The sequence below is a fragment of the Mucilaginibacter sp. CAU 1740 genome (genome assembly GCF_039839285.1).
Classification (GTDB): domain Bacteria; phylum Bacteroidota; class Bacteroidia; order Sphingobacteriales; family Sphingobacteriaceae; genus Mucilaginibacter.
The window spans coordinates 1-99,313 of sequence record NZ_JBDOQS010000020.1; the positions used below are offsets into that span (position 1 = coordinate 1).

Annotated in this window: 105 protein-coding genes; 30 read left to right on the forward strand and 75 right to left on the reverse strand. The window is 42.9% G+C overall.

Translation table 11 applies throughout. The features are described 5' to 3' along the window. Positions 1-194 precede the first annotated feature (194 nt). The 4 genes from sucD to AAFN85_RS30170 form a co-directional block, all read right to left on the reverse strand. Positions 195-1,073 (reverse strand): succinate--CoA ligase subunit alpha, encoded by an 879-nt coding sequence (sucD, locus tag AAFN85_RS30155; RefSeq protein ID WP_347531691.1) that lies wholly within the window; start codon positions 1,071-1,073, stop codon positions 195-197. Between the two features lie 269 nt (positions 1,074-1,342). Next, positions 1,343-2,569: a C4-dicarboxylate transporter DctA gene (gene dctA / locus AAFN85_RS30160; RefSeq protein ID WP_347531692.1), complete on the reverse strand. Its 1,227-nt coding sequence runs from the start codon at positions 2,567-2,569 to the stop codon at positions 1,343-1,345. Between the two features lie 140 nt (positions 2,570-2,709). Then, entirely contained in the window at positions 2,710-3,492 is a 783-nt protein-coding gene (locus AAFN85_RS30165) for a hypothetical protein (RefSeq protein WP_347531693.1), read from the reverse strand. Between the two features lie 436 nt (positions 3,493-3,928). Next, on the reverse strand, positions 3,929-4,729 hold the full coding sequence (locus tag AAFN85_RS30170) for a hypothetical protein (protein WP_347531694.1): 801 nt from the start codon (positions 4,727-4,729) through the stop codon (positions 3,929-3,931). Between the two features lie 262 nt (positions 4,730-4,991). On the opposite strand from AAFN85_RS30170, the gene leuS reads away from it, so the two are divergent. Beyond that, complete coding sequence (leuS, locus tag AAFN85_RS30175; protein WP_347531695.1) at positions 4,992-7,796, forward strand: leucine--tRNA ligase; 2,805 nt, start codon at positions 4,992-4,994, stop codon at positions 7,794-7,796. A 243-nt stretch (positions 7,797-8,039) separates the two neighbouring features. On the opposite strand, the gene AAFN85_RS30180 is transcribed toward leuS, so the two are convergent. From AAFN85_RS30180 to AAFN85_RS30195, 4 genes are all read right to left on the reverse strand, one after another. Further along, positions 8,040-8,387: a VOC family protein gene (locus tag AAFN85_RS30180; protein WP_347531696.1), complete on the reverse strand. Its 348-nt coding sequence runs from the start codon at positions 8,385-8,387 to the stop codon at positions 8,040-8,042. A 14-nt stretch (positions 8,388-8,401) separates the two neighbouring features. Beyond that, complete coding sequence (locus tag AAFN85_RS30185) at positions 8,402-8,833, reverse strand: luciferase family protein (protein ID WP_347531697.1); 432 nt, start codon at positions 8,831-8,833, stop codon at positions 8,402-8,404. Position 8,834: 1 nt separating this feature from the next. Beyond that, a complete protein-coding gene (locus AAFN85_RS30190) occupies positions 8,835-9,743 on the reverse strand; it encodes a hypothetical protein (RefSeq protein ID WP_347531698.1) in 909 nt (302 codons plus the stop codon). 93 nt (positions 9,744-9,836) lie between these two features. Then, positions 9,837-10,217, reverse strand: coding sequence for a DUF1801 domain-containing protein (locus AAFN85_RS30195; protein ID WP_347531699.1), 381 nt, complete (start codon positions 10,215-10,217; stop codon positions 9,837-9,839). A 122-nt stretch (positions 10,218-10,339) separates the two neighbouring features. On the opposite strand from AAFN85_RS30195, the gene pruA reads away from it, so the two are divergent. The 3 genes from pruA to AAFN85_RS30210 all read left to right on the forward strand — a co-directional run bounded on the left by pruA (position 10,340) and on the right by AAFN85_RS30210 (position 13,077). After that, a complete protein-coding gene (pruA, locus tag AAFN85_RS30200) occupies positions 10,340-11,977 on the forward strand; it encodes an L-glutamate gamma-semialdehyde dehydrogenase (RefSeq protein WP_347531700.1) in 1,638 nt (545 codons plus the stop codon). A gap of 243 nt (positions 11,978-12,220) precedes the next feature. After that, the gene (locus tag AAFN85_RS30205) at positions 12,221-12,385 is read left to right on the forward strand and encodes a hypothetical protein (RefSeq protein WP_347531701.1); all 165 of its coding nucleotides are present in this window, start codon (positions 12,221-12,223) and stop codon (positions 12,383-12,385) included. A gap of 179 nt (positions 12,386-12,564) precedes the next feature. Continuing rightward, the gene (locus AAFN85_RS30210) at positions 12,565-13,077 is read left to right on the forward strand and encodes a hypothetical protein (RefSeq protein WP_347531702.1); all 513 of its coding nucleotides are present in this window, start codon (positions 12,565-12,567) and stop codon (positions 13,075-13,077) included. 149 nt (positions 13,078-13,226) lie between these two features. Here AAFN85_RS30210 and AAFN85_RS30215 read toward each other — a convergent pair whose 3' ends face one another. The 6 genes from AAFN85_RS30215 to AAFN85_RS30240 all read right to left on the reverse strand — a co-directional run bounded on the left by AAFN85_RS30215 (position 13,227) and on the right by AAFN85_RS30240 (position 18,078). Further along, a complete protein-coding gene (locus AAFN85_RS30215) occupies positions 13,227-13,883 on the reverse strand; it encodes a carbonic anhydrase (RefSeq protein WP_347531703.1) in 657 nt (218 codons plus the stop codon). Between the two features lie 18 nt (positions 13,884-13,901). Further along, positions 13,902-14,651: a YoaK family protein gene (locus AAFN85_RS30220; RefSeq protein WP_347531704.1), complete on the reverse strand. Its 750-nt coding sequence runs from the start codon at positions 14,649-14,651 to the stop codon at positions 13,902-13,904. Between the two features lie 108 nt (positions 14,652-14,759). Then, positions 14,760-15,179 carry an energy transducer TonB gene (locus AAFN85_RS30225; protein ID WP_347531705.1) on the reverse strand — a complete coding sequence of 140 codons (420 nt, stop codon included), beginning with the start codon at positions 15,177-15,179 and terminating at the stop codon, positions 14,760-14,762. A 151-nt stretch (positions 15,180-15,330) separates the two neighbouring features. Further along, on the reverse strand, positions 15,331-16,050 hold the full coding sequence (gene can, locus AAFN85_RS30230; RefSeq protein WP_347531706.1) for a carbonate dehydratase: 720 nt from the start codon (positions 16,048-16,050) through the stop codon (positions 15,331-15,333). 14 nt (positions 16,051-16,064) lie between these two features. Then, entirely contained in the window at positions 16,065-17,642 is a 1,578-nt protein-coding gene (locus AAFN85_RS30235) for a SulP family inorganic anion transporter (RefSeq protein WP_347531783.1), read from the reverse strand. Positions 17,643-17,745: 103 nt separating this feature from the next. After that, on the reverse strand, positions 17,746-18,078 hold the full coding sequence (locus tag AAFN85_RS30240) for a hypothetical protein (RefSeq protein WP_347531707.1): 333 nt from the start codon (positions 18,076-18,078) through the stop codon (positions 17,746-17,748). A 365-nt stretch (positions 18,079-18,443) separates the two neighbouring features. Between AAFN85_RS30240 and AAFN85_RS30245 the strand changes: the two genes are divergently transcribed. Together AAFN85_RS30245 and AAFN85_RS30250 are read left to right on the forward strand one after the other, a co-directional pair. Next, the gene (locus AAFN85_RS30245; RefSeq protein ID WP_347531784.1) at positions 18,444-19,940 is read left to right on the forward strand and encodes an acyl-CoA carboxylase subunit beta; all 1,497 of its coding nucleotides are present in this window, start codon (positions 18,444-18,446) and stop codon (positions 19,938-19,940) included. Positions 19,941-20,329: 389 nt separating this feature from the next. Beyond that, positions 20,330-20,758 carry a GNAT family N-acetyltransferase gene (locus AAFN85_RS30250; protein WP_347531708.1) on the forward strand — a complete coding sequence of 143 codons (429 nt, stop codon included), beginning with the start codon at positions 20,330-20,332 and terminating at the stop codon, positions 20,756-20,758. Here AAFN85_RS30250 and AAFN85_RS30255 read toward each other — a convergent pair. After that, positions 20,733-21,629, reverse strand: coding sequence for a DUF6340 family protein (locus AAFN85_RS30255; RefSeq protein ID WP_347531709.1), 897 nt, complete (start codon positions 21,627-21,629; stop codon positions 20,733-20,735). The two genes, AAFN85_RS30250 and AAFN85_RS30255, sit on opposite strands and share 26 nt — an antisense overlap. Positions 21,630-21,858: 229 nt before the next feature. On the opposite strand from AAFN85_RS30255, the gene AAFN85_RS30260 reads away from it, so the two are divergent. Together AAFN85_RS30260 and AAFN85_RS30265 are read left to right on the forward strand one after the other, a co-directional pair. Continuing rightward, positions 21,859-22,974 (forward strand): M42 family metallopeptidase, encoded by a 1,116-nt coding sequence (locus AAFN85_RS30260; RefSeq protein WP_347531710.1) that lies wholly within the window; start codon positions 21,859-21,861, stop codon positions 22,972-22,974. 98 nt (positions 22,975-23,072) lie between these two features. After that, positions 23,073-23,975: a sugar phosphate nucleotidyltransferase gene (locus AAFN85_RS30265; protein WP_347531711.1), complete on the forward strand. Its 903-nt coding sequence runs from the start codon at positions 23,073-23,075 to the stop codon at positions 23,973-23,975. A gap of 86 nt (positions 23,976-24,061) precedes the next feature. Here AAFN85_RS30265 and AAFN85_RS30270 read toward each other — a convergent pair whose 3' ends face one another. Further along, a complete protein-coding gene (locus AAFN85_RS30270) occupies positions 24,062-24,445 on the reverse strand; it encodes a hypothetical protein (protein WP_347531712.1) in 384 nt (127 codons plus the stop codon). Positions 24,446-24,769: 324 nt separating this feature from the next. Between AAFN85_RS30270 and AAFN85_RS30275 the strand changes: the two genes are divergently transcribed. Together AAFN85_RS30275 and tnpA are read left to right on the forward strand one after the other, a co-directional pair. Continuing rightward, complete coding sequence (locus AAFN85_RS30275; protein WP_347531713.1) at positions 24,770-27,034, forward strand: TIM-barrel domain-containing protein; 2,265 nt, start codon at positions 24,770-24,772, stop codon at positions 27,032-27,034. A gap of 44 nt (positions 27,035-27,078) precedes the next feature. Beyond that, positions 27,079-27,543: an IS200/IS605 family transposase gene (gene tnpA / locus AAFN85_RS30280; protein WP_347531714.1), complete on the forward strand. Its 465-nt coding sequence runs from the start codon at positions 27,079-27,081 to the stop codon at positions 27,541-27,543. Positions 27,544-27,843: 300 nt separating this feature from the next. On the opposite strand, the gene dnaK is transcribed toward tnpA, so the two are convergent. Then, on the reverse strand, positions 27,844-29,745 hold the full coding sequence (gene dnaK / locus AAFN85_RS30285; RefSeq protein ID WP_347531715.1) for a molecular chaperone DnaK: 1,902 nt from the start codon (positions 29,743-29,745) through the stop codon (positions 27,844-27,846). A gap of 697 nt (positions 29,746-30,442) precedes the next feature. Between dnaK and AAFN85_RS30290 the strand changes: the two genes are divergently transcribed. Beyond that, positions 30,443-30,958, forward strand: a complete 516-nt coding sequence (locus AAFN85_RS30290) for a GNAT family N-acetyltransferase (RefSeq protein WP_347531716.1) — start codon at positions 30,443-30,445, stop codon at positions 30,956-30,958. A 317-nt stretch (positions 30,959-31,275) separates the two neighbouring features. Here the strand turns inward: AAFN85_RS30290 and rplQ are convergent, their stop codons facing one another. The 29 genes from rplQ to rplC form a co-directional block, all read right to left on the reverse strand. Further along, entirely contained in the window at positions 31,276-31,827 is a 552-nt protein-coding gene (gene rplQ, locus AAFN85_RS30295; protein WP_347531717.1) for a 50S ribosomal protein L17, read from the reverse strand. Positions 31,828-31,968: 141 nt separating this feature from the next. Continuing rightward, positions 31,969-32,961 carry a DNA-directed RNA polymerase subunit alpha gene (locus AAFN85_RS30300; protein WP_022833265.1) on the reverse strand — a complete coding sequence of 331 codons (993 nt, stop codon included), beginning with the start codon at positions 32,959-32,961 and terminating at the stop codon, positions 31,969-31,971. Positions 32,962-33,138: 177 nt separating this feature from the next. Further along, positions 33,139-33,747, reverse strand: coding sequence for a 30S ribosomal protein S4 (gene rpsD, locus AAFN85_RS30305; protein ID WP_347531718.1), 609 nt, complete (start codon positions 33,745-33,747; stop codon positions 33,139-33,141). Positions 33,748-33,812: 65 nt separating this feature from the next. Continuing rightward, positions 33,813-34,202, reverse strand: coding sequence for a 30S ribosomal protein S11 (gene rpsK / locus AAFN85_RS30310; protein ID WP_112574505.1), 390 nt, complete (start codon positions 34,200-34,202; stop codon positions 33,813-33,815). Between the two features lie 137 nt (positions 34,203-34,339). Continuing rightward, on the reverse strand, positions 34,340-34,717 hold the full coding sequence (gene rpsM / locus AAFN85_RS30315) for a 30S ribosomal protein S13 (RefSeq protein WP_347531719.1): 378 nt from the start codon (positions 34,715-34,717) through the stop codon (positions 34,340-34,342). 86 nt (positions 34,718-34,803) lie between these two features. Continuing rightward, positions 34,804-34,920, reverse strand: coding sequence for a type B 50S ribosomal protein L36 (gene ykgO / locus AAFN85_RS30320; RefSeq protein WP_022833269.1), 117 nt, complete (start codon positions 34,918-34,920; stop codon positions 34,804-34,806). Positions 34,921-34,924: 4 nt separating this feature from the next. Next, positions 34,925-35,143, reverse strand: a complete 219-nt coding sequence (gene infA / locus AAFN85_RS30325) for a translation initiation factor IF-1 (protein ID WP_022833270.1) — start codon at positions 35,141-35,143, stop codon at positions 34,925-34,927. A gap of 64 nt (positions 35,144-35,207) precedes the next feature. Next, positions 35,208-35,999 carry a type I methionyl aminopeptidase gene (gene map, locus AAFN85_RS30330; RefSeq protein ID WP_347531720.1) on the reverse strand — a complete coding sequence of 264 codons (792 nt, stop codon included), beginning with the start codon at positions 35,997-35,999 and terminating at the stop codon, positions 35,208-35,210. Between the two features lie 4 nt (positions 36,000-36,003). Continuing rightward, positions 36,004-37,347 carry a preprotein translocase subunit SecY gene (gene secY / locus AAFN85_RS30335; protein ID WP_347531721.1) on the reverse strand — a complete coding sequence of 448 codons (1,344 nt, stop codon included), beginning with the start codon at positions 37,345-37,347 and terminating at the stop codon, positions 36,004-36,006. A 5-nt stretch (positions 37,348-37,352) separates the two neighbouring features. Further along, positions 37,353-37,799 carry a 50S ribosomal protein L15 gene (rplO, locus tag AAFN85_RS30340; RefSeq protein ID WP_347531722.1) on the reverse strand — a complete coding sequence of 149 codons (447 nt, stop codon included), beginning with the start codon at positions 37,797-37,799 and terminating at the stop codon, positions 37,353-37,355. A gap of 4 nt (positions 37,800-37,803) precedes the next feature. After that, positions 37,804-37,983 (reverse strand): 50S ribosomal protein L30, encoded by a 180-nt coding sequence (rpmD, locus tag AAFN85_RS30345; RefSeq protein WP_110585874.1) that lies wholly within the window; start codon positions 37,981-37,983, stop codon positions 37,804-37,806. Positions 37,984-37,989: 6 nt separating this feature from the next. After that, on the reverse strand, positions 37,990-38,508 hold the full coding sequence (gene rpsE, locus AAFN85_RS30350) for a 30S ribosomal protein S5 (RefSeq protein WP_347531723.1): 519 nt from the start codon (positions 38,506-38,508) through the stop codon (positions 37,990-37,992). A 12-nt stretch (positions 38,509-38,520) separates the two neighbouring features. Further along, a complete protein-coding gene (gene rplR / locus AAFN85_RS30355; protein ID WP_347531724.1) occupies positions 38,521-38,871 on the reverse strand; it encodes a 50S ribosomal protein L18 in 351 nt (116 codons plus the stop codon). A gap of 5 nt (positions 38,872-38,876) precedes the next feature. Beyond that, complete coding sequence (gene rplF / locus AAFN85_RS30360; RefSeq protein WP_347531725.1) at positions 38,877-39,434, reverse strand: 50S ribosomal protein L6; 558 nt, start codon at positions 39,432-39,434, stop codon at positions 38,877-38,879. A gap of 18 nt (positions 39,435-39,452) precedes the next feature. Continuing rightward, positions 39,453-39,851: a 30S ribosomal protein S8 gene (gene rpsH / locus AAFN85_RS30365; protein ID WP_347531726.1), complete on the reverse strand. Its 399-nt coding sequence runs from the start codon at positions 39,849-39,851 to the stop codon at positions 39,453-39,455. Positions 39,852-39,998: 147 nt separating this feature from the next. Continuing rightward, positions 39,999-40,268 (reverse strand): 30S ribosomal protein S14, encoded by a 270-nt coding sequence (gene rpsN / locus AAFN85_RS30370; protein ID WP_347531727.1) that lies wholly within the window; start codon positions 40,266-40,268, stop codon positions 39,999-40,001. Then, positions 40,261-40,824, reverse strand: a complete 564-nt coding sequence (gene rplE / locus AAFN85_RS30375; RefSeq protein WP_347531728.1) for a 50S ribosomal protein L5 — start codon at positions 40,822-40,824, stop codon at positions 40,261-40,263. The genes rpsN and rplE overlap by 8 nt, the downstream gene beginning before the upstream one ends. After that, positions 40,824-41,153 carry a 50S ribosomal protein L24 gene (rplX, locus tag AAFN85_RS30380; protein ID WP_347531729.1) on the reverse strand — a complete coding sequence of 110 codons (330 nt, stop codon included), beginning with the start codon at positions 41,151-41,153 and terminating at the stop codon, positions 40,824-40,826. The genes rplE and rplX overlap by 1 nt, the downstream gene beginning before the upstream one ends. 1 nt (position 41,154) lies before the next feature. Next, entirely contained in the window at positions 41,155-41,523 is a 369-nt protein-coding gene (gene rplN, locus AAFN85_RS30385; RefSeq protein WP_109609385.1) for a 50S ribosomal protein L14, read from the reverse strand. A gap of 1 nt (position 41,524) precedes the next feature. Then, positions 41,525-41,785 carry a 30S ribosomal protein S17 gene (rpsQ, locus tag AAFN85_RS30390; RefSeq protein WP_347531730.1) on the reverse strand — a complete coding sequence of 87 codons (261 nt, stop codon included), beginning with the start codon at positions 41,783-41,785 and terminating at the stop codon, positions 41,525-41,527. 19 nt (positions 41,786-41,804) lie between these two features. Further along, the gene (rpmC, locus tag AAFN85_RS30395) at positions 41,805-42,014 is read right to left on the reverse strand and encodes a 50S ribosomal protein L29 (RefSeq protein WP_090529266.1); all 210 of its coding nucleotides are present in this window, start codon (positions 42,012-42,014) and stop codon (positions 41,805-41,807) included. A gap of 124 nt (positions 42,015-42,138) precedes the next feature. Continuing rightward, positions 42,139-42,561 carry a 50S ribosomal protein L16 gene (gene rplP, locus AAFN85_RS30400; RefSeq protein WP_090529269.1) on the reverse strand — a complete coding sequence of 141 codons (423 nt, stop codon included), beginning with the start codon at positions 42,559-42,561 and terminating at the stop codon, positions 42,139-42,141. Positions 42,562-42,610: 49 nt separating this feature from the next. Beyond that, complete coding sequence (rpsC, locus tag AAFN85_RS30405; RefSeq protein ID WP_347531731.1) at positions 42,611-43,489, reverse strand: 30S ribosomal protein S3; 879 nt, start codon at positions 43,487-43,489, stop codon at positions 42,611-42,613. Positions 43,490-43,495: 6 nt separating this feature from the next. After that, positions 43,496-43,918 (reverse strand): 50S ribosomal protein L22, encoded by a 423-nt coding sequence (gene rplV / locus AAFN85_RS30410; protein ID WP_347531732.1) that lies wholly within the window; start codon positions 43,916-43,918, stop codon positions 43,496-43,498. A 6-nt stretch (positions 43,919-43,924) separates the two neighbouring features. Continuing rightward, positions 43,925-44,191, reverse strand: a complete 267-nt coding sequence (gene rpsS, locus AAFN85_RS30415) for a 30S ribosomal protein S19 (protein WP_347531733.1) — start codon at positions 44,189-44,191, stop codon at positions 43,925-43,927. Then, positions 44,191-45,018, reverse strand: coding sequence for a 50S ribosomal protein L2 (gene rplB / locus AAFN85_RS30420; RefSeq protein ID WP_347531734.1), 828 nt, complete (start codon positions 45,016-45,018; stop codon positions 44,191-44,193). The genes rpsS and rplB overlap by 1 nt, the downstream gene beginning before the upstream one ends. Positions 45,019-45,026: 8 nt before the next feature. Then, positions 45,027-45,317, reverse strand: a complete 291-nt coding sequence (gene rplW / locus AAFN85_RS30425; RefSeq protein ID WP_121233540.1) for a 50S ribosomal protein L23 — start codon at positions 45,315-45,317, stop codon at positions 45,027-45,029. A gap of 2 nt (positions 45,318-45,319) precedes the next feature. Continuing rightward, positions 45,320-45,952: a 50S ribosomal protein L4 gene (gene rplD / locus AAFN85_RS30430; protein WP_347531735.1), complete on the reverse strand. Its 633-nt coding sequence runs from the start codon at positions 45,950-45,952 to the stop codon at positions 45,320-45,322. Position 45,953: 1 nt separating this feature from the next. After that, entirely contained in the window at positions 45,954-46,571 is a 618-nt protein-coding gene (gene rplC, locus AAFN85_RS30435) for a 50S ribosomal protein L3 (RefSeq protein ID WP_330861693.1), read from the reverse strand. Between the two features lie 345 nt (positions 46,572-46,916). On the opposite strand from rplC, the gene AAFN85_RS30440 reads away from it, so the two are divergent. Then, positions 46,917-47,558, forward strand: coding sequence for an energy transducer TonB (locus tag AAFN85_RS30440; RefSeq protein ID WP_347531736.1), 642 nt, complete (start codon positions 46,917-46,919; stop codon positions 47,556-47,558). Positions 47,559-47,710: 152 nt separating this feature from the next. On the opposite strand, the gene AAFN85_RS30445 is transcribed toward AAFN85_RS30440, so the two are convergent. From AAFN85_RS30445 to AAFN85_RS30470, 6 genes are all read right to left on the reverse strand, one after another. Further along, a complete protein-coding gene (locus AAFN85_RS30445; RefSeq protein WP_347531737.1) occupies positions 47,711-49,162 on the reverse strand; it encodes a glycosyltransferase family 39 protein in 1,452 nt (483 codons plus the stop codon). 271 nt (positions 49,163-49,433) lie between these two features. Beyond that, positions 49,434-49,832: a hypothetical protein gene (locus AAFN85_RS30450; RefSeq protein ID WP_347531738.1), complete on the reverse strand. Its 399-nt coding sequence runs from the start codon at positions 49,830-49,832 to the stop codon at positions 49,434-49,436. A 148-nt stretch (positions 49,833-49,980) separates the two neighbouring features. Beyond that, a complete protein-coding gene (locus AAFN85_RS30455; protein WP_347531785.1) occupies positions 49,981-50,346 on the reverse strand; it encodes an SMI1/KNR4 family protein in 366 nt (121 codons plus the stop codon). Between the two features lie 103 nt (positions 50,347-50,449). Beyond that, on the reverse strand, positions 50,450-51,244 hold the full coding sequence (locus AAFN85_RS30460) for a hypothetical protein (protein ID WP_347531739.1): 795 nt from the start codon (positions 51,242-51,244) through the stop codon (positions 50,450-50,452). 72 nt (positions 51,245-51,316) lie between these two features. Next, the gene (locus AAFN85_RS30465) at positions 51,317-52,285 is read right to left on the reverse strand and encodes a hypothetical protein (RefSeq protein WP_347531740.1); all 969 of its coding nucleotides are present in this window, start codon (positions 52,283-52,285) and stop codon (positions 51,317-51,319) included. 728 nt (positions 52,286-53,013) lie between these two features. After that, on the reverse strand, positions 53,014-54,273 hold the full coding sequence (locus AAFN85_RS30470; protein WP_347531741.1) for a prephenate dehydrogenase: 1,260 nt from the start codon (positions 54,271-54,273) through the stop codon (positions 53,014-53,016). A 129-nt stretch (positions 54,274-54,402) separates the two neighbouring features. Here AAFN85_RS30470 and AAFN85_RS30475 point away from each other — a divergent pair, with 129 nt between their 5' ends. Further along, the gene (locus tag AAFN85_RS30475; RefSeq protein ID WP_347531742.1) at positions 54,403-55,146 is read left to right on the forward strand and encodes a hypothetical protein; all 744 of its coding nucleotides are present in this window, start codon (positions 54,403-54,405) and stop codon (positions 55,144-55,146) included. 182 nt (positions 55,147-55,328) lie between these two features. After that, positions 55,329-55,952, forward strand: a complete 624-nt coding sequence (locus AAFN85_RS30480; RefSeq protein WP_347531743.1) for an NUDIX hydrolase — start codon at positions 55,329-55,331, stop codon at positions 55,950-55,952. Positions 55,953-56,091: 139 nt separating this feature from the next. Here AAFN85_RS30480 and AAFN85_RS30485 read toward each other — a convergent pair whose 3' ends face one another. From AAFN85_RS30485 to AAFN85_RS30500, 4 genes are all read right to left on the reverse strand, one after another. Then, positions 56,092-56,775 carry a hypothetical protein gene (locus AAFN85_RS30485; protein ID WP_347531744.1) on the reverse strand — a complete coding sequence of 228 codons (684 nt, stop codon included), beginning with the start codon at positions 56,773-56,775 and terminating at the stop codon, positions 56,092-56,094. 216 nt (positions 56,776-56,991) lie between these two features. Then, positions 56,992-57,981 carry a DUF5668 domain-containing protein gene (locus AAFN85_RS30490; protein WP_347531745.1) on the reverse strand — a complete coding sequence of 330 codons (990 nt, stop codon included), beginning with the start codon at positions 57,979-57,981 and terminating at the stop codon, positions 56,992-56,994. A gap of 5 nt (positions 57,982-57,986) precedes the next feature. Then, a complete protein-coding gene (locus AAFN85_RS30495; protein ID WP_347531746.1) occupies positions 57,987-58,565 on the reverse strand; it encodes a PspC domain-containing protein in 579 nt (192 codons plus the stop codon). Between the two features lie 31 nt (positions 58,566-58,596). Next, complete coding sequence (locus AAFN85_RS30500) at positions 58,597-59,301, reverse strand: SDR family oxidoreductase (RefSeq protein WP_347531747.1); 705 nt, start codon at positions 59,299-59,301, stop codon at positions 58,597-58,599. Positions 59,302-59,471: 170 nt separating this feature from the next. Here AAFN85_RS30500 and AAFN85_RS30505 point away from each other — a divergent pair, with 170 nt between their 5' ends. From AAFN85_RS30505 to AAFN85_RS30525, 5 genes are all read left to right on the forward strand, one after another. Next, a complete protein-coding gene (locus AAFN85_RS30505) occupies positions 59,472-60,203 on the forward strand; it encodes an ABC transporter permease (protein ID WP_347531748.1) in 732 nt (243 codons plus the stop codon). Next, complete coding sequence (locus AAFN85_RS30510; RefSeq protein WP_347531749.1) at positions 60,200-60,952, forward strand: ATP-binding cassette domain-containing protein; 753 nt, start codon at positions 60,200-60,202, stop codon at positions 60,950-60,952. The genes AAFN85_RS30505 and AAFN85_RS30510 overlap by 4 nt, the downstream gene beginning before the upstream one ends. Positions 60,953-61,072: 120 nt before the next feature. After that, positions 61,073-61,963, forward strand: coding sequence for a class I SAM-dependent methyltransferase (locus AAFN85_RS30515; protein ID WP_347531750.1), 891 nt, complete (start codon positions 61,073-61,075; stop codon positions 61,961-61,963). A gap of 114 nt (positions 61,964-62,077) precedes the next feature. Continuing rightward, positions 62,078-63,151, forward strand: coding sequence for a hypothetical protein (locus AAFN85_RS30520; protein ID WP_347531751.1), 1,074 nt, complete (start codon positions 62,078-62,080; stop codon positions 63,149-63,151). Between the two features lie 207 nt (positions 63,152-63,358). After that, positions 63,359-64,327: a Gfo/Idh/MocA family oxidoreductase gene (locus tag AAFN85_RS30525; RefSeq protein WP_347531752.1), complete on the forward strand. Its 969-nt coding sequence runs from the start codon at positions 63,359-63,361 to the stop codon at positions 64,325-64,327. A gap of 124 nt (positions 64,328-64,451) precedes the next feature. On the opposite strand, the gene AAFN85_RS30530 is transcribed toward AAFN85_RS30525, so the two are convergent. The 5 genes from AAFN85_RS30530 to AAFN85_RS30550 all read right to left on the reverse strand — a co-directional run bounded on the left by AAFN85_RS30530 (position 64,452) and on the right by AAFN85_RS30550 (position 72,325). Further along, a complete protein-coding gene (locus AAFN85_RS30530) occupies positions 64,452-65,297 on the reverse strand; it encodes a metallophosphoesterase (RefSeq protein WP_347531753.1) in 846 nt (281 codons plus the stop codon). A 137-nt stretch (positions 65,298-65,434) separates the two neighbouring features. Further along, a complete protein-coding gene (locus AAFN85_RS30535) occupies positions 65,435-66,529 on the reverse strand; it encodes an alkaline phosphatase family protein (protein ID WP_347531754.1) in 1,095 nt (364 codons plus the stop codon). Positions 66,530-66,604: 75 nt separating this feature from the next. Next, complete coding sequence (locus tag AAFN85_RS30540; protein ID WP_347531755.1) at positions 66,605-68,182, reverse strand: SusD/RagB family nutrient-binding outer membrane lipoprotein; 1,578 nt, start codon at positions 68,180-68,182, stop codon at positions 66,605-66,607. Positions 68,183-68,219: 37 nt separating this feature from the next. After that, positions 68,220-71,561, reverse strand: coding sequence for a SusC/RagA family TonB-linked outer membrane protein (locus AAFN85_RS30545; protein WP_347531756.1), 3,342 nt, complete (start codon positions 71,559-71,561; stop codon positions 68,220-68,222). A gap of 179 nt (positions 71,562-71,740) precedes the next feature. Then, positions 71,741-72,325: a phosphonate degradation HD-domain oxygenase gene (locus AAFN85_RS30550; protein ID WP_347531757.1), complete on the reverse strand. Its 585-nt coding sequence runs from the start codon at positions 72,323-72,325 to the stop codon at positions 71,741-71,743. Between the two features lie 292 nt (positions 72,326-72,617). On the opposite strand from AAFN85_RS30550, the gene AAFN85_RS30555 reads away from it, so the two are divergent. The 5 genes from AAFN85_RS30555 to AAFN85_RS30575 all read left to right on the forward strand — a co-directional run bounded on the left by AAFN85_RS30555 (position 72,618) and on the right by AAFN85_RS30575 (position 79,341). Continuing rightward, a complete protein-coding gene (locus AAFN85_RS30555; RefSeq protein ID WP_347531758.1) occupies positions 72,618-73,196 on the forward strand; it encodes an XRE family transcriptional regulator in 579 nt (192 codons plus the stop codon). A 282-nt stretch (positions 73,197-73,478) separates the two neighbouring features. Continuing rightward, complete coding sequence (locus AAFN85_RS30560; RefSeq protein WP_347531759.1) at positions 73,479-74,165, forward strand: HAD-IA family hydrolase; 687 nt, start codon at positions 73,479-73,481, stop codon at positions 74,163-74,165. 5 nt (positions 74,166-74,170) lie between these two features. Then, positions 74,171-75,511 (forward strand): DUF5690 family protein, encoded by a 1,341-nt coding sequence (locus AAFN85_RS30565; protein WP_347531760.1) that lies wholly within the window; start codon positions 74,171-74,173, stop codon positions 75,509-75,511. Between the two features lie 53 nt (positions 75,512-75,564). After that, positions 75,565-76,701 (forward strand): TIGR03364 family FAD-dependent oxidoreductase, encoded by a 1,137-nt coding sequence (locus AAFN85_RS30570; RefSeq protein WP_347531761.1) that lies wholly within the window; start codon positions 75,565-75,567, stop codon positions 76,699-76,701. An 87-nt stretch (positions 76,702-76,788) separates the two neighbouring features. Beyond that, entirely contained in the window at positions 76,789-79,341 is a 2,553-nt protein-coding gene (locus AAFN85_RS30575) for a phospholipase C, phosphocholine-specific (protein ID WP_347531762.1), read from the forward strand. A gap of 367 nt (positions 79,342-79,708) precedes the next feature. Here the strand turns inward: AAFN85_RS30575 and AAFN85_RS30580 are convergent, their stop codons facing one another. Beyond that, positions 79,709-80,953 carry an alkaline phosphatase family protein gene (locus AAFN85_RS30580; RefSeq protein WP_347531763.1) on the reverse strand — a complete coding sequence of 415 codons (1,245 nt, stop codon included), beginning with the start codon at positions 80,951-80,953 and terminating at the stop codon, positions 79,709-79,711. Positions 80,954-81,110: 157 nt separating this feature from the next. On the opposite strand from AAFN85_RS30580, the gene AAFN85_RS30585 reads away from it, so the two are divergent. Then, on the forward strand, positions 81,111-82,352 hold the full coding sequence (locus AAFN85_RS30585) for a serpin family protein (protein ID WP_347531764.1): 1,242 nt from the start codon (positions 81,111-81,113) through the stop codon (positions 82,350-82,352). Between the two features lie 157 nt (positions 82,353-82,509). Here the strand turns inward: AAFN85_RS30585 and AAFN85_RS30590 are convergent, their stop codons facing one another. Next, positions 82,510-83,364 (reverse strand): LysR family transcriptional regulator, encoded by an 855-nt coding sequence (locus AAFN85_RS30590; RefSeq protein WP_347531765.1) that lies wholly within the window; start codon positions 83,362-83,364, stop codon positions 82,510-82,512. 88 nt (positions 83,365-83,452) lie between these two features. On the opposite strand from AAFN85_RS30590, the gene AAFN85_RS30595 reads away from it, so the two are divergent. Further along, positions 83,453-84,412: an alpha/beta hydrolase gene (locus AAFN85_RS30595; protein ID WP_347531766.1), complete on the forward strand. Its 960-nt coding sequence runs from the start codon at positions 83,453-83,455 to the stop codon at positions 84,410-84,412. Positions 84,413-84,688: 276 nt separating this feature from the next. On the opposite strand, the gene AAFN85_RS30600 is transcribed toward AAFN85_RS30595, so the two are convergent. From AAFN85_RS30600 to trxA, 8 genes are all read right to left on the reverse strand, one after another. Next, a complete protein-coding gene (locus tag AAFN85_RS30600; RefSeq protein WP_347531767.1) occupies positions 84,689-85,789 on the reverse strand; it encodes a LysE family transporter in 1,101 nt (366 codons plus the stop codon). Beyond that, positions 85,786-87,573 (reverse strand): NRDE family protein, encoded by a 1,788-nt coding sequence (locus AAFN85_RS30605; protein ID WP_347531768.1) that lies wholly within the window; start codon positions 87,571-87,573, stop codon positions 85,786-85,788. The genes AAFN85_RS30600 and AAFN85_RS30605 overlap by 4 nt, the downstream gene beginning before the upstream one ends. Then, a complete protein-coding gene (locus AAFN85_RS30610; protein WP_347531769.1) occupies positions 87,561-88,061 on the reverse strand; it encodes a hypothetical protein in 501 nt (166 codons plus the stop codon). Before AAFN85_RS30610 ends, AAFN85_RS30605 begins: the two co-directional genes overlap by 13 nt. A 24-nt stretch (positions 88,062-88,085) precedes the next feature. Further along, on the reverse strand, positions 88,086-88,493 hold the full coding sequence (locus AAFN85_RS30615) for a DoxX family protein (RefSeq protein ID WP_347531770.1): 408 nt from the start codon (positions 88,491-88,493) through the stop codon (positions 88,086-88,088). A 28-nt stretch (positions 88,494-88,521) separates the two neighbouring features. Further along, positions 88,522-89,202 (reverse strand): phosphopantothenoylcysteine decarboxylase, encoded by a 681-nt coding sequence (locus AAFN85_RS30620; protein ID WP_347531771.1) that lies wholly within the window; start codon positions 89,200-89,202, stop codon positions 88,522-88,524. Positions 89,203-89,368: 166 nt separating this feature from the next. After that, positions 89,369-89,812: a YHS domain-containing (seleno)protein gene (locus AAFN85_RS30625; RefSeq protein ID WP_347531772.1), complete on the reverse strand. Its 444-nt coding sequence runs from the start codon at positions 89,810-89,812 to the stop codon at positions 89,369-89,371. A 32-nt stretch (positions 89,813-89,844) separates the two neighbouring features. Then, on the reverse strand, positions 89,845-90,315 hold the full coding sequence (locus tag AAFN85_RS30630) for a YHS domain-containing (seleno)protein (protein WP_347531773.1): 471 nt from the start codon (positions 90,313-90,315) through the stop codon (positions 89,845-89,847). 343 nt (positions 90,316-90,658) lie between these two features. Beyond that, positions 90,659-90,955, reverse strand: coding sequence for a thioredoxin (gene trxA / locus AAFN85_RS30635; RefSeq protein ID WP_347531774.1), 297 nt, complete (start codon positions 90,953-90,955; stop codon positions 90,659-90,661). Positions 90,956-91,132: 177 nt separating this feature from the next. Between trxA and AAFN85_RS30640 the strand changes: the two genes are divergently transcribed. Then, a complete protein-coding gene (locus tag AAFN85_RS30640) occupies positions 91,133-92,017 on the forward strand; it encodes an alpha/beta hydrolase (RefSeq protein WP_347531775.1) in 885 nt (294 codons plus the stop codon). Positions 92,018-92,129: 112 nt separating this feature from the next. Here AAFN85_RS30640 and AAFN85_RS30645 read toward each other — a convergent pair whose 3' ends face one another. The 3 genes from AAFN85_RS30645 to AAFN85_RS30655 form a co-directional block, all read right to left on the reverse strand. Continuing rightward, the gene (locus AAFN85_RS30645) at positions 92,130-92,948 is read right to left on the reverse strand and encodes a hypothetical protein (protein WP_347531776.1); all 819 of its coding nucleotides are present in this window, start codon (positions 92,946-92,948) and stop codon (positions 92,130-92,132) included. Between the two features lie 35 nt (positions 92,949-92,983). Next, a complete protein-coding gene (locus tag AAFN85_RS30650) occupies positions 92,984-93,487 on the reverse strand; it encodes a hypothetical protein (protein ID WP_347531777.1) in 504 nt (167 codons plus the stop codon). Positions 93,488-93,958: 471 nt separating this feature from the next. Next, a complete protein-coding gene (locus AAFN85_RS30655; protein ID WP_347531778.1) occupies positions 93,959-94,825 on the reverse strand; it encodes a hypothetical protein in 867 nt (288 codons plus the stop codon). Positions 94,826-95,222: 397 nt separating this feature from the next. Between AAFN85_RS30655 and AAFN85_RS30660 the strand changes: the two genes are divergently transcribed. The 3 genes from AAFN85_RS30660 to AAFN85_RS30670 all read left to right on the forward strand — a co-directional run bounded on the left by AAFN85_RS30660 (position 95,223) and on the right by AAFN85_RS30670 (position 97,584). Then, on the forward strand, positions 95,223-96,176 hold the full coding sequence (locus tag AAFN85_RS30660) for a GNAT family N-acetyltransferase (protein ID WP_347531779.1): 954 nt from the start codon (positions 95,223-95,225) through the stop codon (positions 96,174-96,176). Positions 96,177-96,182: 6 nt separating this feature from the next. Beyond that, positions 96,183-96,593, forward strand: coding sequence for a DUF2000 domain-containing protein (locus tag AAFN85_RS30665; RefSeq protein WP_347531780.1), 411 nt, complete (start codon positions 96,183-96,185; stop codon positions 96,591-96,593). A 163-nt stretch (positions 96,594-96,756) separates the two neighbouring features. Beyond that, positions 96,757-97,584 carry a hypothetical protein gene (locus AAFN85_RS30670; protein ID WP_347531781.1) on the forward strand — a complete coding sequence of 276 codons (828 nt, stop codon included), beginning with the start codon at positions 96,757-96,759 and terminating at the stop codon, positions 97,582-97,584. 348 nt (positions 97,585-97,932) lie between these two features. Here AAFN85_RS30670 and AAFN85_RS30675 read toward each other — a convergent pair whose 3' ends face one another. After that, a complete protein-coding gene (locus tag AAFN85_RS30675) occupies positions 97,933-99,168 on the reverse strand; it encodes a sigma-70 family RNA polymerase sigma factor (protein ID WP_347531782.1) in 1,236 nt (411 codons plus the stop codon). Positions 99,169-99,313: the final 145 nt, after the last annotated feature.

Consider the following 99,313-nt stretch of genomic DNA (forward strand, 5'->3'; position numbering starts at 1 on the left):
TTTACTCAGATAATTCCGCTTTAAGGTTAGATCATTATTGATGTTCCGCATAATTGAATTAACGTTTTTTATTGCTTGTTAATTCTGTTACCGAATTATCTAACCTTTACAGCAATGACATGGGGTGACGACGCATAAAAAAATCCCGATCAGATAACCTGACCGGGATTTTCAATATTATAAAGCTTTCAGCCTTAAGATAACTTAGCCAATTCTTCAGCCATAGCAGCACCAATTTCAGCTGGTGATTCTACCACGCGGATACCGCACTCGGCCATAATTTTCATTTTAGCAGCAGCAGTATCATCAGCACCGCCAACAATAGCACCTGCGTGGCCCATACGGCGACCCGGAGGCGCTGTTTGACCTGCAATAAAGCCTACAACCGGTTTAGTACCGTTTTCTTTGATCCAACGGGCAGCATCAGCTTCCATGTTTCCACCAATTTCACCGATCATGATAATACCATGAGTTTCCGGATCGTTCATTAACAATTCAACGGCTTCCTTAGTTGGTGTACCAATGATTGGGTCGCCACCGATGCCGATAGCTGTAGTGATACCCAAACCGGCTTTAACCACCTGGTCAACCGCTTCGTAAGTTAACGTACCTGATTTTGAAACCACACCTACATTACCTTTTTTGAAGATAAAACCTGGCATGATACCAATTTTACTTTCATCGGCAGTAATAACACCCGGGCAGTTAGGACCGATCAGGCGTGCATCCTTATCCGATAAATATTCTTTAACCGCTATCATATCCTTTGTAGGGATACCTTCGGTAATACAAACAATAACCTTAATGCCGGCTTCGGCAGCTTCCATAATGGCATCAGCGCCAAAAGCAGGAGGTACAAATATGATAGATACATCGGCACCGGTTGCAACTACGGCATCTTTAACCGTGTTAAAAACCGGCCTGTCTAAATGGCTCTGACCACCTTTACCTGGTGTAACACCACCAACTAACAGGGTACCGTAAGCAATCATTTGCTCAGCATGGTATGAACCTTCTTTACCGGTGAAACCTTGTACAATAACTTTTGAATCTTTATTTACGAGTACACTCATTGGTTTTTTCGTTTTAGTACGGCAAAGCTAAAGTTTTTGCCCGAATGTCAAACCCTATTACAATCTAAATTTATATGTTAACACAAAAGTGACTTTTGGGGAAAAGGGGAATTGTCTGAACCATGATTTATAGGATTAAAAGATTACCGTGATTTTGTCTGAACTCGAATTTGGGGGAATTATTAGAATTTTTTGAATTTGCTTAGCATTCTGCCCATTCCTCAATTCCATAAATTCGAGTTCAGACAAAATCCCCCCAAAATCCCAGTTCAGACCTCACGCCTAAACTCCCCCTCACTTTTAGCAATTACAATAGTAGCTACGCCATTACCAATCACATTGGTAATAGCCCTTGCTTCCGACATAAACCTATCTACTCCAATCAATATCGCCAAACCTTCAACCGGGATAACCTTGATAGCTGTAAGCGTACTGGTAAGCACAATAAAACCGCTCCCGGTAACACCAGCCGCACCCTTGGAGGTTACCATTAAAATACCAATAATAGTCAGCTCCTGCCCCAACGAGAGTGGGATATTAAACACCTGCGCCAAAAATATCACACACATGGATAGGTAAATAGTAGTGCCATCTAAATTGAACGAATACCCTGTAGGGATCACTAAACCCACTACCGATTTAGAGCAGCCAAACTTTTCCAGCTTCTCCATCATAGCCGGCAGAGCCGATTCGGACGAGGATGTGCCCAGCACGATCAGGATCTCCTGGCGGATATATTTAAGGTATTCCCACAAACTGAATTTAAACAGCCTGCAAATAATATTAAGTACCACAAAAATAAAAAGCGCCATAGTGAGGTACACCGAACCCATCAGCAAGGCCAACGGTTTAAGCGTTTGGATACCATATTTACTTACGGTAAAAGCCATCCCAGCAAAAGCACCTATCGGCGCAACCTTCATTACTATCTTCATGATATTGAAAAATACCTTTGATAGCTTATCAAATAACTGGATCACCGATTGTCCGGTCTCGCCCATTTTACTCAGTCCGAAACCGAATAACACCGCGAAAAACAGGATTTGTAAAATATCCCCCTCGGCAAATGCTTTAAACATATTTGAGGGGACTATATGGGCCAAAAAATCGCCCCAATGCATTTCAGAAGCGGCCTTTTCGTAAACAGCCAGTTTGCCGGTATCCATTTTGGCAGCGTGGTTTTCAAAACCGGCACCGGGCTTAATAATATTGGCCACAGTAACACCAATAACAAGCGCGAAGGTGGTCACGATCTCGAAGTATAGCAAAGCTTTGCCGCCTACCCTGCCTACCTTTTTCATATCGCTCATGCCGGCAATGCCAAGCACAATGGTTAAAAATATAATAGGCGCTATCAGCATGGTGATCAGGCTGATGAATGTTTTGCTGATCAACTCGGCAGTGGGCGCGATATTTTTAATGTACAAACCGGCGATCACCCCGAGGGCAATGGCAATAAGTACCTGGATTGTTAAGTTGGATAATAGGCGTTTCATGATTCCCCCCAACCCCCTAAAGGAGGAGTTATTGGCTTTGGGTAGCAATATAGCAAGTTAATATTGATGCACAAAAAACCCCGTACCGGTTTTCCGATACAGGGCACATTGTGATGTATTTTGGTTGAAAGGTTGCGTGTTTATGCCGGTGTTGCTTCGCCGGTTAGCATGTTGATCAGGAACGTTTTGTTCAGGAAAAACAGCTTAGCTTTATGGTTACCCAAAAAGGTAATGGTACCGCTGTAATCCCAGCCACCACCATTGGTTTGGCCTTGCGAGCGGAAAGTTGCTGTACCGCTGGTGATATCAAAGTTATCATCGCCATGTACATAAAGGTTGCTGAATACGTAGGTATTGTGTACCCTGCTAAAGGTTTTGTATTTAGGGTATTCGTTATCGATATAAGCCTTCATCGGGCCATCTAACGAAAAGTTTGAGTTGTTAAGGTTCAGCCCTCTTACTTTATACTTCTGTACAATGTTATAGATGTATGAGTAACCCGGACCGCTACCGGTAGTGTTCAATGAATCTACCGAATCATAACCGATGGTTTTGTTATCGTTACATACAAAGTAGTATTTAACACCGCCTGTTTTGGTTGCTTTAAGGGTATCGCCCTGGTTAAAAACAAGGTTAAGGCTTGTATCTACATAAAAACCACAACGGTAATCACTGCTTTGTACTTTAATTTTTGATGAGGTAGCGTTTGTTGATGGGGTAACGCCATCTTTAATGCTGGCACCACCAAATGCACCCGCTAATGATTGTGCAAGGTTGTTGGCAATAGCCGAACTTGCTACGTTATCACTTGCTTTTTTATCGGTTGATGTAGGGTTTACTGAGCTTGATGTTTTGGTACAGGCTGAATACAAAACAGCCACACCCGCTAATAAGGGTAATACGCTGCGTAAGGTTAGTTTCATAATGGTATGTTAAAGTTTAGATAGTTTTCTGCCCGTATTAGGCAACAAGCATACCATAGCTAAAACGAATATTGCCCACATAGCTGAATATCATAGCAATGAGGGTAATATCATCCCTTTATTAAACCTTCAGTTTATTTTATTAATTCAATTTATACCATACTGGTATATTCATCAAGGTATCTTTTACCCGCATCGGGAAAAATAGTGTGGAAAATATTACCTGTTGAGTGTCGCCATTTTTCAAAATAAAATCATGCCATATTTAAACTACACTCATTTGAAACAACTTTATTACAATTACCACCACTAATACAAGGCGATAAAATTTCACGTTTGTGACATAAAATGCGGTTTGCTTCACAAATGAAACCCAATAAAAAAGCCCCGTGCATTTATTGGCACGGGGCTATAAAATATTTTTAAATGTTGATTATTAGTTTACCTCGCCGGTTAACAGATCGGCAGTATAAACGGTGCCATCAATGGTGATCTTGGCCTTATGTCCACCCAAAAACTGGATGGTACCTTTATAGTTCCACACGTTTTTGCCTATAGTACCTTTGGTGGCAAACGTTGCCGAGCCACTTACAATAAAATCGGGATCTTTTGTAGGATCAACAATGATCGATTTAAAGGTATAATTAAAGGTGCCCTCAATATTGGGATCAGCGATGGTTGGTTTGTTGTACTCAACTTTTGCATAATAGTTCACCGGCCCGTCAAACGAATATTGAGCATTTGCCACACCTGGGTTAAGACTTCTCAAAGTAAGGTTTTCCCCCACTTTAACCCAAGCCTTAGTGTCGCCGGTAACTATCGAAACCACGGCGCTGTCACGGGCGGTAAGGCCTGATGGCACACCGCCTGTACAAAGCAATTCGTAATTAACTTTTACCCAGATATCAAACTTCGAAGTATCACTTAAATCCATGTTAAGGGTAACAGTTGTATCCAGTTTAGCACCGCATTTAGGTGTTGAATTAACCGACTGTATTTTGATTTTACCTTTTTTGTTCATCACAAAATCGGTAGGGATACTCAGTCCGTTCTTAAAATCGAAGCCGCCGTTTTCCGGGTTAAAAATCCCCGCAAGGCTTTGCGCTATCTGGATGCTGGCGTCTTTTTTACTAACGGTGCTTTTGGTGCTGTTGGTCTGCTCAAGTTTGTGGCAGGAAGTGTAAATAGCTGCTATACCTGCAAGCAGCAGTACAATGATCTTGTAGTTGTGTTTCATGTTTAGGATTTTTATTCCGTACAAAGTTAACTTATTATCAGATAATTAAAAAAAGTTTCAAGTTTTTAAGGGTTGATGGGGAAGATAACCCTTGTTTTGAACTTGTACGGATTTGGGAGATGAAAGGTTAGCTTATCAGATCGAGATAGGCTCGGCTATAAAGACATCAAAAAACACGATCCATCCCATAACTAATCCACTAATAACTACTAAACTAATAGGGAAATGATTATTTTCGCAATTTCACAGTGTAAATTATACAATGGACTACCAATTTAAAGAGATAGAGCAAAAATGGCAGCAGTTTTGGGCCCAAAACCAAACCTTTAAAGCCGAAGATAAATCAGCTAAACCCAAGTATTATGTGCTGGATATGTTCCCTTACCCATCAGGAGCCGGTCTGCACGTAGGGCACCCGCTGGGCTATATCGCTTCTGATATTTTTTCACGTTATAAACGCCTAAAAGGTTTTAACGTATTGCACCCTATGGGCTACGATAGCTTCGGTTTACCGGCCGAGCAGTACGCTATACAAACCGGTCAGCACCCAGCTATCACTACCGAAGATAATATTGCCACCTATCGCCGCCAGTTGGATCAGATCGGTTTCTCGTTTGATTGGAACCGCGAGGTGCGCACCAGCTCGCCCGATTATTATAAATGGACGCAGTGGATCTTTATGCAGCTGTTTAACAGCTGGTATAATAAAGATGCCGATAAAGCCGAATCGATAGATAAACTGGTTGCTCACTTTGAGGCAAACGGATCGACAGGTATCAATGCTGTGAGCGACGAGGAAATTTTAAGTTTTACTGCCGATGAATGGAAAGCGTTCAGCAACCAGGAACAGCAAGCCGAACTATTAAAATACCGTATTACCTACCTGCGCGAAAGCACCGTGAACTGGTGCCCGGCCTTGGGTACGGTATTGGCTAACGATGAAGTAAAAGACGGCTTCAGCGAGCGCGGCGGCTTCCCGGTTGAGCAAAAGAAAATGACCCAATGGAGCATGCGCATCACCGCCTATGCCGAAAGGTTATTGCAAGGCCTTGATACGATTGACTGGCCCGAACCTTTGAAAGAAATGCAAAGGAACTGGATAGGTAAAAGTACCGGTGCAAGTGTCAAATTTCCGATAGATAAATCGGGCCATAACGCCGCTTTGGATACCAACTATATTGAGGTATTCACTACAAGGGTTGATACTATATTCGGTGTTACATTTTTAGTTATTGCTCCTGAGCACGAACTGGTAGCTTCATTAACTACTCCTGAACAAAAAGCAGAGATCGAAGCATACATCACCCAAACTAAAAAGAAATCGGAATTGGACAGGATGGCTGATGCCAAAACTGTTTCTGGCGCATTTACCGGTAGCTACGTATTAAACCCGCTGAACGGTCAGCAGATCCCGATCTGGATTGCTGATTATGTTTTAGCAGGATACGGAACAGGCGCGGTAATGGCTGTACCATCCGGCGATCAGCGCGATTACCTTTTCGCGAAACATTTTAATTTGCCAATAGTACCTATCATCGATATTCAAAACATCGAAACAGAGGCCGATCCAACCAAAGAAGGTAAATACATCAACTCCGATTTCATTAACGGATTAACTTATAAAGAAGCTACCGCTGCAGTGGTTGCTGAGTTAGAAAAAATTAACGCAGGTAAGGCTAAAGTTAACTTCAGGATGCGCGATGCCATTTTTGGCCGTCAACGTTATTGGGGCGAGCCGGTGCCGGTTTATTTTAAAGATGGTTTGCCATATTTAATTGACGAAAGCCACCTGCCATTGCTATTGCCTGAGATTGATAAATACCTCCCAACCGAAACCGGTGAACCACCACTTGGTCGTGCCGAAGATTGGAAATATGAAGGCAGTTTAGCTTACGAGCTAAGCACCATGCCGGGTTGGGCTGGTTCAAGCTGGTACTGGTATCGCTATATGGATGCGCAGAATGATAAAGAGTTTGCATCTCGCGAGGCTATTGAATATTGGAAAGATGTGGATTTGTATATCGGCGGCAGCGAACATGCTACCGGTCACCTGTTGTACAGCCGTTTCTGGAACAAATTTTTAAAAGATCTGGATTTGGTTGTTGAAGAAGAGCCTTTCAAAAAATTGATTAACCAGGGCATGATCCAGGGCCGCAGTAATTTTGTTTACAGGCTGATTGACGAAGAAGGCCGCGGAACAAATACACTAGTATCGCACGGTTTGATCAAGCAATACAAAACTTCGCCTTTGCATGTTGATGTGAACATTGTGGAGAACGAAGTATTGAACATCGAGAAATTTAAACAATGGCGTTCTGAATTTGCTGATGCTGAGTTTATCCTTGAAAACGGCAAATACATCTGTGGTGTTGAGGTTGAAAAAATGTCGAAATCGAAGTTCAACGTAGTGAACCCTGACGATATTATCAGCCGGTACGGTGCCGATACCCTGCGCATGTACGAGATGTTTTTAGGTCCGCTGGAACAGAGTAAGCCATGGAATACCAATGGTATTGAGGGTGTGTTCAAGTTCCTCCGCAAATTCTGGAGGTTGTTCCATAACGATGCCTGGGAATTTGGTGTAAGCGACGCAGCACCATCAAAAGCAGAATTGAAATCGTTACACAAGATCATCAAAAAAGTGGAAGAAGATGTGGAACGTTTCTCGTTCAATACTTCAGTTTCCAGCTTCATGATAGCGGTTAACGAATTAACAGACTTGAAATGCAATAATCGCGCGATATTGCAGGATCTGGTAATTCTCCTTTCATCATACGCTCCGCACATTTGCGAAGAGTTATGGTCGTTATTGGGTAATGCCGATGGCAGTTTATCATATGCTCCGTTCCCTAAATTTAACGGTGAATATCTGGTTGAGGATGAGTTTGCTTACCCGATCTCCATCAATGGTAAAATGAAAATGAACCTGAGCATTTCATTAAGTTTAGATGTAAAAGCTACAGAAGAATTTGTTTTGGCGAATGCCGATGTACAGAAATATTTGGATGGTAAAGCACCTAAAAAGATGATCGTGGTGAAAGGCAGGATTGTTAATATGGTGGTGTAGCCCCTCCGTCTCCGCCAACTGGCGGAGGTATCTGAATAGCATTTAAGCCCGGTGTTTTGCGTTGCAAAACACCGGGCTTTTTTATCTCTAAAACCCCAAAATGTCATTTCGAACGAGGAACGAGTGAGAAATCTTGTACGCCCTGCCAAGCCGCCATGCCTATCGGATTTGCAGGGCGTACAAGATTTCTCTTTCGCACCCCGCGCTCATCCCATCTCAGCTCAGTCGAAATGACAAAAGAATTTACTTCCTATATAACTCTAACTTCCTGCCATCCGGATCAACAACCACAGCCAAAAAACCAAAATCAGTTTGCACCGGCTCGGAAATAAATTGCGCTTCGGCCTCTTTCAGCAAGAGGATAGCCTTGTCAAAATCATCCAATTCAAAACCCAATCGTAAATCAATATCAGCTTCTACCTGGCTTTTAGCAAGCGGATAAACTTCAATCACAGTTCCATCAACAGTGGCAGAATAATGATAAGGCGAATTACCATGCTTATGATAATCGAAACTAAAACCTAAAAGCATGTAAAAATCGACCAGTCGTTGCATATCCGGGGTTCTTATTACCAATAGTTTAAGTTTCATTTACTGATACAAGTTTAATTATCAATATTCTTTCCATCCAACCGCTCATACCCCAGCCTCAACAAGTCAAGCGCATAAGTAACATCATCATAGTTGCGGATATAGAAACTTATCCAACCCGTATTTTTAAAAGTATGATGATCTTCTATCCGGCCATCGGCCATTAACTCCGCTTTTACTTTACGGCTTAGCGGCATATCTAACAAACCATTGCCATGAATGTGGCCTATTTCGGCATTAATATAATTAAATTGCAGGCCGCCGTATTTATGGGTGGTAGCTATGGCTTGGGGCCAGGTAATAACCGCCGCTTCTATCTTATCCATCCAATCGAGCAATACAGGTTTGGTTACAAACGAGCCTAATTTAAGCAGGCCATCAAATACAATAGCCAATCCCGGAATAAATTTCAGGAAGCCAAGGTATTTCCTCACAAACAGGAACATGCTATTTATTCTCGCTTAGTTCCTTGATATGCCCCATCACCCTTAAATGCACATTGCGGGTAATGCTTTTAGCCCAGATATCGTAATACCAGGTAGGGAACACGTAAAGCTTATACCAACTGTTACCGATCAGGGTGGTGGTATTATCGCCATTATCATGCAACAGGAACTGCCCGCGCAAGATATCGATATGCCCCATGATCTCTGGGTCGCGGGGTTGGTTGGTGATATCGAAGGTGAGGTTTTTGTTTTCATCGTAGGTTGTTATCTTTTCGTCAAACACATAACCGTTGCTGAAAATACATTTACGTTTAGCACCAAGATAATACCCTTCGGCGGTCGACTCAACAGGGCTTGGCATGCCTATCTGAAATAGCCAGTATTTATCCGGTGCAGTTATCCGTTTATAAGCTACCACATGTTTCCATACTTCGCTAACCGGGGCCTTGATCACCATTTTATCGGCCACCATATTGGTATAATCGTGTTTGGATACCGAATCGACAATAAATATAAGCATTAGCAAACCCACGATACTTATATTCAAGGTATCATTATCCCGATGGAACATTCCCCGTCCGCCAAGCATCCCCAGGAAAATAAAAACAATAAGCAGGGGCGATACAATGACCAGGCAAATTGCACCCTCATGTAAAAAAACAGCACTTAACGCTATAGCGATAAGCGTATTATAAACCGAATAGCTCACCAGCTTACGGGTGCTGATAGCGGGCACATTACGCAGAAAATAAGCTACAATAATACCGATGAATATCGGTACTATAATAAACTCCGAAAATACAAGCAAACCGCTGTAGGGCTTAAATAAAGAGGTTACCGCAACAAGCGCTACTGCGAAAATATTGGCAACGGCAAAACCTTTTATTTTTTGTTGTAAGGGATCGTTCATGATAAGCGTTTAGTTGTGGGCGGATTTCATATCCAACCGGGGCTAATTTAGCTATAAAACCAGTTATTGCAAATCCGAGCAACCAATGTTATTTTACTTCCGCTTGGGTACTTTGATTAAGCCCGAGCGGTACAAATCAAGCGCCTCATTCAAAATAAAACGGATGGTATCAACCGGCAAATCAGCTTCTGGATCAATGATCATGATCTTGATCCGGGAACGATCTTCATACGTCAATTCAGGATGGTGCAGGTGCTTGCCCTCAACCATGCCTAAAAACGGAAGCTGCGTTTTTTTATGGATCCACAGGTAGCAAAACATTTTGCCTTTATAGCAAAAGAAAGGCATATTATATTTCCATTCAGCGGTGATATCGGGATCCTGTGCCAGGATAATATCGCGCATGGCTAACAGGCAGCCGCGGTTGGGTTCATTTTTGGTGAGGTAGAATTGATCTATTGGGGTGAGGTGCATCGTTGGCTTAGTGTTTTAAAGATAGTGTTATTGGTTGTTAATCTTCGTCATTATTTTGACATTTAGCCGTTCCCCCATCACCCGCAAAATCCCTATCTTTGCGGCAACATAAATTACCCACTATGCTAAAAGGATTTTTTAATGTTCCGGCTCCGGTTAATGAGCCCGTATTGAATTACGGTCCGCGGAGTTTGGAGCGTGTTGCGTTGAAGGCAGCTTTGGAGGCCGGTCGCGCGCAACAGATTGATATACCTATGTACATTGGCGGCAAGGAAGTGCGCACCAACACTAAATTGGAGATCCGTCCGCCGCATGATCATAAACATTTGCTGGCCACCTTTAGCGAGGGCGACGCGAGCCATGTTACTGCCGCTATTGATGCTGCCCTTGCAGCTAAAGCCGACTGGGAAAACCTGGCCTGGGAACAACGTGCCGCCATTTTCCTGAAAGCTGCAGATTTAGTTGCCGGCCCATACCGCGCCGAAATTAACGCGGCAACCATGCTTGGTCAATCAAAAAATGCCTACCAGGCCGAGATTGATTCGGCTTGCGAGCTGATCGATTTTCTGCGTTTCAACGTAGAGTACATGACCGAGATCTACAAACAACAGCCGCCGGTATCTGGCAAAGGTGTTTGGAACCGTGTGGAGCAACGCCCGCTGGAAGGTTTCGTATTCGCTTTAACTCCGTTCAACTTTACGGCTATCGCAGGTAACCTGCCTGCATCAGCAGCTATGATGGGTAACGTTGTGGTTTGGAAACCTGCTTACCCGCAAATCTACGCCGCTAACGTGATCATGAAGATTTTTAAAGAAGCCGGTGTACCAGATGGTGTTATCAACCTTATTTATGTTGATGGCCCGGTTGCAGGCGAGGTGATCTTCAACCATCCCGATTTTGCAGGCATCCACTTTACAGGCTCAACCAAGGTATTCCAGAACATCTGGCAAACTATTGGTACCAATATCCATAAATACAAAACCTACCCACGCATTGTAGGCGAAACCGGCGGTAAAGACTTTGTGCTTGCCCACCCAAGCGCCAATGCCGATGTAGTGAGCACCGCCCTTGTTCGCGGCGCTTTTGAATACCAGGGACAAAAATGTTCGGCCGCTTCACGCGCTTACATCCCTGCTTCGTTATGGCCTGCGGTTAAGGAAAACATGCAGCGCGATATCACTTCGTTTAAAATTGGTCCGGTAGAGGATTTTGAAAATTTTGTGAACGCCGTAATCACCGAAGTATCATTTGATAAACTGGCCAAATACATTGACGCTGCCAAAGCCGATGAAGGTGTTGAAATTGTTGCCGGTGGTAATTACGATAAATCGCAAGGCTGGTTCATTGAGCCAACCGTATTAAAAGTTGAAGATCCGTATTACGTAACCATGTGCGAAGAGCTTTTCGGCCCGGTACTGACTATCTATGTGTACGAAGATGATAAATTTGATGAGATCCTTGACGTAGTAGATAAAACTTCGATCTACGCGCTTACAGGTTCAATTATCTCTCAGGATAGGTATGCTATTGAGAAAGCTACTACCCGGTTACGCAACGCGGCAGGTAACTTCTACATTAATGATAAACCTACAGGCGCGGTAGTTGGTCAGCAGCCATTTGGCGGCGCGAGGGGTTCGGGCACCAATGATAAAGCCGGATCGATGATCAACCTGTTGCGTTGGGTATCTCCACGCACCATTAAAGAAACTTTTGATCCGCCGAAGGATTACAGATATCCGTTTTTGGCGAAAGAGGTTTAAGCCCCCGGCCTCCTGAAGGGGGAGGAATGGTGGATAGATATTTAAGCGATGAGGATAACTCATCGCTTTTTTTATTTAATGAAGTTACAGGTCATGCCCAAATTATAAAAGATGATGGAGTTGGGTTAGCGGGTTTAAGATTAAGAAGATAGGTTGAGCTATTGAAGTTCCAAAACGAAAGTGGTATATTTGTGTTAGTAGTTAATATTATAACTACTAATATAATAACTTAGTTATTGAACCATGAGTGATAAAGATCTTGAATTACTTGTAGAATTAGCAAAGGAGAAGCTCAGGAAAGGGGTATCTAAAGAAGATGCTATAGAGTCTTTTGTTAAAGCAGGAATTATGGATACTCAAGGTGAATATACTGAGCCTTATCGCCAGTTAGAAGAACTTGCTTCTTAACTAAACCCGTTTATGTACGATTTCCGACCTAACCTTGTCCTTGGTTTTCATGGATGCGATATTTCTGTCTCCAATAAACTTTTAACCGATCCTTCTTTAGTTGCAAAGAGTGAAAAACCGTATGACTGGCTTGGACATGGCATGTACTTTTGGGAAAACAATCTTGAAAGAGCCTGGAAATGGCAGAAGACAAGCAGAAACGCGGTAAAATAGAACGAGCAGCGGTAATAGGTGCGGTATTACATTTAGGGAATTGCCTTGATTTTTTAGACAGCAAATACATTGAACTTGTTGCTATCTATTATGAATTGATGGAAGCTAATTATAAAGCGCTCGGCAAAGAGCTGCCTCAAAACAGAGACGTTTTAAAAGATCGACATAAAGATAGATTGTTACGTGAATTAGATTGCTCCACTATCGAGTTCATGCATGAGCAGGTTTTCTCTCAATTTCAGGAAGAAACGACAAATACTGGAGGCTTTACAAATATTAAGCTTTTCGATTCAACAAGAGGTGTTTTTATGGAAGGAGGGGAAGCATTTCCTGGTTCTGCTATCAGCAAGAAAAGTCATATCCAGATTTGCATCCGAAATTTGAATTGCATTAAAGGATTTTTCTTACCCCGCAATGAAAGAGACTTTGTTACTGATCTGCAACAAGAATATACAATAAAGCCTCCTATTGTTAAATAGCGTTACAAGCTAAATCAAAAATCTTTTTTCCTGCTTACGCCTTTTTGATTCTCCAATAATTAGAAAAAGGGGAAGTTCACTGATAATAATATCAATGGACTTCCCTTTTTTATTATACGCTTTCCCTCCCCCTTCAGGGGGCCAGGGGCTTATTTAAACTTAAACACAGCATCCATATTCTCATTGCTGGATGTGCTTACTTTCATATCATTAATAACACCGGTGCTGAGGCTGTAAACCCAGCCATGTACAGCAAGCGGCTGACCGTTTGCCCAGGCGTTTTGTACTATCGATGTTTTGCATAGGTTGTTAACGTTCTCGATCACGTTTAACTCAACCAGGCGGTTGCTCCGTTCGGTTTCGTTTTCGATGGCATCAAGCTCGTCGGCGTGTAAACGGTAAACGTCTTTAATGTGGCGCAGCCAGTTATCAATCAGGCCGAACTGGTTGTTACCCATAGCGGCATTTACACCACCGCAGCCGTAATGGCCGGTTACAATTACGTGTTTTACTTTCAATACGTTCACCGCGTAATCCAGTACAGATAACATGTTCATGTCCGAGTGGATCACCATATTGGCAATGTTACGGTGCACAAAGATCTCGCCCGGAGCGGTGTTGGTGATCTGGTTGGCAGGCACACGGCTATCGGCGCAACCTATCCACAATACGGGCGGTTTTTGGCCGTTGGCGAGTTTATCAAAGTATTCCGGATCTTCGGCTAAGGCACCGGCGATGAACTTTTTGTTTCCTTCCAGCAGGCCTTCGTAGGTGATGTGGCTGGTGTCGTGAATTTCAGAACTCATAGTTTAAAGATTGATGTTTTAAGATGCGGTTTGGCGTTTGCCCGATGCAAACATACGGCTTAGTTTATGCAAAGCAAGCGGCGAAACGTCATAATACATTATGGTAAGCAAAATTACGGGGATGAAGTAAAATACGGTAAACTCGTACAGGTCGAAAAAGTAACCGCCAACCAGTCCTCCAAATAAATAAAAGCCCAATACAGTACACCTGATCAGGATCTTATTCTCTACCGGTTTAACATCTTTGGTTGTGGGGTGAAAACGCTCGGCCACCTCGCTGCCCAAATCGGTAAACAAGCCGGTTAAATGGCTCGATTTGATCAGTCCGCCCGATATGTTTGATACCAAACTATTCTGCAATCCCATCGAAAATAAAACGGCGCAGATCACTATCTCGCGCTCGGTATCAGTTTCCTTATAAAAGTTATGACCGTAGATGGCAACGGCCAGCAATATAATAGCCTCGATCACCATAGGAGTTGAATTTGCCCTCCACCGACTCTTATCGCTGAACGACCGGATAATAAAGCTGGATACAAACGCTCCTGCAAAAAACATCAGCAGCCATACTACAAAAATGATCATCTGGTGGTAGTTCTGCTCAACAATATGCTTAGCAAGGTTGGCCACATGCCCGGTAACGTTGGATGTAAACACCAAAAAAGCCAGCATCCCGGCTACATTGGTAACACCGGCCACAAAGGCGGTAGATGAGGCCAGCATCAGGTTTTCTTTTAGGGTACGTTGATCTTTTATTGCTTTAAGCATAGCTGTTTACGGCACGTGGTGCTCTGTTAAAATTACAAAAATCTTAACCGAATCAGCGGGTGCTTGTTTGAGGCTACTGATAATATTTTAAACAGAAAGGGAGTAATACTATGGCTTCGGTAGTTTAAAGTAGATAGGTACTGCATATTGAAACCTCACAGCAGCGCCATTTTGCATTGCCGTTTGCCACTTAGGTGATAATTTCAATAAACGTAAAGCTTCCTTACCCATTTCAGGTGTCGGGCTTCTGATTATTTTAATATCGGTAAGGCTGCCATCACGCTCAACAACAAAAGTGGCAATGACCCTTCCTTCAATTTTGGCTATCTTATCTTTTTCAGGATATTTTACATTTTTATCAATGAACTTAGTAAACTCAGTTACACCACCCGTAAATTCCGGAACTTTCTCTGCTGAACTAAAAATGGCATTGGGATTTGTTTCCGGCACTTGTTTAACATCGCTGCTTTGAGCATCGCAAAATGAGACTGAGCCGATCAAGAAAAACAATATTGCAAATATTTTCATATCATAAATATACACCATTGGCTCAACCGGCAAATATTAAAAACAATAATGCACAAAAAAATCCCGGCAACTTCCTAAGTACCGGGATCAACTTAACAATCAAACCTCCCTCCGCCCCTTACAGCGTCGGAAGCACTGATCAAATTATATTTTAGTGCGCAGTGGTTGCTGCTTCCACATCAAACTCGTACATATAGCCAAGGTTATCCGAGCTGCTGCTGCTTACTTTTAGGTCTTTCACCAAACCGCTGGCCAGGTCAATAACCCAGCCGTGCACTTCCAGATCGTGGCGTATTTTCCAGGCATTTTGGATAATGGTGGTTTTGCACAGGTTATACACCTGCTCTGTAACGTTCAGCTCAACCAGGCGGTTAACTTTCGCGGTTTGGTCGGTAATGCGGTCAAGTTCGTGGGCGTGTAAACGGTAAACATCTTTAATGTGGCGCAACCAGTTATCTATCAAACCAAATTGTTTGTGGCTCATAGCGGCAGCAACGCCACCGCAGCCGTAATGGCCGGCTACAATAACGTGCTTTACCTTAAGTACGTTCACGGCGTAATCCAACACACTTAGCATGTTCATATCCGAGTGTACACATACGTTGGCAATGTTGCGGTGTACAAACACTTCGCCCGGTTTTGTGCCGGTTACCTCATTGGCCGGTACACGGCTGTCTGAACAACCTATCCACAGCACTTCGGGGCTTTGGCCCTTCGCCAGGTTTTTGAAAAACTCACTATCTTCAGATAGCTTACGCTCAACCCAGGCGGCGTTGTTTTTTATTAATTGATTATAGCTTTCTGATTGGGCCAGTTTCAAACTGCTGGTATCTATAGCGGCTTTGCCGTTTTTATTTTCTTGTGTTGACATTGTTTCTTCTGTTTTTAGTTAGGATTATAAATCAGTTCTTTTAAAGGAGGTACATCGTACTTTTCCTTTACATCTTGCAATTGCACTATAATGCCCTTGGTGTAGGCATTATGCTTATAGTTATGGATGATCTCCAATACATCAGGGTCGATGTAGCGAGAGTTCGATCCGTCAATCACCACTTCACTGCCTTCGGGTAAGCTGGTAAGCGTTACCTGTATGGCGGCTTTATTCAGGAAGGATACTTCTTCGGCCAGCTTTAGTTTGATAACTTCCTTGCTGCCATTTTTTTCAATTCGATAAAAATAAGGGTTGCGTAAATTGGTGCGCAGAATGTAAAAGACCCCTACCAGCATGCCTATACCTACGCCAATAAGCAGATCTGTCATTACTACTGCCACAATAGTTACCACAAATGGGATAAACTGGCTCAAGCCCTGGTGCCACATGTGCTTGAAAAGGCTTATACGAGCCAGTTTATACCCAGTCATCAGCAGGATCGCTGCCAGACACGACAGCGGGATATGGTTAATCAAGGCCGGAATTGCCAATAATGCAACCAATAATAACATACCATGAATAATAGCACTCATTTTTGTACGTGCTCCGGCATTTACGTTGGCCGATGAACGTACAATAACGGCAGTCATGGGTAAACCGCCAAGCATACCGCTAACTATATTACCCACACCCTGGGCAAGCAGTTCGCGGTTGGTTGGCGAAATTCTTTTAATAGGATCTATTTTATCTACAGCTTCAAGGCTCAGCAGGGTTTCCAAACTGGCCACAATGGCAATAGTGGCAGCAGTTATCCAAACTTGTTTATTACCTATCTGGCTAAAATCCGGCGATTTAAACAGGCCAAAAAACTCAGCACTGCTATTTACCAGCGGAATGCGTACAAACTGCTTATCAAGCAAGGCAAGACTGGTTCCGGAAAAAGCCAGACTCAAAACAATACCGGCCACTACCACCAATAAAGGGGCGGGTACCACAGCCAGCTTCTTAAACTTAGGCCAGTAGATCATAAATGCCAACGATACCAGGGCAATGACCACGGCGCCGTAGTTTATTCGGGCAAAGGCCCGCGTAATACCCGAAAATGTATTATGATCATCGGCCTGGCTAAAGCCTTCGTCGCCTTCAAAATCGGCATCGTAACCAACAGCATGAGGGAACTGTTTCATGATGAGGATAATGCCTATCGCCGCCAGCATCCCTTCAATAACCGATGAGGGGAAGTAATTGGCAATGGTACCGGCTTTGATCAACCCTAAGATGATCTGGATAACACCGGCTATAACAATGGCCAGTAAAAAGACATCATAAGCACCTAACGATTTGATTCCGTTCAAAACGATCACGGTTAAACCAGCCGCCGGTCCGGCAACACTCAGTTGCGAACCGCTTAGAGTACCTACTATAATACCACCTAAAATACCGGTTAAAATACCGGAAAAAAGCGGCGCGCCCGAGGCCAGCGCAATACCTAAACACAGCGGCAAAGCCACCAGGAATACTACGATACTTGAAGGAATGTCCCTTTTTAAATTTTTGGACAAAAAATATTTTTTCAGGTTGAGATTGCCCATAGCAGACTCACCTTGCTTGATTTGCATAAGAATGAAATTGTAAGATTGTAAAATGATTAAAAAGCGTTGCTATCCGGATAGGGAAGTATCCGGTTAAATCATTTTATACGTTGGGAGGGGGCGTGGGCACAACAGGGTGATACACCTGTTTATATAATGCGTTTTCCTGGTTATGGAGAACTTTAGATTCGGTTATGTAGGTGATGAAGCTAACGGTGTGGAAGTCATAATCATCGAAGGTTTTTTTCTCCTTCATCAAATCTTTTTCGGGGCTATCCTTTTCAGTTTTGCTTTCCTGCTCCAGCTGGAGGATCACCGCGCTCACCGTTTTATTATCCAGAAACAAAAATACCGGAGCAAGCGAAATGCCCATCTTCACCACGAAGACAGCCATAAAAAGCGCCACTACCCATATTTTATTATTCCGGATTTTCATCTCACACAAATATATAAAAAAATGGTTGGCAATAGTTGTGGCGTGAAGGAAAATCGCTTTTAAATTTAAAAGCTGTTAGGAGGCACCTACGGAGCCAAAAATCGTTCTTATAATTTGTCTATAAACATGGTACTCCTACGGAGTTATATGGCGAATATCCCAAACTCCGTAGGAGTACCGTGTTTATAGGATTTTATTTGTTTAATATTTTGGCTCCGTAGGTGCCTCCTTTTTAAAAGCTATTTTCTGCTATCCTGTATGATCAAAACTAATCTTACAATATAATTACTATTTTTAGCTAATTACTAATAACCTGAATTGTGGATAAAAAGCTTGAGTTACTACGCGCCAAACGTGAGGAGGCCATGCAGGGCGGCGGCGCACACCGTATTGAAAGTCAGCATAAAAAAGGAAAATTAACAGCACGCGAGCGGTTGCACTTTTTACTGGATGAAGGCTCGTTTCAGGAGATAGGGATGCTGGTTACCCACCGCTCTGTAGACTTCGGGATGGAGAAAGAAAAATATCCCGGCGATGGCGTTGTTACCGGTTATGGTACTATAAACGGCAGGTTGGTATATGTTTTCTCGCAGGATTTTACCGTATTCGGCGGCTCGCTGTCCGAAACCCATGCCGAAAAGATCTGCAAAGTAATGGATCTTGCCCTTAAAAACGGCGCGCCATTCGTCGGCCTGAATGATTCGGGCGGGGCACGCATCCAGGAGGGTGTGGTATCATTAGGTGGTTATGCCGATATCTTTTACCGCAATACCATGGCATCGGGCGTTATCCCGCAAATCTCGGCTATTATGGGGCCTTGCGCAGGCGGCGCTGTTTACTCGCCTGCCATTACCGATTTTATTTTGATGGTTGAGCATACGTCTTATATGTTTGTAACCGGGCCGAACGTTGTTAAAACGGTAACGCACGAGGTAGTAACTTCCGAAGAATTGGGTGGGGCTAATACCCACGCTACCAAATCGGGCGTTACCCATTTTGCCTGCGCTAATGAAATAGCCGCTATTCAACATATCAAACAGTTATTAAGCTATATGCCTCAGAATTGTGAGGATAGAGCGCCTGCCCTACCATACGAAACAGGTGACGAACTTCGCCCTAAGCTGAATACCCTCCTGCCCGCTGTAGCTTCAACTCCATATGATATCCGCGAGGTTATTGAACAGGTTATAGATCAAAATTCTTTTTTAGAAGTACATAAAGATTTTGCTGAGAATATTGTGGTAGGCTTTGCCCGGTTGGCAGGCCGCAGCATCGGTATTGTAGCCAATCAACCGGCGTTTTTAGCAGGGGTTCTTGATATCCATTCCTCAACCAAGGCAGCACGTTTTGTACGCTTTTGCGATTGCTTTAATATTCCCCTGCTGGTGTTTGAAGATGTACCCGGCTTTTTACCCGGTACCGACCAGGAATGGAATGCCATTATCACCAACGGTGCTAAACTATTATATGCTTTTTGCGAGGCTACGGTTCCACGCGTTACCGTAATTACCCGCAAAGCTTACGGTGGTGCTTACGACGTGATGAACTCCAAACACATCGGTGCCGATATGAATTTCGCCTGGCCATCGGCCGAGATAGCTGTAATGGGTGCCAAAGGTGCTGCCGAGATCATTTTTAAACGCGAGATCAGCAAGGCGGAAGACCATGAGGCTAAATGGCTGGAAATGGAACAACTATACTCCGATACGTTCGCCAACCCCTACCGTGCTGCCGAACGTGGCTTTATTGATGAAGTGATCGAGCCTGCCGAAACGAGGGTTAAACTGATCCAGGCCTTTAAAATGCTGGAGAATAAAGTGGTGAATAATCCGAGGAAAAAGCATGGGAATATTCCTCTTTAAAAAGAGGTGAAAGGCGAAAGGTTAAAGGCAAAAGATAGCCCTTGAGTATTAAGAAATGTCATTGCGAGGTACGAAGCAATCGCTCGGAGGCAAATCCGCCCTGTATAGTTCGCGATTGCTTCGTACCTACCCATGACAAGTTAAAAAGGGTTGTCATGCTGAGCTTGTCGAAGCATGGAGGGCAGGGCCTCTGCACGCGCCCCTTCGACGAGCTCAGGGTGACAGGCCGACCCGCCTAATGTCATATAATCCTTCGGAGGCGACCGCTTTTACTTACTTGCAAGGACGGCTTTTTTACCACTTCACCTTGTTCAACAATTTGGCACTTTCAAAAAAAACCTTTTACCTTTCGCTTTTATCTTTTTACCTCCAAAATCTACCTCAAGAAAATGGTTGTTATCGAACAGATCCGTCCCGAACTTACCTGGAAATTAAGGCAGCAAGTACTATACCCCGAAAGTAATTTATCTGAAATAGCAATGGAAGAAGATAATCACGGCTACCACTTCGCCGCGTTTAAGGATAATCATATCGTAGCCGTTGTATCACTGTTTAATAAAGATAACGACTGGCAGTTTCGCAAGTTCGCCGTCGATGCCAGCGTACAAAGTATCGGCATAGGCAAAACCATGCTGCAACATATTACCGATTTCGCCACTACCGGCGGTGGCACCCGGCTATGGTGCAACGCCCGGGATACAGCCATCGGTTTTTATTTAAAATACGGTTTTGCCCACACTGGTCAGCTATTTTCAAAAAACGGGTTCAATTACGAGATCCTCGAAAAGCAACTTACTCCTTCATCAAATCAGCAATAATGGCTTTAGCGTAATCATTGGGTTGTTTTTGGTTGGATACCTTTGCCACGTCAAGCGCGGCCTCAATATCGCCCTGGGCTTCGTAAACAACTGCCAAATTATAAGCCGCCCTACTGGCCAGTTTAGTATCTGCACCATCAATAAGCGGATTTAGGACCTGGAAGGCTTTATCAAATTTGCCTGTTTTGATTAAATCTACAGATGTTTGGAGCTGATCTCCATTGGTGTACAGGGGCCTGTCGTGGTAATCGGTATAGGGCAAATAATCCTTCAATGCATCCAGGGCTGAGTTTCTGATGGCATCATACAGCGGGCCGCCATGGGCAAGCAAGCTTGAGGCATTACCATAACCATTTTCGTCCTGTATAGGCGCTTTGCCCTGTAGCTTTCTAAAATAAAGTCCATTAGCTTCGGTCAATAAAAAAGTTGTATTAAGCATCATGGTACGGTAAACAATAGGCTGGCCATTATAGTATTCGCGTTCCCAAACGGTTTCAGTTTTAAAATCCTCAAACGAAAGCACGTAGCGTGCTTTATATTTTTGAGCTATGGCTTTTGCCGAATCGGTATTGGCTGCAAAATTTACTGAATCAACCAGTTGCACTACCCTTACTCCCGGAAGCGCATGTAATTGCAGCGCCACATCCCTTATAGCTGTATAAGCGCCCGCCTTTAATGAGGTCAGCACTCTCTTATTACGGGTGCGGGTTGAATCGGGCATGTAATGGTTAATGATCACAATGGTTGTGCGCCCGGTGTGGAACTGCATTTTAGGAGCATAATCAACCGGAACATTTACATATTGTGGCACGCTGCATGAGGCCAGGAAGCCGGCAGCAAATAGGATCAGAATAAACTTAAACAATTTCACTTTAATAGTTTTAATAGTGGGCGAAAGTTATGACATAAGCATGAATGCATCATGAATAGCACGTCATTTTTATATCAAAACACTTCGGTGGTATAATTGTGACTAATTTTTTTCAAAAACGTTTAATTAGCTGATCAAATATCGTAGAAGTTAATTAACCCGCAATTTTAGGGCAATATCATCCGCTTTGTTATATTTGCTTTATTACATAACTGTTTGAAATATAAACATGGCTAAAAAGAAAACTGACGCTCCACAGCATACTCCCATAGTAAACGAAACTTCGCTCTCTTTTTTCGAAAAATATATTAACAACGCCTCGCCTACCGGTTTTGAATGGAAAGGCCAGGAACTTTGGCTCGAATACTTAAAACCATATATCGATACACATTATGTTGACAACTACGGCACCGCAGTTGGTATCATCAACCCAAAAGCCGATTACAAAGTAGTTATCGAAGCACACGCTGATGAAATTTCATGGTTTGTAAATTATATCACCAGCGATGGTTTGATCTACGTGATCCGCAATGGCGGTTCTGACCACCAGATAGCACCGTCAAAACGTGTAAACATCCATACCGATAATGGCGTGGTCAAAGCCGTTTTTGGCTGGCCTGCTATCCACACCCGTTTAGGCGGCGAAAAGGAAGAAGCCCCTACCCTTAAAAACATCTTTTTAGATTGCGGTTGCACCTCAAAAGAAGAGGTTGAAAAACTGGGTATCCACGTAGGTTGCGTGATCACTTATGAGGATGAGTTCATGATCCTTAATGATCGTTACTATGTTGGTCGCGCGTTGGATAACCGTGCCGGTGGTTTTATGATTGCCGAGGTTGCCCGTTTATTGAAAGAGAACAACGTTAAATTGCCATTCGGTCTATACATCGTTAACGCGGTGCAGGAAGAGATAGGTTTGCGTGGTGCCGAGATGATAGCCCACAAAATAAAACCTAACGTAGCTATTGTTACCGATGTTACGCACGACACGCAAACGCCGATGATCAACAAAATTGTACAGGGCGATCTGGCCTGCGGTAAAGGTCCGGTAGTATCATACGCCCCGGCGGTACAAAACAACCTGAACAAATTACTGATAGATAGTGCTCAAAAAGCGGGGATCCCATTCCAGCGCCAGGCTTCGTCACGCTCAACCGGTACTGATACTGATGCATTCGCTTACTCAAACGATGGTGTTCCATCGGCATTGATCTCATTGCCGCTACGCTACATGCATACTACTGTGGAGATGATCCATAAAGAGGATGTTGACAATGTGATCAGGATGATTTATGAAACATTGCTGAATATCGAGGCTGGGCAAGATTTCAGGTATATTAAATAATTAATAAAAAAATCATCCGGTAAAACAATTGGGTGATTTTTTCATTACCACATAAAATTAAACGCAAACAAATTTACCCCAAAAAAACAAGTCTATTTATGAAGCCAACCTTATTGATACTCGCGGCAGGCATGGCAAGCCGCTACGGAAGCATGAAACAAGTTGACGGTTTTGGCCCCAACGGCGAAACCATTATTGACTATTCTATATACGACGCTATAAAAGCCGGTTTTGGTAAAGTAACATTTATCATCCGCGAAGAGTTTGTAGATAGCTTTAAAGCTATTTTTGAACCGAAACTTGCTGGCCGCGTTGAAACCGATTACGTATTTCAAAGTTTCGATCTTAAACAGTTTGGTATTGATAAAGAAATTGAACGCGCTAAACCATGGGGCACAGCCCACGCTGTATTAGCCGCCCGCAACCAGGTTAACGAACCTTTTTGTGTAATTAATGCCGATGACTACTACGGTTACGAAGCATTTGAAAAAATGGCGAAATTTTTAACTACCGAAGTTAAAGATGACCTATACTCATTAGTGGGCTACCAAATTGACCGTACTTTATCTGATTACGGCTCAGTATCACGCGGCGTATGTAAAGTAGGCGACGACGGCAACATGATCGAAATTAACGAACGTACCGAAGTTTACTTTAAAGAAGACGGCAGCGTAGCTTACAAAGATGCTACCGGCGAGCACGCACTTCCAAACGATACCCGTGTATCTATGAACTTCTGGGGCTTTACCCCGGCCATTTTTAAACAAAGCGAGCAAATGTTTGTGGACTTTGTGGCTGCTAATGAAAACAATCCTAAAGCAGAGTTCTTTATCCCGCTTGCTGCCGATAAATTGATTAAAGATGGCACAGCGGCATTTAAAGTGATCCCAACCGGTTCAAAATGGTTTGGTGTTACTTATAAAGAAGATAAACCTATCGTACAGAAAAGTATTTCTGACCTGGTAACTAACGGTGTTTATCCTGCAAAACTTTGGGACTAAATATTTAGTATCCGCATATAAAAAAAACTCCCGTAGGCTTACCTAACGGGAGTTTTCTTTTTTATATGGTTATCTGTGACTATTAATTACTGTACAATGAAGAATGATTGCTGATCGCCATCGTGATAAATGTGCAGGGTTTTAGTAACCACCTGGTTGTTTGAATTGATCTGGATCTTATAATCGCCATCGGCCAGTTCACTCAATACGTAACCTTTGGCCGCGTCTGTTTTGGTTGATACGTAATCTTTCAGCAAAAGCTCGTTCTCTTTGCTATAAACGCGTACAAATGATTTACCGCTCTCTGATTTGGCAAAATCCATTTTGATACCACGATCGTTGCCCAACACGCTGAAGCTTACAACTTCTTTAACTTTAGGGGTAACATCGGCAGCTTTAGCGGCTGTAGTAGCAAAAACACCTGCGCTTAATAATAAAAACAATGCTGATAATTTTATTGAGGTTTTCATGATCTTGAATATTTTAATGTTGTTGATTTTGTGTGTTTGTTATTTTCAATGATCAAATGAACAACATTAATTTCACCTGCTAAAAAGCGTTATACCAGCGCCTTAAACTTATAGACCAATAGCTAAAAGCATTCGGCGAACGCTAAAAACATACTAATTATCAATATTTTACGAGTTTATCGAAAGTTTCGGGGAGTTGATCGGTTGGATCGGGCGGTTGGTCGGATCAGGGTCATCCGAATGTATCAAATACACATTTTATAAAACCAATAAAAGTTAGTGGGGTTGCTTTATAAGCCTACAAATTAAACAGGCACTTAAAGCATGAAGGCAGAGATCATAGGCAACGTACAAGGCTTTAAACAACATGATGGTATTCTAACTATCAAAACCGCCGAAGCCGAAGCAAGGGTTTACATCTACAGCCCTACTATTATCCGGATCAACATCAGCAAACAACATAGGGAAACTGATGAATCGTTTGCGGTGATCCACCAGCCCCTGGCAGATTTTGATTTTGATGAATCGTCGGCTTATATTGATATCATTACCTCGGCCCTGAAACTACGCATCCATAAATCGCCCTTAAGGTTTAACTTTTTCACTAATACAGGTAAACCCTTAAGTGCCGATGATGAGCGTTATGGCACCATCTGGCAAGGTGAACGGGTTATTACCTACCGTAAAATTTATGAGGATGAAAAATTCATCGGTCTCGGCGAAAAAGCCGGTGATTTGAACCGACGCGGCAGCTCATACACCAACTGGAATACCGATGCGGTAGATTACACGCCCAAAACCGATCCGCTTTATAAAACCTTCCCATTCTTTATCGGCCTGCACAGCGGCCTTACCTACGGGTTATTTTTTGATAATACCCATAAAAGTTATTTCGATTTCGGTGCATCAACCGATGAGCAAATGAGCTGGTTTGGTGCCGATGGCGGTGATATGAACTATTACTTTTTTGGCGCGCAGGGCGTAGCACAAATTATTGAGGATTACACCTGGCTTACCGGCCGCATGGAAATGCCTCCGCTTTGGAGTTTAGGCTACCAGCAATGCCGCTGGAGTTACATGAGTGCCGATGAAGTGTTGAACATTGCCAAAACATTTCGCGTTAAGCAGATCCCTGCCGATGTGATCTACTGCGATATCGATTATATGGACGGGTTCAAGATCTTCACCTGGAATAAGAAAACATTCCCTAAGCCTAAAAAAATGATGGACGAGTTAAAGCAGATGGGCTTTAAACTGGCTACCATTGTTGATCCGGGTATTAAAATAGAAGAAGGCTATACGCAATACAATGAGGGCGTAGCGAAAGGCTACTTCGCCACCTATCCGGATGGAGAAAATTACACCGGCTACGTGTGGCCGGGCCGCTGCCACTTCCCCGATTTTTTCAGGGAAGATGTACGTGAGTGGTGGGGTGCGGCCTTCACTGCCCTTACCGATCCCGGCGTTGAAGGTTTTTGGAATGATATGAACGAGCCTGCCGTTTGGAACCAAAACATCCCCTGGATGGTAAAATTCGGCGATAAATACTTGCCCGAAGTGCGCAATGCTTACGGCATGGAAATGGCCCGCGCCACATATGATGGCACCAGGAAAATATTAGGTAATAAACGCCCATTTGTACTTACCCGTGCGGCTTATGCCGGCACACAACGCTATTCGGCCATTTGGACGGGCGATAATAACGGTACCGATGAGCATTTGTTATTCGGGCAGCGACTGGTGAATAGTTTAGGCATTACCGGGATGAGTTTTGTAGGCGTTGATATCGGCGGTTTCAGCGGCAACCCTACGCCCGAGCTAATGGTGCGCTGGAACTCGCTGGGTACTTATACCCCAATGTTCCGTAATCATGCCATACAGGGCAGTAAAATGCGTGAGCCTTGGGAATGGGGTGAAGCGTATGAGCAGATCATCAAAAAAGATATTGAGCAACGGTATAAGATGCTCCCCTATATCTATTCAGGCTTTTATCAATCCGCACAAACAGGAATGCCCCTAAGTCGTACGCTGGCCATTGATTATACTAATAATGAGCACATATTCGACACCCGTTTTCAAAATCAGTTTATGTTTGGTGATGCCCTTTTGGTAGTCCCGGTTATAAGCACCGAACTTACCGCGGATGTTTATCTGCCCGAAGGATCATGGTACCGTTTTGGCTCGGATCAGATTTATGAGGGTGGCCAGATAGTTAATGTACCCTCTCCCCTAACCGATTTACCTGTATTTGTAAAAGCAGGGGGAATAATTCCCATGCAAGGCATCGTACAAAATACAAACGAGGCGGGTGATGGTGTTTTATATATCCATGTTTGGAATGGAGGTGAACCTAATAGCTTTGTTTATTATGAAGATGACGGAACATCGTATGATTATGAGCAGGGTGGTTATTATAAGCGGGGGATTAGCTTCGATCCGGCCAGAAAGATGGTTAGCTTATCTGCAGTTGAAGGTGGATTTAAATCACGTTTTGCATCCATCAAATTTGTATTGCATGGATTTGAGAAAGTGCAATTAAAGGATGATGTGGTTGAGAATTTGACAGAAGAAATCGCAATTGAATTTTAGTGATTTTATAGAATGCTGATTATATTGGGCTAAATATTTTAACCATGGCCAATACCTTTTCACAGATCTATCTTCAGTTTGTTTTTGCTGTTAAAGGCAGGGAAAGCCTTATTTCAAAAAGTAATAAGGAGGAGTTGCATAAGTATATTACGTCATTGGTTCAGGCCCGCGGTGTAAAGTTAATCGCTATAAATTGTATGCCAGATCACATACACCTATTTGTAGGCTTTAAACCTACCATATTAATTTCTGATTTCGTAAAAGAAATTAAGGTGCAAAGCAATGAATTTATTAATAGCAAAGGTTGGATAAAAGGTAAATTTAGATGGCAGGAAGGATATGGTGTTTTCTCTTACTCACACTCACATATCAATATAGTTGTTAATTACATTCAAAACCAGGAAGCCCATCATCAGAAAAAAACATTCAAACAGGAATATATGGGATTGCTAAAGAAATTTGAAATTCCGTTTGAAGATGAATATTTATTTGATTTTATTGAGCAATAAATAAAACGTTTCCAATAAAATAGGATGGCGTAGAACGGGGCACCTACGGAGCCAAAAAACACTACTTTTTTGCTATAAACACGGTACCCCTACGGGGTTAAAGCACAATTTCGCCACAGGCATTTTAATCCGCTTGGCGACTCCGTTAGGAGTCACGTGTTTATAGCATGATCTGAGTTAAAATTTTCGGCTCCGTAGGTGCCTCGTAATATACTTCATGCCATTCCAAACTTCATCCCACAAAAAAGCCCGGTCTGGAACTAACCAAACCGGGCTTTTATATCATCGAAACGAAATTAATTATTTCACTTCTTCAAAATCAACATCGGTAACTGTATCCGAGTTATCCTGCGGACCTGCACCCGGCTGACCATCACCTGGCGCACCTTGTGCACCACCTTCAGCAGCTTTGTACATATCTTCAGATGCAGCAGTCCAGGCTGTGTTAAGCTCGGTTTGTGCAGCTTCAATAGCGTCAAAGTTTTTAGCTGAGTAAGCTTCTTTCAATTTAGCTAAGCCAGCTTCGATAGGAGCTTTTTTATCAGCAGGGATCTTATCACCGTACTCTTTCAATTGTTTTTCTGTAGAGAAGATCAGGGCATCGGCACCGTTCAGTTTTTCAACTTCTTCTTTTGCCTTTTTGTCAGCATCAGCATTTGCTTCAGCTTCGTCTTTCATCTTTTTGATCTCGGCATCAGTTAAGCCAGATGAAGCTTCGATACGGATTTTTTGCTCTTTACCGGTAGCTTTATCTTTAGCAGATACGTGCAGGATACCGTTGGCATCAATATCGAAAGTTACTTCAATTTGAGGCACACCACGAGGTGCTGGTGGAATACCATCCAGGTGGAAACGGCCGATAGTACGGTTACCCGCAGCCATTGGGCGCTCGCCTTGTAAAATGTGGATCTCAACAGATGGCTGGCTATCGCTGGCAGTTGAGAAAGTTTCAGATTTTTTAGTAGGGATAGTAGTGTTCGATTCGATCAATTTAGTCATTACACCACCCATAGTTTCAATACCTAATGAAAGCGGGGTAACGTCTAACAACAATACATCCTTAACCTCACCGGTTAATACACCACCTTGAATAGCAGCACCGATAGCAACAACCTCATCAGGGTTAACACCTTTTGAAGGAGCTTTGCCGAAGAATTTTTCAACAGCTTCCTGGATAGCAGGGATACGGGTTGAACCACCTACCAAAATTACTTCGTCGATATCAGAAGTGCTTAAACCAGCGTTTTTCAAAGCCGATTTACAAGGATCAATAGTACGTTTGATCAAGCTATCAGCCAGTTGCTCAAATTTAGCGCGACTTAAAGTTTTTACTAAGTGCTTAGGCATGCCATCAACAGCAGTGATGTATGGCAAGTTAATTTCAGTTTGTGCTGAGCTTGATAACTCAATTTTAGCTTTCTCGGCCGATTCTTTTAAGCGTTGTAAAGCCATTGGGTCTTTACGCAGGTCAATACCTTCGTCGCTTTTAAATTCTTCTGCCAACCAGTCGATGATAACCTGGTCAAAGTCGTCACCACCTAAGTGCGTATCACCATCGGTTGATTTTACTTCGAAAACGCCATCACCCAACTCCAGGATAGATACGTCATGCGTACCACCACCGCAGTCAAACACAGCAATTTTCATATCCTTGTGCGCTTTATCAAAACCGTAAGCCAAAGCAGCAGCAGTAGGCTCGTTAATGATACGACGAACTTTCAAACCAGCAATTTCACCGGCTTCCTTAGTAGCCTGGCGCTGAGCATCGTTAAAGTAAGCAGGAACGGTAATAACCGCTTCAGTTACTTCAGTACCTAAAAAGTCTTCAGCAGTTTTCTTCATTTTCTGAAGGATCATTGCCGAAATTTCTTGCGGGGTATATTTACGGTCGCCAATTTCAACACGTGGGGTGTTGTTGTCACCTTTAACTACGTTATAAGGTACACGGGCCGCTTCACTTGTAACTTCATTAAACTGGTTACCCATAAAGCGTTTAATTGACGAAATGGTTTTGGTAGGGTTTGTGATTGCCTGACGTTTTGCAGGATCACCAACTTTACGTTCGCCATTATCAATAAAAGCTACTACAGACGGCGTAGTACGTTTACCCTCGCTGTTAGCTATAACTACAGGCTCGTTGCCTTCCATTACAGCAACGCAGGAGTTGGTTGTTCCTAAGTCGATTCCAATTATTTTAGACATATATGATTGTTTTTTCTTTTTTGATTTATTGTTTACTAACCACCGCTATTTATCAATGCCTGTGCCAATGTGCCAATGGCAGTAAAAATTGGCTTACATTGTCAGTTCATGAACAAGGCGACAGATTGGCTTACATTGCAATGACAGGTTGGCAGAAAGTTTTGAGGCGAAAGGGAAAAGGTTAAAGGCGAAGGGCCGTCATTATGCTTGCATAATTGACAGTATATCGCAAAAGTATAAAACGTTTGTAACGTTGTCTGAACCGGAGTTTATAGAATTAAACAATTAACAAAATGCCGATCAAAATAAATAGATCCATTCATTTGTTTAACCCAGATTCACACAAAATCAACTGCAAACTGCCCTCTCAAAACTGCAAACTGATAATGGCGTTCCCGTTAGCCAACGGGCGGGCTATCCGCTGCAAGTCCTCGCTTTGCCAACGCTCATTCCCTCCCGCGCTGTGGCGCTCTGCTCCTATCCCTAACGCAAACTTCGTTCCTGCAACTTACTACAGGTTCTAACAAAATTCCCTACATTTATAATAACAAAACAACCGCCTCTGTTACTTAACAAACCAAACAGGCATATCTTATTGCCTGGAATTGCATAACAAACAGCCTCAACCCTACGGCTGTACATTCACTTTCAAAAAAGCGAACTGAATTTTTATTGTTATTTAATTCCAAATACTACCATGTTTTTTATCGAATCAGAACGGCTTAAAATGCTGCCGTTAACACATCATCAATTATTACTACTTAAACAAAACAGGGAAACCTTCGAACTATCTATCGGCTTAACCCCATCGGCCATGAATATTGATCCATTTTATATGAAAGAGATCGACGATGCTTTCGATAATTTCTGGCTCCCTAATACCCTCGCTTACCCTGATCAATACCTTTGGTACACCGATTGGGAGATCATCCTGAAAAGCACCAACACAGTAATAGGCGGCATGGGCTTCGCCGGGTATCCAAATGACCAAGGCAAAGCAGAGATCGGTTACATGATCGATGCTAATCAGCAAAATAAAGGTTTCGCTACCGAGGCCTTGCAACTACTCTCGCGATGGGCATTTACGCACGATTTTGTTAAGGCAATTATTGTGCATACTTATGCTGATAACTTGTCATCAAGAAGGATATTGGAAAAATGTGGGTTTGCGTTAGTGGAAGATATTGAGGGCTTACTAACCTATCGCATTTAATATCGACAATCTGCCGCGGGTTTAGCGCAGCGTAACCCGTGGTGTAAAACAGGTTAAGTCTCTGACTTAACCCCAATAAATCAACATATCACCTACAGCTGTTGTAGCACCGCGTAGCCGATGGCAAATAGTGGATCGTTTAGTTTGTGGCTATTTTCTGCTACTTAAGTCAGAGACTTAAGTGATTTTATACCACGGGTTACGCTGCGCTAAACCCGCGGCAGCTAAGTAACAGCAGATGGCAAATTAAGTCAAAACAAAAGCGGCCCGCTCAAATGAGCGGGCCGCTTTCAGTATCTGTTAAGATGAATAATTAATTATTCGCCTTTTTCAGCGTTCTCTTCGTTTTCAGAAGTTGCAGGTGCTTCAGCAGCTGGTTCTTCTTTAACGTCTTCAACTACTACAGCTTCCTCTGCAACCGGAGCAGCAGTTTTAGCTTTTGCAGCGCCAGAACCACCACGACGACGGGTTGATTTCTTAGCAGGAGCAGCAGCGTCATTACCGTAAACAGTGTTGTAATCAACAAGCTCGATGATTGCCATTTCAGCGTTATCGCCTAAACGGTTTTCTAACTTGATGATACGGGTGTAACCACCTGGGCGGTTAGCGATTTTCTCAGCAATCTCGCGGAACAAGATCGAAGTAGCATCTTTATCCTGCAGATAGCTAAATACTGTACGACGTGAGTGCGTAGTATCGTTTTTTGATTTTGTTAAAAGTGGCTCAACATAACCGCGTAAAACTTTTGCTTTTGCTAATGTTGTAGTGATACGCTTGTGTAAAATAAGCGAAGTTGCCATGTTAGCCAGCATCGCTTTGCGGTGGCTGGTAGTACGGCCTAAGTGATTGTTTTTGTTTCCGTGTCTCATTGTTTTATATATTTCACGTGCATACCGTTGGGCGATTATCTCAAGCCCTCGGAATTATGCTTTCGCTTAATTAATATTCATTCAAAAAAAGAGAGGTTTGAAACAAGAACTAATCTCTTATCTCAAACCTCTAATCTCTTATTATTCCTCGTCTAACTTAAATTTAGACAGGTTCATACCAAAAGATAAACCTTTTGATTTAACCAGGTCCTGAATCTCAGTTAACGATTTTTTACCGAAGTTCCTGAATTTCAACATATCAGCAACATCATACGATACTAAATCTGCAAGGCTGCGGATATCAGCAGCTTTCAAACAGTTAAGGGCACGTACAGATAGGTCAAGATCAACCAGTTCGGTTTTAAGGATCTTGCGCATGTGCAAGATCTCTTCGTCAACCTCTTTAGTTTCTTCTTTAGCCTGTGCTTCAAGCATCATGTTTTCATCGCTGAACAGCATGAAGTGTTGGATCAGAATTTTAGCTGCTTCTTTCAAAGCATCTTCAGGGTGGATCGAACCATCAGTAGCAATATCCAATACTAATTTTTCATAGTCGGTTTTTTGCTCAACACGATAGTTTTCGATAGTATATTTTACGTTTTTGATCGGTGTATAGATCGAATCGATAGCGATAACACCAACGTTAGCGTCAGGATTTTTGTTCTCCTCGCTTGGTACGTAACCACGGCCTTTACCCACAGTAAGCTCAACTTCAAGCGTTACCGAAGGATCCATGTTGCAAAGTACCAGATCAGGATTTAATACAGTAAAGTTGTTTGAGAATTTGGTGATATCTCCAGCTTTGAAAGCATCCTGGCCATTTACAATAACAAATATTTTCTCGCTGTCGCCAGATTCGCCTGTTTTCTTAAAACGAACTTGTTTAAGGTTAAGGATGATCTCGGTTACGTCTTCAACAACACCCTTGATGGTTGAAAATTCATGCGTAACTCCCGAAAAACGTACAGAAGTGATAGCAAAACCTTCAAGAGATGAAAGTAAGATACGACGCAGAGCATTACCAATGGTTACACCGAAACCTGGTTCTAACGGACGAAATTCAAACGTACCATCAAAATCATTTGCTTTCTGCATGATAACCTTGTCTGGTTTTTGAAATGCTAAAATTGCCATTTATATCCTTTATTTATTGTTTACTTGATAATTGATTTGCGATATGAGATTTGAGATGTGAGATTTCTCTGCTGTTCAAACGTTTATCCAAACCTTTTGTTTGTGATTTGCATATATACGAAAACCAGAAATGAGATTTGAAAAAACTTCCAAATCTCACATCTGATATCTCATATCTTATTTAGAGTACAACTCGACGATCAGGTTTTCCTTGATGTTTTCAGGGATCTCATCGCGGTTAGGGTAGTTAAGGAACTTACCTGTTAAGGCAGCTGCATCCCATTCTAACCAGCTGTATTTGTTGATTCTTCTGCCGGCTACCGAAGTAGTGATAGCTTCTAATGATTTAGATTTTTCACGTACAGCAACCACATCACCAGCTTTCAATGCGTATGAAGCGATGTTTACAACACTACCGTTAACGGTGATGTGTTTGTGGTTAACTAACTGACGAGCTGCAGAACGTGTAGGAGCAATACCTAAACGGAAAACAGCGTTATCTAAACGAGCTTCCAAAAATTTCAAAAGGTTTTCACCAGTGATACCTTCTTTAGCTGATGCACGGTGAAACAAGTTTTCGAACTGACGCTCTAATACACCGTAAGTGTATTTAACTTTTTGTTTCTCTTGCAACTGAGTTGAATACTCAGATTGTTTACCACGACGTTTTGAAGCACCATGTTGGCCCGGTGGGTAGTTTTTACGATCTAACGCTTTATCCGGACCGAAGATCGGCTCACGGAAACGACGGGCAATTTTGGATTTTGGTCCTGTATATCTGGCCATTTTGTGTTGTTCTTAAAGTATCATGCAGCCTGAAGCCACTGAATCTTAGCTTTAAAATCTGTTAATTAAACTCTTCTTCTTTTTGAAGGACGACAACCGTTGTGCGGAAGCGGTGTAATATCTTTAATCGTAGTTACTTCGATACCTGCAGTTTGCAAAGTACGGATAGCTGACTCACGACCGGCACCAGGGCCTTTTACAAATACTTCAACTTTACGTAAACCTAAGTCATATGCAACTTTACCGCAATCGGCAGCAGCCTGACCGGCAGCGTAAGGGGTATTCTTTTTTGAACCTTTGAAACCCATTTTACCTGCAGACGACCATGAAATAGCCTGGCCTGTTTTGTTGGTAAGGGTGATGATGATGTTGTTGAAAGTAGCATTGATGTGCGCTTCGCCAACCGGCTCAACAATCACAATGCGTTTCTTGGTTACTTTTTTAGCTTTAGCCATTTTTTTAATCTGTTACTTACGAATTACTGGATCAATTCTATGATCCGGACCCGTAAAAATTACTTAATGAGGTAATCCTGATGTTTTGAAGTTATCAAGCGGCTGTTAACCATTCGCTAACCTCTAAGCACCAATCACTATTTAGTAGCTTTCTTTTTGTTAGCAACTGTTTTACGTTTTCCTTTACGGGTACGTGAGTTGTTTTTAGTACGCTGACCACGTAATGGTAAACCTTTACGGTGACGTGTACCACGGTAGCAACCAATATCCATCAAACGTTTAATGTTAAGCTGTACTTCAGAACGTAAAGCACCTTCAACTTTAATTTGATCGTTGATGATACCACGTATTGCAGCTAACTGATCATCGGTCCAATCTTGTACTTTGATATTAACGTCAATACCTGCTTCAGCTAAAATTCTTTGAGCTGTTGAGCGGCCAATGCCGAAAATGTAAGTAAGTCCGATCTCTCCTCTTTTATTCTTTGGTAAATCAATACCTGAAATCCTTGCCATATTTCTTGTAATTTATTGAGTTATCGAATTATTGAATTATCGAATCGCTATCAGTAATTCAACATTCTCCAATTCAGTAATGGTTCTTAGCCCTGGCGTTGTTTAAACTTTGGGTTCTTTTTGTTAATAACGTAAAGTTTCCCGTTACGGCGGATGATTTTGCAATCAGCGCTGCGTTTTTTGATGGATGCTCTAACTTTCATCTTTTTATTTATATCTATAGGTTATTCTACCCTTTGTTAAATCATACGGACTCATCTCCAGTTTCACCCTGTCGCCAGGAAGAATTTTGATATAGTGCATACGCATTTTACCGGATATGTGCGCTATAATCTCATGACCATTTTCAAGTTCAACCCTGAACATTGCGTTTGACAATGCCTCTCTAATTGTACCGTCTTGCTCAATCGAAGATTGTTTAGCCATATTTTGTTGATTATTACTTAATTATCCGCCCTGAAACCGGGATGCAAAATTAATAAAAAATTATTTAATTATTATTTTTTTCTTTTAAAACATTTTCTACGTATTCAAACGTCGATAAAATGTCTGGTTTGCCTTTTCCTACCGCTACTGTATGCTCGTAATGGGCGCTTGGCTTCTTATCAACAGTTGATACTGTCCAGCCATCATCCCAAAACTTAACACCGGCACGGCCCGCGTTGATCATCGGCTCAATGGCTATTACCATACCTTCTTCAAGTTTGGTGCCCGAGCCGCGTTTTCCGTAGTTAGGTACTTCAGGCTTTTCGTGTAGCTGCCTGCCCACGCCATGTCCTACCAGTTCTTTTACCACGCCGAAACCATTTTTCTCTGCATGCTCCTGTACAGCGTAACCGATATCACCAATGCGCATACCTGCCACAGCTTTTTCAACACCCAGTTGCAAACACTCCTGCGTAACACGCATTAGTTTCTTAACCTGGTCGCTTACTTCGCCGATAGCAAAGGTATAAGCCGAATCGCCTACGTATTTGTTCAGTACAACACCACAATCAACCGATACAAGATCTCCTTCCTTCAAAATGTATTTTCCGGGGAAACCATGCACCACCTGGTCGTTAAGTGAAATGCAGAGAGAGTATGGAAATCCGTGATAATTTAAAAAGGCAGGTATGCCCCCATTATCACGGATAAAAGTTTCAGCAAGTCTGTCGAGTTCGATGGTCGCTACTCCGGGGCCAATAACCTTTGCTATTTCAGCATGGGTTTTGGATACCAGTAAGGCACTTTCCCTGATAAGCTCAATCTCCTCGGCAGACTTGTAAATAATCTTAGACATGTCCTTAGATCGCTGTCGGGGTTGTTCCGGCAGCTGCAGGCATAGCTGTACGTCCTTTAATACGTCCGGTTTTCATTAAACCATCGTAATGGCGCATCAACAGGTGGCTTTCAATTTGCTGTAATGTATCCAACACAACACCTACCAGGATGATCAGCGAAGTACCGCCGAAGAACCTTGCAAATATTGGAGATACACCAACCAAACTGGCCAACGCCGGGATAATGGCTATGATAGCCAAAAATACCGAACCTGGTAAAGTTATCCTTGAAATAACGGCGTCTATAAAATCGGCCGTGCTTTTACCTGGCTTAATGCCTGGGATAAAGCCACCGTTCTTCTTCATATCGTCAGCCATTTGGTTAGGGTTAACCGTAATAGCTGTATAGAAGTAAGTGAACAGGATGATCAGGATACCGAACAACAGGTTATGCTGCCAAGAGTTATAGTTTGATAAAGCGATCAGGATCCCGTTTGATGATACGTTAGGGAAAAACTGCGCTACGGTTTGAGGTATAAACATCAACGCCTGGGCAAAGATGATAGGCATTACACCTGCAGCATTTACCTTTAAAGGTATATACTGGCGTACGCCACCATATTGTTTGTTACCTACAATACGTTTTGCGTATTGAACCGAAATTTTGCGTGTTCCCTGTACTATAAGGATAGTAAACATTACTACACCAATAAGCGCAACGATCTCAACAATGAACGCGATCAAACCACCGGCACCACCGTTACGGGCGATAAACTCTGTACCGAAAGCACCTGGCAACTGGGCAATAATACCCACCATGATGATTAGCGAAATACCGTTACCGATACCTTTATCAGTGATCTTTTCACCTAACCACATTACAAATAATGTACCTGCAGTTAATACAAAAGTATTCAGGATAATAAATGTAAACGGATCAGCAATGGTCCTTGCATCGGCAGCAACCTGCGATTTAAGGTAACCGATTGCCTGTAAAAAGGTAATACCGATTGTTAGGTAACGAGTCCATTGGTTAAGCTTATTACGGCCGCTTTCACCTTCTTTTTGCATTTTGGTAAAATACGGCACGGCAATGCCAAGCAGTTGCACCACAATTGAAGCCGAAATGTAAGGCATTACACCTAAAGCGAAAATAGAAGAACGTGAAAACGAACCTCCCGCAAACATATTCAGCAATCCTACTAATCCTTCTGCCTTTTGGCCTGTTACCGATGAGTAATTAACTCCGGGCAAAACCACGAATGAGCCTACACGATATATAAGAAGAAATAAGAGCGTGTTAGTAATACGCACTCTTAAATCTTCGATTTTCCAGATATTGGATAATGTGGTGAAAAATTTCTTCATCGAAATTATAACTTAACTATGGTACCACCTGCTGCTTCAATAGCTTTTTGAGCTGTAGCAGTAAATGCATGTGCTTTAACCTCTACTTTGGCTGTCAATTCGCCACGGCCAAGGATCTTAACCTGGTCGTTACGTGAAGCCAAACCATGCTCTTTCAAAGTTTCAAGATCCACTACAGTAAGTGAATATTTTGAAACTAATTCCTGAAGTACGTCAAGGTTTACACCTGTGTACTCAACACGGTTAGGGTTTTTAAAGCCTACTTTAGGCACACGACGCTGTAAAGGCATCTGACCGCCTTCAAAGCCCACTTTAGTGCTGGTGCCTGAACGTGAACCCGCGCCTTTGTGACCACGGGTTGACGTACCGCCACGGCCCGAACCGGTACCACGGCCAATACGTTTTCTATTTTTGGTTGAACCTTCTGCAGGTTTTAAATTACTTAAATTCATGATATTAAATATTTTCAACCGCTACCAGGTGGTTCACTTTCCTAACCATCCCAACTATAGCAGGTGTAGCCTCAACTTCCACACTGTGGTTAATTTTACGCAAGCCTAAAGCTTGTATCGTTTTTTTCTGGCGCTCCGTTCTGTCGATCACGCTCTTAATCTGAGTTATTTTGATTTTGGCCATGACTGATTATCCGTTAAAAACTTTACCTAAACTAATACCGCGCTGTTGTGCTACTGTATTGGCATCACGTAACTGGGCTAATGCCGATACGGTTGCTTTTACCACGTTGTGCGGGTTTGATGAACCTTTTGATTTTGCTAATACGTTGTGTACACCTGCCGACTCTAATACGGCACGCATAGCACCACCTGCAATTACACCGGTACCGTTAGCTGCTGGTTTAATGAAAACAAAACCACCGCTAAATTTACCAATTTGCTCGTGAGGTACAGTTCCGTTAATGATCGGAACTTTTACCAGGTTCTTTTTAGCATCATCAATGCCTTTTGCAATAGCTTCAGTTACCTCTTTAGCTTTACCTAAGCCGTAACCTACTACACCGTTTTCATCACCTACTACCACAATGGCAGAGAAGCTGAAAGTACGGCCACCTTTGGTTACTTTGGCAACGCGCTGTATGCTTACCAAGCGGTCTTTCAATTCGATCTCGCTTGATTTTACTCTTTTTATGTTGATTGTTGACATTTCTCTGTTCGATTAAAAGTTTAAACCACCTTCACGTGCACCTTCTGCCAATGATTTAACACGGCCGTGGTACAAGTAACCGTTCCTGTCAAAAACAACATCTTTAATACCTGCAGCGATAGCTTTTGAAGCTACCAGTTTGCCTACAGCTACTGATTGATCTGATTTTGAACCATCAGCTGCAAATTCTTTTGACAAAGAAGATGCTGAAACCAATGTTTTACCGGCAACATCGTCAATGATCTGCGCATAAATTCCTTTATTGCTCCTAAATACTGACAGGCGAGGACGCTCTGCTGAACCCGAAAGGCGTTTTCTGATGCCTTTTTTAATCCTGTCTCTTCTTGATAATTTAGCTCCCATGACGATTATTTTTTAGATGCTGATTTACCTGCTTTTCTTCTCAATATCTCGCCCTGGAACTTGATACCTTTACCTTTGTAAGGCTCTGGAGCACGTAATGAACGGATTTTAGCTGCAACCTGACCGATCAATTGTTTGTCGATAGACTCCAAAATGATGGTTGGGTTTTTACCTTTATCAGCAGTGGTTGTAACTTTAATTTCTTGTGGTAATTCAAATACGTAGTGGTGAGAGAAACCCAACACTAAATCTAAAGTATTACCTGTATTAGTGGCACGGTAACCCACACCTACTAATTCCTGAGTAACTTTGTAACCTTCAGTTACACCAATTACCATGTTATTTAAAAGCGCGCGGTATAAACCGTGTAACGCTTTGTGACGTTTTTGCTCAGACGGGCGTTGAACCAGTAACTGGCCGTCTTCCTGTGCAATGGTGATATCGCTATCAACCGCTTGCTGCAACTCACCTTTAGGACCTTTTACTGTAACAACATTCTCTGCTGATACCGTAACGGTTACTCCTTGTGGCAGTGCTATCGGTGCTTTTCCTACTCTTGACATTGCTTTAAATTTCTTCGATTAATAAACGTAGCATAAAACCTCACCACCAACATTTTGCTGACGTGCTTCTTTATCAGACATAACGCCTTTAGAAGTTGACAGGATGGCGATACCTAAACCATTTAATACACGTGGCATGTTTTCCATACCTGCGTATTTCCTCAAACCTGGTTTGCTGATGCGCGAAATGCTGCGGATAGCAGAAATTTTAGTTATCGGGTGGTATTTCAAAGCAACTTTGATGATGCCTTGAGGACCATTAGCCTCAAACTTGTAATTTGCAATGTAACCTTTGTCGAAAAGCACCTTAGTGATTTCCTTCTTCAGATTTGATGCAGGAATTTCAACAACCCGGTGGTTGGCTTTAATAGCATTCCTTACTCTTGTAAGATAATCTGCGATTGGATCTGTATTCATTTTATTGTGTTGTGACGGTGGTTTCACTCCCAGTAACATCCCGGGCGACCTTCCATCGGTTAAATTCATGAGATTAGAGATTAGAGATGAGAGGTTAGCGAACCTAATCACTAACCTCAAATCTCTAATCTCTAAATATTTAGCTGCTTACCAGCTTGCTTTTTTCACTCCCGGGATCTTGCCTTCAAGAGCCATTTCACGGAATGTAACACGTGAGATGCCAAATTGACGCATATAACCACGAGGGCGGCCGGTTAATTTGCAACGGTTGTGCAATTTTACCGGTGATGATGCTTTTGGTAATTTATCTAAAGCAGCGTAATCGCCAGCTTCTTTTAAAGCAGCTCTTTTCTCAGCGTATTGAGCTACTAATTTAGCGCGCTTTACTTCACGTGCTTTTACACCTTCTTTAGCCATTGCTATTTTGATTTTTAAATGGTAAACCAAATTGTTTCAACAACTCCAATGCTTCAACATCGTTTGTTGCGGAGGTTACAAAGGTAATATCCATACCTTGAATTTTATTGATTTTATCAATGTTTATTTCAGGGAAGATAATTTGCTCTGTAATACCTAAAGTATAGTTGCCGCGGCCATCAAAACCTTTGTCGTTGATGCCTTTAAAGTCACGGATACGTGGCAAAGCAACAGCGATCAAACGATCCAAAAACTCGTACATTGTGTTGTCACGTAAAGTAACACGTACGCCAACCGGCATATTTTTACGCAATTTAAAGTTTGAGATATCTTTTTTAGATTTTGAAGATACTGCTTGCTGACCAGTGATGGTTGTTAACTCGGTGATGGTGTTCTCGATCAATTTCTTGTCGGTAGTAGCACCGCCTACACCCTGGTTAATAGCAATTTTCTCTAACTTAGGAACCTGCATTACGCTTTTGTACTGAAATTTATCTTTCAGTGCGGTGCGGATCTCCTCTTTGTATTTCGATTTTAATCTTGGTACGTAAGCCATTACTTAATTTCCTCCCCTGATTTTTTTGCTACCCTTACTAATTTGCCGGCATCGTTTAATTTACGGCCAACACGGGTTGTTTCACCTGTTTTAGGATCAACCAACGCCAGGTTCGAAATATGTATAGCAGCTTCTTGTTTAACAATTCCGCCGTTAGGGTTGGCAGCATTAGGCTTAGTATGTTTAGATACCAGGTTGGCACCTTCAACAATAGCCCTGTTTTTGTCAACCAAAACTTCAACTATTTTACCTTGTGATCCTTTTGAATCGCCGGCAATAACTTTAACCAGGTCGCCTTTACGGATCTTTAATTTTACTTTCTTTTCCATGTTACAATACCTCCGGTGCTAATGATACAATTTTCATAAATTGTTTCTCGCGCAGTTCCCTTGCAACAGGGCCAAAGATACGTGTACCTCTTGGCTCGTCCTGGTTGTTTAACAACACAGCTGCGTTATCGTCGAAACGGATATATGAACCGTCTTTTCTACGGATCTCTTTTTTAGTGCGTACAACTACGGCTTTTGATACGCTACCTTTTTTCACGTTACCTGATGGTAAAGCGCTTTTTACGGTAACTACAATTTTATCGCCGATTGATGCATACCTTTTACCGGTACCACCTAATACACGGATCACTAAAACTTCTTTAGCGCCGCTATTATCGGCTACTGTTAATCTTGATTCCTGTTGTACCATCTTATTTAGCCCTTTCTAAAATTTCAACTAATCGCCAGTTTTTGGTTTTGCTCAGGGGGCGGGTTTCCATGATCAATACTGTATCGCCAATGCCACAAGTATTAGTTTCATCATGCGCCATGAATTTGGTAGTCTTTTTTACGAACTTACCATAGATAGGGTGTTTCACCTTACGCTCAACGGCCACAACTATAGATTTCTCCATTTTGTTGCTTACTACAAGGCCGGTACGTGTTTTTCTTAAATTTCTTTCCAATTCCATTTTGTGAATGTTTAAAAAATTAATTCTTTTCAGAAGCGGCCGCCGCTTTACGTTTTGTTAATTCAGTATTTAACTGAGCAATTCCTTTGCGTACTTTGGTTATACGGGAAGGGTTTTCAATAGCTGAAACTGCGTGAGCGAATTTCAATTTGGTAAGGGTAGCCCTTTCCTCGCTGATCTTAGCAACAATTTCTTCAGTTGATAGACCCAAAATTTCTGAGTTCTTCATTTTTCTTTGTTATTTGTTGTCTGTTGGTAAGTTTAAACGTTGTATCGTTTTATTAATGATGGGTGAAATTCGGCATCAACTTCACAACATTAAAACTTTACAACTCTTCAACTAACTCCTCAATTTATGCTTCTACGTAATCCCTACGTACAATAAATTTAGTTTGCACTGGTAATTTCTGTGCTGCAAGGCGTAAAGCCTCTTTAGCAACTTCCAAAGGCACACCTTCGGCTTCGAAGATGATCCTTCCGGGGCGTACTACCGCAACCCAGTATTCAGGAGCACCTTTACCTTTACCCATACGTACCTCTGCAGGTTTTTTGGTTACAGGTTTGTCAGGAAATATCCTGATCCAAACCTGTCCTTCACGTTTCATAAAACGTGTTACAGCGATACGTGCAGCCTCGATCTGACGGCTGGTGATCCATGCCGCTTCGAGTGATTTAACACCAAAAGATCCGAATGAAAGTTCAGCACCACGAGTGGCTAAACCTTTCATCCTGCCTTTTTGCATCTTTCTGAACTTCGTTCTTTTTGGCTGTAGCATTTTTTTAAGCTTTTATATCGTATTCGATATCTGTCTTCTACTCTAATAATTATCTCTTACCTGGGCCACCTGGACGGTTTCCACCTTGTCCACCCGGACGGTTTCCACCTTGACCACCTGGGCGATTTCCGCCTTGGCCACCGCCACGACGATCACCACCTGGTTTCCTGTCGCCACGACGCTCACCACCGCGCTCGCCGCCTCTTTCGTTACGGTTACCAAAACCTGGTGCGCCGCCTTCTGGCCTGCCACCTTTGCCGCTTGCGCTGCTGGTGCTGCCAATGTTAGGAGAAAGATCGCGTTTGCCATAAACCTCGCCTTTGCAGATCCATACTTTAACACCTATTTTACCATAGGTAGTTAATGCTTCTGCTAATGCGTAGTCGATGTCAGCACGGAAAGTGTGCAAAGGAATCCTGCCTTCTTTATATTGCTCGCTACGTGCCATCTCAGCGCCACCTAAACGGCCTGATGTCATTACCTTGATACCTTCGGCACCCATACGCATGGTTGCAGCGATTGTGGTTTTCATGGCACGACGGAAAGAGATACGTGCTTCTAATTGTTTAGCAATGCCTTCAGCTACTAATTGCGCGTCAAGCTCAGGACGTTTGATCTCGAAAATGTTGATCTGAACTTCTTTTTTAGTAAGTTTTTTCAACTCTTCTTTGATCTTGTCAACTTCCTGACCGCCTTTACCGATCACAATACCCGGACGGGCAGTGTGGATAGTTACGGTAATACGTTTTAAAGTACGCTCAATAACTACTTTTGATACACCACCTTTAGCGATACGAGCTGAAAGGTATTTGCGGATCTTTTCGTCTTCAACTAATTTATCGGAGTAGTTGTTGCCACCGAACCAGTTAGAATCCCAGCCTCTGATGATGCCTAACCTGTTACCTATTGGATGTGCTTTCTGTCCCATGTTAAATTAATTGTTTTCGTTTTTAGTATCCACAACAAGTGTTACGTGGTTTGAGCGTTTGCGGATACGGTATCCCCTACCTTGCGGTGCAGGACGTAACCTTTTTAACTGACGGCCACCACCTACAGAGATCTCTTTTACAAAAAGATCATCGGCGTTTTTGCCTTCGTTTTTAGCTTGCCAGTTGTTAATTGCCGATAAAAGCAATTTTTCAACACGGATAGCCGCTTCTTTATTAGTGAACTTTAAGATGCTTAAAGCCTTAAATACGTTTTCACCGCGGATCAAATCAACCACCAAACGCATTTTGCGTGGTGAAGTTGGACAGTCCTGTAACTTAGCAACAGAAGCGCCGCCTACAAGAGCTTTCGCAGCTTCTTTTTGTTGCCTGATCAGTACAGACTTTTTAATTTTTGTTGTTGCTTCCATTACCTGTTATTTTTTCTTTTCTGCGTGACCGCGGAATGTACGGGTTGGGGCAAACTCTCCAAGCTTGTGTCCAACCATATTTTCTGTTACATACACAGGGATAAACTTGTTACCGTTGTGTACAGCGAATGTATGACCAACGAAATCAGGAGAGATCATGGAACGACGTGACCATGTTTTTACAACTGATTTTTTATTCGCATCATTCAAAACCGTAACTTTTTTATCTAAGTTATGATCGATGTAAGGTCCTTTTTTTATTGAACGAGCCATTATTTCTTCCTTCTTTCAATGATGTAACGATCCGATGATTTCTTCTTGTCACGAGTTTTGTAGCCTTTAGCTAACAAACCTTTACGTGAACGTGGGTGACCACCCGAAGCACGGCCTTCACCACCACCCATAGGGTGATCTACCGGGTTCATGGCTACACCACGTACCCTTGGCCTACGACCCAACCAACGGTTACGGCCTGCTTTACCTAACACAGAGTTAGCCCTTTCGCCATTTGAAACTGTACCGATAGTTGCCAAGCAAGTTGACAAGATCATACGTGTTTCGCCTGAAGGCAACTTGATGATAGCGTATTTGCCATCACGTGCTGATAATTGAGCATAAGTACCGGCACTACGGGCAATTACACCGCCCTGGCCTGGGTTTAACTCAATGTTGTGGATGATCGAACCAAGAGGAATGTTCTTTAATGGTAAAGTGTTACCAACCTCTGGAGCTGCTTTTTCGCCAGCTGTTACAATTGTACCAACTGTTAAGCCTTCCGGAGCGATCATGTATCGTTTTTCACCATCTGCAAAGTGTAGCAGGGCTATACGGGCCGAACGGTTAGGATCGTACTCGATAGTTGCAACTTTTGCAGGGATGTCAAATTTGTTACGTTTAAAATCAACTAACCTGTATGCTTGTTTATGACCACCACCTAAGTAGCGCATAGTCATTTTACCACTGTGGTTACGACCGCCAGATTTTTTGTTGGCTGCAACAACTAATGATTTTTCAGGAACATTAGTAGTAATATCTGAGTTAGATACGTCAACTCTGAAGCGGGTACCGGGGGTAACCGGTTTAAATCTCTTTACTGCCATGTCTATAATTATATATTGCTGTAAAAATCAATTACTTCTCCGTCCTTCAACGTAACAATCGCTTTTTTATAAGTAGCTGAGCGGCCTTGAACGGCACCAGCCTTAGTATTGCGGGTTTTTAGTTTACCGACGTATTTCATGGTGTTCACCGCAGTGATATTTACACCATACATTGCCTCAATGGCACTTTTGATCTGAATTTTGTTAGCCCTGTGATCAACTTTGAAAGCATAACGGTTAAGCTTTTCAGTTAACTGAGTAACTTTTTCAGTAAGTAGGGGTTGTTTTAAAATTTCCATAATTACTTAGCTAATGCTTCCTCCAAAGTTTTAACAGCACCTGTAGTAAGCAATAATTTGCCGGCGTTTAACACATCATAAGTGTTTAATTGCTCAACAGAGATTACTTTGCTTCTTTTCAGGTTTCTGCTTGATAAATAAACGTTGTTATTTTCAGCGCCTGCTACTACCAATAATGTTTTATCGTTAGTAACATTCAAATCGGCCTCCAACTTAATGTAGTTTTTAGTTTTGATGCTATCAAAATTAAAGTCTTCTAACACTAAAATGTTGTTATCCTGTGCTTTGTATGATAAAGCAGAGTTACGGGCCAATGATTTAAGCTTTTTGTTTAATTTAAAGCTGTAATCACGTGGTTGCGGACCGAATACACGGCCACCACCGTTAAACAAAGGTGATTTAATACCACCGGCACGGGCACCGCCTGTACCTTTTTGTTTGTATAATTTGCGGGTTGAACCTGCAATTTCATTACGCTGTTTTGATTTGTGTGTACCCTGACGTTGGTTAGCAAGATATTGCTTAACGTCAAGATAAATAGCGTGATCATTTGGCTCAATACCGAAGATCGACTCAGGAAGTTGCACCTTGGCACCTGTTTCTTTACCTGATACGTTTAATACGTTAACTTCCATCTTATTTATCCACTATTACGAATGAACCTTTAGCTCCGGGGATGGAACCTTTAACTACTAACAGATTCTGCTCAGCGAACACTTTAACAACTTGTAAGTTTTGTGTTTTAACGCGAACGTTTCCGGTTTGACCTGCCATGCGCATACCTTTAAATACGCGTGATGGCCATGATGACGCTCCCAATGAACCTGGTGCACGTAAACGATTGTGCTGACCGTGAGTTTGCATACCCACACCACCAAAACCGTGACGTTTTACCACACCCTGAAAACCTTTACCTTTTGAGGTACCAACCACATCCACAAAATCTCCCGCAGCGAAAATCTCGACAGTAACGGTGTCGCCTAATGATTTTTCGTCCTCGAAAGTTTTGAATTCAACAAGTTTCCTTTTTGGGGCAGTACCTGCTTTTTGGAAGTGACCTTTTAACGGTCCAGAAGTGTTTTTTTCCTTTTTGTCGCCATATGCAAGCTGAACAGCTGCATATCCATCGATATCCACAGATTTGATCTGGGTTACCACGCAAGGGCCAGCTTCGATCACAGTACAAGGAATGTTCTTCCCTGTCTCGTCGAAAATGCTGGTCATTCCTACTTTTTTACCAATAATTCCTGACATTTTCTTAATTTGTTTGTGTCCATCGAAGCAGTAGGGCTTCGTTCAAGACATATTTCTCCCCCGAAAGGGACGGCAAAGATAGAAACTTTGTATTAATTATCAAATAGTTAGTAAGTTATTTTTTCATAATTTTTACTCCCATGTTTTAACATCTGTTTGCAAGGTATTTCATTAAGCTTTAGTCGGTTTTATTTTGAGGTGAGGATGTCCGGTTTTAAGGTCTTTTTTTAGTCGGCCTTAAACGGCGGCGTAAAATTGAACACGCTATAACTTTTTTTTCAAAAAGATTGTAGTTATAACCCCATGTTAACCTCCAAAAAACATACCGCTTATTATCTTTGCCGCATGAAACCTTATTACATCCTTGTAGCAATTTTGTTAATGGGCCGGTTCACATATGCCAAAACTGCTTTTAATATCGATACTACCAAAAGCAAAGCCTTCACGAGTATTGAGCGTGTACCCGAATTTCCGGGCGGCATACCCGCTTTGATCAATTACATTGGCAATAGCGTGAAATATCCCGATGTTGCGCGACTTATAGGGATTAACGGCAAAGTTGTAGTGAGTTTTGTAGTTGATACTACGGGCCGCGTAACTAATGTTATGCCGGTTAACTGCATAGGTGCCGGCTGTGAAGCCGAGGCCGCGCGCGTGTTGGAAAACAGTCCGCAATGGCTACCAGGGATACAAAACGGGCGCCCGGTTCGGGTTCAATATTCAGTGCCGATAAACTTTAGCGTACCGGTAGGAAAAATATATTTTAAAGATCTGCAGAAATCTAATTACGGTTTTGTTTTTGAAATAAAAGGCAGGCAGTACACTATCAGCGAAGCACAGGAAATATTGGGCAGCGGTTTTGAAAGTGACGAAGTACAAATTGCCGAACCTTTTTTCAACGCTGATCATAACAAAAAATTTAACATAGCTGGTAAAAAAGGTGTTTACCTGGTGAAGATGAAAATCGCCCCGGCTGCATCCAATTAACAACAATTACATAGCACTGATCCGGGCGTTCCCGTTAGCTAACGGGCGGGCTTTACGCTGCAAATCCTCGCCAGGCCATTACACAGAGGCCACCGCGGCTGTGGGTTTTCCGCTGCAATCCCTAACGCTATAACTCCACCAATAACTGCTATCTACTTACGTAACCGATAGATCTGGTAATTATACATACACCTATCCAAATAATAGCCCCGCTCTACCATCTGCTTTACAAACATCCGCAGATCTGCATCCACCAAATTATCATATTCCGGGAACAAGGGCACAAGAATCATAGCAGGCTTTTTCTGTTGCAGATCCTGTTTAAAGCGGGCTTTGGCTACCGATGTTTGGGTGATGTTAAAATATATACTTGGCGATACCCTTTCCGAATATACCTGTACCTGTGTGCCAAAGCTATGCACCAATACCAGGTCGGTAGGTTTAGTGTTGTCCCTTACCCATTTTGCCAATAGCTTACGGTCGCCTTCGGGCGGGTTGATATAGGGTGGCTGGCCATAACTCAATTTTGGAGGGGCCTCGCCTAACAGGATGCTGGCGTTACGTAACGCTTCAGACATTCGCGGAACAAACAAACCCGCGATGATCAGCAACGCATACCTAAGCTGTAGTTTATATTTACTGGTGAAATAAGCAACCGCGCATCCGTTTAATATAGCCAAAGGTGGCAACACCTCCTTTAAATGCACAACATCATAAATACCTATAAAATTGATCGCCGTAAAAGCGAGCACAAGCCATAAAATAAAAAGCGCCGCATGTTGTTTCCGTACAAAAAAACCTACTATAGTCAGCGGATACAACATAGCCATGGGCGAGTAAATGAATTTGCTTAATAGGCTTCGCAATTTGTAAGCCATGCTATGATCTGTTGCGCTGCCCCGGCTAAAATTATCGGTAAGCATATTTAAGCCCAGATCATGAATATTTATACCGGCTAAAACACAAACCATCAGCAAAACCGCAAGGCCCATAATTACGCCCACCGAAAACCAGCCTGCATCCAAAAGCTTTTTACGGCCAAGCATATAAACTACCATAGCAAGCACAACAAAAGCCGCGGAGAGCCGGAAATCAAGCGCCAATCCGGCAAGGATGCCGCTTAAAACCAGGTCGGTGTTTTTACACGATCGCAGATAACGGTTAATGGCCATCAATAAAAACAGCACCTCGTAAGTTTCGGTAAAGGCCACGAACCTGCTGCCTGTAGCATGCCAAAGCAAAGTTATCCCATAACAAAAAGCTGCGGCTAACGCGGCTTTTTCACCTGCTACTTTTTGCGCTATCCTGAACAGGTAATAAATTCCTGCTGTTTGGCACAGCGTAGCCAACACCCGCGGAAACCAATAATTAACGCCAAACAACCAATCTGAGATACCGAAAATGGCAAATATTAAAGGGGATTTATTATCGGTTCCGCCGTTGTAAGGAACCAATCCGTTCTTGAACCAATTGCGGCCTATGTAATGCCAGATAGACTCATCAAACGATAACACAAAGCCATCACTTAGCAGCGTGATGGTTAGCTGCCAGGCGGTGAATAAAATAAGAAGGTACCAAAGCTTGCGGATTTGGTTGGGTTGCATGTTGGTTTGGGTATTTTGTTAAGTCCGGATTATGGGCAACTTATGATCAGTACGGATTTGGACGATAGTGGGTTGCCTGGCAACGCGGATACTGTAGTTGCAGACTACAGGCATAGGCCTTCAAACCTGGAAAACTTAGAACAGCGGTATAGCTTAATTACGCCGATATTATAGCAGCATATTACAAGTATAAACTGTGCGAAGTTAGGAAACCCCGCACAGCAAAAAAGCTTCGTAAGTAAAGGCCCATCGGGCATCTACCGGTACATTCTTAATGTGCTTTTGTATATAAAGTATGATAAGGTTCATAATGATCATCACTTATCAACAACGAATCGCCTTTAATAACATATGTTTTGGGGGAAAGATCACCATCGAAATTAATAAAGTCGGCCTTTTCGTTTAAATAATCGCTAACGCCGGTTTTAAGGGTGTACTTACCGCTTTTTTCAACTGCATCGTTACTAAGCAGCTGGTAGTTGAAATCCTTACTCAACACCAGGTAATTTGTTACCCCAGCCGGTGCGCTTATCACATCCTGGCCGCTAAACCCGCCTTTAGAGTTAATGAATTTCCATTTACCGTCAAGGCGCTCATTCATGGCTACTGTTTTATCTTTTTTGCAGGCCATCGAAAAAAATAAGATGAATAGGAATAGGTATCGTTTCATGATAATTACAATTGGTTTAAAGGCAATTACGCACAAATACAATCAAACGATACAGAGTTTTATTATTAACTAATATAACCACCTAAGTTGCACACCCGCATATTTAAATCGTTTCCACGCCTATATTTTTCACATCGCGAAAAAAACATCATTCGGCATCTAAAATTCTCCTTTTTAAAAAATCAAGGAAGCTTTCTGCATATATAACGTTACAATCAATATACTCTTTAAACACAGGGTATTCTAAGCTGCTATTCTTCGCCGATAAATCAAAATAAAAAACTTCAGAATGACCTGTCACTTGAATCACCAATCGATTATTATCTGAAGGATCCTTTCTTCTCAATTCATTCATATACACGATATCCCCTCCCACAACCGTATCAAAATCCAGTTCGTATATGCTATAAATCTCGTCTCCTAAAACATCCCCGCCACCATAGTTTTTCAACCACCAGATATACGAAGGGGGGAAAATAGCCCGAAGCCTCTCTTGGGCTTTGTCGATCCAAATTTATGCCACTCCTTCACCAAAATTTCCGAAGTTTATAATATCCCGGTTGACTTCTATAAGGTTGGCAATGCTTTCAAATGATTCCATAAACCAAACTGTCTTTTTAACTTACCACCCACTCCCCTGCAAACTCCACAAATGCTTCGTTCACAAACGGGAATACCGTAACATTAGGAATATGGTTAACCTCCAGCAAATAACGCTCGCCGTCTTTACCAACAATATAATCAACCCCTACGGTTTGCAAATTGAAATGTTTGGCAATGGCCTGGCTATCGGCCAGTAGTTCGGGATCTGTTTCCATTTCCCACGAACCTTCGTTATGGATAGATTTTAGCCAGGTATCACCGGTGAGCCTGATCTGCCAGCTTTTATCACCAACTATCATGATGCGTACAGCCTCACCATCAATAAACTGTTCAATAACTGAGGTTTCGGAGCTCGTCCAATCGCCGTTAAATTTGGCTTTGTCTTCGCCGCAATGCCAGATCCCCCATTTGGCAACGGTTTCGGTAGTGGCCGAGTAATCTTGCTCGTTTATCACCATGCCACGCTTAATACCGCCAAAGCGGGATACCGAAAGCGCACGTACCAGGCCGGGGATGCGTTGGCGCAGATCCATCATGCCTAAAGCATTGGGCAGGCAAGGTCCGTTCCACAAAGCTAAAAGGGTAATAAAATCAACATCATCTTTATAAATACCATGAAATATTACCTTGTTAACCAGCAAGTATTTATCAGGCACCGTTGGGCTTTCAACATACAATTCGCCTTCAACCAATTTTACTTGTGGTAATGAATCGTAGGTTACCAGTAAATAATTAAAACCTAAGTTTTGCTTAATCGCGTTAACTTCAGCCTCTTCAAGGCCTACTATCAGGACACGTACCTTATCCATGTTGATATTATTATTTAATTATATTTATAAAAGTAACTTGTTTTTGGCAACGGGTGCTCCACTCCTACCCGCTTAAATTGTTTCATCCGGGCTATCAATCGGCATAATCTTTTTTCTCACCCGCTTTTTCCGCTCTTTAAAAATCCCCAACTGAACACCGTACTGGTAATCTACTTTAAAAGCCAGTTCAAGCATTAATAAAAAGAATGCTGAGGTGAGGAAAAACAAACCTATTATCAGAGCCAGCTTATTGCCGTTTCGCTTATTGAAGGATGTATAAACGGGCGATAGCAGGGTATGCTCGCCGTAAACAACATCTTCGCGTGAGTTTATCGCCTCAAGATATATAGCCGTTTCGTCATCGTAGGGTAGGCGGGCCATGTATATTGCCTTGTTTAATGGTTCTTTTTTAAAATCGGCCTCACAGTGTTTTGTAAATTGGATAAACTGCACCTGCTTCTCGTCGGGCTTGAGGTTATTGCTTATTGCTTTATGGTATTTAAAAACAAGCCATGCCGCGGGGGCAATTTTATTAGTGGGTGGCCCTTTTTTAAATTTATAGCTTTTGGTAACCACTGCCAGCGCCCCATACTTACCTGCATCACCGTATTTAGGCATCACCATGGTTGGGTTAATATAGCGCATCATCCAAACCGAATCGGCAGGGAGCTTTTTCAGCGCGGGCATATTACTTAGCGTATCGTTAACAATAACCAATGTTTTTGGGTTTACGCGGTTGCGCATAATGGTAATGCGGTTGGTATCAGGATAAACCCGATCAAAAACCGGCACTGCGGTATAGGCATCCATGTTGAAATCGGCATTGTTTTTTCCGGATACATAAAAATGCATTTTAATATGTACCAGGCCCTTACTTGGATAGTACTTCTTTACGGTATAATACTTTGTTGAGGGCACATAGTGTACCTGGCTCATACTATCCAGCTTTGTAAGCTTGCCCGTAGCCGTTGCCATATATTGCTGCGAAAGAGCCAACGGAAAAACAACGACAAGGCAACCAAACATGATCAAAGCGACCATAGGATTTTTACTCCTATCTGCAGGGACTATTTTTTTGCGCTTAGGGAATATACAAACGAAAGATACTATTACACTCAGCGCCATCGGCCCCAAAATATCCGTATCCCTATCCGTCAAACCAAGGTCGGCCAGCTAATCAAGAAAAAACCAATGCAAAAAAGTATAGAGAAGTATAACTCCTAAAGTAATACCAATAAAAGGAAAAAATACAAGCCTGAGCTTGGCTTTAAACTGGATCATTACACGGTTCAGGTTATTGTTAAATTTAAAGCATAAAGATACAGATATTACCCATGCGGTAACAAGTTGTACCTGTTGTTTACTGACAAGATATTGTCAGTGTTCAATTTTTGAAAAACGGGTGTTCAATGTTTCGGAACCCAAAAACATAACTACCTGATTATCAACAACACTGTGTTGATTTCGATATTTCTATTGTTTTAAAATTTTCACAAATAACTGATTATCAATAGTGTTCAAATTTCAAAAAACAACAAAGTGTTTACACTTTTAAAAATTGAACAGTGATGTCTGAACCCGAATTTGGGGGGAATTTTGGGAATTTATAGAATTTGCTTAGCACTCTGTCTATTCCCAAAATTCCATTAAATTCCGGTTCAGACAATCAACGCAATCCCCCCATCAACGGTCAATATCGGTGTAATCAAAAATTAATCGGTGTAATCCCAATAAATCCGAAATCGAACATCCGAAATCCAAAATCAAAACTACTCCATCATCAACCTGCGGATCAACTCGGCACTCTGCGCCTTGCCCTCATCCAACCGGTGACTAAAAAATGCCTGCGTATCATTAAAATGTTTCTTATACCCCTCCATATCGCCAAACCCAATAATAGCCGACCAATCCCTCACCGCCGAGTGAAACTCCAAATCATCACCACGGATGGTTTTATCATATAGGGCCGTTTCCAATGATTCCTCCAATAGTTCCTCATTCTTAAATAAGTACTCGGCAATACCCAACCTCAAGCGGAAAGGCGGCGTTTGGCAAATCAGGTTATCATAAGGGTTAACGCCAAGATGGTACCAGGCATCAACCATACTTAATATACTAAGGTGCGAATTAGGTTTCTGGCTATCGGCATGTTGGGATAGTGAAAACTCCTTCATCACGGTATCGTTAAGCATAATAGGCTTGCGGCTTTCGTGAAAAACAAAATCGCGCGCCCGGTAAATGCGCTCCTTAAATGCCTGCGACTCTTCCTTGATCATCAACTTAAATAATTCCGATTCGGATTCGGCATAGCGCTTAACCTGCTGGCGTGCATAGGGATTAAGGATAGCCAACCCAGCGTAAACGTGTGCTTTATAGCTGAAGATGCGTAGGGTTGTAAGGATCTTCACATTATCGATACCACCTATATAAGATGCATTTTCCCAGGGAAAAAATCCGGCCGATTTCCAGGCGGTGCCCATACTCTCGAAACCTACGTGGGTAACAGCCTGGGTGTCGGCTACGATACGGTCGTGCTCGTGGTAATCGGGGATTTCAACAATCGCGCTACCTATGGCGGTGAACAGATCGTACATGCGCTGGTAGGCTTCGGGCGTTGAGCGGTGCGGGATGAGGATGAGGGTTTGCCCTTTAGGATCGAACCCCGGCCCGTGCATCCCGTGAAAAGTCACGATCTGTGCATCGGCAGGCAGGTGTTTCTCAAACGTAGCTATCTCCGGCGATTTCACCGAGGTTTGCCCGGCCACTATGGCGCCGTACTTGGTTGAGGGGCCATATTCGGCCACCACACGCTCCATGCTATCGGCCTCAACCGAATAAATAATTAGGTCATTGATACGGGCTATATCCTTGCCATTGTCCATCACTTTGATGCCGAAGGGCGTTAGCTCCTCTTCCAGTTTTTGGCGATTGGCCGGTAAATCGCAACCGCTAACCGTGTAACCAGCTTTGGCAAAAGCCTTTGCATACAGGCGTCCCATATCGCCCAAACCAATAATACCTATATTCATGCCGCTAATATAACTATGAGTAGGTTAATTACGTATGAAAGCTTATTTTAGCCAAACAAACCGGCTGATATTATAATAAAACCATATGTAGCCAGTTTTGTTAATATCAGATACCTAATTTTACACTTGATGACTAAGCATTTAATTTTTAAGATAACGGTTTTAACAGCATTTTTTTTAAGCAGCGTTACAGCAAGCTTTGCCCAGGATACCGCCGCTAAAAAGAAGCCCGCTACCATGAAACCAAATGCAATCCCCCCAATTGTAAGAGTAAGCCCGGCAAAAGTTCCGGCCACAACACCGCCTGCTGTTCCTGTTAAATACACTTACGCGCAACCAAAACCAACAGCTGCCGACTCAGCCTTGCAAAAAGATAAAAGCCTTAACGGCCAGTACCAATACCTGCTCAGCAAACTTTACCATTACCAGCAACCATTGGTTGCTGCGTTGTGGAAAAACATGAAAGATACCCTCAACATTACCCGCCGCCAGCTTACCGAAGCGAAAGGCAAACTGGCCGAACAGGGTAAAAGTGTTGAAACCCTAAAATCAGACGCCAACAGCAAAGAACAAGCCCTGAACGAATCGAACGCTAAACGCGATGAGATTGGTTTAGTGGGCATACCGCTTACCAAAGCCACTTATAACCTGGTAATGTGGGGACTGGTAATTGTTTTTGGTGTTGTTGCTGTTATTGTGATAGCCCGCTCGGGTGCGCATAGCCGCGAGGCCAAATACCGAATTAAGCTATACGAAGAGCTTGACGAGGAATACAAAACCTACAAAGCCAAAGCCAACGAAAAAGAAAAGAAACTTGCCCGCGAACTGCAAACCGAACGCAACAAGCTGGATGAGTTGTTGGGTAGAGGATAGGTTCTGTTGATTTCGGAATTTGGATTGTCAATTTCGGATTTGGTTAATTTCAATTAAACATTTTTTGATTCAATTTGTCATCCTGAGGAACGAAGGATCTTCTACGCCCTGTTTATCGGCCTGGCATATTGAAGAAGATGCTTTGTTCCTCAGCTGACAGAATATTTATACATCCCCCTACTATGTCAAACACCAATCTTCTTGCCCTGATCACGCAACTGCGTGCCCTTGCCGATACCGGTCTGCTTTACGCCAAAGGCGAATACGATATTGAACGCTACCAGGAACTGCAACACCTCAGCACCCAAATGTTTGATGAGGTTAGCGGCTACGGATCAGAAAAAATCAACCTGCTTTTTCCACAATCAGCCGATTACCCTACCGCAAAAGTTGACCTTCGGGGCATCTTGCTCTCGCCAGATAATAAAATTTTGTTGGCGAGGGAAAGCGGCGACGGTAAATGGTCGTTACCCGGTGGTTGGGGTGATATTGGCTATACGCCTAAAGAGACCATCATCAAAGAGTTTTGGGAAGAAACTGGCTTACAAGTTAGTGCCGAGCGGTTATTGGCTGTATTTGATAAAAAGATGCACCCACACCCACCTCAGCCTTTTTATGTGTATAAAATGGTTTTCTATTGCAAGGCCATCACTACCGAGCTCAATAAAGGTTTTGATGTGCTGGATGTGCAGTATTTTGATATCAACGATCTACCTCCACTATCTGAAGATAGGATACTGAAAAGCCAAATTGAGTTGGTTTATCAGAAGATCATTAACGATGATCTATCTGTTTGGGCAGATTGAGTTAATTACGTCCCCTTCCAACAAAAACGTCATTGCGAGGTACGAAGCAATCGCGAACTATACAGGGCGTCTCTGCTTGCGTGCGATTGCTTCGTACCTCGCAATGACGTTTTTATATATTTTTAGCCCCCTTTCCAAACTACTCCTTCAACTCAGGCAACGTCCGTTTCTCAGCCGGTAGCGCCTGGTATTTTTTATACGAATCATTAATATAAACTGCCAGCGATGGACCATTGTTATTGGTGATAAAAGCATAGCTTGGCCTGTAGAGTGTCATGAAGTTCTCCAATTCCTGGCCGCGCAGCGGGATAATGCTTTGTACATAGTTCATGTTAAATACTTCATCAATATGGCGTTCTTCCTCTTCGCGTTTAAAGTATTTTTTAAGCTTACGGGCATCACGCGCCTCTTTGCTAAACCATGATGTTGGCGATAGCGGGTAAACCTTACTGCGGGTATAAACTTCGGGGTATTCTTTATGCGCGTCAAAGCTTTCGCGTTTGGCGCTGATGTTTACCTGTTTCAAATTGATTGTTTCGGTAACCAGCTCTATCTTCTTCGGGGTAAAATCCGTTACATATAAGGTATCGGATACATAACCCGGCGAACTGAAAATAAGGATATGCCCGGTTTCAGTACGGATACTGAAAGCTCCTTTATTATCGGTAATGGTCATTTGCCTGTTTTGGTTATCGCGCACAAATACGTTTGACAGCTTAGTGCTCCTTCCGGCCTCGTTAACCGAACCTTTAACAACGTTTTGGGCTTGTGCCGTGCAGGCAAAAAATAGTATTGCAGATAATATAAGGTAGCGGTATTTCATGGTAGTTAATTTATGCTGTAAAGTAAACTTATTTTTAACACCAATGGTTTTCTATTTAACACTTTTTGAACCTGTGCAACAGCTATATGACAAAAGAGTGAAGCTAACGGCTATCATTCGGCGTAAAAAAGCCCCGTCAGAAAACCCGACGAGGCGCTTGGCAATGCATTATTTTGTATTATGTCCCGGTATCGTTTTACTCAGGATTTAGGTTATTTAGTATCGGTTTACTTTAAAATCGGATATACCGCCGCTCATGTGTATGAGTATTTTGTTTTTGGCATTAGCGAACCCTTCGGTTTCGTAGCTGTTATCACCCTTTTTATCAAACCCTGCAAACGTATTATCTGATAGGCCTGTGTTGGCAATAATACGGCACGCTGCACTCTTGGGCACGCTGATAATCACCTCTGATGCACCTGTTGAAACCTCCACATTTGTGGTCGAAATTGGGTTTCCAAGCTTCACATCAAACGACGCTGCTCCGCCCTTTAAAGTTAGGCTTTTTATTTTGAATTTCGAAAGATCAAAATTTAAATCTGTCGCACCTGTTTGTACCTCAATATCCCATATCGGATTTGGGTTTAATTTAATGTCGGCTTTGTTGTTTTTATCATCGTCGGTATCAAAATGGAAACCTTTATTATTCTTCAAATGCAGGTCGACTACAGATACAGAATCATCCTTTTTTTGGTTCAAAACGTATTTACCATACAGCTCCTGTGTTTTGGCATTGAACAGATCGGTAGTGGTATCACTTAAATTATAAACCGTACCGCCGCCGCTTAAGTTTAGACGCGCATATTTAATAGTAGGTGTATAATCTTGCTTAAAGGTATTTTCACCGCCAACTTTTACCACGCCCTGATCGGTATTGGTGGTATCACTGTCGTCATCGTCGCCGTCATTATTACGGTCATCATCGTAATGAAAGTTCCAGGCGTTAGGCCAAAAATGGTAGCGTTTGCCAAAGTTGCCAAACACCAGCAGTGCGAAGCCTGCAACAACAACAGACAGTTTTAATATAGTGGCCAAAGGCGACCGGTTACCGGCAAACACCAGGCTTACGCCACCCATCACCAAAAATATTGGCCACAGGTAAAAAATGTTCATCCAGTCAAAATTTATTACGTGGAAGTTATCCAGCAGGAATACTACTCCCAACAAAACCAGGATAGTACCCGGAACAAGTTTATCGCTTCTCATGATAGTTATATAGTTGGTGGAGTGTTATCAGATTCTGTTTCTTCTTTAGTTGGCTCAACTTTCGGCTCGTCGGCTACGGGTTCATTGGCGTGCCAGTCATTCTTTTCCCACGGTTGTTTTTTGAAGCCCGAAGCTATCAGGGCGATACCACCTGCCACTAAAACCAATGGCCAAATGTTTTCAAAATCCCAATCGGGTACCAGGTCAAGTTCACTAAGCAGCGTACCTGCGCCTATCAGGATCAATACCACACCTATAATAAGGCCAACCTTTGAGGCCTTTTTTTGCGGCGGTGCCATAAATGGCGGCGCGTTAAAATCTCCTTGCGGAGCGCTGGTGAACGGATTGAAAGGATCAGCCTGCGGAGGCACGCGGTAATCCACACCCGGGTTAAAATTAAAGCCTTTTTTAGGTAGTACAATCCAAAGTACAATGTAGGCTAAAACGCCACCACCTTTTAATAATAATGCCACAACGAATATCGCCCTTATAATGGCTACATCCGTGCCGAAGTACTCGGCAAGGCCCGCGCAAACGCCACCTATTACCTTGTGGTGTTCGTCGCGATGTAGTTTCTTTTCCATAACTTATGTTTTTATGTTTAATGTTGATTGATCATAACTGGCCCGGTGCGGGTTTGATGATGATTTCGTCGACATTAGCACCTGTGCTCATCCTGTATATATTGATCACTGCTGATGCGATGTCTTCGGGCAGCACCATGGTATTTGGGTCAACCTCCGCTCCTTTCCACGAATCCGTTAACGTTGATCCGGGTATTACGGCAGTAACTTTTACACCATGCTCCTGCATCTCGAGCCTCATTACTCTTGTTAGACCTAACAACGCGTATTTTGTTACACTGTAACTTCCGGCTTGTACAACAGGGGTAAAAGCCGCGACAGAACATATATTAAAGAAGCGACCTTTTTTTGCCGATGCCATTTTTTTACCGAAAAAACGGTACAGCTCATAAGCAGGCAGCAGGTTGGTATTCAACTGAACATTCAAAGTTTCGTCGGTATCGTCCAATATGCTTGATTGGATATACGTACCCAGGTTATTAACTACAACATCAATAAAGCCTAACTCCGCCTCGGCAGCGGCGGCAAATTTTAACAGTTCAGCTTTGTTGCTGCCATCGGCTTTCATAGCAAAAACCTTTACACCGGCATCTACCTGTTCCAGCTCGTCTTTAAAATTTAATAATTCTTGCTCATTCCGAGAACAAATTGCCACGTTTAATCCTTCATTAGCAAAAGCAATTGCAATTGAGCGGCCCATGCCTTTAGTTGATCCGGTAATGAGTACGTTTTTCATATGTTTTTGTCGATTTTTATTTTTTACGATTGAAGCTTTATGCCCGCAATTTACGTAAGCATAGTAATTGATACGCTTACAAAATGGAATTTAAATGACTTGTTTAATTACTGACCATTTAGGCATAAAGGTAAAAAAGCGTATTTTTAACCGAATTTTTATAAAAGCAAATGTTTGAAAGCTTAGGAAAATATATACTCTTACTGCGTTTAAGTTTCAGAAAGCCCGAGAAGTTCAGTGTGTACTGGGCCGAGGTAATGCGCGAAATGGTTTCGGTAGGTATCGGATCGTTAGGTATTATCTCCATCATATCCGTATTTATCGGCGCGGCAACAACTATCCAGGTGGCCTTCCAGCTGTCAAGTCCGTTGGTACCGCTTAGTATTGCAGGTAAAATTGCCCGCGACTCAACCATTCTTGAGTTTAGTCCGACCATATCGGCGCTGGTTTTGGCCGGTCGTGTTGGGTCCAGCATTGCATCACAAATTGGCACTATGCGGGTTACCGAACAAATTGACGCCCTCGAAATTATGGGTGTGAATGCGCCGGGATACCTGATATCGCCTAAAATAATCGCGGGCATGAGTATGGTTCCTTTATTAGTTATAGCATCAATTACTTTAGGTATTACCGGTGGTTACATTGCATGTTTAGCTTCGGGCGATATTACTCCTGCCGATTACATTGTTGGTGTGCGCGACGGTTTTGATGGCTTAACTGTAGAAGTGGCATTGGTTAAAGCTATTGTTTTTGGCTTTATCATTGCATCCATCTGTGCTTACCAGGGCTTTTACACATCTGGCGGCGCACTTGAGGTAGGCCAATCAGCTACTAAAGGTGTGGTTTTTAGTTGTGTGATGATCTTATTTGCCGACCTTGTAATCACCCGTTTAATGCTATGATCGAGATTAAAGACATCAACAAAACCTTTGGAGAAAATCACGTTTTAAAAGGGATCAGCTCAATTTTTCACGAAGGTAAAAACAACCTTATTATAGGTGGATCTGGTTCTGGTAAAACAACACTGTTAAAATGTATAGTGGGCTTGCACGAGCCTTCAAAAGGTGAAGTATTTTTCGATAACGAAAACTTCACCCAAATGGATTTTGAACAGCGCGTCCCTATCCGTACAAGCATTGGTATGCTTTTTCAAAACTCCGCCCTGTTTGATTCTATGACGGTTGAGGAGAATATCATGTTCCCTTTAAACCTGTTCACCGATAAATCGAAAGCAGAAAAGCTTGAGCGCGCCAACTTTTGTTTAGAACGCGTTAACCTTGCAGGTAAAAACAAGCTTTATCCGGCCGAACTTTCGGGCGGTATGAAAAAGCGTGTTGGTATTGCCCGCGCTATTTCCATGCAGCCTAAATATCTTTTTGTGGATGAGCCCAACTCCGGCCTCGACCCAAAAACATCTATATTAATTGATGAGCTAATAGCCGAGCTTACCCAGGAGTACAGCATAACAACAGTAGTGGTTACGCACGATATGAACTCGGTAATGGGTATTGGCGATCACATTGTGTTTTTACACCAGGGCCAAAAATGGTGGGAAGGCAGCAATAAGGAAATTGCGCATACCGATAATAAAGAACTTAACGATTTTGTGTTTGCCAGCAAGTTTATGCAGGCAGCTAAAGAGAAGTTATAGTTAGCGGTTGGCAGTTATCAGTTGGCTTACTTCAGGTGTATTTTTATAATAACTATATTTGCAACCTATTTATTGACTGTGGCATGCAAAAGCCAACAGCATACTGCAAACTGAACAAGAATGATCCAACTACTTACCCCAACGCACTGGAAAGATTACGAGCTGATTGATTGCGGCGATTTTGAAAAACTGGAACGCTTTGGGAATACTATACTCATCCGCCCCGAGCCACAGGCGGTTTGGAATAAAACATTGCCCGCATCTGAGTGGCAACGTTTACACCATATTAAATTTAAAGGCCGTTCGGCAACCTCTGGCGAATGGGTAAAAAAAGATCCAAAAACTCCCGATCGCTGGCATATTGAATACAAAAACAAAGAAGCTGCAATAAAATTCAGGTTGGGTTTAACCTCGTTCAAGCATGTGGGCATTTTCCCCGAGCAGGCCGTGAACTGGGATTACATCAGCCAAAATGTAAAGCGTTTTAAAACACCCGAGCCTAAAGTACTTAACCTGTTTGCCTACACCGGCGGCGCATCATTAATAGCCCGTGCGGCTGGTGCCGATACTACCCACGTAGATTCGATAAAACAGGTGGTTACCTGGGCTAATGAAAACCAGGAAATTTCGGGATTAAAAGATATCCGCTGGGTGGTTGAAGATGCTCTGAAATTTGTAAAACGCGAACTGAAACGCGGCAAAAAATATAACGGCATCATCCTTGATCCTCCAGCCTACGGCAATGGCCCTAACGGTGAAAAATGGAAACTGGAAGATAACATTACCGAAATGATGCGCGATGTTACCCAACTGCTCGATCCCGAAGAACACTTCCTCATCCTGAACACCTACTCATTAGGTTTCTCATCTGTTATTGTTGAAAACCTGATCAAAAGTTCATTTCCACAGGTACAAAACCTCGAAATTGGCGAGCTTTATTTACAAGCTACAGCGGGACCTAAGCTGCCTCTGGGAGTTTTTGGAAAGTTTCATAAAATTAAAAGTAATTAACTTCCAATATCTATCTTTGGCGCAAACTAAGCCCACATTTGCCGGTTTATAATCGGTTGAAATAATAGTATAAACGCACCTTATATACACCTGCATTTACTGAACACATAAACAATGAAATTAAAAACGCTCGTACTCTCAGCCGCATTTGTTGCCTCACTGGGTTTATTATTGAACAGTTGCTCGCAAAATGGCGGCGACAAAAAAACCGACGGAAAGAAAACAGCTGCAGCGGCCAAAGGCGATTCGGCCAAGGGTGAAGCTGCGGATACCCTGAGCGTTAAAAAATCTGAATACCCTCCTATCGATAAAAAGCTATACGATTCGTTAATGAAATTTAACGCGCATGGCGATACCAGCGGCAGGTGGCCTGTAAAAAATACGCCTTACCCTATTGGCGGCGCTATTTTACCATTTAAACGTGTAGTTGCTTTTTACGGTAACCTATACTCGAAAAGGATGGGCATTTTGGGCGAATTACCTCCAAACGAAATGCTGGCTAAACTAAAAGGCGAAGTAAAACATTGGGAAAAAGCAGATCCTAAAACTCCGGTACAGCCTGCATTACACTACATTGCCGTGGTTGCACAAGGTGATGGTGGTAAAGATGGTAAATTCCGTTACCGTATGCCGTTTAAACAGATAGATAGCGTATTAGTATTGGCTAAAAAGGCACATGCTATTGTATTTTTAGATGTGCAGGTAGCCTTGAGTAACATCCGTGCCGAGTTGCCACTGCTTGAAAAATACCTGGAATTGCCACAAGTTCATTTTGGTATGGATCCTGAGTTTTCGATGAAAGACGGAACCAAACCAGGCAAAAAAATCGGTACTTATGATGCTGAAGACATCAACTACGTATCAGATTATCTTACTAAGATTGTTAAGAAAAATGGTCTTCCACCAAAAATTTTGATCGTACACCGTTTCACTAAAAAGATGGTGACTAACTACAAAAACATCAAATTACATCCTGAAATTCAGCTGGTAATGGATATGGATGGCTGGGGCGAACCTGATTTGAAAACCGGTACTTACCGCTACTTCATTAACCAGGAGCCGGTACAGTTTACAGGGTTCAAACTGTTTTACAAAAACGATATCAAGAAAGCTCCTTTCCATATGTTAACACCAGAGGAGGTTTTATCAAGATACAAACCATACCCTATTTATATCCAGTACCAATAAATCGGAAGTATTAAGTCAAAAGTCCTGAGTAGATAATATTTACTCAGGACTTTTGCTTTTAAAGCGATATTTTCGGTAATACTTAACCAACGCGTCATTGCGAGGTACGAAGCAATCGCACGGAAGCAAATCGGCTCTGTATAGTTCGCGATTGCTTCGTACCTCGCAATGACGAGAGTTTAGTCACTTGAAATAAAACAACAACTTATGATAAAATGGGGTATTATAGGATGCGGACGCATAGCACACAGATTTATGCAGGGCTTCGCGGTAGTTCCGGATGTTGAACTTGCGGCATCTTACTCCCGCCGGCCCGAAACTGTTGATGCATTTGTGGCACAATACGGTGGTGAAGCCTGCCGTAGCGTTGATGAGCTATTAGCCAGCGATATCGACGCCGTTTACATTGCAACCCTCCCCGATAGCCATGCAGCCTACAGCATTGCAGCCCTTAAAGCAGGCAAGCATGTACTTTGCGAAAAGCCGGTTACCATAAACCTTCAGGAGCTGGATGAGGTACTCGCCATTGTCAAACAAACCGGGCTGCTTTTTATGGAGGGTATGAAGCCTCCCTTCTATCCGCTATACCCCAAGCTTAAAGAACACCTGCTTACTGATCCGATTGGCCCTGTTGGCTATGTACGTGCCGGCTCGGCAGTAGCCGATTGCCCGCCCGATCATCCTAATTATAACCTCGATCTGGTTGGTGGCAGCCTGATGCAGATAGCTATTTATGAAGCCTTTTTAGCGCTCGACTGGCTCGGACCAATGCAGGATATTCAAACTATGGGTCGTTTTGGTGAAACAGGGATCGATATGTTTGCCATTTTTCAAACGCTGCACCAAAACGGTTATGCTCAGTTATACTGTGGCTTTGATATGCATGGAAAAGGCGACGCGCTTATTGCAGGTACACTCGGCCACATCACCATCCATAAAAACTGGTGGAACCCGGCTAAAGCCACGATTAGTTACCTTGACGGACGGACAGTTGAACTGGATGAATCTTTCACGGCCGGGGGACTAAACTATGAGATAATCCATTTTTGCGAATTGATAAAGCAAGGCAAAACCGAAAGCCCTATCTTACCACACGAGTTATCGAGGCAGATGATCGCTATGATTGATAAGGCAAGGGAGCAGATCGGGTTGAAGTATCCGGGGGAGAATATCTGAACCAGGATTTGGGCGGATTTATTGGATTAGCAGGATTTTGGTATATCATAAACTAACCATCCTGTTCATCCTTACATTCCAAAAATCATGGTTCAGAAAAAAAATCGGTGTAATCCCAATAAAATTAAAATTTATTCGAATTAAGCACCGGGTTCTGGCTGGCGTTTACTTGATAAGTGTAAATAGCGTTTTGCTCATCTACTTCAACAATCCGGTAACCTTTATAATCGGTTCCCCAGTTACCGCCAATGTGCGAATCAAAAAAATGCGGTAGCTTGCCGGTGTAACGTACCCCATCCAAAAGGTGATCATGCCCATGAAACACCGCTTTTACGTTTGGATATGCGTGTAACAGATCGATAGTTTCGGGGCAATCAACAAATACATCATTTTTAGCCCAGTTTATTGGTGGGATGTGCAGTATCACAAATACTATCTTTTTATCGGTAAACTTATCAAGCGATGCCTTGATGAACGCGTTGTTTGGGCAAACATAAGCGCCCTTGGTATCGGCTGTGTTAGCCAGCACAAAAGCGATATCACCAAACTCCACCGTGTATTTATCCTCGTATCCAAAAGCTTTTTTCCAGATCTCGCCGTCGGCAAAATCATGGTTACCGGGGATGGTATGATAAGGTACGTTTAGTTTATCAAGGTATTTGGTTTTGATTTCGGGCAGCAGATCGGGGCGGTTGTGTACCAGATCGCCGTTCACTATTACAAAATCGAGTTTATTTTTTTGATGATCCTCATTAAGCCATTTTACCATATTGCCGGTATTGAGGGCGAAATCGGTTTCGGGCTGGCCATAGTGGATATCAGATGCTAACGCAAAACGTAGTTTCAGCTTTTTATCTGTAACACGGTTGTAGTGATTATTTTCGTTAGCAAAAGTGTTTACAGCAGGTAAAAGGCTTAAGGCAGCAACACCGCTTAAGGCTGTTCCGATAAAATCACGACGGGTACTCATAACTAATATTTTGCTTTAAAGATACTGCCGGGATGTTAAGTAACGGTTAAGAAAGAGCCTGAACTGAAATTGGCCTTAATATATTTGGCACTAATTTCAGTTCAGGCTTTTAAAACAACTAATTTAAACTTTACCGGTTATTTACCGGTAACTCCTGGTATTGCATCACCTACTTCATGCCCTGCGTTAGCTTTAAAATCAAAGCCAAGCAATTGAGCTATGGTTTGTGCCAGTTGCTTATGATAGGTAGTTACGGTTGATTTCACTTCGCCTGCAGCTGGTGTATCAGGCCCAATAACCGCAAACCAGGTTTGTTCTGAATTTGGGGTTTCGCTGCCATGATCATGCCAGTTTCTTAAAGGCGTATCCCCCCTGCCATGATCGCAGGTAATGATCAATGTAGTTTTGTTTTTGTAGGTCGGTTCGGCCTGGATATAATCCCAAAGCTGTTTTATAAAACCATCCTCCTGTTTAATACGATCGAGGTAGAATTTATAATTACCGGCATGGGCCATATCATCCGGCTCATCAAATGATAAATACAATGCGCGTGGCTTGTATTGCATCATGTAGTTTTTGGCAAATTCAAACGTAAGGAAATCGATGCGGGTTGAATCACTTACATAGCGGGGAGCTTCTAACTGCAGTTCGTTCAAATGTTTCAGGCGGTCATTCATCCCTGCAACCTCAAGTGGCATAAAACCCGCGTTAACTAAAATGCCCGCACGTTTAGGACTCAATATCTGCGAAAAGCGTTCCCATGATGCAAAAGCCGCAACTTTACCTTCAAAACCTTTTTGCTTGTTTAAAAACTCCAACACGTTCATGTTCGGGTTGTAAATGGCATCGTTGGTATTCATCCTTTTATCTGGGAAACCGGTAAAGATCTCGTTGTAACCCGGATATGAAAAGTGGTAAGGGTTGGCTACCTCATCTTTACTGCCCAAATTGCGGTTACCATATAATTGGCCTTTTTCAACCAGGGTACTCCAAAAGAAAGGCATCAGCAACTTGCGGCGATCGGCACTGGCATCGGTCCAGAAATTCTTGCGCACCTCGTCTTTATCCTGGGTATCTTTAGAGTTGATAATAGCCGAATCCGCTCCGCGAAAAACTTCCTGCCAGCGCAGGCCATCAATGGTTACAATAACCACATTTTGTGTTTTGTGCTGTTGGGCATACGCGCCGCTCAGTGCTAATGTAAACAGGGTAAATAAAATAACTTTTTTCATGGTATTTGTTTTTAACAATAAAGGCCCCTAAATAATGGGGCCTTTATCAGATTAATTAAAACGTATAATTTGATGTTATTTAAGTATCCACATTAATTGGTAGATATCATCGCTACCACCATACTGGCTTTGCACCGCGGCTTTATAGTTGGCCGCGTTTGCGCTACGCTCGTTGGTTGGGTATTGGTACCTTTGCGGAATGCTTCCATTATCAGTATTACCAGCACCAGCGCTAAAGGTTGGTACACCAGTACGGCGCCACTGGTAATAAGCCTCTAAACCTGAGTTACGTGCAAAAGCAAGATATTTTTGGGTAAGGATCTGTTTCCAGCCATCAACATTATTACCGGCATATTTAACAGCTGCCTGGTTGTAATAATCGTTATAGCTAAAGTTCAGTTTGTAAGAAACATCATCGCCCAATAAACCGCCGCTTTTTTGGAACAATACGGTATTATCACCATCGTTAACACCATAGAAACCAAAATCGGCAAAGATGCCGTTTTTGTACCATGTTTCGGCGTTACCGGGTGCCCAACCCTGATTAATGGCTTCAGCAATGTTGAAGCACATTTCAGGATAGCTAACAATAAAAGTATTTTCGCCGGTAAGGGTTTCATAGTAACGGTGACGACCAATAAGCGATACTTTACCCGCCTGAACCAATGCAGCCATAGTACTCTGATCCTGACCAGATACACCGCCTACAAATGACCTGAAATCGGTATCATCGAATTTTAGTCCCCTTGCAGGCTCTGCAACTTTCATTACGCGTAAATCTTTTAATGAAGCCAGCAGGTTAACATAGGTAGCACCCATGTTATAACGGGTTGCATCATTACCAAAGTTACGTGAGCTGTTTGGGTAAAAGGTAAACACTCCATCATAAACATACTGCAGGTTATCATCCATCGATGTCATGATAGGGTATTTGGTAGCATCAGCTAAAATCGATGCGAACTGACCTTTTACGTTCAAATCGGCATCACTTGTTTTTTTGCTTAAAGAGATCAGGATCCTTAAACGGTAAGTGTTGATAGCTTTTTGCCATTTAGCCAGATCGCCTTTGTAAAAGAAATCGTATTTGCTATCAATTACATAAGTACCCTGGGTAATTTTATTTACCGCTATCATTTCGCCCAGGTCTTTGTTAGCGCTTTCTAATAAAGCAAGCGAGTTTACAAAGATCTGTTTTTGGGTATCATAAGCCGGGGTAGTATTTTTTAAACCTTGCAAAGCCTGGCTCATTGGCAAATCGCCAACTTTAAGGCTCATGTTTACAAAGTAAAACGCCCTGAAAAATTTACCAAGTGCAAGGTAAGGTTTTGACAAGGTGGCGGCCAGGGCATTAGCTTCGCCCTCCATAGCCACAACGTTATTAAGCGGGGTATAGCTTAATGAAGCGCTACCTGTCCAATACTTGTTATCGCCATAGTAAAAATAGTTACAGGCGGTGTATTGGTTCTGGCGCTCATCCTGCCCAAAGGCTGGGGCAAGCATTGCGGTTTCGATATTTGGTAACAACAACGCCGGCGACAAACCCGAAATAGGAAGGTTTTTGTTTTGAACGGCACTGTCAAATTGCTTTTTACAACCCGACGACACGGCCGCCAAAATTGCTAAAGAAGCTATTTTATATTTTAATGATTTCATTGTGCAATATTTTATAGTTAATACTATTTATGATAGCTTAATAAACCACGTTAATGTTAAAGCCATAGCTTCTTACAGTAGGAGTTTGCAAGCCCGAGCTGCCAACTGTTGATCCAAACTGGTCGCGGCCAGGGTACTGATCAACGTCGATATCTTTATAACCTTTTTTGAAGAAATAAAGCAGGTTACGACCAACCAACGAGAAATCAACTCTTGATAACGACAGACTTTTAGCAATTGATTGTGGCAATGAGTAACCAATTACAACTTCCCTCAGTTTAGCATATGTTCTGCTGATTACGGTGTGCTCAGCATCTGCATAAAACTTACTTACGTAATCCTGTACATATTTTACCGGAGTTCTGTTAGCAGTCAGTTTTAGCTCGGAAGCGTTGGTTATTCTACCGGTGATAGGATCATATTTAATTGCAGGGCCTAACAATGCTCCAGTGTTATCGGTAGCCAGTGTAACACCATCATGACCTAACATTGGTGAGCCATCAGGGTTAACGGAACCTTTAAAGCCTGGATCACCCCAATGCTCAGATTCGTATAAACGTGCGGCACCTATCAAACCTTCGTCTGTAGCAGCACCACGACCGCCTTGCATTAGTTTAGTATAAACCAGATCCTGGATCTTGCCGCCAACCATACCATCAAACTGGAATGAAAGCGTGAAGTTTTGATACTTGAACTTGTTATTTACAGCCCAGCTAAATTTAGGATCGGAGTTACCTAATAGTTGAGTTTTTGGCAGGTACATAGGTAAACCAGCGTTATCGTGTATAACCTTGCCATCTGGTGTTTTAGCTTCAACAGCACCAAATATCTGATCTACACGGTCGCCGATGTGGATTATCTGATCGCCTTGTACCAAACCTGTTTGGCCAGGGGCAAATGAAGTATAAACCTCTTTGTAGGTACCTACGTTCATCAATACATCCCATTTAAATTTGCCCGATACAACAGGGGTACCGTTTACCGAGATCTCATAACCGTTACGACGGGTTGTGATACCGTTGGTTAAGAAAGTTTGGGCGCTACCGTTAGTTTCAGAAAGTGTTTGCGAGAAGATACGCGGACCATCTTTGTACACAAAGTAAGTACCGCTTAAACCCAAACGATCTTTAAGGAAACGCATTTCCAAACCACCTTCGTAGTTGGTACGTGTGCTTGGTTTCAGTTTAGGATCAATAGCGTAAGTTGGCGCGCTGGCTGCTGTTACGTTGCCATATGACGGAGCCAAAGTATATGCAGGAGTAGTGGTTGAATAACCCGGACCACCGTAAGGTGTTTGGTACTGCGCACCGTAACCAAGCGGATACCCGGCAGGGCCAATAAATGCATTGGTACCACCATCTTTTACGTTGGCATAACTTCCTCTAAGTTTCAGGAACGAGATCACTTCCGGAAGTTTTACATAATCAGATACAGCAGTACTTAAACTTACTGAAGGATAGAAGTACGACTGGTTTTGCAGTGCCGATGATTTTTCGGTACGGCCTGTTGCTGATAATGTAAAGAAGTTTTTGTAGCTGATATCTGCCGAAGCGAAAGCACTTGTAGTGATCAGGTTTGAACCGAAGTTGTATGCTTTTACCGGGTTGATAGAGTTTTGGAAAGTATAAACATCATGGATCAGCAACTGATCGGTAGTGGTGAATGATGATGTATATTTCAGGTTACGTAAGGTACCACCGGCAAGTAAATTAACCGAAATGCCTGAATGGCTTATATCATTAAGGTTATACTTTACCAATAAATCGGTGTTGTTATCAAACAAATCGCGACGGTCCTCGCGGTAGTTACCGTGGTTGTGCTCATCACCGTAAGGATGTGCCGAGAACGGCTCTTTTTCGGTACGCAACAGGTTGTAGGTACTGATGTTTGAACGCAACATAATGTCCAGATCCTTAACCGGGGTATAAGTAAATGAACCCCAGGCGTAAGTATCATTTTTATACTGACCTCTTAACCACTCGTACGATTGGAACCACGGGTTTTGGTAACGTTTGTATTCAACAAATTTTGATTGGATACCTTCCTTACCAGGCTGCCAGTAGCTGCGCATATCATCGATGTTCCAATCAGCACCAGTCCAAACGTCAACACCGTAAATGATACTGTTTGGACCATAGCTTACATCCGGAACGTTGTTTGAAAACTGACGGTTGAAGTTGATGTTACCTTCTACTTTAAATTTTTTGCTCAGGTTATAGCTACCTAACAAGTTAAAGTTGATAGTGTTTAAACCTGTGTTAGGCGTAATACCACGCTGATAACCATGTGAAACCGACATACGTACGTTTGATTTCTCAGACGATGACGAAATAGCGATGTTGTTGTTGGTTAACAAACCGGTTTGCAAAAAGCCTTCAAGGTTGTTAACGCCACGTGCAACCCATGGGGTTGGTTTGATGTTACCTGTAAAGGTAGATCCATCTTTAAAAGTAGTAGTATAAGTTTTGGTTGGATCGTACTCGCCATCGTATTGAGGCAACATTAAACCAGCGTTTAAGCGCGGGCCCCAAACGTCGTAGTCACCATCGTTAACACCACCGCCGGCACCGTCGCCAAAAGCGTATTTATCGTTATCACCACCACCATAGTTGTTTTGTACTTTAGGGATAGCTATAAAACCACGGTTAAACTGTGTGCTTGAATTGATCTCGATAGTGAAACCTTTGGTGTCGCTTTTTGCACGTTTGGTAGTGATCAAAATAGCACCATTAATACCACGGCTACCATATAAAGCCGCAGCAGTTGGGCCTTTTAATATAGTATAGGTGTCAATATCATCGGCAGTGATATTTTGGGTATCGGTAGTAATAGGGATACCATCAACCACATAAAAGTTAATAGGCGAACCACGTAATAATACCGTAGGGGCCGAAAGCAGCTCCTGGTTAATACCAACGTTTAAACCTGCTACTTTACCGGCAAGGCCGTTAATAGCATTAGGTTCGCGGGCTTTAACCATATCAGCACCTTTAACCTCCTGTACAGAGTAACCAATGCGTTTGGTTTCTTTTTTAATACCCAAGGCGGTTACAACAACCTCGTTAAGTACTTTATTTTCGGCTTTAAAGTTAACGTTGTAAACAGTACCGTTACCTACTGTTACATTTTGCGGTGCATAACCAATGTATTTAAACACCAGTGTTTGCCCGTTTGAAGCATTGATACTGTAATTACCGTTAACATCAGTTACTGTACCTAATTTGGTACCGCTGATGATTACGCTTACTCCTGGTAAAGGCAACTGAGCTTCGTCAGTAACCTTACCCGTAATTTTTGTTTGAGCCATTACTAAGGCAGGCACCAAACAAATAAACAATGCTGTAAAAAGAATTGTTAATCTCTGGTAAATCTTGTTCATCTGCTAAAATTTGAGGGTGAGAGAATTGATTTTTTCATACAGCAATACTAAACTTTGTTTATTATTAGTAAACCAATTTAGCGTTAAGCTATACTTAAATCCATGTTCCCCCTGTGTTAAGCAGGCGCTTTTTGTAACAAAGTAATTATACTTTAATTACAAAAACTTAACAGATGGTTTTAGCTGTTTACGGTTTGGAGGTGGGTAAGCGCAATTTGTTTTAAATGATCGATGTTATCTACAGGCACTTCCATTTCTTTAGCCATATCATCCCAGTAGCGTAACCTTACTATTAACTCGGCATCCGGGTTAAGCTCAAAATCAGCGGCTTCTTCGGCACTCATTACGCCACCTTGAAACTCAAGCGTAGCTTTACTGGCATCCGAAAGGCGGTCGTAGTATTCGGGATATTTATAGGTGAGATATCTTTTGGCAATCACGTGGCCCTGTACCAGATTGGCAACCCTTTCCGAAAAACCACGTTCCAACAGGTAATCAGCACCAAGGCGTTCGTGATCAACATTGCCCATGCCATCCATGCTGCCTGCTTCTTCGGCATCGGCACACAGGTGACCGATGTCATGAAAGAAAGCGGCGAGTACAACTTCATCGTCATAACCTTCGGCCTCGGCCAGCGCCGCCGCCTGCGACATGTGCTCCAGCTGCGAAACCGGTTCGCCTATATAATCCTCATCGCCAAATCTGTCATACAATGAAAAAACTTCCTCTACTACTGCCTTCGGGTTATACTGTGCTGGTGCCATGTTCTGAAAAATTTAGTTGCAAATAAAGAAGATACCTGTTATGAAAATATTAAATGTTTATGAAATGTATTGATAAGCATCACTTTAAACGCTCTGTATCGGTGTCGGTAAGACACAATTATTTCTACAATAAATTACTATGCAGTACGTATTTATGATGTAAATCATCTAACTATAAAATATAACTACCCTTATTAAACGCAGATCATTAAACCGGGTAACAAAAAAATCATTTTGGATAACTACCCGTATTAATTACTTTGCGCATCTATAACCTGCTATTTAATATATAATGGAAGAAGATATACTGATACAGATCAGTAACCGGATCAAAGAACGCCGTCGCGAAAAAAACATTACCGTACAGGAACTGGCCATTAGGGCCAATGTAAGTAAAGGCCTTATATCGCAAATTGAAAACAGCCGCACTATACCCTCGCTTATTGTATTAATAGATATTGTTAAAGCCCTTGAGATAGATCTCAATGAGTTTTTTAAAGATATCCGCTCAAAAAGCGATGCCCCACTAATCCTGGTGAAACGAAAACAGGAGTACGAGCACTTTGAAAAAGAGCACGCCACGGGCTTTCACTATCAGCGCATTTTTACCCAATCTATAAGTCAAAGTACAGTAGATATTGTTATCCTCGAACTTGAGCCCGATGCTACCCGTCCGCTGGTAGAAACCGAAGCTTTCGAATATAAATACATCCTATCAGGCCAGATCGCTTACCAGTTTAATGATGATATAATCACCCTAAACCAGGGCGACAGTATGCTTTTTGACGGCCGCATCTCCCACACCCCAAAAAACACCGGCGATACCAAAGCGAGCATGCTGGTGATTTATTTTTTTGAGGAAAAGAAGTAGGGTTGGTGGGTGATTGAGGATAGGTGAGTAGTTGATTAGGTGAGTAGTTTGTTTCTGTTTTATTAAGGCGGCTAAATCAATGGATCAAACCATTCACTAAAACACCATTCACTTAATCAACCCAATCAACTATTCACCAACACCACAACCATTCACCCAATCAACTCAATCAACTACTCACCTATCCTCAACCACTCACCACCTTAACCAAACCTTAACACAAAATTAGTTTAATTTTAATAAAAAAAGTTTAGTATTGCTAAACAATTACATTCTTTTGTTATGAGCATTAAATTAGTGGTATTTGATATAGCCGGCACTACGGTTAAAGATGATCACGAGGTTAGCAAAGCCTTCCAGGCAGCTATGCAATTATCTGGTTACGAAGTTGAACTGGCTAAAATTGACCCGCTAATGGGTTACGAAAAAACGTTAGCTATCCGCAAAATGCTGGCCGAACACGAGCCGGATCAAGCCGTAATTACTGACGAACTGGTAAACACCATCCATAAAGAGTTTGTGCAGCAGATGATCAAATTTTACCAGTTTGAGTCGGGGATTGAAGCCTTGCCAAATGTGGAAGAAACTTTTGCCAAACTACATGAGCAAGGCGTAAAAGTTGGTATTAACACCGGCTTCTCGCGCGATATTGCTGATACCATTGTTAACCGTTTGCAATGGCGTGAAAAAGGCCTGATCGATTATGTGGTTGGCTCGGACGAAGTTGAATTGGGTCGCCCTCACCCATTCATGATCCAAAAAATGATGGCCGAAGCCGGTATTACTGATGCTTTGGAAGTTGCCAAAGTTGGCGATACTGAGGTTGATGTGCGCGAAGGCCAAAACACAGGCTGCAAATACTCAATTGGCGTAACCACCGGAATTTTTACGCGCGACGAGCTGGCCAGCTATGATCCTACCCATATTATTGACGATATTGCACAAGTGATCGACATCATAAACCAATAAGCAACATGAGGCTGATTGACCGTTTACGTGCTAAAGTTGCCACATGGCCTTATGCACTGGTTTCAGTTTTAGCAGCCGTTTCGGCATTTGGTACGTATACCTGCATGTATGCTTTCAGGAAAGCGTTCGCGGCAGGTACATTTACCGGTCACCAGTTTTTTCATGTTGATTATAAGGTTTGGCTGGTGATAGCGCAGGTTATAGGCTACATGGCCAGCAAGTTTTACGGCATTAAATTTATTGCCGAAGTAAACAGCAAAACCCGCGCCCGTTATATCTTAACGCTGATAGGCATTGCATGGCTGGCTTTGCTGGCCTTCGCCTTTGTACCCGCGCCTTGGGGTATCATTTTTCTTTTCATCAACGGCTTCCCGTTGGGATTGATCTGGGGATTGGTTTTCGGTTACCTTGAAGGCCGCCGATCAACCGAATTTATGGCTTCGGTGCTTTCCATCAGTTTAATATTTGCTTCGGGCTTCGTTAAAACCAAAGGCAAAAACCTGATAGATGTATTTCATGTAAATGAATACTTTATGCCTTTTTTAACGGGGGCATTATTTGCTTTGCCTTTAATATTTTTTGTAGGATGTATGGAGATGATCCCCCCTCCTACCGAAGAAGATAAATCCGCGCGTTCCGAACGTACACCCATGAACGCCACCGAGCGTAAACAATTTGTGATCCGCTTTTTACCGGGTATCATCCTTACACTTGTTGTGTACGTACTGCTCACCATTATGCGCGATGTACGTGATAATTTTGAGGTAGAGATCTGGGCCAGCCTTGGCGTTAAAGACAATAGTGTTTTCACTACTACTGATATCAAAATTTCGCTGGTGGTATTGGTGGTCATGAGCTTACTCATCCTGGTACGTAAAAACCTGCGGGCATTCAGTATTATCCATTTAATGATCATTAGCGGTTGCGTGTTGGTAGGCATCTCAACCATTATGTTCGGTATGAAAATGATGGATCCTACCACTTGGATGACCTGCGTTGGCCTCGGACTGTACATGGGTTACGTACCCTACAACGCCATATTTTTTGAGCGGATGATAGCCTCGTTTAATTACAAAAGCAACGTAGGTTTTATCATGTACATAGCCGATTCGATGGGTTACCTGGGCAGCGTGAGCGTACTGTTGGTAAAAGAACTCGGTCGCCCTAATATTAGCTGGGGAACATTTTTTCAGGAAGGTGTAATGATAGTAGCATTGGTAGGCAGCATTGGCGGTATCCTCTCGCTCATTTACTTTTTGCAAAGTGCGGCCCGCGATAAAAAAAAGTTGAGTGAGGAGGAAGAACCAAGTCAGCAGCCAACGCTAAACTTTAACCCTGCCAATTAAAACACCATTGGTTTTGAAACTTCAAACCAATAAACAAATGAACTATTGAACCCATGAACAATAATAAAAGTGCAATCATCATCGGCGCAGGTATAGTAGGTTTAGCTACCGCCCGCGCTTTGGCCATTCGTGGCTATAAGGTAACTGTATTTGAGCGTAACGAGCGTGCGGTTGGTGCCTCCATCCGCAATTTTGGGATGGTTTGGCCCATAGGCCAGGCTACCGGACCAATGTTTGAACGAGCCATGTTATCTAAAAGCATCTGGAAAACAGTTTGTACAGAAGCGAAGATCTGGCACGATGAAGTTGGTTCATTACACCTTGCCTATCATGATGATGAATTGCAGGTGATAAAGGAATATGTAGATGTAAACCACACGCACCGCGATTGCGCGGTACTATCTCCAGAACAAGCCTTCAGCAAATCGCCGGCTATTAACACCGATGGTTTGAAAGGTGCTTTATGGAGCGGTGAAGAAATGATCGTTGAATCGCGCGTAGCTATCGGGCAAGTGGCAGCTTATCTTGCCGAAAAATTTGGTGTAGAGTTCCATTGGAATACCGCCATCAGCCGCATCGAGCATCCTAAAGTAAGTTCAGGAACGCAAAGCTGGGAAGCTAATGAAATTTATGTTTGCAGCGGAGCCGATTTTGAAACACTTTATCCCGAGCTTTTCGCCCAAACTCAAATTACCAAATGTAAATTGCAGATGATGCGTTTGGTTAGTCAGCCTGATGAATGGCGCATTGGTCCTTCGTTGTGTGGTGGTTTATCCATGATCCATTATCCGGGTTTCCAGGCGGCGGCGTCATTGCCGGCCTTGCGTAAACGTTACGAAGATCAATATGCCACACACCTGAAATGGGGCATCCACGTAATGGCATCGCAAAACGGCAGCGGGGAATTAACTATCGGCGATTCGCACGAATATGGCTTGGTTCACGATCCTTTTGATAAGGAATTTATTAATAATTTGATAATCGAATACTTACATACCTTCGCCAACTTTAAGGACTGGAAAATGCTGCAATCATGGCACGGCATCTACCCTAAAATGACCAACGGCGCTTACGAACTGGTTGCAGATGTTGAACCGGGCGTAACGTTGATAAATGGAATGGGCGGAAACGGAATGACGCTATCATTTGGACTGTGTGAGCAGGTGATTGCCGCACGTAAAGACAGTTAATTCATGGTTGATAGTTTATGCCTCAAGGCTTAACTTGTAACCATCAATACGTATTAAACTCAATACTAAAATATACCTCAAACACATATGTCTGATTCAAGGAGAGATTTTCTTAAAAAAGCGGCATTACTAACCGGCGCGGCCGGTTTAGCCAGCGTTTTGCCCGAATCTATTCAAAAAGCAATGGCCATTAACCCGGCCCCCGGCAGCAGCTACCTGGATGCCGAGCATATTGTGATCCTGATGCAGGAAAACCGCTCGTTCGATCATACTTATGGCATGCTGAAAGGTGTACGTGGTTATAATGACCCACGCGTTATCGATCTGCCAAACAAAAACAAGGTATGGCTGCAATCAAACAAAAAAGGTGAAACTTACGCGCCTTTCCATCTCGACATAAAAAACACTAAAGCTACCTGGATGAGTTCGTTGCCGCACTCGTGGGGCAACCAGGTAAACGCCCGTAACGATGGCAAGTTTGACCAATGGCTTAATGTTAAAAAGAACAGCATTAAAGAATACTCGAACATGCCGCTAACCATGGGCTTCCATAACCGTGAGGATATTCCGTTTTATTACGCTTTGGCCGATGCCTTTACCGTTTGTGATCAAAACTTTTGCTCATCATTAACCGGCACCAATCCAAACAGGTTATACTTTTGGACGGGCACCATCCGTGCTGAGCAGCACGAAAACTCATTGGCCCACGTTTGGAACGATGATATGGATTACGGTACCCTAAACTGGGCTACCTTCCCCGAGCGATTAGAAGATCATAACATCTCATGGAAACACTACCAGAACGAGGTAGCTATAGATACAGGTTTAGAAGGCGAGGAAGATCCGTGGTTATCAAACTTCCAGGATAACGCGCTGGAATTTTTCGGTCAGTACAACATTAAACTGTACGATAAGCATATCGCTAACCTGCAAAATAAATCGGCCAAACTGCCTGAAGAGATAACCGCACTCGAAAAGCAGATCGCTGCTTTACCAGCTGGCGATGCGCATATCGATCACCTGCAAAAACAACTAAAACAAAAGCAGCGTGATCTGGAGCAAACCAAAAAGGATATGGCCGGTGTTGATGCAAATAAATTCGCCAGCCTATCGCAACGCGAAAAAAACCTGCACCAAAAAGGTTTTGTTACCAACACTAATGATCCGCATTACCGCACTTTAGCGCCATTAAAATATAACGATGATGGTACCGAACGCGAAGTATTAGTACCTAAAGGCGACGTATTGCACCAGTTCCGCGCAGATGTTCAAAGCGGCGAGCTGCCAACGGTAAGCTGGCTTTCGGCCCCTGAGCATTTTTCTGATCATCCAAGCTCGGCCTGGTATGGTGCCTGGTATGTATCAGAGGTAATGGATATCCTTACGCAAAACCCTGAAGTTTGGAAAAAAACAATCTTCATTTTAGCATACGATGAAAACGATGGTTATTTTGATCACGTGCCACCGTTCTCTGCCGCGAACCCTCACAAACCGGGCACAGGTAAAGTATCAGAAGGTATTGATGCCAGCGTTGAGTTTGTAACCTTAGAACAGGAAAAAGCCCGCAATAACTTCCCCGAAGTATTTGACCGTGAAAGCCCGATAGGCTTAGGTTTCCGTGTGCCATTGGTGATCGCATCCCCATGGAGCCGCGGCGGTTGGGTAAACTCAGAAGTGTTTGACCATACTTCAACTCTTCAATTTTTAGAGAACTATTTAAGCCATAAAACCGGCAAAAAAGTAACCGAGCCAAACATCAGCGAATGGCGCAGAACAGTTTGCGGCGATTTATCGAGTGTTTTCCGCCCGTACAATGGCGAAAAAATTGAGAACCCGGAATTTGTACCACGCGAAGCTTTTTTAGAGAGCATCCATAAGGCGCAGTTTAAAAAACTGCCTTCGGATTATAAACTGCTTACTGCTGATGAGATAGCGCAGATCAATAAAGATCCACACTCATCACCATACATGCCTCAGCAGGAAAAAGGCATTAAACAATCATCTGCGCTTCCGTACGAACTTTATGCTGATGGCAAGCTGAGCGCCGATAAAAAATCGTTCGAGGTTAAATTCACAGCCAGCAACAAGGCATTTGGAGCTAAAGCTTTAGGCTCGCCATTCAATGTGTACGCGCCGGGAAAATACGCCACCATGGCCGACCCACAAAAAATGGAAGACCTGCGCACCTGGGCTTACACCGCCAAAGCTGGTGATACCCTTGCCGATGCATGGCCGCTACATGAATTTGAAAACAGCGAATATCACCTCCGTACCTACGGCCCCAACGGTTTCTACCGCGAATACAAAGGCACCGCCGCCGACCCGGCATTAGACATTGTTTGTGAATATGAACAGGTTGCCGGTAAGCTGACAGGTAACGCTTTGGTAAAAGTTATCAACCACAGTGCTAAAGCACATACCGTTGCCGTGACAGATCACGGCTATAAAACAGGTGCTCATAAAATAGCCGTTAAGGCTAATGGCACCGCCAGCTTAGTTTTAAATTTAAGTAAAAACCATAACTGGTATGATTTCGGTGTTCAGGTTGAAGGTGCTGCTCAATATGAGCGTCGCTTTGCAGGCCGGGTTGAGAACGGTAAGCATAGCTATACTGATCCTGTGATGGGGAAAGCTGTCTGAGTGAGATTGTCTGAATCAGAATTTACAGAATTTTAGAATTAACAGAATATAAAGAGAGCCGGTTTGAATAACCCGGCTTTTTTTCTGAACCGGGATTTGGGTGGATTTTGGGGATTGATTGGATTTGAAAAAAGCATCACATAAAACAGAAAACGCCGGGCTTGCTCCCGGCGTTTCTGTTTATTTAAAAGTCACTGCCGCGGGTTTAGCGGTAGCGTAACCCGTGGTGTAAAACCGGTTAAGTCTCTGACTTAATCACATGAGTTGTCTGAACTGGAATTTTAAAGAATTTAAGGAATTAACAGAATGCTAATCAAATTCAATAAATTCTCAAAATTCCCTAAAATTCGAGTTCAGACAATTCTGCTTACTTCTTCTCTTCCAACACAACCCACCTGTTCACGGTATTATTCATCCCCTCAATAACAACTTTGTAAAACTTCGACGGCATATTTTTGACATCAACAAGCACATGCCCATTAGTAACAGGCACCGTGGCCAGCAATTTATATTCATCCGGCTTGCCTTCCTTATAAGCATTATCAGCAGCAACCCAAATCTTCACGTTACCTTTATCATCCATTGCTTTCCAGCTAATATCTAACGAACCTTGCACATAATTGGCCATAGGCTCCGCTACCGATACCGTACCAATTAACGAGATGCCATCTACCTCACGTTGTTGCGCTTCAGGTACTTTTACATTTAAAAAGCTATTGATAGATGGAGTAATATCAACAATACCCGGTGTATAGTATTTAGCATAATTATTTAACGGACGATAGCTGGTCACCATCCAGGTTGAGCGCTGGCGGGTGCTTTGACCGCCGTGGTCTTTACCGTTGGCTTCGCTGCGGCCGTGATCTGTGGTGATAAAGATCAGCCAGTCTTCTTTAAAATGTTGTTTGCGGTATTGTATTGCTGCCCAAATGCGGCCAACCTGCGCGTCCATTTTTTCAATGGCATCATAATATTGGGGACTGTCGCCGTACCTGTGGCCCATATCATCGGTATATTCCAGGTACACCCATGATAAATCGGGCGCTTTGGTTTTAATACATTCAGCGGCCGAATTTGCAACCTGCTCATCAATCAAGTGCATGTAGTTACCTGCTTTATCGTGCGGAAATTTCACCGTATCCAGTTCATAACCATCATAAGCATAATCGGGATGGGTATTTCCGGCTTCGGGCAGTTTATCGCCTATTAATTTGGTGCGGTTATCTGTCCAGCTGCTAAATACGGCTGTTTTTTTGTTGGGATAAGCATTTTTAAACATCCTGAAAACATTCCAGTAGTTATAGTTTGGCGCTTTAATATCATTACCCCAAACATTGTGCTTATTAACCCAGGTAGCGGTAAGTAAACTGTTATAGCCATTGGCGGATATGGTTGGCGTTTGCGAATACCCACCCTTTTCGCCGCCAACGTGGGCGCGCAAATAAGTGCCTTGTTTTGCTATTAACTTTAGGTTAGGAGTGTTAAGCTTTTCAATAACGTCAGCAGGAATGCCATCGGCAATAATGAAAACAGCTTTGCGGGTTTGGGCATTTGAGTTTAACCCAGCCAGCATCAACAGTGAAAAAACAGCGGTTGTAAATAGTTTTTGCATCGATATAAAAATAGGATGTTAAGTAACGCTAAACTACGTAGTAAACAAATAGCCTGGGGTTAAAAAATTGTTATGATTTAAAATCGAGCATTTATTTTTAACTAACTGTAGCGTAAGTGTTTCAGGCACCGTAATGACTATTGTAAACCTAACAATCATGAAGCGTAAACTCACCTTATTTCTTCTTTGCCTTACGGCCATAACAGCTTGTAAAAAAGGCAGTAATAATAATACTAATCCCGACAATAAAGATAAGGGTAAAGACCTTGTGCTTACCGCAACTGAGCAACGGCAGATTGGCCCCGGGAATGCCTTTACTTTAAAATTGTTTAAAGAAAACTCCAACCTCATCAGCAACAATCAAAACTTAATTGTTTCTCCTTTAAGTGTGAGTTTCGCGATAGGCATGACCAGCAATGGCGCTGCCGGGCAAACCCTTACCGATATCAGCAAAACTATGGAGTTTGATGGTTTTACTGAAGACGAGGTAAACACTTATCACCATAACCTGATCACTAACCTGCCGCAGCTTGATCCTAATACAAGTATAAAAATCGCTAATTCTATCTGGTATGCTAACAGCTTTACGCTACTACCGGCGTTTTTGAAAACCAATACCGATTTTTATAATGCCGAGGTACAGGCGCTTGATTTTAATGATAAGGCCGCATCACTGAGTACCATTAACAATTGGGTGAGCCAGCAAACCAATAATAAGATCCCGAAGATACTGGACCAGATGCCCGATGGGGCCAGGCTATTTTTAATTAACGCCATTTATTTTAAAAGCGCCTGGAAAACGCGTTTCGAAACCAAACAAACCTATAAAGCGCCGTTTCGCCTGGCAGATAACAGCACTGTGCAAGCCGATTTTATGACCAACAGATCGGTAGATATGAAAACCGCTTATGATAATGGGACTAACGTTGTGGAACTGCCATATAGCAACGATAAATACAGCATGGTATTGGTTATGCCCGATACCGACCTAAAAGGCTACATCAACACTCTCGATCAAACTAAATGGGATATGCTGATGAGCAAGCTCACCGCCACCAAATCGCAAATCACCTTACCAAAATTTAAATTCAGTTACGATGTTGAATTAAAAGGCATCTTAACCTCAATGGGGATGGGTGTAGCGTTCAGTGATCAGGCCGATTTTTCGCGCATTAATACTGGTGGAGGTTTGAAAATAGGCGAAGTTAAGCACAAGGCTTACATTGATGTTAATGAAGATGGAACAGAGGCTGCCGCGGTAACTGAAGTTGGCATTATCGTTTCAGCGCCTGCCCCTACCAACGTTTACAATAAGCCATTCATTTTTGCCATAAGAGAAATGAAAACCGGGTTAATATTGTTTACAGGTGTTGTGAATAACCCTACATTGGGTGAATAAAGAAGAAGCATTGTAAATCCAGACTTACGAAGTTTTAAAAACTTCGTAAGTCTTATCCGCCGGACTTCTCTTTCGCCTCTTCCGCTCATGGCCTATCCAGCTCTTTAAAACAAAGCGTATTTTTCTTGCCTCCTGATTCTAAAGTCCTGCATCGCCCTCAATACATCTCCACAAAAGCTTTCAAAGCCTTAGTTTGCGGGATATTTTTGCGGTAGATGAGTACCGTTGTCATAGTCCCCAACTCTTTATTAAGCGTATGGGTTTTTACTTTGCGATTGGCGTAGTAATGTGTTATCAACTCGGCGGGGAGGATGCTGATCCCTAAACCGGCCTCCACAAAGTTGATGATCGCTTCGAGCGAGTTTACTACGATGCTTTTATACTGGATGATCCCCTTGGCATTAAGCCAGGCTTCCAACCGCGCGCGAAATACACAGCCCTGATCAAACACTATAATTTTGAGTGGCTTGGCTGCAAGCAATTCTTTTAACTCCGGACCCTGCTGTGGCGATAGGATAACTAATTGCTCTTCCTTAATATGCAGTTGCTCTAACTCGGGCGAATTAATGGGCGCTGATACAAAAGCCGCGTCGAGTTTGTAGTTGATCACATCATTAATTAATTCGGTTCGCATGAGCGATCTAAATTCCAGGTCGACGTCCGGATAGGCATCTGTAAAACGGGTAAGGATGTCAGGCACCTTAAAAGCCATGGTAGTTTCAATACAGCCTATTTTAAGGCTGCCACTTACCGAGCCAAACTTTTTGATATCCTTTTTGGCTTCCTGCATTAAATGATCAATCTGTTTACTGTACTGCATCAGTGTTTCGCCCGCACTGGTTAAGGTAACCTTGCGAGATGTACGGTTAAACAGATCGGCTCCAAATTCTTCTTCCAGGTTTTTGATGCGCGCTGTAACGTTTGATTGTACGGTAAACATGGCCTCTGCCGCTTTGGTGAAACTTCCGTTGGCGGCTACCGCTTCAAATATTTTGAGATCGTTGGTATTCATAAATCACAATTAATGATTTTAATTATCACTATTAATCGTTTTTAATAATCAAATATCAACATTAATTTTGAGTCATCAAAACAAAATAATGAAAGCGAAACATTTGATCATCAATACAGTTATCGCCTTAGCCACAACAGGCGGCGCGGTAGCCCAACAAACAAACTCAAACAATCATATCATGGAAACTCAAGTTCACTTCCGCAACATCAAAGCCAATGGCTTAAACGTTTTTTATCGCGAGGCCGGTCCTAAAGATGCCCCTACCATATTATTACTACACGGTTACCCAACATCATCGCACATGTTCAGGAACCTGATCCCTATACTAAGCGAAAAATACCATGTGCTGGCTCCTGATCTTCCCGGCTTTGGCAATACCGAATCTCCAGATCATACCCAGTTTAAATATACTTTTGATAACCTGGCCGCAACCATGCAATCATTTATCGATGAACTTGGTTTAAAACGCTTTGCCATTTACATTTTTGACTACGGCGCGCCAACCGGTTTACGTTTAGCTTTGGCTAACCCCGAAAAAATTACCGGCATAGTTTCGCAAAACGGTAACGCTTACGAAGAAGGCCTGAGCACCGGCTGGAACCCGATCCAAAAATATTGGGAAACTCCAACACAGGAAAACCGCGACGCCTTAAGGGATTTCGTAAAAGAAAAAATGACTAAATTCCAATATTTTGAAGGTGTTTCTGACCCCTCGCTGATAGCCCCTGAAGCTTACCAACTCGATCAGCAAACCCTTGATCGTCCGGGCAACGTAGAGATCCAATTGGATTTAATGTATGATTATCGTACTAATGTAGCACTGTACCCTAAATTTCAGGCTTACTTCAGAGAGCGCATACCAAAACTGTTAGCCGTTTGGGGGAACAAAGACCCATTCTTTTTGCCAGCCGGCGCCGAAGGTTACAAACGCGATAACCCTAACGCCACAGTGAAGTTTTATAACACCGGTCACTTCGCTCTGGAAACCCATGCCAAAGAGATTGGCCAGGATATATTGAACTTTTTAGGTGGATTGCCTAAGTAATTAACCGCAATCCTTTCCCCACCTCGTCATTGCGAGGTACGAAGCAATCCCCGATTAGCAGGGCCGCCGTGCAGGTTTCTCTGTAAGTTGGGGATTGCTTCGTACCTACCCATGACAAGTTTAAAATGGGTGTCATGCTGAGCCTGTCGAAGCATGGTGGGCAGGGCCTCTGCGCGCGACTCTTCGACAAGCTCAGAGTGACAGGCCCCGCCCATAAATGTCATATCTCCTTCAGATGCCTTAGCTTTACTTACTCGCAATGACGTTTTTTTATTACTACTTCTTCAACTCCCCTTCTTCAGCCAACAAAACCTCCGCCTTATTAAACCCTTCCAGTTTCCTCACCAGCTTGCTATCTGCCTTAAAAAAGAACAACGTAGGTGTTGCCCTGATAGGATAAACAGCCTGCAGCTTTTTGCCATCCGGACTATCAATATCGATTGCCACATTTACCACATTAAGATTATAAGCATCACCCAATTCTTTTTTAATCAATACTTCCTGCTCCATTTGCTTACAGGTTGGGCACCACGAAGCATGGGCAAAAACAAACAGCGGCTTATTTTCTGCCTTGGCCAAAGCCTGCGCATCGGCAAGGGAAAGGGTTTTAAAATTGATACCCTGTTGCGAGTTTAACTTCGGTTTAAATTTGGGTGTGCATGCAACAAACGCTATGCTTGCCGTAACCAACAACACCAATAATATTTGAGCTGATTTTTTCATTTGATTTTTATTGATAAGTATCTGTGCTGCTATAAGCTTATAGGCCTGCACCAAGCCGGTTAATAACAGGGTTAAACCTAAAATCCAGTTAATGAGATTATGTTGAGCCTTAAGCACATTCATTAAATAATTACCGGCCACGCCGTAAATAATAAATGAGAGCAATGTGCCGGTACCTATGGCGATGATGAAATTGTTGTAAGCCCGGGTTTCGCTGTTAAGCACGCCACGGCTTTTTAATACCGCCGTCCAGCCCATCCAAAAGGGTAAGTGTAATGGATTTAAAAGGCTTAACAACAATCCCGAATAAAAAGGGTTCATCCCTACAAAAGGCAATACATCCTGAAAACTGCGCATATGGAAAGCGGCTTCGAGGGCTTTATAAGCCAACGCCAGTATCGCAACGCAAAAAGCAATACTTAATATTTTAAAAAACTTTTTCAGGCGCACTAATTGATCAACCACTACCAGGGCTATGCGTACAATAACCACCTCAACTAAAATAGCGGCTAAGCCAAACCAGGCTGCACCGGCAAAATTGCCATTGAGCGCGAAGTTGGCTACATTAGTATTTAACGTACCAATGGGTAGCGCCCCAACAAAACTAATGCTGAAGGCTACCCAAAATAGTTTCAAGTGTTTCGATAGGGTCATGATACCAGTTTAAAATATTCGGTATTGTTTTTAAGCATCGCCACGCCCTCGTGGTAAGTCATGTAACTGATGCCTTTTTGTTGCTTGTTTAATTTGCTTACGCGATAAAGGAGTTTCCAATGCCTGATCACCTCGCGCCAGGCCCAAAAGATGGAATGATTGGAATCGTAAATATGTGTGGGCTCGCTGCCTGCGCCGTTAAGCTCAATGATGGAGATATTCTCGCCTCGGCTTAGCTCATCCCAGTTGTTATACATAACATCCAAGCGACCGAAATAAAAATCAGGCACTTGTTGGCAAATGTGATCTATGGTATCGGTAAGCTGCGGGGTTATCATATAACTCAGATCAATAAACTTTGCGCCACGGGCATGGTTACCGTAAGGCACCAGCGTTTTAACTTCGCCTAAAGGCAAAACCTGTTTCAGATTGTCGCCATACACATTTATCAGCGCAGGGAGTTGCAGCAGGTAGCGGGGTTCCCTGTCAATCAATTGCAGCATGGTACTTTTACCATCTCCCCTTATTGCTAAAAACTCTTTGCCTACTATACCGGTTACCCTGCCTTTAGCCTCGCCCGGCAGGCGATAGTAAAATATGCCTACCTCGTTTTTGTAGTCAATATATTGTTGTACAAGGAAATCAACTTTGATCTGTTTTGCATATTCCCGCAGTTCGGCTTGGTTACGTACCAATTTAACCTGCACACCCTTGCCGCCGATATCCGGCTTGGCAATCATGGGGTAATTAAAATTCCTATCCATTATAGCTAATAAGATTTGCTGAAAATCTATTCCTGCTTTAAAGGATATAGTTTCAGGATAATATTTTTGAGGGATAAGATCATAAATCCTGGCCTTACTCTCCAATGTAAAACCTCCGTTTTCAATCATCGGATTAGCCGCATTGAAAAAGAAAAACGAACGGGCTTTAAAACTCAGCCAAAACCAATAAAACATAATGGGCGAGTAAAAAACATTCATCGACCAATATTCCCAGTTAAACAGCCTGATGAGGAATGTTCTCAATTTCCAAAAACGGGGCAAAGCAACCGGGGTGCTATCGTCCGCATCGCGTACTATCCGCAGGTTATTTACATGTTGCTTACCATCACGCAGATCATGATAAGTCATGGTAAGGTTTTGCGGGTTTACGTTAATATTGGTAATGCTCACCGTTTTCATTTTGCCGCCGCGGTTTATTACCAGGGCATCTTCGGCATCGCCTTCACCGGCATGGTGGTGAAAGTGCATAATATCGCCAGGGGGATTTTCCGGTTCAGCAGCTTTCCAATCGTTAAACCATTTAAGTCTTTTGGCGGCAGCTTTTTCGTTATACAATGTCGCTGACGACCAGATGTAGGCTTCACTTTTATTCAGTAATTTGATGTGCTTCTGCTCCCCATCCCAACGGCATTCGTACAATATCCCGAAAGTATGCAGCACCAGGGTAAAAGGTTCAACCCCTTCTAAATCGCTGTTTTTATAAGCAGAGAAAGGATCACCCGCGTTAATAATCTCCATCAATACCAAACCCCGACTTGTTTTATAAGGCGGCATGGCAGTGTGTTTTACAAAAGCACCGTTCAGCAATACCACTACGTCGCCATTATTTTTGGCGGCAATCCAACTTCCATGTTTGTCGGCATCCTCCGGGTACAGCAGCGTATGGTTATCACCTTCATAAAAGTGCGGCGCAACTGCCTGGCCACGGTTAACATTTTCATCCCGGTTTGAGGTGAGTTGAAAACCGTTTTTTGTGGGGAGATAAGTTACTGTGCACATGAGTTACGGTACTTAAGTGTTGATGCGGCAACACCAAATTCATCAGGAATAATAACCTGTGATATGGCGTTTACCCCTATGCGGATCAAGGCCATGTGGTGTACCGTATGCTCCAGGTTATAAACCAGTTCGCGGTAATAATTTGAAAACACCTGTGTTTGATGATCTGCACCTTCGCCATATTCAGCTTGCAGCAGCAGTTCTTTATCGGGTTTTTCTATCGAGTTTTTGATCTGGTTGATGGTGCCTATGGCGAAATCCTTATCAGCCTCGATAGCTTTGTTGCGGATCCGTTTATCGTAATCAACCATTCCGCTTTCGTAGCCTTTGTTCAGTTCAACAAAAAACTCGAGGATATGGCGGGTATGCTGGCCTATGCTTGATTGCGATAACAGCTTAACAGGCTCGGTGTATTGGCCGGGATTCAATTCGTCGATAACATATTGTAGTTGCTCCAACAGGTTGGAGATCGGTTCTTTTAATTGCATGATATATGTTGTTTGTGGTGGTTTTTAATTTGATGAATGCAGGAAAGGGACAAGGTTCAGCACCTCTTTCCTAAAAATGTAAAGCAGTATGGCCGAGCTGGTAAACACAACGGCAGCAAGGATAAAAAGCTGACCGCCATCGCCCTGAACCACAATACCCAGTTTAGTAAGATGGAAAAACATAGCACCGGCCATTAAACCCACGGCTATTAAAGCGCCAATACCGGTAGTGCGCGGAATAATGATAAGGACAGCAGCAACCAGTTCCATGCTGCCAATACCTATCCTACCCCAGGGTTCCATACCCAGTTTAGTAAAAATGTAAACCGACTCGGGCGCGGCAGTGAACTTGAAAAACAGGGTTTGCAGCATAATAATGGCTGCTATAAGGCGCAGTGCCCAAACCAATATATTGAATTGTGTGTATGTCATGATTGGTGATTGTTGAGTATGGTGTGATTTACAGCAGCATGGTTTCAACCTGTTTCCGGCTCACTTTAAAAGCGGCCGTAACAATATCTTCGGCTACTTCGGTTTTGCTTTTAAGCGGGAAGGCCTGGAAAATGAAGTCGCGGTTAATGAGGGTGATCTTGTTGGTATCGTAACCAAAAGTTGCTCCCTCGTCCTGTACCGAGTTCAGCACTATCAGGTCGAGGTTTTTGGTGTAAAGTTTTTTGAGGGCGTTTTGCTCTTCGTCGTTTGTTTCGAGGGCGAAACCTATCGAAACCTGGCCGGGCATTTTTACCTTGCCAAATTCGGCGGCTATATCTACGTTTTTAACCATTTGCAGGCTAAACTCATGCGCCGATTTTTTCATTTTTTGGCTGAGGATCTGCGCGGGTTTATAATCGGCCACGGCAGCAGCAAAAACCGCTATTTGTACGGTTGGAAAATATTGCAGGCAAGCAGCATACATTTCATCGGCCGAGTTAACCGGGATCACTGTGAGGCTTGGATGTTCCAGGCTAATATTTACCGGCCCCGAAACTAGTATCACCCTAAAACCTTTATTTAAAAACGCCGAAGCAATAGCATAACCCATTTTTCCTGACGAATGGTTACTGATAAAACGTACAGGATCGATAGCCTCGCGGGTGGGGCCGGCGGTGATGAGTATGGTGGATTGATTTGTTGTGTTCATGTGGTGGTGGTTTTTATTTTCAAAAGCGCGGGAAGTGCGATTCCCCTCTTGAGAGGGGTGGAGGGGTGTGTTTTATCCGCATAAAGTTTATCGCTCTTATAACACACCCCTGCTCCCGCACTTGCCTCTCGCTCCCCCTCTCGAGAGGGGATATTTGAAAAATGATTTACTTCTGCCCTTTAACCTCCGGCCATTTCTCATCGGCCTGCTTGATCAGGTTGGTTTGGTCTTTAACCCAGGCTTCCTTCACTTTGCTGCTGTAGTTAAAGTATAGCTTATCGTTCAACACCGTCCAGGTAGCGGTTTCAGTTGGCGCTTTATGGCCTTGTGCTGTTCCGTAGGCGCAATAGCCGCCATATTGAGGTGCATATTTTTCAGGCTCGGCTTTAAAAGCTTCGAGGTTTTCGGCACTGGCGAAATACCAGTTGGCATCTTTCCATTTGTATTCGAATTTTTCGGAGCCTTTTACCGGTTTCGATTCTTTGAAAAAGGCTACCGGATCATATCCTTTAATGGCCTTGCCACCGGGTGCAAATATTTCTGATGATTGGGCTTTAGCCTGGATAACTGTTACAAAGGCAAGCGCCGCGATAATTAATAAGCGTTTCATATTGTGTGGTTTTTAGTTTGATTGGAGGTTGATTAGCGAACAAATTTTGCCCAGTTGGCATCGGCTTTGGTTTTCAGGTTAGCCTCTTCCTTATCCCATTTCTTTTTGGTGTTGTTGAAATACTTGTTATAGAAGAGGTAAAGTTTTCCGTCGAGAAGTTTGAAGGTCGCCGGATCTATTTCTACCTTTTCGCCGTTAGCACCCATGGCGTAGGCACACCAGCCGCCGTATTGCGGTTCGTATTTGGATGGATTGGCTTTGAATAGATCCCTATCCTGTGTAGTAGCAAAGTGATAGGTTACACCTTCGTTGGTAAGTGTGATCTCTTTTTTACCCTCAACGGCTTTTTGCTGGGTGAAGTAAGCTACCGGATCATAACCTTCAATGGCCAGTCCCGATTTATCTAAGTTGAATTGTTTTTTACGTGTATCTGACTGGCTTTGCGCCGATGCTGCTGTAATGGCCAGCGCACTTACCAAAATAAAACTGAATACTTTTTTCATGATTAACTATTTGTTTGATTTTACCCCTTTGTCGGGGCTGAGGATCAAACCTTACAGATAATTTGAAAATTGTTTTTGAGGGAGGTGAAGCAGGGCGGATAATCGACTCACCCGGTCTACGCTTCGCTGGACCACCCTCTCTCCGGCAAGCCGCAAAGAGGGTAGGAAAAAAAAGTAACCTAAAATCCCCCTCTTTACGCGCAGCGTAGAGAGGGGTGACGAGCGCAGCGATGTCGGGGTGAGTAAATGCATGCGTTCAATTAACGACTGCTTGTTACACACCCCTACCAACAAAAAAAGCCCCGGATAAAATCCGAGGCTCCTTAAATCATTTATTAAAATCTTATATAAACTGCTCAACCACCTGCTGCAATTGCCTTGCCTGTACCACTCCACTCTGACGCCATTTACTTTCACCTTTCTGAAATATCATTAAGGTAGGTACGCTTTGTATGCGATAGGCACTTGCCGCTGCGGGGTTTTTATCGATATCTATTTTGATGATCTTTACTTTATCGCCGAGGGCGGTTTTTACATCGTGCAATATGGGCGGCATCATTTTACAAGGCCCGCACCACTCGGCCGAAAAATCTACCAGCACCGGTATCTCTGAAGCTATTATTTCCTGAAAATTTGCCATGATATTTTTATTGATTGCTCTGATTTATTTGATTTCACCGAAGCATTTAACCCCGGCTCTGCATCGCTGCATAATATCAAAATTAACCATTAAATTAGGTAAAAGTTTAGCGGTAACAACTAACCGGGATAATTTTACATTCAAGCTATCAACCGCCTTTATTAACCTATAAAACCAATGATGCAGCTCAAACAATTATTGTACTTATGTTTAAGTATTCTGCTATTGCCGATGGGCAGCCTGGCGCAGGATACCTTGATCCCGCTTTGGCAAAACGGCGCGCCGGGGTTTGAGAACCGCCGCAACGAGCCGGAACAGGCCAAAGATTACTGGGTTAAAAATATCCACAATCCATCGCTTACGGTTTTTACACCACCGAAGGATAAAGCGAATGGCGCGGCCGTAGTGATATGCCCAGGCGGAGGGCACAGGTTATTGGTATATACTGCCGAAGGTGTTGACCCGGCCAAATACCTCAACAATTTAGGCGTTACTGTTTTTGTATTGAAATACCGTTTAGGGCGCGATTCGGCATCGCCGTATAAAATAGATGTTCATGCCAAACAGGATGGTTACCGGGCTATGCGGCTGGTGCGGAACATGGCCACACGCTATGGTTTAGATACCAATAGGATAGGCATGATGGGCTTTTCGGCAGGTGGCGAAGTGGTGGATATGGTTGCCTACGGCGAGGACAAAGGCGATCAAAAAGCTGCCGACCCGGTGGATAGGTTAAACGCAAGACCCAACTTCCTTATCCAGATCTATCCTGGTCCGTTGTATATTCCTGATAAATTACCGGCCGACGCGCCACCTGTATTTCTGCTGGCCGCTAATGATGATGTTTGTTGTTCGCCATCGGTAGTAAAACTATTAGAACGTTATCGCGAAGCAAAAATACCAGTAGAACTACACTTATACACCCAGGGCGACCATGGTTTTAATATGGGTTATCGATCCAAATTAAAAACCATAAGCTCATGGCCGCAACGCATGGCCGACTGGCTGGAAGATAACAATTACCTGCACCCGGCCCCGGCAAAAAGAATGAAAATGCATTAAAAAAGAGAGGCCTGTACCGGTAACCCGGTTAGGCCTGCTCTTCCATCATCAAACGTCCTGAGGTACCCCTACGTCAGGAACAGCTTTATCTTTGCGGACCGTAACCCGCGTTTTAGTTTATTTTTTTGCAGCTTTCCAATACTTCGGTAAGCCGGCTAAAAGCATAAGGGGCGTTATTGATCAGTTTATAACTTACCGTCGCGGTTTTCATTGCTCCGCGAATTATTACTCCCCAATTATCCACAATCAGCACACCGTTGGTATTACTGTTTTGATCGCCTGCGGTTGTGGTGCTTGTTATCAAAAGGTTAGTATATTTCTCCGGCTCGTCGGCTATGCCCACGGTGTACGTGGTGCTGATCTTTTCATCATCAACCGATGAATTGCTTACCCAGCTTTCTCCGCTTTTTTTAGGCGATTGGTAATCGGCAAAAAGATCTAAACGTTTACCGGCAACAAACTTATCCTGGTTAAAGCCTGCAAATGCCATCAGCGTATCGGTAGCAAATTTTCCGTCAGGGTCGTTCACATCGGTTATTATCCCGTTTTTGTTAATGCTTAGCGTAACTACTTTTCCAACCAAACTTTGAAGTGCCACCTGGATATATGAACCGGTATCAACCAACTTACCCGAATCATAGGTGAGTTTTTTACCAAAGGCATCTACAGTATCTGTAATCCTTGTTGTTGTTACCGTTAAAATAACGCCATCACTTGTTGTACCGGTTACCCTATACGTTTTAGATATTGACGATGCCGTATTGATATTGTATTGCTGGCTACCCCGCTGCAAAACACCCGATGCATGAATATATGTAGTTTTGCTATACTCATCGCCCTGTTTAAAGGCCCCCTGCGCTTTGGCAGTACCGGCCAAACACGTGCATAAAATCATTATGGCTGATACTATGCTGATGCGTTTTACTTTCATTTTTAATGTATCTGATTAAAACAAAAACATAACAATTAACGGCTTGGCATATGCGTTGGCGGTGGCATATGTGTGGGTGGCGGCATGTGAGTAGGCGGAGGCATATGCGTTGGCGGTGGCATATGTGTGGGTGGCGGCATGTGAGTAGGCGGAGGCATATGCGTTGGCGGTGGCATATGTGTGGGTGGCGGCATGTGAGTAGGCGGAGGCATATGCGTTGGTGGTGGCATGTGCGTTGGCGGCGGCATATGAGGGCCTGGTCCCGGTGGCGGCGGTGTAGGTGGCAAAGGAGGTAGCTTTGGCGGCATTATAGGCGGCAGTACCGGTTTAAAAGGCGGCGGTGGTATAGGCGGCGGCAACGTTGGCGGTATTGGCAGCGGTGGCATTGGCGGCGGGGGCGGCAGAGGCGGAATGTACGGTGGTACGGGCGGCGGAACATTCCAGTCCGACTGGTTATTGCGGTTTTGCGCTTGTGCCCGTTTGGCACTTACTACCAATGTAGCGGCCGCTACTAATGCTGCTATGATAATTTTTTTCATAGGTTTTATATTTTAATGGTTTAATTGTGATTACTGATTTAATAAAACCTGCATTGTAACGCAAGGCTAAAGCAGGAGAAAAAAGAGAGGCTTATGCCAGAGGTTATCCGGCACAAGGCCTGCTCCCATCATCAAAAGTCCCGAGGTACCCCTACATCCGGAACTAATGTATATTTATAACACCCCCCTGTAAATGCAGTACGCTTCGCGACGGCGTAAACTAAGTGCCAGGAAGTTGTTACCCGGTGGCAATACTTTTCATCACACATTTCAGTACTACCCACTGGTTATTATTATCCTAAAGAACGCTGGTGTTTTCGCTGGCACAACCCACCATATTTTACTGATTAACAACTATTTACATTCAAAATATCAAAATATACTGTCAAATATCAGGCACGTACTTATCCATGCTATGAAAAATTACGTTCATAGATCATATGTTTTGATGAATTACTCTGATTATTAAACCTACCTGCGGCTTAGCGAAAGCGGCATCCCTATCGAGAAAACCATATTGGCCCTATCATTTGTATAGCGTGTTAGGTTAGCTACCCCAACCGCCAAACTTAAGGGTGCTTTAAACGGCCTGATCCCCGCCGAAAATCCAAGGTTCATGCCCGACCACTCGGCATTTACATTTACATGCTGTATCAACTCGTACGAAATGCTGCCAAATACCGCTGTACCATGCTTTCCCCTACCGGCTTGCATATCCTTCGGGCTTTTTTCATAAAACCGTCCGCTCCCAATCCCAATGGTATAAGTAAGTCTTGAACAGCCTTGTGTTAACGATTCTATAGTTTGTATGGCATGACTTACTGCCACATAATAGGTTGATGCGGAAGCATCAGATTGTTTTAAATTGGCAAACATTTGCAGCGCTCCGGCAGAAATACTTGTGCCCTTAAACAACTTTCGGCTTACGATAAAATTCCCTGAAAAATCACGAAACCGGTGAACATCCGTCATGTTTATACTTGTTGCAAAATTTATCGCCTTTACCGGATTACCCACACAAAACCCCAGCGATGTTATCAAATCGGCCTTATTATTTCTGTACACCTCGGGGTAGGTAGCACCGATACCGCCAAACACATAGCTACCATAACCGCCAAAGCCAGATGGTATTAAAATGCCGCCTGGCGCATCGCTTGGATAAAGCTCGGCGGTGTTTTGCTGTAACTGCGCCGGGGCACTTGGCATTGGGGCCAAAAAAGCATCCATTTTTTGATTAAGTTCCTTTTCAAACGGAGTTTGGCCAAATGCTGTTGAACTTAGGCAGATACCCGCGACAGCGCAACAAACAGATAAACATATTTTGATTTTAAAAATCATGACTTAGCAATAGGTTTTGTAGGTGGTGTTTATTTGATGATGGCCCGGTAATCTAATTTATGCAATTTACCTGCAAAAAAGCAAAAGCCGGTTTTGCATTTTGATGAGGATAAAGTCGACCAGTGCATAACTTTTTTATGTTACCGAAAATTATACGGCCCAAGCTAAACATTTGATAAAAAGGCTCTGAAGCCCTGGCTATAAGTTGAAGCATTCTCATTGTGGTTTGGTTGTTTTTATAGTACAATTTTACGGCGCTGCAACAGGGTACACAATACAAAGTAGTTGGTATTTTGTAAAATTTAGATCTGCCGTACCCCATCTACACTAATAATTTTGCATAATAAAATTCGATTCATTATAATTGCGTAACTGATTACATAATTAACTACACAAAATGGAGTTTTTTAATAAAGTAGGAAAAATGGCCATAGGCAGTCGCTTACGGATGCTTACCGAAACCATAAGTGAGGATGCGGCGCAGATATATAAATTGTACGATATAGATTTTCAACCTAAGTGGTTCCCTGTGTTTTACACCTTACAAAACGGAGAGGAGTTAACCATTACAGCTATTGCTAAAGAGATCGGTCACTCGCACCCATCGGTAAGTAAGATCATAGCCGAAATGGTGAAGAATGGTTTTGTAAGTGAGCAAAAAGATAAAACAGATGGCAGACGGAATATGGTAAGCCTATCTGAAAAAGGCCTTGAGACATCGATAAAAATAAAGGCGCAATATGCCGATGTAACAAACGCGGTTGAAGAATTATCTGCCCAGGCATCACATGATCTGTGGAAAGCCCTTGATGAGTGGGAATACCTGCTGGAACAAAAATCATTATTGCGCCGGGTACAGGAACACCAGAAAACCCGCGAAGGCAACCAGGTACAAATAGTAGCTTACGAACCACGTTATGCTAAAAACTTTCGCGATTTAAACGAAGAATGGATCTCCCAATATTTTAAAATGGAAGAGGCCGACTTCCGCGCTTTGGATAACCCCGATAGTTATATTATTGAAAAAGGCGGTACCATTTTAGTTGCCTTATATAATGGTGAAGCCGTTGGCGTATGTGCCCTGGTAAAAATGGAAGATCCAGAGTACGATTTTGAATTGGCTAAAATGGCTGTATCGCCTAAGGCACAAGGCAAAAATATAGGCTACTTATTAGGTAAGGCCATAATTGATAAAGCTAAAACCCAGGGTGCACGCAAACTTTACCTGGAAAGTAATACCATTTTAAAACCGGCTATCAGCTTATACCGTAAACTGGGTTTTACCAAAGTTGCCGGCCGGCCATCGCCTTACGAAAGGAGCAATATTCAAATGGAACTTATCATCACCTAATAAAAAATGAATATAGTAAAAATAGCTATAGTGATTGATGATAGCCTTGCAACCTGGCAAAAGCTAAACGTTACCGCCTTTTTAGCAAGCTCGGTAGCTATCGCGCATCCCGAAACTCATGGCGCTCAGCTTACCACAGCTTCGGGTAAAAGTTATCTGCCATTTATAAAATATCCGGTATTGGTTTATAAAGCCGATACTGATGCGGCCATTCAACGCGCTTTTAATCGCGCTAAAGACAGGGAACTGAACATCGGTATTTACACCCGCGAATTATTTGATACCAAAACCGAAGCAGATAACCTTGCCGAAATTGCCCGCCATACAGATGATTCGCTTAACCTAATTGGTATTATCATTTATGGCGACAGTAAAAAAGTTGATAAGGCGCTGGATGGACTTAAGTTTCATGATTGAAAAAACTGATCTGCAGGGAGATGTTAATCAGACTAACCATAGCAGAAAAATTGCTCATTAGTATTGATAGACTGATAAAATGTAACAAATGTTAATAAAATTAACAAACAGTTTATGGCATTTGGTGTTTAAAAGAGTTGAAACTTAAGCATTATTTACATTTATGAAAAGCAAAACATTACTATTCAGCTTATTAACAACAGTAGGATTAACGACGGGTTTTAATGCTAATGCACAATTTGGAAGTTTATTTCAAAAAGCAAAAGACAAAGCGGCTCAAAAAGCCAGCGACGCTTTCGACAAAAAAACATCGTCAACAAGTACATCTCCTTCATCATCTACCAGTGCCCCAAAAGGCAACAGGGCAATTGTTAACACCGGGTTTGATTTTGTACCCGGTGATACCGTACTATTTGCCGAAGATTTTGCAAGTGTACCGGTAGGTGCTTCAACCAAGGCCGTTAAAACCAATGGCTCGGCAACTATTGTATCAGTAAATACCGAAAGCGGCAAATGGCTTAACCTGGCCGATCATGCTACGTATAAATTTAGCAGACAGATCTTTTATCCAAAACATTTTACCGTTGAGTTTGATATCCTTACCTCGGCCGATAAGATCAGCGATATATACCCTGTTACATTCGGCTTTGTAACCGATAACAGCATACGCGATTACATTAGTAGCGGTGGTGCTTATGTAACACTCAAATATTATAACAATAATGATGTATCGGTAGATAGTGAATATTTAAGCAAATACCTCAATAGCAATTTCGACCTTACAACTTTCACCAACCGCAAAATGCACGTATCAATGATTGTTGATGGCGACAGGCTGGTTGTTTATCTCGACCAAACCAAACTGGCCGATACCATGGCCTTTTTGCCAACCACTGCCAAAAACCTTTACATCAGCGGCGCTATGCAATACCAAAATGGCGCTAAGGCTATGGTGAGCAATATTGTGATCAAAGGGTTTAAAAAAGTATAAAGATCTTCCATAAAATAAACATCGTCATTGCGAGTAACAAAAGTGGTCGCCTCTAAAGGAATATATGACATTTTGTGGGCGAGACTGTCACTCTGAGTTTGTCGAAGAGTCGCGCGCAGAGGCCTACCCACCATGCTTCGACAGGCTCAGCATGACCCGCTTTTCAATTATGTCATGGGTAGGTACGAAGCAATCCCCGATTCACAGATTCGCCTTGTATAGTTCGTGATCCCTCATCCCTACCCATACAAGCCGTTCTGCCCAGACTTACGAAGTTTTAAAAACTTCGTAAGTCTTATCTGCTTTGCCATACTATCCTTCAAAGCCCTCAGCCCAATGACATCTCTATTATGTGCTTTTAAAAAGCTTATCAATCTTCTCCCCAACCAACCGCGCATCCCCATCAGTTTTGATCAGCTCCAAAGCTTTCTCAAAATTAAACAGCGCTTTTTGGTTATCTATTCCCGTGTAAAGTTCTCCCAGCAAGGTAAAGTAGAATTGGTTACCGGTAAGGTTAAGCTTCTCGGCCTCAACAATCGCCACTTCAGGCCCGTTCGCTTTAGCCAACGCGAAGGTTCGGTTAAGTGCCGCTACCGGCGAGTAAGCTATTTGCAGCAGGCGGTTATACAGTTGCAGAATACTTTCCCACTTTTCCGGTGTATCTTCTTTTTGTGTATTCCAGTAGGCGATGCTTGCCTCCAAATGATACCGGGATAATTTAGTACCGCCCGTTGCCCTGTTTAAATACCATGCCCCTTTGGCTACCATGTCCATATCCCACAGGTTAACGTCCTGATCTTCATATAATATCAACTCACCATTTTGGCCGGTGCGGGCTTCAAAGCGCGAGGCATGGAAATACATCAGCGCCAGCAGGGCATTTACCTGTGGTTTATCGGTGCTTTCATTTTCAATAAGCATGTGGCACAGGCGCATGGCTTCAAAACAAAGCTCCTTACGCAAAACCTGGTTTTGGCTAACAGAATAATACCCCTCGCTAAATAACAGGTAAATAGTAGTAAGCACATTCTCCAGCCGGTTGTCCATTTCAGCCGAGCCAGGCATTTCTATTTTTATATTCTCGTTGCGGATCTTTTCTTTGGCCCTGAACAGGCGTTTGTTGATAGTATCCTTACTCGTAAGAAAAGCCTCGGCCACTTCATCAATACCAAAACCACACAGGATCCGTAATGACAATCCTATCTGCGATTCGGGCGAAATAGCAGGATGGCAAATGGCAAACATCATTTGCAACTGACTATCGGTAATGTTTTGGGTTGATAAATCGATATCCCAATTTTCCGGGCTATCCTCGTTTTTTATTTCGGGAGATACTTTGGTTTCAAAAATGGTATTCCGCTGCAGGTAGTTCTTCGATTTATTTTTTGCCACGTTGTAAAGCCAGGCCGTAGGGTTTGGTGGGATACCTTTGTATGCCCATGTTTGCGCGGCAGTAAGGAAAGTATCGCTGGCTATATCTTCGGCAATTTCCATTTGCTCAAACCCAAAACGCCTGCCAAGTACCGAAACTATTTTACGGTATTCGGTGCGGAATAAATGTGGGATGAGTTGGGGAGTTTGCATAGGTAATTAAAAATGTCATTGCTGTAAAGGTTAGATAATTCGGTAACAGAATTAGGGATTATTTTTGTTGTTTAGGGTAGCCATATCAATGGGCTTTTTACCATTAATCCCCTGATGTGGCCTTTCCCAGTTATAGTAAACGAGG

Coding starts and splice junctions, on each gene's coding strand:
- sucD (WP_347531691.1), bottom strand. CDS start 1,073: ATGAGTGTACTCGTAAATAAAGATTCAAAAGTTATTGTACAAGGTTTC.
- dctA (WP_347531692.1), bottom strand. CDS start 2,569: ATGAAACGCCTATTATCCAACTTAACAATCCAGGTACTTATTGCCATT.
- AAFN85_RS30165 (WP_347531693.1), bottom strand. CDS start 3,492: ATGAAACTAACCTTACGCAGCGTATTACCCTTATTAGCGGGTGTGGCT.
- AAFN85_RS30170 (WP_347531694.1), bottom strand. CDS start 4,729: ATGAAACACAACTACAAGATCATTGTACTGCTGCTTGCAGGTATAGCA.
- leuS (WP_347531695.1), top strand. CDS start 4,992: ATGGACTACCAATTTAAAGAGATAGAGCAAAAATGGCAGCAGTTTTGG.
- AAFN85_RS30180 (WP_347531696.1), bottom strand. CDS start 8,387: ATGAAACTTAAACTATTGGTAATAAGAACCCCGGATATGCAACGACTG.
- AAFN85_RS30185 (WP_347531697.1), bottom strand. CDS start 8,833: ATGTTCCTGTTTGTGAGGAAATACCTTGGCTTCCTGAAATTTATTCCG.
- AAFN85_RS30190 (WP_347531698.1), bottom strand. CDS start 9,743: ATGAACGATCCCTTACAACAAAAAATAAAAGGTTTTGCCGTTGCCAAT.
- AAFN85_RS30195 (WP_347531699.1), bottom strand. CDS start 10,217: ATGCACCTCACCCCAATAGATCAATTCTACCTCACCAAAAATGAACCC.
- pruA (WP_347531700.1), top strand. CDS start 10,340: ATGCTAAAAGGATTTTTTAATGTTCCGGCTCCGGTTAATGAGCCCGTA.
- AAFN85_RS30205 (WP_347531701.1), top strand. CDS start 12,221: ATGAGTGATAAAGATCTTGAATTACTTGTAGAATTAGCAAAGGAGAAG.
- AAFN85_RS30210 (WP_347531702.1), top strand. CDS start 12,565: ATGGCAGAAGACAAGCAGAAACGCGGTAAAATAGAACGAGCAGCGGTA.
- AAFN85_RS30215 (WP_347531703.1), bottom strand. CDS start 13,883: ATGAGTTCTGAAATTCACGACACCAGCCACATCACCTACGAAGGCCTG.
- AAFN85_RS30220 (WP_347531704.1), bottom strand. CDS start 14,651: ATGCTTAAAGCAATAAAAGATCAACGTACCCTAAAAGAAAACCTGATG.
- AAFN85_RS30225 (WP_347531705.1), bottom strand. CDS start 15,179: ATGAAAATATTTGCAATATTGTTTTTCTTGATCGGCTCAGTCTCATTT.
- can (WP_347531706.1), bottom strand. CDS start 16,050: ATGTCAACACAAGAAAATAAAAACGGCAAAGCCGCTATAGATACCAGC.
- AAFN85_RS30235 (WP_347531783.1), bottom strand. CDS start 17,642: ATGGGCAATCTCAACCTGAAAAAATATTTTTTGTCCAAAAATTTAAAA.
- AAFN85_RS30240 (WP_347531707.1), bottom strand. CDS start 18,078: ATGAAAATCCGGAATAATAAAATATGGGTAGTGGCGCTTTTTATGGCT.
- AAFN85_RS30245 (WP_347531784.1), top strand. CDS start 18,444: ATGCAGGGCGGCGGCGCACACCGTATTGAAAGTCAGCATAAAAAAGGA.
- AAFN85_RS30250 (WP_347531708.1), top strand. CDS start 20,330: ATGGTTGTTATCGAACAGATCCGTCCCGAACTTACCTGGAAATTAAGG.
- AAFN85_RS30260 (WP_347531710.1), top strand. CDS start 21,859: ATGGCTAAAAAGAAAACTGACGCTCCACAGCATACTCCCATAGTAAAC.
- AAFN85_RS30265 (WP_347531711.1), top strand. CDS start 23,073: ATGAAGCCAACCTTATTGATACTCGCGGCAGGCATGGCAAGCCGCTAC.
- AAFN85_RS30270 (WP_347531712.1), bottom strand. CDS start 24,445: ATGAAAACCTCAATAAAATTATCAGCATTGTTTTTATTATTAAGCGCA.
- AAFN85_RS30275 (WP_347531713.1), top strand. CDS start 24,770: ATGAAGGCAGAGATCATAGGCAACGTACAAGGCTTTAAACAACATGAT.
- tnpA (WP_347531714.1), top strand. CDS start 27,079: ATGGCCAATACCTTTTCACAGATCTATCTTCAGTTTGTTTTTGCTGTT.
- dnaK (WP_347531715.1), bottom strand. CDS start 29,745: ATGTCTAAAATAATTGGAATCGACTTAGGAACAACCAACTCCTGCGTT.
- AAFN85_RS30290 (WP_347531716.1), top strand. CDS start 30,443: ATGTTTTTTATCGAATCAGAACGGCTTAAAATGCTGCCGTTAACACAT.
- rplQ (WP_347531717.1), bottom strand. CDS start 31,827: ATGAGACACGGAAACAAAAACAATCACTTAGGCCGTACTACCAGCCAC.
- AAFN85_RS30300 (WP_022833265.1), bottom strand. CDS start 32,961: ATGGCAATTTTAGCATTTCAAAAACCAGACAAGGTTATCATGCAGAAA.
- rpsD (WP_347531718.1), bottom strand. CDS start 33,747: ATGGCCAGATATACAGGACCAAAATCCAAAATTGCCCGTCGTTTCCGT.
- rpsK (WP_112574505.1), bottom strand. CDS start 34,202: ATGGCTAAAGCTAAAAAAGTAACCAAGAAACGCATTGTGATTGTTGAG.
- rpsM (WP_347531719.1), bottom strand. CDS start 34,717: ATGGCAAGGATTTCAGGTATTGATTTACCAAAGAATAAAAGAGGAGAG.
- ykgO (WP_022833269.1), bottom strand. CDS start 34,920: ATGAAAGTTAGAGCATCCATCAAAAAACGCAGCGCTGATTGCAAAATC.
- infA (WP_022833270.1), bottom strand. CDS start 35,143: ATGGCTAAACAATCTTCGATTGAGCAAGACGGTACAATTAGAGAGGCA.
- map (WP_347531720.1), bottom strand. CDS start 35,999: ATGTCTAAGATTATTTACAAGTCTGCCGAGGAGATTGAGCTTATCAGG.
- secY (WP_347531721.1), bottom strand. CDS start 37,347: ATGAAGAAATTTTTCACCACATTATCCAATATCTGGAAAATCGAAGAT.
- rplO (WP_347531722.1), bottom strand. CDS start 37,799: ATGAATTTAAGTAATTTAAAACCTGCAGAAGGTTCAACCAAAAATAGA.
- rpmD (WP_110585874.1), bottom strand. CDS start 37,983: ATGGCCAAAATCAAAATAACTCAGATTAAGAGCGTGATCGACAGAACG.
- rpsE (WP_347531723.1), bottom strand. CDS start 38,508: ATGTCAACAATCAACATAAAAAGAGTAAAATCAAGCGAGATCGAATTG.
- rplR (WP_347531724.1), bottom strand. CDS start 38,871: ATGGGAGCTAAATTATCAAGAAGAGACAGGATTAAAAAAGGCATCAGA.
- rplF (WP_347531725.1), bottom strand. CDS start 39,434: ATGTCAAGAGTAGGAAAAGCACCGATAGCACTGCCACAAGGAGTAACC.
- rpsH (WP_347531726.1), bottom strand. CDS start 39,851: ATGAATACAGATCCAATCGCAGATTATCTTACAAGAGTAAGGAATGCT.
- rpsN (WP_347531727.1), bottom strand. CDS start 40,268: ATGGCTAAAGAAGGTGTAAAAGCACGTGAAGTAAAGCGCGCTAAATTA.
- rplE (WP_347531728.1), bottom strand. CDS start 40,824: ATGGCTTACGTACCAAGATTAAAATCGAAATACAAAGAGGAGATCCGC.
- rplX (WP_347531729.1), bottom strand. CDS start 41,153: ATGGAAAAGAAAGTAAAATTAAAGATCCGTAAAGGCGACCTGGTTAAA.
- rplN (WP_109609385.1), bottom strand. CDS start 41,523: ATGGTACAACAGGAATCAAGATTAACAGTAGCCGATAATAGCGGCGCT.
- rpsQ (WP_347531730.1), bottom strand. CDS start 41,785: ATGGAATTGGAAAGAAATTTAAGAAAAACACGTACCGGCCTTGTAGTA.
- rpmC (WP_090529266.1), bottom strand. CDS start 42,014: ATGAAGAACTCAGAAATTTTGGGTCTATCAACTGAAGAAATTGTTGCT.
- rplP (WP_090529269.1), bottom strand. CDS start 42,561: ATGCTACAGCCAAAAAGAACGAAGTTCAGAAAGATGCAAAAAGGCAGG.
- rpsC (WP_347531731.1), bottom strand. CDS start 43,489: ATGGGACAGAAAGCACATCCAATAGGTAACAGGTTAGGCATCATCAGA.
- rplV (WP_347531732.1), bottom strand. CDS start 43,918: ATGGAAGCAACAACAAAAATTAAAAAGTCTGTACTGATCAGGCAACAA.
- rpsS (WP_347531733.1), bottom strand. CDS start 44,191: ATGGCTCGTTCAATAAAAAAAGGACCTTACATCGATCATAACTTAGAT.
- rplB (WP_347531734.1), bottom strand. CDS start 45,018: ATGGCAGTAAAGAGATTTAAACCGGTTACCCCCGGTACCCGCTTCAGA.
- rplW (WP_121233540.1), bottom strand. CDS start 45,317: ATGGAAATTTTAAAACAACCCCTACTTACTGAAAAAGTTACTCAGTTA.
- rplD (WP_347531735.1), bottom strand. CDS start 45,952: ATGGAAGTTAACGTATTAAACGTATCAGGTAAAGAAACAGGTGCCAAG.
- rplC (WP_330861693.1), bottom strand. CDS start 46,571: ATGTCAGGAATTATTGGTAAAAAAGTAGGAATGACCAGCATTTTCGAC.
- AAFN85_RS30440 (WP_347531736.1), top strand. CDS start 46,917: ATGAAACCTTATTACATCCTTGTAGCAATTTTGTTAATGGGCCGGTTC.
- AAFN85_RS30445 (WP_347531737.1), bottom strand. CDS start 49,162: ATGCAACCCAACCAAATCCGCAAGCTTTGGTACCTTCTTATTTTATTC.
- AAFN85_RS30450 (WP_347531738.1), bottom strand. CDS start 49,832: ATGAAACGATACCTATTCCTATTCATCTTATTTTTTTCGATGGCCTGC.
- AAFN85_RS30460 (WP_347531739.1), bottom strand. CDS start 51,244: ATGGATAAGGTACGTGTCCTGATAGTAGGCCTTGAAGAGGCTGAAGTT.
- AAFN85_RS30465 (WP_347531740.1), bottom strand. CDS start 52,285: ATGGTCGCTTTGATCATGTTTGGTTGCCTTGTCGTTGTTTTTCCGTTG.
- AAFN85_RS30470 (WP_347531741.1), bottom strand. CDS start 54,273: ATGAATATAGGTATTATTGGTTTGGGCGATATGGGACGCCTGTATGCA.
- AAFN85_RS30475 (WP_347531742.1), top strand. CDS start 54,403: ATGACTAAGCATTTAATTTTTAAGATAACGGTTTTAACAGCATTTTTT.
- AAFN85_RS30480 (WP_347531743.1), top strand. CDS start 55,329: ATGTCAAACACCAATCTTCTTGCCCTGATCACGCAACTGCGTGCCCTT.
- AAFN85_RS30485 (WP_347531744.1), bottom strand. CDS start 56,775: ATGAAATACCGCTACCTTATATTATCTGCAATACTATTTTTTGCCTGC.
- AAFN85_RS30490 (WP_347531745.1), bottom strand. CDS start 57,981: ATGAGAAGCGATAAACTTGTTCCGGGTACTATCCTGGTTTTGTTGGGA.
- AAFN85_RS30495 (WP_347531746.1), bottom strand. CDS start 58,565: ATGGAAAAGAAACTACATCGCGACGAACACCACAAGGTAATAGGTGGC.
- AAFN85_RS30500 (WP_347531747.1), bottom strand. CDS start 59,301: ATGAAAAACGTACTCATTACCGGATCAACTAAAGGCATGGGCCGCTCA.
- AAFN85_RS30505 (WP_347531748.1), top strand. CDS start 59,472: ATGTTTGAAAGCTTAGGAAAATATATACTCTTACTGCGTTTAAGTTTC.
- AAFN85_RS30510 (WP_347531749.1), top strand. CDS start 60,200: ATGATCGAGATTAAAGACATCAACAAAACCTTTGGAGAAAATCACGTT.
- AAFN85_RS30515 (WP_347531750.1), top strand. CDS start 61,073: ATGATCCAACTACTTACCCCAACGCACTGGAAAGATTACGAGCTGATT.
- AAFN85_RS30520 (WP_347531751.1), top strand. CDS start 62,078: ATGAAATTAAAAACGCTCGTACTCTCAGCCGCATTTGTTGCCTCACTG.
- AAFN85_RS30525 (WP_347531752.1), top strand. CDS start 63,359: ATGATAAAATGGGGTATTATAGGATGCGGACGCATAGCACACAGATTT.
- AAFN85_RS30530 (WP_347531753.1), bottom strand. CDS start 65,297: ATGAGTACCCGTCGTGATTTTATCGGAACAGCCTTAAGCGGTGTTGCT.
- AAFN85_RS30535 (WP_347531754.1), bottom strand. CDS start 66,529: ATGAAAAAAGTTATTTTATTTACCCTGTTTACATTAGCACTGAGCGGC.
- AAFN85_RS30540 (WP_347531755.1), bottom strand. CDS start 68,182: ATGAAATCATTAAAATATAAAATAGCTTCTTTAGCAATTTTGGCGGCC.
- AAFN85_RS30545 (WP_347531756.1), bottom strand. CDS start 71,561: ATGAACAAGATTTACCAGAGATTAACAATTCTTTTTACAGCATTGTTT.
- AAFN85_RS30550 (WP_347531757.1), bottom strand. CDS start 72,325: ATGGCACCAGCACAGTATAACCCGAAGGCAGTAGTAGAGGAAGTTTTT.
- AAFN85_RS30555 (WP_347531758.1), top strand. CDS start 72,618: ATGGAAGAAGATATACTGATACAGATCAGTAACCGGATCAAAGAACGC.
- AAFN85_RS30560 (WP_347531759.1), top strand. CDS start 73,479: ATGAGCATTAAATTAGTGGTATTTGATATAGCCGGCACTACGGTTAAA.
- AAFN85_RS30565 (WP_347531760.1), top strand. CDS start 74,171: ATGAGGCTGATTGACCGTTTACGTGCTAAAGTTGCCACATGGCCTTAT.
- AAFN85_RS30570 (WP_347531761.1), top strand. CDS start 75,565: ATGAACAATAATAAAAGTGCAATCATCATCGGCGCAGGTATAGTAGGT.
- AAFN85_RS30575 (WP_347531762.1), top strand. CDS start 76,789: ATGTCTGATTCAAGGAGAGATTTTCTTAAAAAAGCGGCATTACTAACC.
- AAFN85_RS30580 (WP_347531763.1), bottom strand. CDS start 80,953: ATGCAAAAACTATTTACAACCGCTGTTTTTTCACTGTTGATGCTGGCT.
- AAFN85_RS30585 (WP_347531764.1), top strand. CDS start 81,111: ATGAAGCGTAAACTCACCTTATTTCTTCTTTGCCTTACGGCCATAACA.
- AAFN85_RS30590 (WP_347531765.1), bottom strand. CDS start 83,364: ATGAATACCAACGATCTCAAAATATTTGAAGCGGTAGCCGCCAACGGA.
- AAFN85_RS30595 (WP_347531766.1), top strand. CDS start 83,453: ATGAAAGCGAAACATTTGATCATCAATACAGTTATCGCCTTAGCCACA.
- AAFN85_RS30600 (WP_347531767.1), bottom strand. CDS start 85,789: ATGACCCTATCGAAACACTTGAAACTATTTTGGGTAGCCTTCAGCATT.
- AAFN85_RS30605 (WP_347531768.1), bottom strand. CDS start 87,573: ATGTGCACAGTAACTTATCTCCCCACAAAAAACGGTTTTCAACTCACC.
- AAFN85_RS30610 (WP_347531769.1), bottom strand. CDS start 88,061: ATGCAATTAAAAGAACCGATCTCCAACCTGTTGGAGCAACTACAATAT.
- AAFN85_RS30615 (WP_347531770.1), bottom strand. CDS start 88,493: ATGACATACACACAATTCAATATATTGGTTTGGGCACTGCGCCTTATA.
- AAFN85_RS30620 (WP_347531771.1), bottom strand. CDS start 89,202: ATGAACACAACAAATCAATCCACCATACTCATCACCGCCGGCCCCACC.
- AAFN85_RS30625 (WP_347531772.1), bottom strand. CDS start 89,812: ATGAAACGCTTATTAATTATCGCGGCGCTTGCCTTTGTAACAGTTATC.
- AAFN85_RS30630 (WP_347531773.1), bottom strand. CDS start 90,315: ATGAAAAAAGTATTCAGTTTTATTTTGGTAAGTGCGCTGGCCATTACA.
- trxA (WP_347531774.1), bottom strand. CDS start 90,955: ATGGCAAATTTTCAGGAAATAATAGCTTCAGAGATACCGGTGCTGGTA.
- AAFN85_RS30640 (WP_347531775.1), top strand. CDS start 91,133: ATGATGCAGCTCAAACAATTATTGTACTTATGTTTAAGTATTCTGCTA.
- AAFN85_RS30645 (WP_347531776.1), bottom strand. CDS start 92,948: ATGAAAGTAAAACGCATCAGCATAGTATCAGCCATAATGATTTTATGC.
- AAFN85_RS30650 (WP_347531777.1), bottom strand. CDS start 93,487: ATGAAAAAAATTATCATAGCAGCATTAGTAGCGGCCGCTACATTGGTA.
- AAFN85_RS30655 (WP_347531778.1), bottom strand. CDS start 94,825: ATGATTTTTAAAATCAAAATATGTTTATCTGTTTGTTGCGCTGTCGCG.
- AAFN85_RS30660 (WP_347531779.1), top strand. CDS start 95,223: ATGGAGTTTTTTAATAAAGTAGGAAAAATGGCCATAGGCAGTCGCTTA.
- AAFN85_RS30665 (WP_347531780.1), top strand. CDS start 96,183: ATGAATATAGTAAAAATAGCTATAGTGATTGATGATAGCCTTGCAACC.
- AAFN85_RS30670 (WP_347531781.1), top strand. CDS start 96,757: ATGAAAAGCAAAACATTACTATTCAGCTTATTAACAACAGTAGGATTA.
- AAFN85_RS30675 (WP_347531782.1), bottom strand. CDS start 99,168: ATGCAAACTCCCCAACTCATCCCACATTTATTCCGCACCGAATACCGT.